Here is a 115,343-nt window from a genome sequence, read left to right on the forward strand (position 1 = left end):
TCAGGGTTCACTAGACGGGCTGTTGGTTGTAGACCTGTCGCGCGCACTGGCCGGCCCCCACGCGGGCATGATGCTCGGCGACCTGGGTGCCAGGGTCATCAAAGTTGAGTCTCCAGGATCGGGGACGACACCCGAGTGTGGGGTCCGCCCTTCGTCGGTGACGGCGACGGAACAGCATTCTCGACGTATTTTCTCTCTTGTAACCGCAACAAAGAATCGATTGCGCTCGACCTGAAGAGCGATGACGGGCGAGACGTGCTGCGTGAGCTGTTGAAACGAGCCGATGTCATGATCGAAAACTTTCGCACCGGGGTAATGGATCGGCTGGGGTTCAGCACGGCAGCGCTTGCCGCGCTCAATCCCTCGCTCATCCAGCTGTCGATCACGGGGTTTGGGCATGACGGCCCGAGGGTGGTCGGGCAGGGTACGACCAAATTGTGCAGGGGGAGGCTGGTTTGATGTCGCTGACTGGCCCTGGCCCCGATGCGGTGCAGCGTGTTGGTACCCCGATTGCTGATTTGCTCGGTGGTATTCACGGCGTCGTTGGGGTGCTGGCGGCGCTGCACGAGAGGGATCGCACTGGACGCGGCCGTGTGGTTCGCACCTCGCTGCTGTCTTCGATTGTGGGAGTGCACGCCTTTCAGGGGACCCGGGTCACCGTCGCGGGTGAGACCCCACGGGCACAGGGCAACCACCACCCCTCGATCGCGCCGTACGGTTTGTTTGCCTGCCGAGACGGCGTCATCCAGATGTCGGTCGCAAACGACAACCTCTGGCGCGGTTTTTGCGCGGAGTTTGGGCTCGATCCTGCCTCTCCCGGTCTGGCGACAAACCCCGAGCGAGTGGCGAATCGCGAGCAAACTATTGCCTTTGTGGAGACCGCTCTTCGCTCACACGCCGCCGCCGAGCTGTTGGAACGGCTTCGGGCCGCGGGGATCCCGGCGGGCAAGGTTCGTGACCTGACCGAGGTGTACGAGTGGGATCAGGTGCACTCGCAGGGGTTGGTGGTTGATGTGCAGCATCGGGCCCTCGGCAATATTTCACTGCCTGGCCCTCCGATCCGCTTCTTTGATGTTGATGCAGCTGGTGAAACGGAGCGCTCGCGCGCGGCACACACCGCCCCTCCCGTGTTGGACCAGCACGGTGAAGCGATCCGCGAATGGCTCGCGGGGTGGCATCGTGAGCACCTCACAACCCAGTACGAAGCCGCGGCGTCGAACCGCGATGGAACTGATCGGGCTGATCCAGGATCCGGGCAGTTATGTGTCGTGGGACGCGGATCCGCGTGAGCCTGACCTTGGTGATGATTACGGGGCGGAGCTCGCGGCGGCACGCGAGCGGAGCGGTGTCGACGAATCGATCATCACGGGTGAGGCCCTGATAGGCGGGAGACGAGTCGCGCTGATCGCGTGTGAGTTCGCGTTTCTTGCGGGGTCGATTGGGGTGGCCTCGGCGGAGCGTTTCGTTTCGGCGATGGAGCGCGCGACCGCCGAGGGGCTGCCGGTGCTCGCGTCCCCGGCTTCGGGCGGAACACGCATGCAAGAGGGGACCGTTGCCTTTGTTGCGATGGTGAAGATTGCCGCAGCCGTTGCGGCGCACCAGGCCGCCGGACTGCCGTACCTGGTCTATCTGCGACACCCATCAACCGGAGGGGCGCTCGCGTCGTTCGGATCTCTCGGGCAGGTGACGGTCGCGGAGCCGGGTGCCCTCGTCGGCTTTCTCGGACCCGCGTCTACGAGGCGCTCTACGGAGAAGCGTTTCCTGACGGTGTGCAGTCGGCCGAAAATCTTGCCAGGCACGGCATTATCGACGGGGTGCTGCCGCCAGATGAACTGCGTGAGGTTGTGCGCCGGGTACTCGCGCTGCTCGACCGCCCGAGTCACGCGGAGCTGTTGCAGCAGGCCGCCGATCCGGGTTCTGCCTCGCAGCGACCCACCGGGTCTGTCGCGACCTGGGACTCGATTACTCGCACCCGAGACCGCGCTCGGCCAGGCCTTCGTGACTTGCTTCGCCACGCGGCCACCGACGTCGTTCCGCTCTCGGGCACGGGGCAGGGCGAGCGAGACCCCGGGCTGTCGCTGTGCCTCGCGCGGTTCGGCGGTGTGCCGTGTGTGGTGGTGGGTCAGGATCGCCGCATCCAGCGTTCTCACGCGCCGCTCGGCCCGGGGGCGCTGCGGGCGGCCCGTCGAGCGATGCACCTGTCGAGTGAGCTGCAGCTTCCTCTGGTCACCGTGATTGATACCCCAGGGGCCGAACTCTCGCAGGCAGCGGAAGAGGGAGGTCTCGCGAGTGAGATCGCGCACTGCCTCGCAGATCTTGTGACCCACGGCGGGCCCACGCTCTCCGTGCTGCTTGGTGAGGGTACCGGAGGTGGGGCGCTCGCACTGCTGCCCGCTGACCGCACTCTCGCTGCGGAGCACGCGTGGTTGTCGCCGCTGCCACCCGAGGGGGCCGCCGCGATTGTGCACCGGGATCCCTCCCGGGCGCCGGAACTGGCCGAGCAGCAGGGGGTCGCGTCTGCGGCGCTGTATGCACACGGCATCGTTGATCGTGTGGTTGCCGAGGTTCCGGATGCTGCCGCCGAGCCGCGGGTTTTCTCTGTGCGGATGGGCCACGCAATCGCGCAAGAGCTCGCCGCCCTGGTGCTGCAGCAACCGGATGCACGACGTGTTGCGAGGCTTGAGCGGTATCGGGGTCTTGGGTGAGTGTGGTGGTGTCGCTAAGAGCTACAGCAGATCCGCGACCGACCCCAGAATCTCGTCGGGTCTGAACGGGAAACGCTCAATCTCAGCCTGATCCGCGATGCCCGTCATGACGAGTACGGTGTGTAGACCCGCCTCCATGCCGGCGACGATGTCGGTGTCCATACGATCGCCGATCATGCCCGTGTTGTGGGAGTGCGCGCCGATTTTGTTGAGGGCCGAGCGGAACATCATCGGGTTTGGCTTACCCACAACATAGGGCGTTTTGCCGGTTGCGTTGGTAATGAGCGCGTTGATTGAGCCCGTCGCGGGCAGCGGACCCTCGGGGCTCGGGCCGGTCGCGTCTGGGTTCGTTGAGATGAAGCGAGCACCACCGATAATCAGGCGGATCGCCTTGGTGATCGCGTCGAACGAGTAGTGCCGCGTCTCACCAACCACCACAAAGTCTGGGTCTGTTTCGGTCATCACGTAACCGGCGTCGTGCAACGCTGTCAGGATCCCGGCTTCGCCGAGCACAAACGCGCTGCCACCCGGTTTCTGCTGCTTGAGAAAGGCGGCAGTTGCAAGCGCGCTCGTCCAGATACGATCCTCGGGCACCTCGATGCCGGAAGCGCTTAAGCGTGCGCTGAGATCCCGCGCAGTGAAAATCGAGTTGTTCGTCAACACCAGGTACGGGATCTCGGAGTCGCGCCAGTGTTTGAGTAGTTCGGATGCGCCGGGGATCGCCTGATTCTCGTGAACGAGAACGCCGTCCATGTCGGTGAGCCAGCACTCGATTTCTGTGCGGCGGGTGTGTGCTTGATTCTTGGCCGCTTGATTGGGATCCATGACCCAAGGCTAGCCCTCGCGTGTGAACAAAAGGTTGCGGGACGCGCACGTTTGTCGGTCGCTGCTGGCACACTGGTTACATGCATGAACGAGCCGGTCAGCCTGCCCTTGAGACAGATCTTGTCGATATTGATGCGCTGCTTGCAGCCTACGAAAACCTGGTTCCCGATCCTGCTGTGCCCGCCCAGCGGGTGGTGTTTGGCACCTCGGGTCACCGTGGTTCCTCACTGAACCGGTCTTTTAATCGGGCGCACATCGCAGCAATCAGTATTGCCATTGCAGAGTATCGCGCGGTCCAGGGCATTGAGGGCCCGCTCTTTATCGGGTCAGACACTCACGCGCTCTCGGCTCCCGCGGAGCACACCGCGCGAGAGGTGCTGCTCGCTCGGGGCGTGCACGTAGTTTCGGCCGCGGGCACCGGCGACGAAACGTTTGTGCCAACCCCGGCGCTGAGTCACGCGATCCTAACCCACAACCGAGATCGTGCTGCAGACGATCCACACCGCGCCGACGGCATTATCGTCACTCCGAGCCACAACCCACCGGTAGACGGTGGGTTTAAATACAACCCACCTCACGGTGGCCCAGCCGACACTGACGCGACCAACTGGATTGCCGCGCGCGCGAACGAGCTGCTCGAGAGCGGTGCCGACTTGTACGCTGCTTCAGCGGGCGTGACGCACGGCCACGAGGGCGGCTACGACTTCTTAGGTGAGTACGTCGAGGGGGTCGAAAACGTCATCAATGTTGCCGCTATCCGCGATGCCGGTGTGCGGTTCGCCGCGCACCCGCTCGGGGGAGCGAGTATTGCGTACTGGGGGCGATCCGAGATCGTTATGACCTCGATCTGACGGTACTCGGCCCAGGCGTCGACCCGCAGTGGGGTTCATGCACCTTGACTGGGACGGCAAGATCCGCATGGACCCCTCGTCTGCGCAGGTGATGAGCACACTCGACTCTTATCGTGAGGACTACGATCTCATCACGGGCAACGACGCGGACGCCGATCGCCACGGCATTGTTACGGCAGACGGCCTCATGAATCCAAATCATTACCTCGCAGTGGCGATCGACTACCTGCTTTCTCATCGCCCTGACTGGCCCGTGTCTGCCGGGATCGGCAAAACGCTTGTGTCCTCGGCGATTATTGACCGGGTGGTGGCAGCGCGCGGGCGTGAGTTGCTTGAGGTGCCCGTTGGGTTCAAGTGGTTCGTTCCGGGGCTTTCCGACGGCACGCTGGTGTTTGGTGGTGAAGAGAGCGCGGGGGCGTCGTTCCAGCGGCTCGACGGTTCTGCTTGGAGCACCGACAAAGACGGAATCTTGCTGGCGCTGCTCGCCGCCGAGATCCAGGCCGTGACGGGCCAGTCACCTGCAGAGCGTTACCGTGAGTTGGTAGCCGAGTTCGGTGAGCCGCACTACGCCCGCATCGACGCCGTCGCGACGCCCGAACAGAAGGCCCGTCTGCTCGCGCTCTCACCCGATGACGTGACGCAGAAAGAACTCGCAGGTGATCCCATCACCGCGATACTCACCGAAGCCCCTGGAAACGGAGCAGCGATCGGAGGTCTTAAGGTCGAGACGGAGCAGGCCTGGTTTGCAGCTCGCCCCTCGGGTACGGAAGACGTTATGAAGATCTACGCAGAATCGTTCCGCGGCGCTGAACACCTTGCCGAGGTACAAGCAGCAGCCCAGCAGCTTGTGGCGCGGGTGCTTGGGTAGGGCCTGGGTACCGTCGCGCACGCACCCGCCCGCGACGGTAATCTAGTTTCATGTCTGCACCCCTACGCCGCTACTCCTATCTCGGACCAGCTGGAACCTTCACCGAAGCGGCGCTCAAGCAGGTGCCGGAGGCGGTCGGGCAGGAGTGGTGCCCCGTCGCGAATCTGGGCGAGGCCCTAGCCGATGTGGTTTCGGGGCGAGCGCCGCTGCGGTGATCGCGATCGAGAACTCAATCGACGGCGGTGTGACGGTGGCGCAGGACGCTCTCGCGACTATCCCTGGCCTGCGCATTGTGGGGGAATACCTGGTGCCGGTGCGCTTCGTGCTGGTTGCTAAACCGGGCACGCGCATGGAAAATATCAACGTGGTCTCAGGGCACCCCGTCGCTTACGGGCAGTGCCGCGCGTGGCTCGATGACCAGATCCCACGTCACCGCCACTTGCCAGCGACCTCAAACGTGCAGGCTGCAGCTGATCTCTTCGACAGTGAGAAGGGCATCGACGCCGCGATTGCGCCGCCCGGCATCGAAGAACACTACGACGTCGAGGTACTTGCCGAGGGGATCGCCGAAAACCCCGACGCCGTGACCCGGTTTGTTCTGGTGAGCCGCACGGTGCCGGTCGGCGAACCGACCGGGGCAGACAAAACCTCACTGGTCGTGGAGCTGCCCGAGGACCGGGCTGGATCCCTGCTCGAACTGCTTGAGCAGTTTGCCACTCGCGGCGTGAACCTGACGCTGCTTGCGTCGCGTCCCATTGGAGATCGCATGGGTCGCTATCGCTTTGTCATCGATGCCGAGGGGCACATTAAAGACGAGCGCGTCGCCGATGCGCTGCTCGGTGTGAAACGCTTCAGCCCGCACGTCGTGTTCTTGGGTTCATACCCCGCGCGGATCGCATCGCCGCAACGACACACGCCGTCTACGACAACGACACCTTCCGCGACGCCCGCGACTGGCTGCGCGGGTTATTGAGGGCACACCCGACGGTACTGATTAACGAGGAAGCTAGACTTTCCACTCGGGCAGAACTCGCACAACGAGCGCCCCGGGATCCACCCGACCATTCACTGCGAGCGCGAGCCCAAAATCGTCACCGTCGAGCTGGATCGGCTCTGGTTTTGTGACTGAGAGTGCGTAGTTAGTGGCCTGCACGTAGCTGACACTGCGGGTGTCGTGCACGAGGTCGATAATTTTGCGGCCGGTCTTCGTCTTGCGCAGCACTCCGTTTTCCCAACCAATCTTGTTCCAGATTCGCAGCCACGAAAATGCGCCGAGTGGTTTGAGCGCCACAACATCGAGGCGACCATCATCGAGCTTTGCGTCTGGGATCAGCAGCACACCACCCGGCATTAGGCCGCAATTGCCGATCATGACCGTGTATACGGAGAGCGACTTCGCCTCAGAGCCGTCGACCGAGAAGTGAATGTGCAGCGGCTTGTCAGTCAGGATCGTGCGTACCCCGGCATCGACATAGGCGAGCCAGCCGACACGCTTCTTGAGTTTCGACCTGGTTGCAGAGATCGCGCGCGCGTCGAGGCCCATGCCCGCGAGCACAAGAAACACATGATCGCTCTCTGTGTCGTCCTCGCGCACGATGGTGAGGATCCCAAGATCGATACTGCGATTAACACCGGTGAAAGCCGCTTTGACCGCCTCGCTGACCTTGGTGAGGGGAACGCCGATGTTACGGGCGAGCAGATTGCCGGTGCCCTGCGGCACGATTGTGAGCGGAACTCCCGTGCCCCTCAGCGCCTCGGCCACCGCGCGGATCGTGCCGTCGCCGCCGCTGGCGATCACTACGCTCGCCCCGTCTTTGAGTGCCTGCTTCGTGGCGCTCACGCCCGCATCGTCTTCGGCGGTCTCGTACCAGCGGGACGACGCCCACCCCGAGTCCTGTTCACCCTGCTTGACCTCGGCGCGCAACTGCTCGAGGTCCGTCTTGAACGGCTGATACACAACAGCAACGACTGGCTGTGGTTGTGACGTGGCTTCGGGCATGCACCAAGGGTACTGGGTTGACCACATGAATGATGCTCCTATTGTTGTCAACTCTTAGGCGCGCTTGTTTCGAGCCATTCCCGATATGCCTGAGCGAGTTGATCATCACGCGTGAGGCCACGCTCAAGGCGTGAGATTTTGGTCAGCCATACATTGAAATGTTCCGCGACCTGCTGCAGAGTGATCCCCAGCGCTTGCCTGAATGGCCGAAGATCATCCACGCGAGGCACCTCAACATTCTTCGTGAGGAGTGTGAACACCTCGCGCGCAATCGCTCGCTTCAAACACCTGATGATTTCTTTGTTGTTTCTCCCTTCCGCGCGTTTCTTCTCGACATATGCTCTCGTGCGCGGCTCGTGACTCATCCGTACGAGCGCGATCCGGTGAAGTGCGGAGTTTGCGTGCCGGTCTCCGCCCGGTTGAGCCGGTGCCTGGTTGTTTTGCCCGAGGACGCGGGGATCGGGCTCACTCCGCAGAGCGCCGCGAACGCGGCTTCTGAGCGGAGCCGGTCGGAGTTATCGCCTGCAGTGATGAGGAGCTGCGCGGCAGTGACTGTTCCGACCCCGTGCGCTGCGGTCAGAGCCGGGTTGGTGTGCTTCGTGAGGGTTTCGAGTTCTTGATCCAGGGTGTGTATTTCAGTCGAGATATAGCGGTGTCTGCGTGCCAGTGCTCGCAGTGCGATCACGATGCCTTGATGCTCGGGTAGGGGCGGATATCAAAGTCTGCGAGGTCAGCGACGAGGGCTGCATCGGTCACGTTACGGAACCGTTCACGCAGAAGCGAGGGTGCGGTCACGAGGAGTGATTTCAGTTGTACTTGCGCGGCAGTGCGCGCTTTGATCGCTGAGCGTCGGGCAGCGAACAGGTACCGGATCTGCTCGACCGTGCCGTCACCGGATTTCGGGGTGGGCTGCTTCGTTTCAGTGAGCGCGGTCTTCGCGGCAGCGTAGGCGTCGATCGGGTCGGACTTTCCGCTCATACGGCGCAGTTGCCGGTTCGGGCGGATCACTTCGATGACGTGATGCCCGAAAGAGGTGAGATGACGGGTAAGGCCGGCCCCGTAGGAACTGGTTCCCTCGATCCCGACACGAACCAGGATGCCGTACATGAGGATGAACGCAGTGAGAGCTACATAGCCTGCGGGCGTGGTGGGGAACTGCGCGTCTGCGAGGTGTTTCCCGTTCTGATCGATCACGGCCGCGTGGTGTGTGTCGGCGTGGGTATCGACCCCGGCGTAGATGTCGCAGGGTTCAGCAATGTTTGTCATGATGGTTCTGCCTTTCCGGTTTCTGTTGGGAGGCAACCGGCCGGGCGGGCAGACAGGACGTTGAAGAGGCCTCTTGACCAGGCTCCTATGAGGTCATGCTCGCCTGGCTGGGTCCTGTAACCCCCGCTCCTGGACGACAGATCAAATTGAAGGCACGGGGCCAGTCAGTGGGCGAGTCAGCCCTGGAACGGGGCATTACCAGTATCAACGTCAGAGGGTGCGGGGTAAGCTTGCTCGTGTGATCGATCCAGTAATCCTCCGCAACGATCCCGAGTCCGTCAAGCGTTCGCAGCGCGCCCGAGGCAACAGCGAGGTGGTGGTGGATGAAGCGCTCGCCGCAGACGCTTTGCGCCGTGCAGCGCTGACCGAGTTCGAGACTTTGCGCGCCGAACAGAACGAGTTTGGCAAGCAGGTGAAGGCAGCACCGAAAGAAGAAAAGCCCGCGCTCATCGCTCAGGCGCAGCAGCTCGCGGCCGGCGTAAAAGCGGCAGAGGCTCGCGCGAAAGAAGCCGATGCGGCATTTGACACAATCGCGGCTCGCATCGAGAACCTCGTCATCGACGGCGTGCCAAGCGGTGGCGAGGAGAACTTTGTGACGCTGCGCGAGGTCGGCGAGCGCTCAAGCTTCGACTTCGAACCTCGAGATCATCTGGAATTGGGTGAGCTGTTGGGGGCCATTGATATGGAGCGCGGCGCCAAAGTTTCGGGTGCCCGGTTCTACTTTTTGCGTGGAGTGGGAGCGCGGCTCGAAATTGCGCTCATGAACATGGCTCTGGATCGTGCGATGCAGCACGGCTTCACTCCGCTGATTACGCCGACACTCGTGAAGCCCGAGATCATGAACGGTACGGGTTTCCTGGGGGAACACGCCTCCGAGGTGTACCACCTGCCCGAGCAAGACCTGTACCTCACAGGCACAAGCGAGGTCGCGCTCGCTGGCTACCACGCAAGTGAGATCCTTGATCTCGAAGACGGTGCCGTTCGATACGCCGGTTGGTCAACCTGCTACCGCAGCGAGGCCGGTTCACACGGTAAAGATACGCGTGGAATTCTGCGGGTACACCAGTTCAACAAACTCGAGATGTTTGTCTACGCGGATCCGGCAGACGCCGAAGCTGAGCACGACCGCCTGGTCTCGTACCAGGAGGAGATGCTGCAGGCGCTTGGCTTGCACTATCGTGTCATCGACGTGGCCGCCGGTGATCTGGGATCGAGCGCGGCCCGCAAATTCGACATTGAGGCCTGGGTGCCGACGCAGGGCACCTACCGTGAGCTCACCTCAACGAGCAACTGCACGACCTACCAAGCACGGCGTCTCTCGACCCGCTTCCGCTCGGAGAGCGGCAAGACTGCCCCAGTAGCGACGCTCAACGGCACACTCGCGACCACCCGGTGGCTCGTGGCGATCCTCGAGACGCACCAGCAAGCAGACGGCAGCGTCGTTGTTCCCGAGGCGCTGCGCCCGTATCTCGGCGGGCTTGAAGTGCTGGCCCCTCTCGACACTGATGCGCGCAAGAAAGGGTAGTCATGCTGGTTAAAGTTTCGGATCCCGAGCGCCACCTCATCGCACTCGATCTCGACGGCACCGTGCTGAATCACTCGGGTCCGGGTGCCGGCGACGATCCTCTCTCGGGCGCAATAGATCCCGATCTGAGCGACGCGATTCGAAAGCTGCACGACACCGGACACGAGGTCGTTATTGCGACCGGGCGCTCCGTCGACGCGACGCTGCCGATTGTAGAGAAGCTGAGAATTCGACCGCGGTGGGTTATCGCGTGCAACGGTGCGGTGACGCTGAAGCGTGATCCACTCGCCCCCCGCGCCTACCGGCGTGAATACGTTGAAGCGTTTGATCCTACGGATGCCCTGCTTAAGATTCGCACGCAGCTCGCAACAGCGCGTTACGCGGTAGAACTCGCGGACGGCGGATTTCTGTACACTGAGATGATTCCGACGGGCACACTGCCCGCTGAACAGAGGCAAGTTCCATTTGAGCAACTGCTCGGGTGCAAGCGTCACGCGTAGTTGTGGTGTCGCCCGATCACCGCTTTGAAGAGTTTGTTGGCGCGGTCGATTCCCTGGGACTGACCCACGTGTCCTACGCCGTGGGGAGCACCTCCTGGCTTGATATCGCCCCAGACGGAGTGACTAAAGCGAGTGCCCTCGAGACTGTTGTTTCGAAGCTTGGCATCGATCGCTCGCAGGTCTTTGCAGCGGGCGATGGGCGAAACGACATCGACATGCTGCAGTGGGCCGCCCGTTTCGGCGATTCTGTTGCGATGGGTCAGGCTGATCCCGAGGTGCAGGAGGCAGCTGGGCGCGTTACAGGAAGCATCGACGAGGGCGGTTTGTTGACCGCTCTGCGCGAACGTTTTCCAACGCTCTTGTAGCTGCGTGCAAGAGCGCGGCAAAGCTTTGCTAAGCTTATCTGCGGAGGGTTGTCCGAGCGGCCGAAGGAGCTTGTCTTGAAAACAAGTGGGCGGAAACGTCTCAAGAGTTCGAATCTCTTACCCTCCGCGTGAAGAAACCCTCGGTCTCGTTTCGAGACCGAGGGTTTCTTGTGTCTGTAGTGGTTTCGCCCGTATGTCGACCGATACGATGCGCGTTCGCAATCGAGTGCGTCCATATTGCTAGTTGACGCGCGGTGAACTAGCAATATGGCTGCATCGGATTGGTCGGGCGCGGGCGCGGGTGCGGGTGTGGGCGCGAAGCCGGAAACTTCCCTTCCCGGGGTTACCCCAGGCCCGCAGCCCGCAGCGCGTCTGCCATCGCGGTATTGGCGGGTGCTTGCTTGCGGGGTGCGGATCGCTGATCTGGCTTCTGGCTCTGCTGCTGGCGCCTTGCCCCCTGGGCGCGCTGAGCTCCTCGGCCGTGACCGTCTGCAGCGCCCCGCCGTTCAGGGCATCGCCGGTGGGCAACTCGTCATTCAATCGGAGAGTCAGCGAAATGCGCTTGCGTGGCACATCAACTTCCAAGACTTTTGCGCGCACCACGTCGCCGGGCTTCACAACATCGCGCGGGTTCGAGATGAAACGGTCGCTCAGCGCCGAGATGTGCACGAGCCCATCTTGGTGCACACCCACATCGACAAACGCGCCAAACGCGGCCACGTTGGTGACCACACCCTCAAGGATCATCCCGGGGCGCAGATCAGACACGGTGTTGACGCCTGCGGCGAAAGTTGCGGTCGCAAAAGAGGGCCGCGGATCCCGACCTGGTTTCTCGAGCTCCGCGAGCACGTCGGTGACCGTGGGCAGACCAAAAGACTCACTCACAAAGTCCGCGGGCCTCACGCGCGAAAGCACTTGGGTGTTGCCGATGAGACCGGGTACGTCTGACGCCGTCGACTTCGCGAGCTGGTCGACGAGCGCGTAGCTCTCGGGGTGCACTCCCGAGGCATCGAGCGGGTTATTGCCGCCGCGGATACGCAGGAATCCAGCGCACAGTTCGAAAGCCTTAGGTCCGAGGCGGGGCACCTTTTTGAGCGCAGCGCGCGAAGAAAAGGGGCCGTTCAGGTCGCGGTGCAGCACAATACTTTCCGCGAGGCCTGACCCGATGCCAGACACGCGCGTGAGCAGGGGCACCGAAGCGGTATTCAGGTCGACGCCCACACCGTTCACGCAGTCCTCAACCACGGCATCCAGCGCTCGCGAGAGGGCAACATCGGGCAGGTCGTGCTGATACTGACCGACACCGATCGACTTGGGGTCGATCTTCACGAGCTCCGCGAGCGGATCCTGCAGTCTGCGCGCGATCGATACCGCTCCGCGAATCGACACATCCAGGTCGGGAAGCTCTTGCGAGGCAAACGCTGATGCTGAGTAGACGGAGGCCCCGGCCTCAGAGACCATCACCTTTGTGAGCTTGCGGGCAGAATCCTGCGCGACGAGTGCAACGAGCTCTGACGCCAGCGCATCTGTCTCGCGCGACGCAGTGCCGTTTCCGATGGCTACCAGCTCGACGTTGTGGGCTGCGACCAGTGCCGCGAGCTTGACGAGCGACTCCTGCCACTTGTTGTGCGGAGCGTGGGGGTAGATGGTGTCGTGCGCGAGAACCTTGCCTGTGGCATCGACGACGGCGACCTTGGTACCGGTGCGCAGGCCAGGATCGAGGCCGAGTGTGGTGCGCTCACCTGCTGGGGCAGCGAGCAGCAGATCGCGCAGATTCGAGGCAAACACCGCGATGGCAGCCTCTTCCGCCTGCTCGCGCAGCCGGGAGCGAACATCGAGTTCGAGCCGCACGAGAATGCGACCGCGCCAGCTCACTCGCACGGCTTCAAGCAGCCAAGCATCGGCGGCCCGACCCTGATCACTGATGCCAAAGTTGGTGGCAATCGCCATCTCGTATGGGGAGATGGTGCGGGCGGCTGGTGCATCGGTCGACTCAGCGGGTTCTGGATCCACGGAGAGCGCCAGTACATCCTCGCTCGCGCCGCGAAAAAGCGCCAGAATGCGGTGTGAGGGCATCTTGGAAAGTGCTTCGGAAAACTCGAAGTAGTCGGAGAACTTTGCTCCCTTCTGCTCAGCACCCGCCTTCACCGTCGACACCATACGTCCCTGGCTCCACAGCCTGTCGCGCAGACGGCCGATGAGGTCGGCGTCTTCGCCAAAGCGCTCTGTGAGAATGTTGCGTGCTCCGTCGAGTGCGCTCTGCGTATCGGGCACGTCTTTCGAAGCGTCGACGTACTGCTGCGCCGCAACCTCGGGCGTCAACGTCGGATCGCCCAGGAGAGCATCGGCGAGCGGCTCGAGTCCCGCCTCGCGCGCAATTTGGGCCCGCGTGCGGCGCTTGGTTTTGTAGGGCAGATAAATGTCTTCGAGGCGCGCTTTTGTGTCGGCCAGTTGGATTTGGGTGGTGAGTTCTGGGGTAAGTTTGCCCTGATCCCGGATCGCATCAAGGATTGTGGTGCGTCGCTCGGCGAGCTCGCGCAGGTACCTGAGGCGTTCTTCGAGGGCGCGCAACTGAACGTCGTCGAGGCCGCCCGTTGCCTCTTTGCGGTACCGGGCGATGAACGGCACGGTTGATCCTGCATCGAGAAGAGCAACTGCCGCCAGCACTTGCTCGCGGCCCACACCAAGTTCGGTGGCAATCTGGTGTTCGATGGATGATGCTGTGGTGCGGAGTTCAGAAGTCACCACAGTATTCTGGCAGGCTTTTGGCTCCGCATCCTGGGGTGTCGCTTACCCCAGTGGGTGTGGTGCCATCGGTATCTCGTCGAGCCCCTCATCTTCTTCGGGCTTGGGGTCACGCGCGTCGGCGTACGCAAAGGCGAGCGAAGCAATCGTTAGTGCGAATGTGATGATCCCGAGCGGATTGCAGAGCGCGATCGACATTTCACTTGAGAATGCGGATCCGGCAGCCTTGCTGAGGATTGATACCAACTCGTGGTTGATGTTATTCGGCACGGTGAGACCAAAACCGATGGCGCAGGCCCAAGAGAGGAGCAGGGTGACAATCGTAGCGCGGCCCGTGTGGCGGCCCCGATCGCGAGTCACACGGAGGCGACGCGCCAGCCAAAGCTGCAGCGCAGCGTATGTGAGTCCGATGGTCGGAACATACCACCAGCTCAGCCAGCCGCCGATGCCAAAGAGCCAGTGACCAGCGCTCATCCACAGTGCTAGTACCACTCCGCCGATTGCCACGATACGGCTGTTCACCGGTCGCTCCTTTGTTCGTGCTGGGTTTTCGCGAGCCCGCGAAACGCGGGGCACACCACTAGCCAAGCAGATTTTGGGTCCAGACGCGAAAGGTGCTATTCTCAAACGGTTGTCATCGCAAGGTGGCTACGCCCTGATAGCTCAGCGGTAGAGCACTTCCATGGTAAGGAAGGGGTCCCGGGTTCAAGTCCCGGTCGGGGCTCTGACGTGTTATCTCCCTGCGGAGAGCGCGGCTGAGTAGCTCAGCTGGTTAGAGCGCACGACTCATAATCGTGAGGTCGCGGGATCGAGCCCCGCCTCAGCTACGAACACGTCACGTTAAACCCCTGTTCAGGCAGGGGTTTTTGCGTGTGCGGGTGGTTCTGGGTGTGTGGCTCGGTGGCTGACTCGGCGGCTTATAGGCCCGAAAGAGTGGATAGCGTCGGGTGTGTCATCCGCGTCCCGCCCATCCTGTGCGTAGCCAGAGCCCTTCGTCGGGGCTGAGTGCTGTTCCGTAGAGTGGCGTATCGGGTTCGTCTGGATGTTCGGGTTTGGCGGGCTCTGGGGCGGCGGCTTTGGCGGGCAGTGCGTGTTGCATGGCCTCTTCCAAGGACTGTTCGTGGAGGGTGAGGAACCACTCGACCGCGCGTTTCTGGTGTGGTTCACTCATCCCGCGGTGGCGGCGGAGGACCTCACGGATCTGACTATTGATACCCCCTTCGAGTGGGCTGGTCGTTCGCGGGTTCCCGTATGTGACATAGGTGAACAGGGTGTTGTTGCGCACGACCCCTCGAACGAGGAGCCAGGCTTTGCGGAGTCGGTCGTGAGTGAATCCGAACTGGCCGTTGCGGAGCAGGGTGCGCTCTTTCGTGAGGTGCCCGAAGGCCCGCCACCATTCATCAAGTTGGATCTGCCAGACGATCGCGGCGTCTTCGTCGTGTACGCTGCTGAGCTTCATCACCAGCCCACGTAACGCTCTGCCCGCGTCAGTGCGGGGGTTCATCGTCAGATGTCTGGACACACGCATTTGCAGATGAAAGAGACACCGTTGGTGTTTCGTTTCTGGCCAACACATGCCAAGCGCGGTAGGGATCCCTGTTCCCCCGTCAGAGACGAGAACCCCAGGTGCTGCAACTTGTGTGAGCAGCGCTTTCCAGGCCGCGACGGATTCACCTCCTGACCATTGCCAGGCGAGAACGTGGCCGGTGTCGCTTTGGGCGATCAACAAGCACCACCCGGAGATCCAGATCCCGTCGACCAGGATCGCATGATGGATGGTGGTCGCGGGGGCCAGGCGCGGTTCGATATCCCAGCACCACATGGTGTGGCGTCGGAAGGTTCGCCCGCTCGCGGTTCCGTCGATCTCGGCCTGGGTGTGTTTGCCGACGAGCCAGGTCACGAACTGTCGCAGTTGTTCTCGGCGGGTGACGTCTGGGCGGCGTCTCACGCTGGAGGCCCCGCATGATGGGCACCGCCAGCGTTGAGTTCCTGATCGGTGTCGGCCGTTCTTCACCAGAGAGCGGCCACATACCATGCACTTCGTTGTATTTGGGGGAAGGTCCACAACTAAGCATCACGGACCATACCGATCCCTATTTCAGCGCGGAGTTACGCGGCTCAACGAGGATCACATCCACTCCTTTTGGCCGATAAGCCGACTCGGCTTCGTTCCGGTGCTGCTCCGGGCGTGCGTGCGGCAGAACTTTGGGGTCTTGCCGTGCTCGATAGCCGTCGAAGCTTATTGTGCCTGGTGGGCCTCAAATGCTGGCGAGAATCCAATGTGTGCAAACATTTTGCAAACCTTCGGGAACACATTCCGTGTATGCCAGCGAACATGCGGCTCTTTCGTGTTCAGTCTTGCAACAGCAGGGTCTGCTGAAGCTTTGATTGACTCGGGTTTCTTTACGCCGCGAGTGCGACGCTGCCTATATTAACAACCTCAAACTCGACCGGGGTCAACTTCCCTAACCCACGCTGGCGACGCTTGCGATGATACTTCCCTCAATCCACGCCACGATCGCGAGACGGAGCTCGAGTCGTGTTTCCCACACTTTCCGGTCGAGCACGTTTTTCTGCAGCAACGAGAAAAAACTCTCCATCGCCGCGTTGTCTCCGGCCGCCCCTACACGCCCCATCGACCCCTGCAGCTGATGATTGGTGAGCGCGTGTTGGAAGCTCTGCGAACGAAATTGACCGCCCCTGTCCGAATGCACAATCGTCCCCTGGGGATACCCGCGCTGCTCGACCGCATTCTCTAACGCTGTCACGGCAAGGGTCGCCCGCATTCGGTCACCGATCGAGTAGCCCACGATCCGGTTCGACCACACGTCTTTCACCGCGCAGAGATAGAGTCGACCTTCCTTCGTCCAGTGCTCCGTAATGTCCGTAAGCCATAACAGGTTGGGCTGTTCGGCTGTGAACTCACGCTCGACCAGATCATCGCCCACCGGCGCGCCAGCTTGGGCGTTACGGCGCTTACGTTTCGTGATTACCGACCGGATTCCTGCGACATGACACAGCCGCCACACGCGCCGTTCTGACAATTCATAGCCACGATCCTGGAGCTCGTCAGCGAGGAAACGGTACCCGTACTCGGGGTCCTCCGCATGAATCTCGCGCAACACCTCGATGAGATGCGCCTCTTCGAGCTCACGGTTCGACTGGGGCCGTTTCACCCATTGGTAGTACGCCTGCTTCGTAAACCCCAGCACCCTACACGCCACCGCAACAGGCACCCTCACCGGGGTGCCTGCCGCAGCCATTTCACGGACGAGCGGGAACACTATTTTGGGGCGTGATGTGAATCTGCGACAGATACGCGGCCGCCCGACGCAGCACCTCGTTCTCTTGTTCGAGGAGGCGGTTACGTTTGATGAGTTCTCGAATCTGGGCGTCTTCTTCTCGTGTCACTTCGGTTGCGAGGGGCAGGCCGCGCTCGGTCCGGTCTGCGTCGGTCACCCATTTCGAGAGCGCTGATTTCGAGATGCCGAGGTCTTTGCAGATCTGCGACTGGGTAGCGCCTTGCCTGACGAGCGCAACGGCGTCGTTTCTGAACTCTTCCGAGTATTTAGCCATGGTTGATATCCTCCCAGCCAGTCCCTCGGAACTGGCGGACGAGAGTCAACCAAAGCTTCAGCAGACCCGCACGGATTGGAGCTAACTGGCGGAACTCAGGGGTAACGTCCCCTACGGTTCTTGCTTGGGGTCGCTATTTGGGTTAGATGTGGACCGGGGAAGCGGCGCGGTGTTATCAGAGAGGAGGGGTACCACCCTCGCATCATTCAGGTAGATAGCTTTGATGAGCTACGGACACATTGCAATCTAAGAAGGTATGCTCACCTATAACGACTATCTCGGCGCTTCCCTCAGATGGCGCGGGAGTCGTTCACTCAAAGGAGAGTCAACATGAAGAATAGAATGTTCAAGTCTGACGATTTCCCTGTTTCGCAATCGTCACTCCCCTCTCGCTCGAAGCGTGCGAGGCGGGCGTTTTTCCCAACAATTGCAACTTTGACTGCATTGCTGATGCTCGGCTTCGTGGCACCACCAGCTATGGCCGTGGAGACTGCACCAGAATCCGTTTATGAACTAACGGTAAATGGTGAGACGGTCGTTCTTGATGAGGGCGAGTCGGTGACATTTGGAATGCAAGCCATTTCGCCTCCTCCAGAGCCGGGCAAGGTCATGCCGAGAGCCATATTTACTTCAAATGCGGGCACTCTTACTGTGACGGGAGCGAAAGGAAAGTTTACTTACGGCATTGCAATGGCGATCCCAGCCACGAGCTTCGTGGGAGTCTTCTCTGTCACTAATCTGACCAATGGGCAGTCTGGAGGTGCAGCGCCGGTCTGGGGTTTCTCTGGAACCGTTGGTACGAGTAACCTGAAGGGGCACCGTTATTCCGGGAGCCTGTCAGGGACCGCTGACTTGCTTGGTGTTCCTGTTGCTCACACCATGCCAAACTATACAGTTTTCCAAAACTAAGAATCGCTAGGGTTGGGCGCTGTGGTTGTGGAAAATAATGCACTCACAGCGCCCCGCTCCCGAAAGAAATGGGGACTCTGATGAGTGAGACTTTCGACACCGCTAAACAGCTTAAGCGCATCATCGCGGAAGGCCGCATTTCGGAGGAGTCCATAATAAAGACAACGGGCATTAGTGAAAATGACCTTAGTTTGTTATTAAATGAAGAGAACCCGCATTCAGGTCGATTCTTCGAGGAGAGCGCACGTATTTCAATGTTGACCGCGCAACTTACTCACGGGATTGAAATCCAAGATGACGAAAGGGTTGCGGGAATCATCAACGGGCTCGTGGGTGAATTTCAGTTCAGTTTGGAGAACATAGCTCTCCTGACCGGAATAGGGGTTCAAGAAATTCAGGATTTCTTGGATGCCCCGGAATCAACTCCATCAAACCGAAAATACGAGCTTGCAAGTCGAGTGTCTTATCTGAACATGGTTGTCGCCAACGCAAGGCCGTCTTAAGGGAGTTGCTGAAATTGGCATAACAACTGTCACTGGTCTTGGGTGAATGTTGTCTTGTCCTGCCGTTGCCGCGCAATGGGTAGGTAAATTCTCTGCTCTCCATGGTGAAGTGCCTTTGCGAACAGGCCTGCAATGTCTGAGGTTCAAAGTCACAGGCTGCGGTGATGAATGTGAAGCGCTCTGGGTTTGGTTCCGACATCGGGTTTCGTCACGCCCGCGTGGTCACGGACTGACGAGTCTCAGCATAGTACGCCGCCTCAACCTCGACAGGGGTGCGGTAGTCGAGTGCTTCATGGAGGCGTTGATGGTTCCACCACCACACGTGCTCAAGTGTTGCGAGCTCGACTTCCTCAACCGTGCGCCAAGGCCCGCGCCTGCGAATCAGTTCAGCCTTGTAGAGCCCATTGACCGTCTCGGCGAGGGCGTTATCGTAGCTATCACCAAAGGTCCCCGTTGAGGGCATCGCGCCAAGCTCACGTACCCGTTCGGTGTATACCAGGGACATGTAGTTCGACCCGTGGTCTGAGTGATGGGTAACCCCGCTCAGATCACCCCCAATATTCCAGGCAGCCATATCGAGAGCCTGTAACGGCAGTGCTTCTGTTTTCAATGTTGCGGCAACGCTCCAGCCGACGATTTTGCGGGCGTACACGTCAGTGATGAACGCCACATACGCGAACCCAGACCACGTCGCAACATATGTGATGTCCGCGACCCACAAACATCGAGGAGCCACCGCAGTGAATGCACGATTCACCAGATCGCCGGGAAGGTCTCTCCCGCTGTCGCTTCTCGTGGTGAAGGTTTTCGCGCGCCGAGTAACACCTTGAACGTCGGCCAAGCGCATGAGCCTGGCGGTCTGGTCGCGGCCGATCTCCCAGCCTTCACGCTGTAACAGAGCATGCATCTTCCGGACCCCATAGACGCCATAGTTGGCCTCATGAAGGCGACGAATTTCTGGCACGAGTAGTTCGTCACGGAGTGGCCGGGCAGACGGCAGTCGTCGTTTCGCTGCCCGGTATCCGCGGGACGTAATGAAGCCACGAACTGCCGCATGGAGAGTGCGGCAGAGGAACTCGATCCCGAAACGATCACGGTATGCATCAATGAACTTGATCATTTCGTTCGTGGCTGGCCTGGTTCCTTCGCGAAAAATATGCTCGCTGCTTTAAGCACCTCGTTCGCTATTCTCAGTTCCGCGTTCTCTCGCCGCAGACGCTTGTTTTCTTCAGCAACATCGGTCGTGATGCCAGGCCTCACACCGGTATCGATCTGGGTTTGGCGGAACCAAATGCGGAGCGTGTCGGGCGAGACACCCAACAGCCCGCCGACGTGTTTAGTCGCGGCGTGCAGGCTCGTCTGCTCGGGGATCGCTTCGGCGAGCATACGCAGCGCGCGCTCACGGAATTCTGGGTCGTATTTTCTTGCCATGGTGTCCCTATCCTTGTATAAAGATCGGAACTAAACCCAGAGCGCTTCACTTACGGCAGAGTACCTTGCTGGTGACGAGTCCGCGTTCGCTAAGCTGTATCAGCTACATGCACCTCACGCGCGAGGGTGGGCGGCACGCTTCGCTCACCGTAATGACTCGAGTAACGATATCGTTTCAGAGAGTTTCACTCGGGTTCTTGAAGCCATGCGTAAAGGGGGCGGTCCACGTGTCGCTGTGGGACCCTACCTGATCAGCACAATTCGCAACGTTGCGATCTCACGCGCAAGAGAGCTGGATAAAGAAGTCAGCGTTGATGACGTTGAACCATACATGTCAGAGGCATCTGAGGTGCTCACTGGGGCTGACAAGCTGCTCGTCGAGGCATTTAACGGCCTGAACGAGCAACAACAGTTGGTGCTCTGGCTCAAAACAGTAGAGGCGATGCGCGGAAGAGACATAGCCCGAGTCATGGACATCGGAGAAGGGTAGTCGGTGTTCGCTACCATCGTGCAAAGCAGGCACTCGCTCAGAAATATATGGAGTGTGTTGTCGCAGAGAACCTTCCCCCAGGCCACACCTACGGCGCGGAGGAGATCGTTCGCTGGATCGAGAGAAACGATATTCACGATTCGATTGAGGGTAAACCAAGAACATTCGCGCGGGGCAAGACGGACCGGAAAGGGATACGGGACAAGCAGATCAGCGCGCACGTCAGGCAGTGCGAGCACTGTCAGGACGCGCTTACCGCTCGGAGGCAGATGCTTGAGCGGTTCAGAGCAGTTGTGCTGATCCTGCCGGTCAGCGTCGCGTTGGCCATTACCTCGCGTGATGCGCCAGCCGCGGTAGCGGCGGCCTCCACCGTGCCCGGTTGGGTTGCGATTGCGCTGGCCGGGGTTGTCGCGGTGGTGATTGGAGTCCTCATTGCTGGAGGGGTTCGCGGAGAACCTGCAAGAACAACTCCGCAGAGCGGAGTTGTGCAGAATCAAGACAGTATTGAGACACAAAATGTGGGTACCTTCGCAGGGTGCGAGATCAACTATGTGGCTGATGAGAACAACAGTCGCTTTGAAATCTTCGATGTTGGCGATGTGGCTGGTGGGTGCGAGGTGACGGTGTTCCACGAGAGTGAAAGGTTGGGCGGACTTCAAATCTCAGGGAACTGGGGCGTCATTTCAGCGCCGCGCAAGGGCGAATACGTTGTGAAAGTAGTTTCGCGTAGCGAGACCAAGGAATTCCGCGCTTTTATCAACTAGGGTTGCTGGTCTTCTCCTCAGTAGATCAGCAATTGTGACTGTTACAAGTGATCGCAGGTGTTGGTCTGAACAAGCGACCAGATTTGTATTTCGCATAGCGGCCCAAACTCCACACTCACACTGAAACGTTCTGGTGAGGGGGAGTCGTGGTCGCATATTTCGGGAGCCCAAAGAGCCGAAAGGCAAAGGTCTCAAAAATATTCTTACACTCGCGCGAGAGTTTTGGGCTGTTTTTACATCTCTATATGTCGCGGCGTTCAGCTCTGTCAGTGAGCCCCCGACTTTCAGACGAGTGACCCCTGAACGCCGCACCCAGTACTTTCCCCAGTGTTTTCGGGGAGTTTCTATAGTTCTCAACTCACACTAGACAGATACGGAGGTCGCTTTGTTTGATCTTTCAGCCCCGCAATTCGACAGAAAGAAACGCACTAGATTGAAACACGGCCAACGCTTTTCCGTTCGACCGCGCTCTAAAGATCAGTTCTATTCGGTGCTCAAGCGCACTCTGTCCGCTGTTGTGTCCATAGGCCTCGTGGCGGGCATGGTTTCGGGAGCGGCCGTTTCCGCGCAAGCGGACCCTGTGCTCTCACCCGACAACGGGATCGCAGCCGGTGGGGAGACGGTATCAGTTCCTGGACCCGATGATTTGACCTTCACGCAGGTTGAATCGGGCCTCAATCACTCGGTGGCGATTGGCTCAGACGGCAAGACTTACGCTTGGGGACTTGGTCTCCACGGAGAGATGGGTGACGGTGGCACCAGAGGGCACACCTACCCAACCCCGGTGACTAACGTAGGGGTGGCCTTTACTCAGGTGAGTGTCGGTGGGATGCACTCTTTGGGCCTTGGAACGGATGGCAACGTTTATGCGTGGGGAATGGGCGGCAGCGGGCAACTCGGCAATGGAACCACTGAGACCAAACCTACTCCGACTCAGGTAAGTGTAGGTGGTGTGACCTTTACTCAGGTCAGTGCGGGGCAATACTTCTCGTTGGCGCTTGGCTCTGACGGAAACATCTATGCATGGGCGACAACGAGAACGGTACTCTTGGCGATGGCACAACCACCCGCCGGTTGGCCCCGGTTCTCGTGGAAGCTGGAGGGGTGAAGTTTACCCAGATTAGTGCAGGCCTGTCGTTCTCCTTGGCACTGGGCGCAGACGGAAACACATACGCTTGGGGCTACAGCCCTGACGGTCAGGTTGGTAATGGAACTAATGCTGACAGCCTGTTGCCGGTGGTAGTGAGTTCTGAGGGAGTCGAGTTCACTCAGGTCAGTGCGGGTGCTACGGCCGCACTGGCACTTGATTCTGACGGAAATGCTTATGCTTGGGGCAAGAACGATGCGGGACAGCTTGGTGACGGAACTACCACTGACCGTTTTACGCCTGTGCGGGTAAATACAGGTGGTGTTACCTTCACACAAATAAATTCAGCGGCAAGCATTTCGCTGGGGCTCACCTCAGAAGGAAACATCTATGCCTGGGGCAAAAGCAGCACTGGTATCCCTACAGATAGCCCCTCCCGGTCAAAACAAATGTCGTCAATGAAACGTTCAGTCAGATTGGCAGTCGTGCAGCGATCAGTTCGAGCGGCAAGCTTTATGATTGGGGGCATTACGCCGCGCGAGAGACGCGGAAGGTTGTTGTCACCGGTGTGACTTTTGATGGACTCGATGGCACGAACCCCGGAGACAGCGCGAGCATTGCGCCAGCGAAAAACGCTGACGGAACCTGGTCGGTTATTGCTCCTCCGCATCCCGCAGGCACCGTTGATGTGGTTGTTTCATGGAAGTTGAATGGTGTAGATCAGACACCAATCACTTACGCGGGCGGGTATACCTACCGTTCGGTACCGGTTGCTCCGAAGATTACCTCGAGTGACACTGTCAAAGCTGAGGTCGGCAAGAAGCTGAGTCACCAGGTTACCGCGACCGGTGATCCTGCCCCGGCAAACTTCACCGTTTCGGGCACCCTGCCTGCGGGGGTCACGATGAACTCCAGCGGCCTGTTTGTAGGTGCGCCGACGGTGGCGGGGAACTACAGGGTGACGGTGAAAGTGTCGAACGGGATTAACCCCGACGCTACCCAGACATTGACGATTCAGGTGGCAAAGAGTGGTGTGAAGCCGTCCGTGCCTTGCGTGACGCCTCGTAAGGTGCCGGTGTTCGCAGATGCACCGTTGACTCAGAAGTTCTATAAGGAGATCGACTGGATGCACTGCATGGGGTACTCGACTGGTTGGCGTCAGCCGGCTGGTAAAGCGTTGTACAAGCCGAAGGACAACCTTTCGCGTGAGGCGATGGCGGCGTTTATTTACCGCTTGGAAGCTCCGAAGAATTACGTTACTCCGAAGGTGTCACGTTTTGCTGATGTGAAGCCTGACGATCCGTTCTACCGTGAGATTTCGTGGATGTATGACGCGAAGTTGTCGACCGGTTGGGTGCAGCCTGCTGGCAAACCATTGTATAAGCCGAAGGACTCACTCTCTCGTGAGGCGATGGCAGCGTTCATCTTCCGCCTGCAGGGCACAACTGACAAGAAGGCTGCAAACTACAAGGCTCCGAAGGCGTCTCCGTTTGCCGACATGAAGTCGAGCGATAAGTTCTACCGCGAGATTGCTTGGATGTGGGACGCGGGGCTGTCAACAGGTAACCGGACTGCTGCGGGTAAGGAATACTGGCCGAAGGATTCGCTGTCGCGTGAGGCGATGGCGGCATTCATTTACCGTTACCACACGAAGCTCAACACACCAGTAGCGAAGGGTGGAGCGGAAAAGGTCGTAGCTCATGACGTTAATGTGGCCCCTGTTACCGCCGAACAAGTGGTAAAAGTGACAACCCACCGTGGGTACAAACTGAGCCTGCACCCTTTCGGCGATACTTCTCTGCAGAACCCTCAGGCTCTGTCTGGCTCGAGCATTACGCAACCTGAGGCTGGAGAAGTAACCCTCGGAAAGAAAAACGACCTCAGGGTTCAGATCCCGAGCTCAGATGTCGATGAGTTGAGCTTTGACGTAACCGTCACCGATCAGGATGGCGAGGAAGAAACCGTGAGGTACGCCCTCACCATCGCTGACTAACCTCGGCGAAACGGCGGGTTGGGCGGGTCCTGCGCGGGTCCGCCCAACAACCATGTTCTTTCAGTGTAAAGAGCGATAAATTCTAATAATCGCGCAAAGAGTTCCGGGGGAACGACTCTTATGGTCGACGACAGTATGGCTGAACACGACAGCCGAAGTGATGCTGAACTGACGGATGCCTATCGTAATGGCGACCAGCAAGCGGCGGCAGAGCTGTACCGGCGCTACTATCTCAAGCTCTTGCGTGGCATTGCCGCCAAGCTCCCCTCGTTTGAAATTGCCGAGGACTGTGTCGGTGAAGCCTTTCTCAACGTGCTTGAGATCATTCGCGGTGGCAGCGGACCCACCTCGAATTTTTACGGATACCTGCGCAGCGCCGTCACCCGCGAAGGCGCCAAATACTTTCGCGAACGCGAGCTTGGCCCAAGCCTGGACAAAATTTCGGAGGATGGAGGGCCACAGCCCTACTCCGACGATGATCTGTCGCACATAGATGAGAGTTTACTGACGCCGGCGCTTCGATCATTACCTGCCCGGTGGCGCGAACTGCTCACCATGCGATACATCGAGATGCTCAAACCGGCACAGATAGCGACCATGCTTGGCACGGACGCACCGACTCTGCATAAGGTGCTATATCGAGCGAAAAAGGGGTTGCACAACGAGTATCTGAAACAGGTCGCACTTAGCAGAAGCAGTAGGAACTGCCGCGACTATGCAAACGACCTCGCGACCATTGCTATTTCTGGCCGTGAGCCTGCGACAGGCGGCAGTCTGAATGAGCATTTGGCGCGCTGCAGCGAATGTCAAACTACCCTGAAAGAAGTAGAGCATCAGTCGCACCGTGCTCGCCCTGATGCTCTCGGGTTGGCTCTCCTCATTGGTGGTGTTCTTGGGGGTTCAGCGGTAACCATCGGCGGAGAAAGCGGCGAAGCGAGAGCCCTCGCAGATGGATCTTATGCGCACTCTCCCGCGAAAATTGGCGCACTACCTTCAGCCGCGAAGGCGGCTTCGGTGAATGGAATGTTTCAAACGCTAGGAGTTGGTGGAACTCTGACGATTGTGACCCTACTCATTGCGAGTTTGGTGGGTGCCGGATTGCTGTTCGCATCCGGACTTCCGAGCTCCAATCAAGCAGAGCAAAAAACTGCGAACCTCGAGCAATCCCAAGATGCTGATGAACGCACGCAAAAGGTGGTGCGTACAGACGACGGGAAATGTGAACTTGAGATCACCGTTGCAGATGGCACCCTCGTTATTGATGCAGCAGTACATTCCGGCAAGTGCTGGTTCAGCTACCACGCTGTTGGCGATGAATTGGGCGAGGAAGAGCCTCTTTCAACGGGGTGGATGATCGTCACTCGAATACCAGGGGAATACGCGTTCGAGCTACGCAGCACGACTGGATCAAAACAAGGAACGGTCACTCTCTATTAACGCAAACCTCTCCCGCACCGCAGCGCCCGAACCACACAAACGGCAGCATGAGTATTTGACCCTTGGTTTCATTGCGGTGCCACTCATACTTCCCAGTCTCACTCAAAACTCGTTACAGGAGTAACCCCAAAATGATTACAAGCCACAAACATAAAGTACGACAGCGCGTTTTGTTCGCGTTCTCCGCTAGCGGAGTCGTTCTACTTGGCCTTTGCGTGCCAGCCAACTCGGCAATCGCCCTAGAAGCGCCGGATCGCGTTGATGAGTCCCACATATTCACCCCTTCCGGTTTGTCTGTATCGACAGCAAACGGGCCAATTACGTTCCCGGGTGACTCTCCCGGCTACCCCTGGGTAGACGCGTCGACGATCTCGAGTACAAGGGTCATGGATCCCTCTCTTGTGCAAACACCGCTTGAAGCGCAGAATAATCCTGAGTTAGTCGCCTGGGGATTTGAAGACGGACAAGCCGCGCTGCAGATCACCACATCTATTCCTCAGCTAGAAGCGGCAAGCCCCTCCGAGAGACGAGCGTTCTCTCCGTTTAATGATTTCGGGTGGCACGATTGGGCGAGTTATCAACTCAACTTCTCTCAGCCGATCGCGGATCCGGTTTTGCGGGTGAACAGTGTGCCATTTTCGGCAACCACAACTGACCGGCGGGTCGCATCATTCGCTTCGACCTTTGGTGTAGCCTCAGCAAAAACTGCGGACGGCGCAAGCGTATCTGTCGAATTAAAGGAGCCGACTGGTACATTGGCTACTGCCTATGTCGTAGACAACAACTCCGTGTATCCCAAGGACCGGGAGAACCAATTGCCTTATGCCGGAGGCATGTGTGACAACTCTCAGACCACATATGCACCACCGGTCGGCAGCAGCTCCGAACAGTTTCTGCAGGACTCTCGAACCTATCTCAACAACCCTGACCTGGAACTTATTACTAACCCCTGTGGGACAATCAAAATTGACACAGGGGGCGTCCCGGTATCGAGCCTGTCAATGAGACACCTTTTCCAGAGTTACCGGCTCGGTGGAGCGGGTCTTAGCACGTTCATGTTTGATGCCTTCACTACCTCGACTATTCAGTCATTTGCTGTTGTTGTTCGTAATGAAGTTTCTGGTTCGCCTGAGGTGATTCCCGCCTCGTATGGTTCTGCAAGCCATGTCGTTTCGTCTTCGAAACTTGGCACCAAAATTGTGCCTGCCTTTGATAACGAGTATTTGATGGAAGCTAAGTCGGGAACGGCTGAGACCCATTCTGACGCGGGCTACGACTCTGTCACAACCGAGCAACTCGATGCCGCATTCGAGAAAGTAATGCCCGGAGAACAAGTGTCTGTCACGATACCGCTCTCAGGCGTTGATAAGGACGCAACCGTATCTGCCTGGATAGATTTCGACGGCAGCGGAGAGTTCTCAAGCGCGGAGATGGCCACTGCAAACGTCTCAGCGGGTGCACGCACTGTGGTCTTGACCTGGACAGCGCCGGAGCAGTTTAAGTCAGGTCAGACTTATCTGCGTTTGCGAATCGGTCACACCTTAGAACAGGTTGTCGTTCCCACCGGAATGGCTGATTCAGGAGAGGTAGAGGATCACTCACTCAGTCTTCCTTCTTACGGCCCGACCCCAACCCCTACACCAAATCCAGAACCCACTCCCGACCCGCACCCGCCTGTGCCTGAAGGCGACGTGAATGCTTCTGTGGTGAAGTCCCTGGCTGCAACCGGAGCTGAGACGAACTGGGGAATTGGTGCATGGATCGCGATTGTGTCTCTTGTTTCGGGGGCACTTCTGTTGCGCCGGGTGACACGCAAGACTATTTGATTGATGTCAACCGCTTCGCTCGATAGGACTCTTGGCGCTCCTGCCTAGCAACCGAGAGGAAATCCAGTCGTGGTAACTACGGACTTGGCCTGACGTCGCTCCATGGTGAATGCTGCAATCTCAGTTTCAAAAGGCAGCTCGCACGCCCATGTGCCTCCGATGTAACATTATTTTCAGGTTAATGAATCCACTTGGGGAGAATTTATGAACCGTCGACAATCAACGTCGAGCTGGCAAGGCAGTCAATCGCGAAGAAATCGATGGCTTTCACTTGTCCTCACAGTAGGCCTCACCTTCGGGTCATTCGGATTTCTGACATTTGCGGGAGCGCTCCCCGCAAGCGCGGAAACGAATGAGCCGTCGGTGCCTATCAATAACAGCAATACCTTCTACACGTATTCAGTTGCAGGGGAGGAAGTCGATGCCTCGTTCACGAAGGTGAGTAATATGAACAGTCCTGGGGCAGGTTATCGCTTCCAAGCGTTCGCGCCGAACGGGACATTAATGTGGACTTGCAGCATGGCAGCATCGGACCCGATTGGTACGACCTGCGCACAGACCTTCACCACTACGACAACCGGTGCGTGGAAAATTACTGCGAACCGCACTACGGCGAATAATGCGAGCCTTTCTTGGAAAATTGAGGCTCGAGCTGGAGGCGTTCCGCAGGCAGGACGCGTGTGGACAAACCAGTACACTGTTTTTCAGAGCGACGCCGTGTTGAGGGACCTAACGTACTTCCTTATTAATGACGCTGGGTATCGGTACACGATCAAACTTCACGGATACAACGGAGCCGGGTCTGTAATTAGAGCTAATAGCCTGGGGAATACGACCCCAGACTGCGTGCCCATTTACGAATCGATTGAGGGCCCCCGTTTACATGCGGCACGAACTATCGGATTTTTTTCGACCAACCAGCTGTTGATCTCCCAGAAACCACACCGTCGGCCGATGGGACGCTCGCCGTGGCCCCCATGCTCCTCACCGAAAGTGACCTCACTGTGGACAACATGGCGTTCCTCTCGGCGGGGGCAGGAACAGCAGCGGGAACTTTCTCTTATTCGATTGATCCTCGTTTTCAGGGTGGGTACAAGCTTCAGATTGACACGAACGGCGACGGTGTATTTACCGACCCTGCTGATCGCACCATCCAACTTGGAGCCGATGGAAGTGGCAGTTACGAGTACGATTTTGACGGACTTGACGGTCTAGGAAGCCGGATTTCTGATTGCACGGTGATGAACTCCCGCATCCTCTTCGACGTAGCTGGTGAGGTCCACATTCTTCAGCAGGATGTCGAAGGGCGATCTCCCGGTATCGAACTCGTCAGAACTAACGGCTCAGGGGCGCCCAACGACGTTATCCGATGGAACGACACAAACCTTTCTACGGCTGGTCGCGTCAACGTAACGCCGCAACTTGATGGACGTGCCGGCGTAGCAAGCACCGGTGGCGTTCACGGTTGGCCGTATGCGGTAAACAGCTGGGGTGACGTACGCACCATGGACGACTGGGCAGAGACCTCACTTAACGTGACCACCGGAGAACTTGCCGTGGGCGGACAGTGCCTCACTGTGAGTAAGACTTCTGACGCAACGGCGGATACCCGTCCAGGTGACACGGTGAACTATGTCGTGACCGCTACAAACACGGGGTCGCAGGACTTCACAATTGCGACTCCGGCGGCGGTGACGGATGACCTCACCAGCGTGCTTGAAAATGGGCGTTACAACGATGATGCTGTTGCCGACCGGACTGGAACTCTCGGGTTCGCTACGCCGAAGCTCAGTTGGACTGGTGCGTTAGCTTCGGGGAGAGCGTGACTCTTCGATACTCTGTCGTAGTTGAGAACGGCGGTGACGGACGCGCACTTAACGTCGCATACGGGGCACCGCCGAATACGACAACACCAAAGTGCGACCAGACCTCCGGAAGCCGGGATCCCTCAACAAACATTGCCTGTAGCACTGTGCAAACCTTGCTTCCTCGTCTGACCATCGCGAAGACCGCAAGTACTGAAGCACTGCCACGGGTTGGAGACTCAATTACATACACGGTTACAGCAACCAATGTAGGTCCCGGAGATTTCACTACCAGTGCTCCTGCAAGGGTGGCAGATGATCTCTCGGCTGTGCTTGATAATGCCACCTTCAATGGTGACGCAAAAGTAGATAAAGGGTCGGCTCCCGCGTTCCAGTCACCGAACTTGACTTGGGCGGGCGAGCTTGCATCTGGAGAGTCGCTCACGTTGACATACTCAGTTACCTACCGTGGTACGGGTGATTCAAACTTGGTAAACTCCGCCTGCGTGCCAGCCTCCGACACGGCACCTGATGCAGCGAGTTGTGCAACGGTTACGGTTCCTGCCGGAAACATTCGTCAGTGGAAAACGGTGAAAGCGTCCTCGGACCCGATCCTTGCCAATACGGAACTGGCCTACACTCTTCACTTTGAAAATACAGGCGGCGTTGACGCGCCAGTCACGGCAACCGACGACATGGGGGAGTCCTTGATGACGCTACCGTCATTGAGGAACCCAGCGCAGCCACCGGCTCGTTGGAAGCGGCTCGATCCGAGAACGCGATCGCAATTACTGGGACGCTGGCTCCAGGAGAAGGAGCCACGGTCGAGTACACGGTGAAGGTGAACGCTGACGGCGATCGCGGCGATGGCAACCTGGTGAACTTCTTGCTTGCACCTGGCCAGAATGTGCCAGAGAATCGGGAGTGCGCGCCAATCAACCCTGACTTCCCAAACTGTACCGAGTCAACAGTTGCGGTTGCCAATGTTCAATCTTGGAAAACCGTTGAGCCGAACTCGGGTAAGAACGTTGTGCCCGGTCAAACTGTCAGGTACACTCTCCATTTTCACAATGCTGGTGGCGCTCCCGGTGAAGTCGAAATCGCAGATGATATTACGCAAGCGATCGACGATGCTGCGGTACTAACTCAACCAGTCTCCACAGGAAACTTGAATGCAACTCCATTTGACTTCACGAACCGGTCGATGATCTCAGGTTCCTTGTCAGCGGGAGAAACGGCGACAGTCACCTACGAGATGAAAGTTCGAACAGAGGATCAGCTTGGTGACCGGACCCTGGCAAACTTTCTAGTGGTGTCGGTAGCCCAGCCGCCGACACACCCCGATTGCACAGACACGAGTGCGAGGCCAAGCTGTACAAGCAACCCCGTGGTCGTCGAGGCTGCTCCTCCGGGAAAACTTGCAGTCACAGGCGCCAACATTGTTTGGTCTGGTTTGATCGCAGTTGTCTTCGTCACTGGAGCAAGTCTCCTATACTTTATGCGCCAAAATCGAGGCAGAAGTCCCCTTGCAGTTGAGGAGCGAAAAGGTCTCCTAGGATGAACCTAAGCCTTTGTGGATATTGCTGGATGCAGCGGTCCGTGCGTGCTTTCTAGGGCTCTTCTTGAGTAAGACTGCGTGGCCAGCAATCCTTGGACGAGATCATGAAACTAGGCGATTGGTTTGAGATTAATGGTTTACCTGGGCCTATTTTCCGATCTTTCAGCTAGGAGTTGATGTCTCCTGACGTTGGTGACAGTTCCGCCTCAGGCCAGCAGTGACACTTCCGGGACTCTCGGTGGTGACACTTCTGCTGCGACCATTGAACCACGCTCATGTTGTCCGCTCTCCTCGCCCCACGCAGCAACAAGCTGGTTTGAAACAGTACGCACTGCAGGTGCATGCGTCTTTGGAGCAATCAGGGCTGCACTGGAGACCGAACAGTGTGCACGCGAAGATGAATTCTATGAGGATATCCGACCCGTCTCGGTAGTCACTCTCGAGAATTTTCCGCGGGCAGGAGTTGTCTGGGCAGAACTCAAGAAACGACCCAGAGCGTCATGTCGTCGCTTTGAATACCCTACCCCAGTCCTTGATGACCATTCGCGCTTCGCAATCGCATAGGCCCCTGCTTAGATGTTCTAGACGCAATGAGCAGTGGCGTTGTTTTCATTACAGTTATCCACGGAACCGAATTTCCGTCCATGAAGTCCGGCCTCAGTCGTTTTGCTTACGGTCGCCGGTCCAAAATGTCTCAGGAGGTCGAATGACTGTGACCTCCTTGATATCGACAGGCGGATGGGTGTTGGCTCGATCAGGTGACCTGTTCACAACAGCGTCTTTGGCTGCTGCGGCTTGGCGATCCACCTGCTGACCTGTCTCGTTCTTCGGGGCAGCGGGTTTTTCCACGGTCCCTGCGTCAGAATCGCTCTGCTGCGTTGTGATGTTCTTCATTCCCGTCGGAGATGGCACTTGACTAGCAATTCCTTGATTCTGCGACAGCACTCCCACCATGACTACCACTGCGGCGATCCCAGTGACGGCCGCTATGAGAGCGGCGCCAACCTTCGAGCCTCCGTGTTGAGCAGTTGCAGTGACCTTGTCCAATGGCGCTGCGTGCGCGGTGTCTGCGGGCTCGAGTATCTGAGCGGCAGCCACAGGGCCGGATACGGCTCCGCCGAACAGTGCAGCTGTGAGAGCTCGCCCGAGATGCGAGCTGACGTGTTGGTACTCCGCTGAAGCCTTTCTGCAGCTGTCGCACTCGGCTATGTGAAGTTCAATCTCGCGCCGCACCCGCTTGGTGAGACGTTGGGCGTGCAGCGCCCCAATCTGTTCGAGCACCCCTATGCAGGCGGTCTGCGCTGCACTGTGACTAATGTGTGCCGCAATCCATTCTTGCCGTAGTCGTTCCCTCGCGCGGTGCGCAATTTGATCAACATTGCTGGGAGATAGCCTCAACAACGCTGCGATTTCCTTGGAAGAGGCACCCTCGACCTGGGTCTGCCACAACACCTCTTGCCAGCGCTCAGGAAGTCGAGCGAAGGCCCACCGCACAGCCCCGCAGTTGAAACCATCAATGTACTCTTCTTCGGGCTGAATGTGAGATCCGGGATCGATTGCACGTCAACGTCCTGGCTTATGCGCTGCTGCTTTTGCGATACCTCAGCCGCGGTGTTACGAATCACCTGGAATAGATAGGGACGCAACGAAGTTTCGGGTCCGTGCCCACGCTGCAACGCTTGTAAGACCTTCGCAAAGGCTTCCGAGACGAGGTCGTCAGTATCAAGGCGGGGTGCTATTCGGTAGGCTGCCCCGCGAGCAGCGTCAACGTGTCGACGATATAGCTCAGCGAGCGCGGCTGCGTCGCCTGTTCGCGCGGCTCGAAGCAGTTCGTTTTCCGAATGAGTGTTGATGAGAAGTCTCCGGTTGTGGGTGCTGTGTTGTTACAAAATCACGAGAACATACTTGAGGCCGTTGGAGCGGTGCTAGCGCGTGGCGCTTCGCGCGCCAGCACCGCTCATTCGCAAGGGACGAATCCGGCCTAGCGGCGCGCCCTCAACCGACTGACGCCTAGCACGCCCGCGACCGCGAGCAGCCCGAGAGCGGAATAGAGTGCGTACCAACCCATGCCCGTGGTGGCGAGTGACCCCTGAGTTATTGACGCGACTGGTGACTCCGGCAGTTCCGAATCGCATCCGTCACCCGAGCACGGGGGCGTCGGAGGGCAGTTTTCGTCGTCGCAGAGGAAAGTATTGACGGCAACAATCTCAAGCACCTGCGCCTCCGAGGGTGTACCAGCAGTGACGACCACTGACTTTTCGAACGAGTCGTGGCTAATCGTCTGCTCGGTGGCTCCCCCGCGTCCGTTTCCTGAGCGAAACAGCGAGCCCCGAGCGGAATGCCAAGAGGCTTCCCATCCTCGCCTCCAAGGATGAGCGTTTCGCCACCCTTCACCATCCAGGTACCTGAGAACAGATCCACGCGCAGCGGATCAGAGGATTCATCAGCGGACTGCTCCTCAACCTGACAGGTCATCAAGAACCTAAACTCGGTGTCTTTCACCTGCGCCACTCGCTCGGCGTCACCCTCAAGTCGCTTCTTGAGCTGCAGTGTGCCAGCAGAGAAGTAGTTCGTCAGTGACGCCGTTGCGGTGCCGGGCACTGTCTGGTTCGCGCTCCAGGGCACCGTGACGGTGACTGGATCGGGCAGTAGATCGGGATCGGCACCACCCGCAGAGGTTTCCACTACTCGGCACTCGCTCAGTGCGGGCAGGGGCCCCAGCACATCGGAGGTGATGGCCGCGGCACCCTGGGCCGTCAGTGAGATGGTCTCGTCAAGCACAAGCGCATCCTCGAAGGTGCACTCCACATCGAACTCGAAGGTATCGCGCACGTTGAGCAGCTTGACGCCTGCCCCCTCCAGCAGCTTATTTATGCGCAGTGAACCGTTGGCCAGCAGCCCAGCGTCGGCGGTATCGATGTCGAGATTCTGGCCCGGAGAGAGCGGCGCAGAGAGACCGGTCGCTGGATCAGCTACCGAGCTGTTGCCTGGTGTCGCTCCTTGAACGTTCTGCAGCGTAAAACCGCTTGCCCCACCCGGCTTCACGAACTCGACGCGATACCCGTCTGCGTTCGGGGTACGCAGGTCATCGAAGTGGTAGTTTCCCTGGTTGTCAGTGCGGGTCTCGAGCGAGACAGCGTTGCCTAGGTCGTCAGTGCCGCTCAGCTTCACGGTGACATTTGGAGCACCGGGCTCGGGCTGCGACTGGAAATCGTCTTGCAGACCGTTGCGACTCAGATCCCACCACACGCGATCGCCGATCGAAGATGCGGCAACCTCTTCAACGCGCGCGAGTGGCCCAATGGTAAACGTGAGTCCGGTCACCGCAGCTGCTGCACGGTTGACGTAACGATCGCCACGCTGGTTTCCCGTGCCAACAAGCGCGAGTTCCACCTCAATGGCCTCGTTCATGGCAAACTCGCCCGGGCGCTGGAAGCGGAGTCCGGTCACCTCATCTGCGCTCGTGGGGCACGCGCCAGTTCCAGACACCCGTGTGCCTCCTGCAGGGGCATCGCACCAGGCAGTCGAGCCGCTTGCGCCGTTCGAGGTATCCTTCGGATCAATCACGGGCGCCGACGCGGAGGTGTAGAGCACCTTGGTCGAGGCACCCCCTGATTTCACCTCGGCGGAGACAAACTTGAACTTGCCAGAGTAGACGGTACCGTCTTGACCCTGTGCCGGGAGCACGTCGATGACATCTGGGCTCGAAACCCCAGCGTCGGGCAGCGTATTGGTGAGCTTGACGAGCCATCGGTTGAGTTCTTTGGTGCTCGCGCTCTCCCTGTTTGCCTGCACGATTGGGGTCAGCGCCAATTTCTCAAGCTTGATGCCGGCGACGTTTGCGACTTGCACGCCCGCGCTATCCGTGCGCCGCGCCAGCGTCGAGACATCCTTATCTGCTGAAACAACCACAGAACTCTGGTAACTGCCATCGGCCACCGTCGGCGATACAACCACGCTCAGCACGATCGGGTTGATCGAACGGTTCACCTCCTGCGCCGGGAACACCCAACGCACATAGGTTTCTCCCTTCTCGCAGGCAGAGCGCTTCGCATCGCTCGGGGTGCTGCCGAGCACAACCACGGAGGGCGCTAGCGAGGCATCCGAGTAACTCTGTGACGCGGGAATGCAGTCTTCAACCCACACATCGCTGGTGATGCCGGGAACCGTCGCACCAGAGGTGAGGCTCGGTGAGATCTGATACTGCACAAGATCTCCGCCGGTCACCTGCGGGGGTGAGTCAGAGAACGCGCCGCTGACACCCTTTCGCACCTGCTTTTCAACTCGTGCCTGAGCTTGGGCGAGGATCAACCGGTCTCCCAGGGTTCCACCGTGGGTTTCAGGCACGTACGTCGATTGCCTCCAGGCTCGTGGGTGCTCGACCATCTCCTCGAACGATAGGTTTTCACTCTCCACAATCTTGCGGCTTGCCCAGTTGGGGATTTGGGTACCCGTGGCCTCAACGGTATCTGCAACCTGCATGTTGATCATGATGGCGGCGCGAACACCGACCGATGCAGAGGTTCCGGTTAAGCTGGCAGGCTCAGGGAGCACAACGTGAGCTCTAACCCGAGACACCGCCGTGTACACCCCTTCGCGGCAAGCGCTGGATCGTTGCCGGGCACGTCTTCAGGGTCCTCGTACCAAGGCCCCTGCGCGTCGCCGCACTCTGACGCCGCACCGATTCCTCCTGCAAGAGCAGAGTACTGCACCGTGAGATCAGGGGTCTCCTCAGGGATTTTTGCGAGACGCGTCTGACCGTTGGTTCCGAGGACATTGTCGTATCCACTAATCCAAACGGGTCGTCCCGCAGACGGCACCCCCTGGAAAGACGATGCCTTGCTTCCCGGCACATCGGCCGCGCGAAGGTGAAGCTTCGAACTATCCCAGGCATCGCAGACGAGAAAACTCACGTCCATCGGTACAGCAACATTGGAGCCGGTGAGTGCGAGCATGGAGGCCACATTCTGCTCCGGTGCCGCGGTAATCTCACCGCTCCTCATAAGCGCACCGCCGGGTGGGCCTTCGGACCAGTTACTCCCACCAGGTGAAAACTCCCCCGAGGTCATGTTTCCAGACTCTCCGGGCACACCGGCGAAGAACTTGTTGAATCCAACTTGCAGCGCCACGTTCGGCCCAGAGTCTCGGTAGTCATTCCAGGTCGGCTGATCAGCGGTGCGCTGCACATCGGATTGCTCAAATCCCTGGATTTCGAGATCGTTGTACTCGTTACGTGTGGTCAGCGTTGTGACGCCCCCACTCGTAACTCCAAAATCGCGGATCGCAGCGAGTGGGGTGTAGACCGTCAACCCATGCGAAATCGCGTAGGCTGCGTGACCGGGCAGAGCCTGTTCATCTGGAGAAATCGCCTCTGTCGGATAGGTGCGCAGAGAGAAATCGGCTCCCGAGATCCTGACGTTGACAGGCTCTCCTGGCCCACTCTGCGTCAGCGTGCAAGTACCGGAGTTGCGAACCGAATTGACCGCGGTGCGGGGCACTGCCCCCGCTGAACCGCCGATACGATCCCCCGGACGCATCCAGAAGTTGCCTCCACAAGGGCCAATGCGGCTGCCGTACTTTTCAAGATCGGCGTTCATGGCGGCGTGCTGTGCAGGCGAGAGTCCGGGATACATTGCTTCGGGCTCAGATCATCCACAAACGTGACGTCACCGACCGCAGGCATGGCGCCCTTGCCTTTCTGGCCTGGCTTACCTGCCGCGCCCGACGAAATGAGGATGCTGTACACCGTCGTCTTGCAGAGAACATTTGCGTCCCAGGGGCACGCAATGTTCTGGGGTCCGTAGAAATACCCCGTATTCTCCTTATCGGCGATCCCGTTCTTCGAGAGATCCCACTTGAGGCGTGCCGACGCCGTCACCGACGGAAGCTCTGCGTCTGGCAGCACAACCGGCTCAGCGTCCTCAGCAGCAATCGCCACCTCGCTGAGCTTCAACTCCTGGCCCTGGTGCGCCATGCTGAGCACCTTTGCCGTTACAGCAACGCGGTCTGTTGCGGCCTGCTTGTCACCCATGTTGCAGGTAAGGGTCTGCTGACTCAGCTCCTGAATCGACGTCGCCGTAAGTGGCAGCTTCGGGATCCCGCGGTCTGCGGAATCAATGAGGATCCTGCTGTGAGGCAGTAACCGGGGAGCGTCGTGATCTCCATTCCCAGCGGAAGAGTAACACTCCAGGTGAGCTGATTGGCAATGCCGTCTTGCACAACATACTCAAGTTCATAGGTCACGGTGTCGTTGACGCGAACCACTCCGTTGTTTGGTCCGGAGTCATTGCCAGCCGTATCATCGGCGTCCCATGCCGAGATAAAACCACCGCTTCCATTTGGAATCTGGTCGGGGTGCCGTCATTCTTGATCTTGATCGTGAGACCAATGTTCGATGCCGAAGTGGCAGCAGGAAGAACAGCACTTCGGGCTTTCCTCTTTTCTGCCGACTGGTCGGGTGCAGGGGTTTCCTCTGGCTTTTGGGTGAGAACCTCAGGCGCTTCACCAGTGTCACCCTCGGGGTTTCTGTCGGTATTTCTAGGGGGGAGTCACTCGGCTCAGTCTCGCCCGGCTGCTCAAAAGACTCGGTTTCCAAGGCGTAAGAGCTCGAAAGCGGCATGATCGGCAGCGCGAGTGCGGCGACCAACACAATGGCTCCCGTTATTCTTGTTCTTCTCAGCGATCCTCTAGCGGTGAATCTGCTCACTAATTTCTTCCTATACATAGCGTTGCGGTCAGAGTTGGGGTTGAAGAGCCCAGCCCCTCAACTCACGGTCCCCTGGTCGGGCACAGTAGGCCCTCACTTATCCAGGAGGGGAAGCACCCCAATTTCTGACAGCGGTTTTCACAACATTTTGTCGGTGTGCTCAACCTCGCTAAGCTGGTCCCCCTCGTGGCAGAGCGAACACGCCAAAAACTCAGAGACTATTGCCTCCATCTTTCTTCCCCAAGAAAGGCTTTCGTGAGTTCGTGGACCTCACCCCTAAGGCCTCAACGGCAATCTAACATCGTAGTTTCCGCAACAGCACTGAGCTTCATGGGAAAGTGCCGTGGACGACCATCCTGGCCTCGCTAGGCTGCTCGAAGCTAAATGTGCCTGTTTTAAGGCCACCAAGCTCCTCGCCCTCATAGAGAAAGACTGAACTACCCCTGGAGGTTGGACTGAAAAACTCAGTACCTAACTTCCAGGGAGCAGTTATTGCGGGTCTGCTGAGGGTTTGGTTGAGTCAGGGGTTGTTATGCCGCCAAGGCGACAGCATCCATCATAACCAGTTCGAACTCGACCGGCGTCAGTTTCCCAAGCCGGCGCTGTCTGCGTTTACGGTGCTACTTCGCTTCGATCCAGTGCACGATCTCGAGATGCAACTCCTGCCGAGTACGCCAGGTCTTACGATCGAGCACGTTCTTCTGCACCAGACCCCCGCTTCTTTCTTCGCCCAAAGACCACAGACAAACGCTATGTGGCCACTCTCTGAGACCCCTGGGCCGCATGCCTGCATAGGCGTACACCGCCCAGACAAGAGCCGATACGCAGAAAGGCGGCCCAGTCGATGCACTCTACCTTTGTCGGGCCTCCTCTAGGCGGTGGCCTCATCGGATGCGAGGGTGTAGAGGTCTTCGCTGCTGTTCCAACCCAGGACCCTTCTGGGCCTGGTATTGATGCGTTCCGCGATCCGGTCCATCTCAGCCTGACTAAGGCGGGAGAGACCTGTTTTCTTGGGGAGGTATTGACGGATAAGTCGGTTAGTGTTTTCGTTGCTGCCGCGCTGCCAGGGAGACCCTGCGGCACAGAAGTAGATCTCGATCCGTTCGGGATGTCTAACGCTACGGCCTGAACGCAGATGCTTCGTAAATTGTGACGGTTGAGCCAGCCTTGTTGAGGGGACCAGTCATCGGCGAGTGTGAAGCGCACCAGTTCTCCGAGCCCTTCATAGAAGTCAAGTTTTGTGTGGCGATGCCGTTTGGCGTGTTCCCAAGCCCGCGTATCAGCTGTCGTGGCGCGGTAGCGGATTCTTCCGCCATTACGTTTGATCTCGCGTGAGATCGTTGACGCAGACCTCTGCAAGCGGGCCAATGATTCTGGAAGATTCTCCGGCCGCTATATCGCGCGAGATTTCTTCGCGTTCGTGAAGCGACAGTCGGAACGGTGACCTTTTGCGCGGTATGGGGCGGATGCAGTCAGTAAGCGCGATATGATGTCGAACGGTTTGGGGCGAGCAACGTAGCTCTCGCGCGATCATGCGCGAGGGCTGTCCTGCTCGCCATCGGTCCCAAACTGTCGTCACTTGCTCTGCGGATAATGCACTTTTTACGCCCTTTCTGTTTCTCTGAGTCATTTTGTCAGGCGCGGTGCGTTGGACGGTAGAGACCAGCTCTGATAGCCGATTTCCAAAAACACACAGAAAACGTGAACGCCGCAGTGGGCTCGTGGCAATACTGAGTATGAACAAAACGGAAAGCAGCTATCGAGTGAACTCTGATGCCGGCATCGTCGCTCGTTCACGTGACTCCCCAGGGGAATTTGCCCAGTTGTACGATAGACACGCAAGGGTGGTGTTTCGATATGTGGCATCGCGTCTCGGAGCAGAATCCGCCGATGATCTCACGAGCGAGACTTTCCTTGTTGCGTTTGAGCGCCGAGACCGCTATGATCCTGCAATCGCAAATGCACTTCCCTGGCTGTTAGGGATCGCGACTCGCCTGATTCGTCGTAGAAAGCGCGATGAAATCGCTTCATGGCGAGTGCTTGCCTCTTCACACGGCCTCGGCGGAGAGGGCACTGTGCATGTGGTCCATGATCCATGTGGCGAAGCGGATCAGCGTATTGACGCTGGTTTCGCAGTCAATTCGATTGCAAGTGCAATCGCGAGCCTCCCTCAACGAGATCGCGATGTACTCACTCTTGCTGCCTGGTCAGAACTGAGCTCTGCAGGCATCGCCGAGGCTCTCGGCATACCGGAGGGTACCGTGCGGTCCAGACTGCATCGTGCTCGCAGAATCCTACGAACTCAACTTGAAATTGTGGGCAGTGCCCGCGGAACGGAAAAAGATCATGCAACAGCATAATGATCGGGACATGGAGATGCTGCGGCAGTTGCGTGGCCAGGAGACCGACATGACTGATGAAGCTTTTGTAAAGGGGCGTGCGCGGCTCGAACGAGACATGGAAGCTTCCTCGCACCAGAGCCGAGCCGCGAATGCGAGAGGATCTCGCTCGCGCCGGAGGAGAGTCCCCGTCAAGGTCCGAGGCGCCGCCCTTGTGGGGTTCGTCGCGGTGGCAGCGACTGCGGTGGTCGTATCAGTGGCTTTGCCTGGCCCCCAGGTGACTGAGACGCCTGCAGCCGCGACGCCTGCAGCTGCGCTGCTGAAGAAAGCCGCTCACAACATTGAGGTCTCTGATCCAACGCTGAAGCCGGGGCAGTATCTGCGACTGGTCAAGACAACAGAAAACATCAGTGCGGACTACTCCGACCCCGCCTACTTTGACGAGAGCAGAACGGACGAGAACGCATACATCGACCAGGGAGTCCACTACCGGGTCGGCATCACCCAGATCACGTATGTTCCCGCGGACCCGAGCGGAGATTGGATCCAGCGGCGCGGAGACCCGAAATTTCTCGGGCTAGTTCGTCCCCTCAACGATCCACGTGCCGAAGAGATCGCGAGAACCGCTGCAGAGGGAGACAGCTTCTTGACCCGTGGAAGTGGCACGGAAGAGGTGTTGCCGGGCGGGATGCCACCGTTGACTCCTGATGAACTCGCTATGCCCGGTGCTGTCGCCGACCGCGCAGCCGAAAAGGCGCTCTACGAGAAAGCCCCTCATGATCCCGCCGCGTTGCGTAAGTACATTGAGGATGCAAACGCGTCGATGGTTGCATACTCCGATGATGACGGCAACGAGATAGCGGCTCCAGAAAGCGACATTGTAAAGTGGCTCATTCCAGTGCTCAGCAACTTGGCTCAGCCAGCGGGGCTACGTGCTGCAGGCCTTGAGCTGCTCGCGGACTTGGAGTGCACTGAGCTGGTGCCTGATCCTTCTGCACCCGATGACGACACCCGTGTTGCAGTAAATCTGTACTGCGACGAGGGAGATGATTCGGAAGCGCACTACATGGTGTTTGAGAAGAAGACCGGGCTCGTGCTGGGTTATCGCGTCATAGGCCCACAGGGTGAGGTTGGATCTGCCGTGGACATCAATGCCACGGTTGTTGACGCGGTCCCGGAACGCTCCGCAGAAACCTGGTAACGTGAAAAACCCGTGCTGACCATCGCTTCATAGGGGTCTATGTAGTCCAGTGGTCATTGCTCCTTCTGACTCATCTCAGAAAAGCAATGACCACTGGACTGTTATGTCGCAGGACATCGGTGACAGTTCTGCATCAACACATCGGTGACAGTTTCGATGTTTTTGGTGGTGACACTTCTACTGCTCTGATGGTGAAGTGAGTAAAAATGAGCCAGTTGATCCACGCGTCCGTCTAGCGATCTCGCAATGGCCCGCCGACGCACCCCGCGGAGCCGTGACCACGTTCTGCGTCGAGCACGGCATTTCACGCAAAACGTTCTACGCGCTGAAAGCAAGAGCCGCCCGTGAAGGTGCTGCCTCAATCCTGGAACCGAAATTACGTCGCCCACACTCCTCACCCACCCAACTGCAGGATGCTGTGAAAAGTACGCATTACAGGTGCGTGCGTCTTTGGAGCAATCGGGGCTCGACAACGGTCCGATCGGCGTGCACGCGAAGATGAAAGCCATGGGGATACCCGGCGCTGGCAACTCGACGCGACTGAGTACGTCCTCACCGGCGGTCGGAAGCGCGTCATCTTCCAAGTCCTCGATGATCATTCGCGTCTTGCGATCGCATCTCACGTAGCCCCTGGTGAGACGTCCGATGCTGCGGTATACGTCATCGCGAAAGGCATCACCGCGCATGGCGTCCCGCAACGCTTGCTTACCGGTAACGGGTGGCGTTGAACCCATCTCGAAGAGGAATCGTGGGGCAACTCGTTGACTACGTTACTCGCCTCGGCGTCGAACCAATCACGGGAAAACCGTATAAGCCGACCACGCAAGGCAAGAACGAACGTTTTCACCAGACCCTGTTTCGGTATCTCGACAAGCAGCCCCTTGCTGACATCATCGAGCACCTCCAAACACAGGTCGATGAGTTCGACCGGATCTACAACACCAAGCGCCCTCATCAAGGACTCCCCGGACATATCACTCCACAACAGGCTTGGAATGCTATGCCCGTCGCCGAAGCACCACGGCCCGTAATTCTCGCAAACCCGACCGAGACGCCAGTCGCGGCAACAGGCGCGTTTCTGCCCGAGAACACACGCCGCGTAACTACAAGTGGCGGCATCAAAGTCAAAGGCGTGAAGTTTCAGGTCGGCAGTTATCTCGCCGGCGCTCTGGTCGCCATCATCAGAGACGAGAGCACCATCGCGTTTTACAGTGTGGCGACCGGCGAACAACTGATTGAACATCCCTGGCCGGCACCAGGCACAACCTATGTCAGCAATGGCAAACCCAGAGGGCCACGGAAGAACACGCGCCCCGAAGTGTCACCGATGTCCTGAGGCACTTTTGTCACCAAAGTCCCGAGACATCACATGACGGATACAACGGTCGGAACTAAACCCAGGCCAAGTCGGGTTAAAGGCCTAGCCTTTCTTGTTGCGTATGTGCCACCGCTGTCTTTAAATGACATCAAAACCTATGCAGTCGAGTTTGCGCTGATGTTCTTCAAGTTCCCGGGGATTGGCGGAGCGCGAGGCAAATTCCAACAATCATGAACGCCGAGAGGCGCTCATGGCAATACCCAGTATGAAGAATCTGGGAATCTCGATAGACCTCTTTCGTCTCGATGGTGGGATCGGCGGGCGTACCGCCCATCGCCAAGACAGCGAAAGAGGTGCGGACAACGCGACCCACCCACTCCGTTTTGCGTGCGAGGCTGAGGTCAGCTCATGGAACTCGTCTATCGAGGCGCTGTGTAGTGGCGGGCAGGTATGGCAGAGCCGGGAGTATGCCGCCAGCAAGCGATTTCAACACTATGTCGACCGCTATGTAGTGGGTGAGTCGTTTCCTGCAACGCTCGTACTTGAGCGACGGGTGCCTCTTCTGGGGAAGTGGTGGTACGTTCCTGGCGGACCTGATGCTTTAGATGTTGAATCGATGCTCTCGGCCGCCGAGCGGCTCGCGAACTTCGCGCGTCAACACGGCGTGTTCTTGCTGAAAATTGAGCCCAGACTGCTGGAGGACAATGCGACGATTGCTCGGCTAGCACAGCGAGGGTTTGCGCGCGGCGCGCGCATTCTGCCCAACGAGTCGACCATCCTGCTCGATATCTCTGGGGACAATTCTGATGTTTTGGGCCGATTCTCTAGCAGCACCCGCACGAAGATTCGTAAAGCAGACAAGACGGGTTTTCAAGCCAGGCGAGTAGCGGCGACCGAAGAGAACTGTCGGATCATGTACGCCCTTCTTTGCGAGACCGGTGAGGGGCGATTCCAACTGCGCCCGTACCCGTACTATCGGCATTTCTGGCAGACGTTTGAGCGGTCGGGCCGTGGTCAGCTTGTGCTTGGCTATGCAGACGAGGAGCCGGTTGCGGGTATGTTTGGTACGGTGTTTGGCCGTACGAGCGGCTACAAAGACGGCGCATCAACTCGACACCTAAAGTTACCCAGTGGGCTATGTACCGCATGCAGTGGGAATTGATTATGTGGGCTCGTGAAAACGGCGCGATTGTGCACGACCTTATCGGTTCGCCGCCGCGTGACCGGATCGAGGATACTGAGCATCCGCTTTACGGAGTTGGGCAGTACAAGCTGCGTCTCTCGAAAAGCGTGATCGACTACGTAGGGGTCTGGGAACTAGCGTTGCGTGCGACACCTACGAAGTTCTGGCGCCGGTGGGGTGAGCCGGTGGCGAGACGTTTATCGTTGCAGATCCGCAAGGATCCCTATTACTAGGGTGGTGCGTTGGTGGGTTGAGACCGCCGCGATGTTCGATCCCAGTAGTACACAGTGATGAACATCGCTGGGAACTGACCCGGCCTTCGTTCCATACCCCACCTAGCGTCAGTTATAATCTAGTGAACATGAGGCCGCTGAGTTGAATGATTCACTTGCTGCAGTGGTTCAATGGTCGACAAAGGGCAACGAGTTTTGTGCCGAAAACAGGGGGGATGGGCCAGTGAACGCCATTAGGAGGCCTGCTCGATTAATGACTGTTGCCTTAGCAGTCGTTGGTGTTGCCGCGACCGTTGTGCTGGCCGCCCCCGCAACCGCTGTTCCGTCACCAATTTCTCCGGAGTTTAATCTCGGAGTGACGCCGCCGCCGCTCGTTGATGGTGCTGTTGGGATGGAACTTCTTGCAGTTGATGGAGTTCCTGTAGACAATCCCGATGGCTTCACGGTGGATCAGGCCGTGGGTGCGACCCAGACACTCACACTGCGTTTCCGCGAACCCCCAGCGACATCGGGGCAAATTCTCGACCCACGGTTTGTCGGAACGTTTACGTTGACCAATACTCAGGTCGGCATTCCTACGACACCCGCGCGAGCCGCTTCATTCTCATTTTTCCCCACTGGGCCGATTCCTTTCATGGAGGCTAGCGGTCAGATCGCGCCTATCGGGCAGCAGTTCTCGGACACCGCACTCAGCGTTAATGACGGCTCATCGTACGATTCGATTTTTGACTTCTCAGGTCTTCCTGGAGGTGTGCTGCCTTCCGGAGCTATCCTCTCCGCACACGAGGTTGATGCTTGTAATTTGAACGGTCCTACTGAGCGGGTCCGATTTAGGTCCGGCTCTGAGCAAGAGTGGATGCGCTACTACTCGAATGTCGGGTTTGGGCCAACGGGCCTGTGACGTTCGATAGTCAGACTGGCGAATACGATCTCTTGCCGGCACCTATTGTTCCACCGTCGACTATTTGCCCCGATTCTGGCTATATCGCGACTTTTGAAACCATCTCTGACAGGTCCGATCTCTTCATCGGTATTGAGGGGGTTCCGCGCACTGCTGGTCGGCGTTGGTTGATGCTTGCGCCCACCGTTCCAGCAGCACCGGCGGTCGGAGTTGTCAAGACCGTTAACGGGCAGGATGTCGACAAAGCACCTGGCCCAAAGCTCGTGCCCGGACAGGCGGTGACCTGGGAGTTTGCGGTTACTAATCTCGGCAATGTACCGCTGGGTGGTGTCAATGTCGCTGATGACAAGGTGGCGAATGTTGATTGCGGAGACGGCACAGCCGTGATCTCTGTGCTGGCCGTGGGGGAGACAGTCACATGCCGCGCTTCTGGTGTAGCTGACGTAGGTCCACACACAAATATTGTCACTGTCACCGGTCAACCGATGGCGCGCGATGGGGTGACTGAACTGAGTTTGTCCCCTGTTTCTGCAACCGATCAATCCTGGTTCGATGCTGTCGCCGTGTATGGATTGTCGGCCTCGAAAGTAGCGGATCGTTCCTCGGTGGCTGTGGGTGAGCGTGTCCAATTTACGATAACGGTGACAAACACGGGCAATATGCCGGTGACGAATGCGAGGGTCACAGACGACCTTCCTCCAGGATTTGTCGCCGAAGAGCTCAACGGGGCAAAGCTCGTGGGCAGATTGTTGAGTGGATAATCGATACTCTTGACCCCGGCGAGAGTCGCGATCTCATTGTGAGCGGACGAGCACCGAGCACTCCGGGAACGCTCACCAATCGAGTCGCTGTGGTAGCCGTTGATGCAGAAGAAATGCCCATTCCCCTGAAATACGTGACCGCATGTCCGGACAGCGTGGATGAAGCCTGCGCAACGGTTGAAGTGCTGGGCAGCAATCCTCCTCTGCCCCGAAGAAACCCCTCGCCTCCACGGGCGGCGGAGATTCGCTGGGGGACTGACGGCCACTGCCTTATTGGTGCTTGCCGGAGGTCTAGTGCTCACACTCCGTCGCTTCACAGGCACCAAAACCGCGGCTTAAATCGCTGTACCTTGTTTGACATCTACAAGTTGGATCGTGCGAACCTGAACCTCGCCCAGAATCAGCGCAGATAGGCCCTCGTTGATGCTGTTTTTCAGTACACGGTGGACTCACGTGGGTACCCGTTGTCGTGCTCGCTCGATTGATCAGGCCTCCACGACAAGCGACAAAACCGTCCTCTTGCTAATCCGGTATCGAAAATACTTCTGATGTCTCAACGACCGCATAGAGGGCAGCGGGTTCAGCCGATTTGGGCTTCTCATCACACAGCGGTAGCGGTGCAAGAGGTCGGCCAGTCTTGGCCGCAGGTCAACACGATAAGTCACAGATAGCTTCGGGCGCTACAGCAAGACCTTGAAGCGCTCCGGGTTGGTTGGAGACTCCTTGCTTTGGAAGGGGGGCATGGAACAAGCAAGCAAAAGAGTGCGCCGATACTTGGCTGAAGAGAAAGCGGCCGCGGTCCGCATCGTGCGGATCAGATGAGGGAGCATGCAGCATCTTCGCGGGAACGCGTGTTACATTACTAGTGCTTTGTGATTCTGGGGTACGAAGCATTCTTTCTGGCGGAAGCCAGATTTCTGGGGAGATTTACGCGTCCAAAATCTTTTTGAGATTTCGCGTAATGGATGCTGCTCTCGAAGATCAAAGCGTTCCGGGGGAGACACGCTATTGGATATTCAGCGCGGGAAAACTCAGTCGACGCTCGCAGGTAACGATCTGAAAGACCTGCCGAGTGAGACTGTCGCGTCTCATTCTGCTGCCCAAAATATGGCCACCGACAGAGTGCTCGAGTCAGTGCGTGCAGATCTGAATGACCTGTCTGACGAGGACTTGCTTGAGCTTTCGCGACGCGGCAACCGTGCTGCCTACACCGTCATTTGGACCAGACACTCGGCGGCCGGGCTGAAGAGTGCACGTTACTACAGCAGTGAACTCGACGAGCACGACCTCGTGGCCGAGGCGTATTCCAGAATCTATATTGCGATCACGCGCGGTGGTGGGCCCCGCACGGCATTCCGTACATACCTACAGGTGACGATTCGCAACATCGCAAATAAGTGGCGTAATGAACATCGTTCGCTCGTCGATCTTGAGCTTGCTGAGCAAGACGGGCTGGTTGGTGGTGTTGAAGATGGCATCGACGCGCGAGCGGATCGCTCCATGATGCAGACAGCATTCGCGTCACTTCCGACGAGTTGGCAGGAAGTTCTCTGGTACACCGAGGTGCTCGAGCTCAAACCACAGAGTGTCGCAAACAAACTGAAGATGACCGCAAACAGCGTTTCAGTGCTGTCGTTTAGAGCTCGGGACGGTCTGCGTAAAGCATGGATCCGCGCCCATCTTGGTGAGGAGAATCTGCCGAAAGAGTGCGCCGACACTATCGACAGGCTCCCCGCTTACATTCTCGGCAGTCAGACTGAGAAGCGAAGCCAGAAGATCGCCGACCACCTCAGCACGTGTGTGCGTTGCAGACGCATCCGTGATGAGGCCGACGTCGCTGCTTCTCGCTTGCACGCTGTTGTGCTGCCGCTTGTCCTCACGGGTGGGATCGGGGCGGCGACTCTCGGCCTCTTGACCGGTGCCCCATCTTCCGCTTCGGCCGCATCGCTTGGTGCCACTGGAACGGCAAAAACGACCGTTCTTGGTGGCTCAAAACTCGCGCTTATTGCGGGCGCCGGTGTGCTTACCATCGGCGCGGTCGTCACCGCGATTGTGTGGAGCAACGCCGCGCAGCAGCCCCTGTCTTCACCCGAGTCGACGGGTGCTACGTCCCTTGATGAAGCGCAGCAGAGTGACCCCGAGAGAACGCAGCCTGCAGCGGGTGCGGCCGATGCTGTGGGTCGTGACAACTGGTCGACCAGACCTGGGGAGGCTGAGACCGCTTCGCTCTACTCCGTGCCCATTGTCTCGGACGTTGATGCGCCGCAGTTCTCGTTCTCAGAGAACGCGGTGTTTGCCACCTCGGTTCCCTTGCTCACGGGGTACGCGGCGCCGGACGCCACGGTCGTGCTGTTTATCTCTGCCCCGGGCGGAGCAGACGGGGCTGGCTACGAGAAGCTCACGGCTCAAGCGACTCCCGCGGGGTCGTGGGCTGTGAACACCGAGAGTATTGCTGACGGCGCGTATACGGTGCGGGCATACCAACAGCTTGCTGACGGCTCTCGATCCGACACCGCAGATCGGTCCTTCGCGGTGAACAGTGGACTGCAACTTGCGGTTCCCATCGTTTCAAGCGTCGACGACGCTAACAACCGCCTGCTTCCCGTCGTGACGGGCACCGGGGTTCCCGGAGCGATCGTGAGCGTGCTGGTCAACGGTGTCGCTAACGAGAGCGCGATTGCCTCCGACGGCACCTGGGCTGTGACCACAGTGCGGGGCGGTGTTGTCGGAAGCAATCAGCTGACCGTGCGTCAACGCGAGCGCTCAGGCCAGGGTGTGAGCGCCGAGACAGCGCCGACCCAATTTGAGCTGCTCGCGCCCGATGTAGCTGTAGATAGCAGCGGCACTGATCCGGTGCTGGTGGTGACCGCGATTCCCGGAAGCTCCGTCACTGTGACTGATGGAAAAGGTCTTACCCACCGCCTGACAGACACTCAAGTAGTCAACCGCATTCGCGTCGTCGAAAATGACGCCTCGGGAACCGGTGCGTCAGCCAGGTCCGTGAGCGTCGTCTACACCGGAGACAGCGGCAGGCGAGCGGGAGCACCGGCGGTGAGGCAACTGGAGTTCTAACCAAAACCACTGTCAGATGTTCGATGTGTTGTGAAAGGGAAACGCTTTGCGGATGCACGTTCAGCATCGCCGACAACGGCGCGTGACTGCCGCTCTTCTCTTGGCCGCTCTCGTGGTGCCAAGTGTGGGAGAGACCGCGGGAGTCTTTGCGACCCCGGCCATAGCAGACCCCGTTGAGTCGTCATCGGGCATGCACAACGGGTATGACTACACACTGCGTGTCAATGACGTGCGGCTGATCCCCGATGCGAGCCCCGGCGACGGCAAATGTGAAACCGCCACCAACTACGGTGCTACCTGTACTCTGCTGGCCGCAGCGCAAGAGGCGAACGCACTCAGTGCTGCTACTCCGTCGACAAAGGTGCTGATTACCCTCGCCGCTCCGACTCCACAAGGCTCGATTCGTCAGCTCAATGGCTCGTTCGCAAACGGCGGCACTGTGCTGCTGGAAAACTCAGCAATAAACACCCCGACAGGGTTTGTTGGCATGATCAGGGGAGCCACCGACATGAACAGCATCGTTGGGGGCACTGTTGACAGTGACCACGACGGTAGCATCCTTTGGTTCGCGGGCAACGTGGTTGTTGATCTGCAGAACCGTCTCGAATTACTCCCGCCGGGCGACGGTGGAATGACCGGCGTTGTGATGTCGTTTACCGGGCAGGATCAGGTGCTGCGCAACTTCTCGAACGTTGCCGGAGCCGAGGGTGCCATCTACGTTGGCAAAACCGCGAAGAACCTGCTCATTGAGAAGGGACGAATCGCGAATGGTCCGGCTGGAAGCGGAGGGCTCACCTACGCCATCGAGCGTGCGATAAATGTTGTTGGGGTTCAGAAGCCACGGTGATTCGTGATGTCACGCTCGACTCGATTTGGGCTGGTGGGATCAACATTGTGCAGCAGTACGGCAACACCACCGAGCCCGTGCACGGTCTGAGCCTGATCGACTCGACCTTTTCGTGGGAGAACCGATACACGGGCAACGCGGTGTACGGTATCGGCAAGTGGGACGGCGGCATCGCCAGGGTTGACGACCTGCTGGTGATGGGCACCACCTTCAAAGATTTTCGCAGGGGATTTCACTACGACAACAGCGTGCCAATCAGCGGTGATCTGCTCCAGTTTGGTGGCAACTCGCGCATCAGCGGCAATAGATTTGTGAACACGCTTGAGACGTCGCTTATTCATGGCACTGCCAACAATGACATCCGGCTGACCCGAGCACCGGCCGCGGGTGCCACGGTGACCGTCGATCACAACGTCTTTAGCAATGAGACCTCGTGGGTGCCCACGGGACCCTCAGTGCTGGTGTCGGGCGGTGTTGCCGGCTCGGGAACTGTCGCCGTAACCGACAACTCCTTCATCGGCTGGAATCGTAGCACTGTCGGTCAAGTCATCTCGGTCGCTTCCTCGGGCGGGCCAAGCGTGGCACTGGATCGCAATACTTTCAGCAACGTCGGTGGCTACACGGAAACCCCGACAAACTCCGCCGAGTTGCCAGGGGACATCGCGAATCCCGTGCATATTAGTAACACCAACGGCAACGTTCGTACGGCCTTTCCGAGCGCGGCCAGCGTCGTTCCTGGCGAGTGCCAGGTCAAGGTGACCGTGCAGGAACCGCAGGCTGGAGGAAGTCAACCGAGCTACCCGGTGCGGGTCGATGCCTTCGCCGGCGGGGAGAACGGCGCAAATGTGTACCTCGGTCGTGTGCAAGTTGCGAGCGCCGCAGACTGGGGTACTGATGGTGCAGAGCTGAAGTTTCCGTTTGCGCTTGGCGAGGGAAAGCTGCGCCTGCAGACGGTCGATGCGCTTGGCAACACCTCGCCGCTCTCACGAACCGTCGAGGTGGTGGACGGTGGAGCCGAGGCGTGTGGGCCTCAGCTGTGGATCCGCCAGGCCGAAACCCAGCAGGATCCCTCGTGGAGTCGCTCCTTGGAGTTCGAAGTGATGTCGTCGGTGCCCCTGGCCGATGGAGCACTCGACTCGGCCCTCAACACCGCCGCTTCTTCGGCCGCCGCCACCGTGCAGAGTGTGCGTCCCGCGAGCGAAAACGCCGCCATTAATACACGCTGGAATGTGACGGTAAAGGCCGATTCGACGGGCGTGGTCGTTCTCGGCGTGGCAGCGCAGAGCGTACAGGATCGCGAAGGCCACTGGAACGAACACCCCGCAAACGCGACTGACGCGCCCAACAACTTTGTTCGCTCCGCTGATCCTGCCGGGATCGCGGGCACCCCGGGTGCCCTGCTCGATGCCTCCGTTGAGTATCGGGTGCCTGTGAGAATTGCAGAGACGACGGATGGAATTCTCACCGCTGTTGAGGGTGGAGCCGATTCCGATCCCTTCCGCATTGAAACAACGGCGCGTGACTCGCAGGGACGAATGGTGCAGGCACCCGTTGCAGCCGTCGTTGTGCACCCCAACGCGACCAACCTCGTGCCCGACGCGAGCATGCCCGATCCTCTGGGCGACCCCGCGGCACAGGCCAGGCTGCTTCCCAACAATTTAGCGATGAACGAGAACGACGCCGTGATTGACCCGGCCTTCGGCGAGACACAGATAGCCGTTACCGCTATCAACAACACCGTCGTTGATGGTACCCGAACCCTCACGCTCAGCCCCGTGCTGGCGTCTGACGATCCCGAATATGACGGAATTGTGCTCGACAGCCTGTCCGTTGTTCTGGGTGACGATGACGAACCTGTGGCGGAGGACTCCCCAGCGGTGGTCACGAGCAACGACGCGACGGCAAATGGCACCGCCGCAAACAGCGTGAGTGTAACCGCTCGCAACGCCGCGGGACTTGCCGTGCAGAACGCGGTCGTGCGATTTGCTGTGCCCGCAGACGTGGTTGTGCTTGACGACGGCGACGAACCCATTGCAGGCCCAGCAAGCGTGACGAGGATCACCAACGCTCAAGGAAAAGCAACCTTGGCGGCGGGATCGACCGTTGCGCACACCCCCTTCGAAATCACAGCGACGGTGGATGCCGCTGATCGCCAAGATGTGGTCGCAGGGTCACCGGCTACCGTCACCTTTACCCCCGGCGCCCCCTCCGCAGCCCACTCGATGCTCAGCGTGACTCCCGGCAAGCTGACGGTTGACGGTGAACCGCACGAGGCGAAGGTGCGAGTTGCGGACGCGTTTGGCAACTTCGTGACGGGTCAGTCGGTAACCTTCGCAACTGATCCCGCCACCACCGTGAGCGGTAACGGCGTCGCGGTGTCGGGTAACGACGGTTTTGCGCGTGTGACGATCACAACTCAAAAGGCAGGAACGGTCACCGTCTCGGCCACGCTCGGCATCGAGCAGGTTGCTGAGTCGCCAGCTACCGTGAGCTTTGGGGCTGGAAGCTACGCGGCCGCCAACTCGGGAGTGCAGGCATCCACCGAGGTTGCAGAAGCAAACGGCACCCATGAAGTGAAGCTTGAGGCAACTTTGAAGGACGCCTTTGGTAACGAGATTGACGGGGAACTTTCTGGCGTCACCATTGCGAGCTCGCACGGCAACGTCTCTGAAACTGCGTACGTTGGTGAGGGAATGTACGCCGCGACACTGACCGCTGCACAACCCGGATCAGCAACCGTTACGGTGAGCGTTGGTGGAGTGAGGGCTGCGGGCACAGCGGCGGTCCGCTTTGTTCAGACCCCCTCCAAACCGACCGTAGGTCCGTCCAATGGCACGAAAGTCAGTGGAAGTGCTGATCCGTTTATGACTGTGACGGTGCGCACTGAAGACGGCACCCTGCTCGCCTCCACCGTGAGCGACATGTTTGGGAGGTACTCAACCTCCCTTTTAGCGGCTGTGGTTCATGATCAGCGTCTCAACGTACAGGCCAGAGACGAGAACGGATTTGTGTCTGCCGTTGCTGTGTTGACAATCGACCTGCTTGCTCCCGACGCCCCACAAGTAGATCCATCGAACGGTTGGAAACTCAAAATCTGCACCGACGAGGGCAATACGGTTGCGGTGCACAACAGACACGGCAACACGATGAACGGTGAACTTCGCCAAGCGAATGGGGGATGCTTCGCCTTTACCCGCGCGCAAGGCTCACCGAGCAAGACGGAGTGCGAGTGTATGCCGTAGACCCGGCGGGCAATTGGAGTGAGGCTGCTGTCCCCTTTATTAAAACGACCCTGCCTGCGGCCCCGCAGCCGGAACCCTCCAACGGGCTCATCATCGCCGGGGGCACGATCGAGCAGACCGATGGAATCCAGTTTCTTGATGGTCAAGGAAACCCTCTTCGCGGCACGATTGCTATCGACGAACGTGGGCAGTTTACATTTACTCCCAAGCCTCGGTTGGTGACCGGCGACAACGTCGTGATTCGTGTTGCAGACCCGGTGGGAAACAGCATCGAGGTGCCGGTTCCGATCCAGAGCACGCCTCCGGTGCCAGCGGTGGTGTCTGAGTTTACGAGCCAAGTTGTTGCGGGGTATGCGCAGCCAGGATCAACCGTCACGGTCACTGACAAAAACGGTGCTCTTCTCGGCACCGTGACAGCGGGCCTCGACGGTTATTTCGAAATCAAACTGGCCCTCGCGCCCACTCGAAACGAGGTTATCACGCTGCTGGTCACTGACGAGCTAGGTAATGAGTCTGCAGAGGTGCACATGCGGTTGAGTGCGGCATCGATTCTGATCGAACGACCGGTGCTTGCCGCCACCGATACACAAATTGTTCACGGCTTCGGTTACTTGCCCGGAGAACATGTGACCGCAACGGTTGGTGATTCGAGGGTTGCTCCGGTCGAGGCCGTCGCTGATGCAAACGGCAATGTGTCTGTCTCGATTCCGCTCGAGGCGCGCGCGGGGCTTGGGCCGCACACCGTACTTCTCGCCGGTGCGGAGACGAGCCTGCGCTCTGAACCATTCACGGTGGCTGAGCATCGATTGTTGTTCCTTGCGACTACGGGCAGCGAAGCCGGGTTCTGGGCTGGCCTCTCGCTGCTGGCTCTCATGCTGGGGGTGGCCGCAACGACCCGCGGGTATTGGAAAGCGGGCAAACATCGTGCGCCGTGAACATTCTTTAAAAACTTTTCCGGTTTCGCGTCATAAATGCAGCAATGTCGCATCTAAGTCCTGAGCCGCGTCGCCGGGGCTTGGGTGCTCTGCGCCCAGTTTCGGGGGAATGCGATTTTTGAGGGTTCGTAGTTCTTGTAGTTACAACATGTTTGGGGAAACAAGTAGATGAGAAATAGCAGTCGGGCTCAGAGCCCGTTTGGCTTGAGTTCCACTCTGGTGAGTGGAGCTCGTGAAAATGTGCGGCGCGTTGTAGCCGTGACAGTAACGTTCTTGCTCGTGCTGAGTGGGTTTACGACTTTGGGTCTGACCCAGAGTGCGACCCCTGCGAACGCGCTGAGCGGTGATGTGATCGGATCTGTAGATTGGCCGGCTGACGCAAACTTGCGCAATGGCGGTGTGTTTGCGATTGCCAGGTGGGATAACTCTAATCCCGCGTTTGGTTTCACTACCTCCTCGGACCTTGCGGCTATTGTTGGCACGAAAGCCACGCCCACTCGCGCCGTTATCTTGCGCAACACCGCGAATACGGGCTACCGGAGCGCGGTGAACCTGGCGGTATCGGCGAACGTTGCGAACCAGGGCATTGATGGCATCTGGACGACTCCGGGTCTGAATGTGCAGCAGTCGACAACTTGGACGGCCGCGCAGACGGCCGAGCGTGACGCATTTAACGCTACGTATGGCACGACTCGCTACGGAATCATCGAGTGGTCTCCTGCGAACAGCAGTGGTTTGGGGCAAAAAGGTAAGACTTACGAGGTTCGTATCCCGTGGCCAACCGGGTTCGACAATGAAACCTGTGGCATGGAGACCAACCCGGGTACCAATGAGCTCGTGGTGATGAACGACTGTACCCCGGCAAACGGTACCCGCTATATGGTGTTCAATCCTGGCCCCGACGGTGACCCCCTGACCCTCGCCGATAACTCGTTCCGCACGTTCACCACCGTGACCTCTGCCGCACCCAACAACAACCCGGGCGACTTTAGCGATATGACCCTCGACGCCCTCGGTAACGTGTACAACGTCGTTAACTCAAACATGCCGAGTAACAGCGGTCGCATCATGAAGACCGATGCTCAGACGGGTAAGGTCAGTGTTGTCGCCGACTTTGCGAGTGGCACCGGCTACACGCTGAACAACACGACCAACGGGTTACCTGTACAGGACTGGCGTGTGAACCAGTCGGAGCGTGTTTCGCTCGGCTTCTTGGACGGCAAGGTTGTGGTTCCAAGTGGTTACAGCGACAACCGCGGTGCGAACCTTACGGCTATTGATCCTCTCCTGCAGCGCCCATCGTTTGTGAAGGGGTACCCGATCGGTGCGACCGGTTGGAACGCCGCAGGCACAACACCAACATCGAACAACACTTGGTATGACGGTGCCGGTGTTGAGGGCGCCGTCGGCCTGTCTGGTGTTGTGAAAACCATTGATGGAACTCCTCTCGCGAACCAGACCGTTGCGATTTATCGCGACAACGGTGACGGCACTGCGACGCTGCAGGGCTCACGCACGACCGACGCAAACGGCGTCTACGAGTCGATGCTGAACTGGTCTGCTGGTGTTGGGTACGTTCGTGTGGTGCAGCCGAAGCTGACCACGGGTACCGAGACAAAGAATGGCGAAGTTGTCGCAATTGATGCGTCGCTGAAGGCCAACGACGGCACAAACAGCGTCGAGGCCATCAACGAGACCAACTACGGCGCCAACCCTCCTCTCGGCACTCCCTTGCAGACGAAGATCAACGTCAACGAAGTCACCGACCTCGTGAAGATCAACGGAAACAACGCCTCCGCGTACTACGTTGCTGACTTCCAGGTCGCCGTCGCCGGTTCGACCGCTGACCTGTCGCGCAACAGCCTGCTGAGCAGCGACGCGAACGCCGGAGTCGGACCGCAGCACGTGAACGTTGACGGGGACACCGCAAACGATCTGCGGATCGGCGCGGTCAATGGCCTGTTTACGGTTGGTGCGACCAATAACTCGCACGCGTCCGACGACGGTGTGTTCCTGAAGCTTGAGGGCGAAAACCGCGCCATCGGTGGGCAGCTGCTCGCGCAGGGCAAAAAGTACCGGGTGCTTGTCGATAACCAGGGTGCTCAGGCTGCAAACGCCAAGGTCAGCGCGTGGATGACGGCACCGGGCACGCAGAACGCGAGCCCGCGAGCGGCATTCGGTGCGAAGATGGCAGCGAGCGGTGCTCAGGCTGAATTTGACCTGACGACACCGGCTTCCGCCCCCACCGCGGCGAACAGCTACTCGACGCTGCGCGTGAACAGCTCGCTGGTGGATGTTGAGAAGCCAAGCAACGCTGACGGTGAATACGCAGCATTGCCGACTCAGACTGATAAGCCGTGGGTGACCGCTGGTGAGGTTGAAGACTACGAAGTACGTACTGTTCCCGCAGTCTCGCGTTTCCAGGTGAACAGCAAAGTTCCCGGAAACTACAACTTCAACGTGAGCAACACGACAAACAGCCCGGCAACACTCTCCCTGGCTGCGGATGCAAAGAGCACCGCGTACGGGCTGACAACCGCCGGCAACGACATGCTACTCACCAACACCGCTGTTCCAGCTGGGGCGTCGCTGAAGTCTGCGAAGGTCATCGACTCCGTGACCGGTGCCGCACTCGGCAACGCCACAGTGACGGGCAACAACGTCACCATTCCCGGTGCATTGCTTGCAGCTGGCAGTGACGTTCGTGTGGTGCTCAACTACCTTGAAGCACCGAACCCGGCCGCTTCAACATTTGTGCTGGCCCCGGATTCGGTGGTCGCAGACGACACAACAGAGATCACTGCAACGGTCACCGTGATTGGTTCGTCGAGCGGTGCGCCCGCTGCCGGCCAGATCGTGTCGATCAAGAAGCAGAACAGCTCTGATCCGTTCACCATCTCATCAGTGACAGATAACGGCGACGGCACCTACACCGCAAAGCTGAAGAGCGCTGCGTCTGGCTCATACGCGGTGAAAGCATTTGTTGACGTCAACGGAACCGACCAGCAGGTCGGCCCGGTGCGCAATGCCGTGTTCACCGCTGGTGGTCCCGTTGTTGGAACGGGCAAGTCCGAGCTCACCATTGATGACAACAAGGATCGTGTGGCGGACGGTGCCGACAGGCACACCATCACCGCTACTCTCAAGGATGCAAACAACAACCCCGTGGTGGGGGTCGCAGGCTCCCTGACCTCTTCGGTTGCAGACAACGCCGGTAATCCCGTTGTGGTCTCCGCGTTCACTGAAACTGCCGCGGGTGTGTACACCGCGACAGTGACGTCGACCAAGGCAGGCTCGAAGAGCGTGACGGTCACGTACGACGCGACACTAAAGATTGGAACCGTCAACGCAAACTTTGCGGCCGGCCCGGTTGATCCTGCAAACCCGGGATCGAGCTTTACGGTTTCAGAGGGCAACCAGACGGCGGGTTCGGGATCGCACTCCGTGACCGTGAAACTCGCCGACGCGAACGGTAACCCGGTCTCGGGTAAAGCTATCGGGTTGACCGGTGCTGCTACCGGTGGTGCTGTTGTAACTGGTTTCGTGGAGTCGGCAACCCCTGGCACCTACACCGCGAACGTTACCTCGGCGACCAAGGGCAGCAAGACGGTCACCGTGAAGTTCGGCTCCGATGCGCTCACCGCTGGCGCCAACGACAAGGCAACCTTTGTCTCCGGCGAGGTCGACACGAGTGTTACCGGCACCAGGTTTACGGTGTCGAGCGGCAACCAGATTGCAGGATCGGGAAACCACACCGTCACCGTGACGCTTGCGGATGCTGGCAACAACCCGGTTTCGGGCAAGGCTGCTGACCTAACCGGTGCTGCAACAGGCGGAGCTCTCGTGACCGGCTTTGTTGAGGCACCGGGGAATGAGGGCACCTACACCGCCACCGTCACCTCGCTCACAACCGGCACAAAGACCGTGACCGTCAACGTTGGCGGATCCGCGGTCACCGCTGGAGCAAATGACAAGGCAGTGTTCGTCGCAGGCACCGTTCTGCCTGGACACGCTGACACCCGCTTCTGGGTGTCGACTGGTGCTCAGACTGTGGGCTCAGGTTCGCACACCGTCACGGTGACGCTGCGTGACGCGTACGGTAACGCAGTGTCTGGTGCCGCTGCTCCGCTGACCTGGTCGGCGAACCCGAGTCAGGGCGTCACCCAGGCGAGTGGTTTTGTGGAGACCGCTACTCCCGGGACCTACACGGCGACCGTCAAGTCGACGGTGTCGGGCGCGAAGGTGATCTCGGTCAAGTTCGACGGTGCTTCGATTTTGGTCGGGGGAGTCACTAATAACGCGACCGCACTGTTTATTGCTGGTGCTGTTGATCCGGCGCAGACGAACACCAAGTTCTCAGTGACGACGGGCGATGCAACAGCGGTGACCGGTTCGCACCAGGTGACCGTGACGCTGGTAGACAGCTTCGATAACCCGGTGACCAACCAGGCTGCTGATCTCTCAGGTGCTGCTTCGGGCGGTGCTGTTGTGGGCGCGTTCACAGAGACCGTTGGAAAGCCGGGTGAGTACACGGCTCAGATCACGTCGGCGACAGCCGGCAGCAAGAACGTGACGGTATCGCATAAGACGGCTGGAGCGGTGACTGCGTCTGGCAATGCCACGGCGAAGTTCGTGACCGGCGGCGTCGACACCAACAACGCTGGCACCACGTACGACGTAACGACCGGTACCCGCGTTGTCGGGTCGGGCTCGCACACCCTTACGGTGAAGCTTGCTGATGCGAACGGTCTTGCGGTTTCGGGGCAGAGCGCCGGCATCACGCCTGCTGTGACGGGTGGCGCTGTGATTGGTGCGTTCACTGAATCGGGTGCCACTCCCGGTACCTACACCGCTGCAATCACGTCGACGACACCAGGCACGAAGAACGTCACCGTGAAGTTTGGTGCTGATCCGATCAACCTCGACAAAAACGGCGCGGCCGTGTTTGAGGTCGGCCCAGTGGATCCGAGCAAAACAGGAACGACCTACTCGGTGACCGGTGGTGAGGCTCCCGTTGTTGGCGGTGCTCACACAGTGACCGTCACGCTGGTTGATTCACTGAACAATGCGATTCCTGGCCAGGCGGCAAACCTCGTTGGCGCCGCTGACGGTGGTGCTGTGGTCGGTGGCTTCCAAGAATCCGTTGTCACTCCTGGTACGTACACGGCTCAGGTTACCTCGGCGACGCCGGGCGATAAGACTGTCGCGGTGACACACACCGCTGCCGGTCCGCTGTCTACGACCGCGAACAGGGTTGCGAAGTTTGTGACCGGTGGTGTTGACACGAATGTTGCGTCGACGAACTACACGGTGACGACCGGTAACCTGCTTGCGGGTTCTGGTGCACACACGGTGACGGTCAACCTGACCGACTCGATCGGTAACCCGGTTTCGGGTCAGGCGGCTGGCCTGACCGGTGCCTCGTCGGCCGGTGGTGTGGTGGGTGCGTTTACCCCGACCACCACCGCTGGTGAGTACGTCGCGCAGGTGACGTCGCTGACGCCGGGCACACGGACCATCACGGTGACGTACGGCGCGAACGCTGTTGGCCTGAAGGCTGGCGGCAACGATAAGGCTGTGTTCGTCGTTGGCGCGGTTGATCCAAATGTTGGCGGCACCGGCTACTCGGTGACCACCGGCACCCGGATCGCGGGCTCCGGTGCACACACTGTGACGGTGACGCTGGCCGATTCGTTTGGCAACGTGATTGCGGGCCAGGCGGCAAACCTGACCGGTGCCGCAACCGCCGGGGGTGTTGTTGGATCCTTCACGGAGACCGCGACCGCTGGCACGTACACCGCCGAGGTGACCTCCGCGACCGTGGGTGTCAAGACCGTGACGGTGAAGCACTCGGGCAACACGATCAACCCTTCCGGTCCGAACACGGCTGAGTTCACCGCCGGTGTGGTGTTCCCAGGGGATCCCAACACTCGCTTCTGGGTGTCGACTGGTGCTCAGACTGTGGGCTCAGGTTCGCACACGGTGTCGGTGACACTGCGCGATGAGAATGGGAATGCGGTCTCTGGTGTTGCTGCTCCGCTAACGTGGTCGGCGACCCCGAACCAGGGTGTTACCCAGGCGACAGGGTTTGTTGAGACTGCGACCCCGGGCACGTACACAGCGACGATTAAGTCGACGGTGTCGGGCGCGAAGGTGATCGCGGTCAAGTTCGACGGTGCGTCCATTCTGGTTGGTGGAGTCACGAACAACGCGACCGCGCTGTTTACCTCCGGGAACGTTGACACGGGTCAGTCGGGTACGAAGTACTCGGTGACGACGGGTGACGCGACTGCGGTGACTGGTTCACACCAGGTGACCGTGACGCTGGTCGACGGGTTCGATAACCCGGTGACTAACCAGGCCGCTGAGCTCACTGGTGCCGCTTCGGGTGGTGCTGTTGTGGGTGCGTTTACAGAGTCGGTGGTGAACCCGGGCGAGTACACGGCCCAGATCACTTCTGCGACAGCCGGCAGCAAGAACGTGACGGTATCGCATCAGACGGCCGGTGCAGTGACTGCGGCTGGTAACGCCACTGCGAAGTTCGTTACGGGCGGCGTCGATACGGGCCACCCCGGTACGAAGTACAACGTGACCGAGGGAACCCGAGTTGTGGGTTCGGGCGCGCACACGCTGACGGTAACGCTGAAGGACGCGAACGGCCTCGCGGTTTCAAACCAGAGCGCAGGCATCACTGCCGCAGCGACCGGTGGTGCAGTGATTGGTGCGTTCACTGAATCGGGTGGCACACCTGGCACCTACACGGCGCAGATTACGTCGGACACACCTGGTGCAAAGAACGTGACGGTGAAGTTTGGTGCCGATCTCGTAAACGTTGATCAGAATGGTGCGGCCGTGTTTGTGGTCGGTCCGGTGGATCCGACTCAAACTGGCACGAACTACTCGGTGACCGGTGGTGAGGCTCCGGTTGTTGGCGGTTCCCACACCGTCACTGTGACGCTGGTTGACAGCCTGAAGAACCCGATCTCGGGTCAGGCAGCGAACCTTGCTGGTGCTGCTGACGGCGGTGCTGTGGTGGGTGCGTTCACGGAGTCTGTCTTGACTCCTGGTACGTACACTGCTCAGGTGACTGCAACTACGCCGGGTGACAAGGCGGTTGCGGTGACACACACCGCTGCCGGTGCGTTGAACGCAAACGGCAACAAGGTCGCGAAGTTTGTGACCGGTGGTGTTGACACGAATGTTGCGTCGACGAACTACACGGTGACGACCGGTAACCTGCTTGCGGGTTCTGGTGCACACACGGTGACGGTCAACCTGACCGACTCGATCGGTAACCCGGTTTCGGGTCAGGCGGCTGGCCTGACCGGTGCCTCGTCGGCCGGTGGTGTGGTGGGTGCGTTTACCCCGACCACCACCGCTGGTGAGTACGTCGCGCAGGTGACGTCGCTGACGCCGGGCACACGGACCATCACGGTGACGTACGGCGCGAACGCTGTTGGCCTGAAGGCTGGCGGCAACGATAAGGCTGTGTTCGTCGTTGGCGCGGTTGATCCAAATGTTGGCGGCACCGGCTACTCGGTGACCACCGGCACCCGGATCGCGGGCTCCGGTGCACACACTGTGACTGTGACGCTGGCCGATTCGTTCGGCAACGTGATCGCGGGCCAGGCTGCAAGTCTGACCGGTGCGGTCTCGGGTGGCGCTGCAGTTGGCGCCTTCGCGGAGACCGCGACCGCTGGCACGTACACCGCCGAGGTGACCTCCGCGACCGTGGGTGTCAAGACCGTGACGGTGAAGCACTCCGGCACGACGATCAACGCCTCGGGTCCGAACACGGCTGAATTCACCGCCGGAACCGTCGATCCAAACCACAGCGGCACACGCTTTACCGTGTCGCAGGGCGAGCAGACCGCTGGCCTTGGATCGCACACTGTGACAGCGAAGCTCAAGGACAGCTACGGCAACGCCGTGTCTGGCCAGGCCGCTCAGCTGAGCTGGTCGTCGGCGAACAGTCTCGGCGTGAACGTCGTGACCGGCTTTGTTGAGACGGCGACGCCTGGTACTTACACGGCGCTGATCCTCTCCTCGAGCGCGGGCAACAAGGTCATCTCGGTGCTGCACGGCGCAGACCCGATCACCTTTGAAACGAACCGCACCGCAACCTTCATCCCTGGTGGAGTGAGCGTCGGTAACGCTGGGACGAAGTTCTCCGTGTCAACCGGTACTCGTGTGGCGGGCTCCGGCACGCACACGGTGACGGCAACGCTCGCTGACGAGAACGGCAACGCGGTTTCCGGTCAAGCCGGCCCGCTGAGCTGGACGGCGAACGCTTCTCTGGGTGCGGGTGCGGTCACGCCCTTCACCGAGACGGCAACGCCCGGTACCTACACGGCCGTGATCAATTCGACCCTTGCTGGCGCAAAGGTTGTGACTGCGAGCTACGGAAGTAGTGTGCTTGCACGGAACGGCAATGACACCGCAACCTTTGTTGCCGGTGGTGTTGACACGGGTAACGCGGGTACCAAGTACACCGTGTCGCAGGGCACCCGCATCGCCGGTTCAGGATCGCACACCGTTACGGTCACCCTGCGCGACGCACACGGCAACGTGGTCTCGGGTGAGGCTGCACCGCTGAGCTGGTCGTCAGCGACCAGCCTGGGTGTCAACAACGTCACTCCGTTTGTTGAGACGGCTACCCCGGCACCTACTCCGCCGTGATTAGCTCCTCGCTCGCGGGTAACAAGGTGATCTCGACACTGTACGGATCCAATCCGATTAGCGTTCTGGGGAATGCCACGGCGGCATTTGTCGCCGGTGGTGTTGATACCAGCCGCGCTGGCACGAAGTACTCAGTATCCGGTGGCGACGCTTCCGTGCTGGGTGGATCGCACCAGGTCACTGTGCATCTCGTTGACGGTGTGGATAACCCAGTGTCGGGCCAAGCAGCGAGCCTCAAGGCTGTTGCGTCGGGTGGTGCTGTGGTCGGTGACTTCACCGAGTCAACGGACACCCCGGGCATGTACACGGCGGCTGTCACGTCGGCAACCGCGGGCAACAAGTCGGTGACCGTGAAGCACGACACCAACACGGTGAACGCTTCCGGGAACACCACGGCACGATTCATCGCTGGCGGTGTCGACACGAATGCCCCGGGCACCAACTACTCGGTGTCCACTGGCAGCCGAGTTGCCGGTGCGACCTCGCACACGGTGACAGTGAACCTCACTGACACAAACGGCAACGTCGTTGCAGGGCAGGCCGGTGGTCTCACCGGGTCGGCTTCTGGCGGCGCAAAGGTATCGAACTTCTCGGAGACAGGCACGGCTGGCACGTACACGGCAACCGTGACCTCGAATACCGCGGGCGATAAGACCGTCACGGTGACCTACGGTGCAAACCCGGTCAACCTGAATGGAAACGGTGTTGCCGTGTTCGTTGCAGGGCTCGTTGATCTGGGCCACGCGAACACCAACTACTCGGTGTCTGGTGGAAACCAGATCGCGGGTGCCGGTTCACACACTGTCACGGTGAAACTGGCCGATGCGAATGGAAACTCCGTGGCGGGTAAGGAAGCAGATCTTTCGGGTGCTGCAACCGGCTCCGCCCAGGTCTCGGCGTTCAAGGAGTCGGCAGTGACTGCTGGCACCTACACGGCGACCGTGACCTCGAACGTCGCTGGAAACAAGACCGTCACGGTCAAGTTCGAAAGCGGTTCGGTTTCTGCAAACGGCAACGATATCGCGAAGTTTGTTGCGGGCAGTGTTGACACCGGCGCTGACGCCACACGCTACACGGTTTCGACCGGTACACGTGTCGCGGGCACCGGAGTGCACACGGTCACGGTGACGCTGGCTGATACACACGGCAACCCGGTTTCGGGCGAGGCTGCTCCGTTGAGCTGGTCCTCGGTACCCGGCAGTGTTGTGCCGAGCGCCTTTGTTGAGACGGCAACTCCTGGTACCTACACGGCGACGCTCGCGTCAACCGTGGCCGGTGCGAAGACCATCAAGGTGCACTACGGTGCTCTCCCTGTCACGCTCGGTGCAAATGACACCGCCACGTTTGTGGCCGGTGCTGTTGATCTGGGCAAGAGCAGCACGGCGTATCAGGTGTCTGGTGGTGACGCCTCAGTTGAGGGTGGCTCGCACCAGGTGACCGTGACACTGGTTGATGCTCTGGATAACCCGGTTCCTGCACAGAGTGGGTTGCTGGCTGCGGCTGTCTCGGGTGGTGCTGTGGTTTCCAGCTTCACCGAGTCGACGACCGCGCCCGGTACCTACACAGCGCAGGTAACATCGGCAACCGCTGGTAATAAGTCAGTAACGGTGCGCTACGGTGCTGACGCGGTGAACGCGTCGGGTAACACCACCGCACGGTTCGTGGCAGGTGGCGTTGACACCGGTGTCGCTGGCACCAACTACACGGTTTCTACAGGAACTCGTGTAGCTGGCAGCGGCGCACACACGGTGACGGTGATGCTGGCTGACAAGGGCGGAAACGTGGTTTCCGGTCAGGGAAGTGGCCTGTCGGCAACCGCTGACGGCGGTCTGGGTGGAGGCGGAGTCTCGACCTTCACCGAGACAGCTACTGCAGGCACCTACACTGCAACCATCACCTCGACGCTTGCCGGAGTGAAAACCATCGCTGTAAGTTACGGCGCGAATCCTCTGACCTTGAAGGTCGGCGGAAACACCAAGGCGAGCTTCATTGCCGGTGAGGTTGATACAGATAACGCTGCAACTCGCTACACCGTGTCTACCGGTGACGCTGTGGCGGGATCCGGTTCACACCAGGTGACGGTAACGCTGGCTGATGTGAGCGGCAACGCGGTCTCTGGCAAGGCAAATGACCTTGTTGGCGCGGCCTCGGGCGGTGCAGCGGTGACGAACTTCACTGAGTCACTGACCACTCCCGGCACGTACACGGCCACGGTGACCTCAAACACCTCGGGCGACAAGATTGTGACCGTGCGAGTTGCGGGCACTCTCGTGAAGCCTGGCCTCAACAGCACCGCTCGCTTCATCGCGGGCGAGGTTGATCCGAACAGTGCTGGCACCAAGTTCAAGGTGTCGACGGGTAATCGGGTGGCAGGATCGGGAGCTCACACGGTCACGGTGACCCTGAGTGACGCGTACGGCAACCCGGTTTCGGGTCAGGCCACTCCGCTGAGCTGGTCCTCCGCGAGCAGCCTCGGTGGTAACTCGGTCACGGGCTTCGCAGAGACTGCGGTTCCCGGTACGTACACGGCTGCGATCCTCTCTTCGGTTGCTGGCGAAAAGGTCATTAGTGCCTTCTTCGGCGCAACTCCGCTCGGACTCGTCGCGAGCGGCAACGACACGGCAGTGTTCGTTGCCGGTGCGGTCGATCTGAATGGTGCGGGCACTGGCTACTCGGTGTCCTCGGGCGAGAAGCAGGTCGTTGGTGGCTCGCACACCGTTACGGTGACGCTGGTTGACGGTCTGGAGAACCCGGTTTCGGGGCAGAAGAACAACCTGGTGGCAACAGCTACGGGTGGTGCTCAGGTTGCAAGCTTTGTGGAGTCGGCGACGCCGGGCACCTACACGGCAACGGTGACCGCGACCACGGTCGGCAGCAAGAAGGTGACGGTGAAGCTGAGCGGAAGCGATGTGAAACCGAACGGTAACGACACTGCAGTGTTTGTGGCTGGTGACGTCGACACAAATAACGTCGGTACGAGTTACTCCGTGTCGGGTGGCACCCAGCTGTCCGGAACGGGCGCGCACACTGTAACGGCAACGTTGGTGGATGCAAACGGCAACCCGGTCACTGGCCAGGCTGCCGGGCTTGAATCCGCTGCAACCGATGGTGGCGTGGTGTCGAGCTTTACCGAGACTGCTGCGGTTCCTGGTGAGTACACGGCGTCTGTGACGTCGAGCACCGCCGGCGTGAAGACCGTCACGGTGAAGTTCTCCGGCAGCACCGTGAACGCTGGGTCGAACAACACCAAGGCGAACTTCATTGCTGGTGGGGTTGACCTCGGAAACGCTGCGACCAACTACACCGTGTCGACGGGAAGCCAGGTTGTGGCCTCCGGCTCGCACAAGGTGACGGTGAAGCTGGCGGATGCGAACAGCAACCCAGTATCAGGCGAAGCAGCTCAGCTGAGCTGGTCGTCGGCTACAAGCCTCGGTGTGTTCTCGGTCACGGCCTTCGTGGAGACGGCAACTCCCGGTACCTACGTGGCGACGATCCTGTCGTCGTCCGCGGGTGAAAAGGTTATCTCCGTCAACCACAACGGTTCGCCGATCACCCTCACGGGGAACGGCACGGCGCTGTTCGCAGCGGGTGATGTTGACCTCGGGTTGGCGCGCACCGGATACGTCGTATCGTCGGGTGAGGTCGCGATTGGAAACGGTTCTCACTCTGTCACGGTGAACCTTGCTGATGCGTTTGGCAACCCGATCGCGGGTCTGGCGAACAGGATCTCGGCTCAGACCACTGACCCTTGGGTATGGGCATGATCTCGGGATTCACCGAGTCGACCACCGATCCTGGTACCTACACCGCTGCAGTGGTGTCGAGCCGGCCGGGCAGCAAATTCATCATCGCGAGCTACACTGACGGTGGTGCAACGGGCCTGATCACTCCTGTAGGCAACCGCAACGCAGTGTTCGTCTCCGGTGGTACTGATATCACTCATCCGGGTACCAAGTACACGGTGTCGACGGGTGACAAGGTGGCTGAGGCCGCTGAGCACACGGTGACGGTATCGCTGGCCGATGCTGCTGGTAACCCGGTCACAGGTCAGGCTGCCGGACTGGTGTGGGCGACCACTGCTAGCCTGGGAGACGAGACGCCGACCGCCTTTACTGAGACGGACGTTCCTGGCACCTACACCGCTCCGATCAAGACAACAGTTTTCGGCCTGAAGCCGATTACCGTGGTGTTCGGCGCCGACAGCATCAACCTGGTCGGCAACGGAACCGCCTCGTTCGTTGACGGAGTCCTGGGTGTTGACCTTGCGAAGTCTGGCTTCCAGGTGTCGACGGGTTCTCAGCTCGTGACGTCGGGCAAGCACACCGTCACGGTGAAGCTGTTCGATAAGAACGGCAAGCTGGTGCCCGGTCAGGTTGGCAAACTCAAGGCTGCTGTAAGCGGTGGCCTCGGCAAGGGAACCGTTGGTAACTTCGGTGAAGCATCGACTGGCACCTACACCGCATCCCTCACTTCGACCCTTGCGGGTAGGAAGACGGTCACGGTGAAGTACGACGGTGCTGCCGTAAAGGCAGCGGTCAACCAGGGCAAACCGGCGAACACCGTAGCAACGTTCTCCGATCCTGTGGTTGTACCTCCCTGCTCGGCTCCTCGAAAGATCCCTGTATTCGCTGATACTCCTTTGAACCACAAGTTCTACAAAGAGATCGACTGGATGCACTGCATGAGGTATTCCACCGGCTGGCGTCAGCCCTTCGGTAAGCCTTTGTACAAGCCGAAGAATGAGCTTTCTCGTGAAGCGATGGCTGCATTCATCTACCGCATGGAAGCACCGAAGGGGTACCGTCCTCCGATCGTCTCACCGTTCGCAGATGTGCAGACGGACCACGCGTTCTACACGGCGATCGCTTGGATGTGGGAGAACGGGCTGTCGACTGGTTGGGCAGAGCCCTCTGGCAAACCGACCTTCCGACCGAAGGAGTCCCTGTCTCGTGAAGCGATGGCGGCGTTTATCTATCGCCTCGAAGCCCCGAAGAACTACAAGGCTCCCGCCGTGTCTCCTTTGAAGGACATGAAGAAGGGCCAGAAGTTCTACACCGAGATCTCTTGGATGTACGACGTGAAGCTGACAACCGGTAACAAGGTCGGAGCAACCAAGGAATACTGGCCAAAGGACAAGCTCTCGCGTCAGGCGATGGCTGCGTTCATCTACCGACTGGTGCTCGACTACCGACCCAGCAAGTAGCCCCTCAGCAAGACCCAGCGGGCCGAAACTTCGATTTCGGTCCGCTGGGCCTTGCCTCGTTACGTAAAGTCCCGTACCCTACCCAGGCGACGGGCCCTGAACAGAACACTGAATAAGGATCACAACAATGACACACACATTTCGCGCGAAACAGCTTGCGGCAGCAGCGGGCATTGCCCTGCTGCTCGGAGTCGGGCTGAGCGGTTGCCAGGCCTCCACCAACAGCAACACACCGAAGGGGCTTCCCGCAGCGGTAGCGACGGTTCAGGGTGAGGTCTCGAATGTGGCATCACCCGATAAGAACAACTGGTCGTACACCGTCGAGGTTGCTGATGAGAAGGCTCAGAAAGACGCCATCACCAAGTTGAAGGACAGCGGCTTTACGGTGCTGGGTGAGGCTGAAGCCGACGGCAGGAAGACTTACTCGTTGACGAACGAAAAAGAAAAGATCAACGCGACTGTGGTGCTCGCAAAAGAGGGCAAGAAGTTTCTGGTCATCTACAACGTGATCAAGCTCTAGAAAGCAACTTCCCAGAGCCAACGGGGCGCTCGTGCGTTGGAGACACAGTCTCCTTGTGGCACGGGTGCCCTTTGCTGTATTCACGAGTGCGTCGTTGAGTGACGAGCCGCCCCCTTACCGACGAGCGGCCCCCTTGCCGACGTGGTGGTATGGGGGCCGCTCGTCGGAACCCTGGACGCTCGTCGAAAACGGCCGGGTGTATCGAAACCGAAAGGTTTCGATACACCCGGCCGTTGTGCAAGCTGCGGGCTGCGCTACAGCGCATCCCCAACCATCGAGGGGGTAAGGCGCCCCTCGGCGGCCTCGCGGCGCTTCATCAGAATGGTGAAATACCATGCTGCGAGCGCCCCGACCAGACCGATGCACGCGCTGACGATGAAGAACATGTTGTTCGCGCCTGCGACATCATCGCCAAACGCATTGTAGATGGTTTCGCTGATCTTGGGGATCACGATATCGGGGAGGTACCCAAAGAACGAGATCATGCCGATCGCGACGCCGACGACGGCGGGCGGGATCCGGCACTCGTCAAGAATTGCCCAGTACACACCGCGAATGACGTACATCACCAAGCCCGCCGCAACCACCATAGCGAAGATAACACCCATTGCCGTACCGCTGGGAACGAGAGCAAGCGCGATTAACAGGGCTGCTGTGATCACCATCGAGACCGACAGCACACGCGAGCGCCCGAAGCGATCCGCGAGGAACCCTCCGCCGAATCCTCCGATTGGTCGCATCCAGAGCACGGTGACGGTCACAACGCCGGCAGCGACCTGCGTAACGCCGTGGTTGACATTGAGGAACCCAGAGAAGTAGTAGTGAGCCCAGAACAGTGTGTAACCGCAGAAAATGATCACAATCATGACCCACACCTCACGAATGGTGAGGATCTTGCCGATCGCTCGCAGGGTGTCCATCGTAGAAGACTTCTCTTCCGCCGTGTCTTGGCTCTTGCTACGGTTGGGCATGAGGAAGAACAGTGCGATCGCAATCAGCACAATGGCGCCGGAGTACATGTAGACCACCGCCTGGAAGCCAGCCTTGGTGTTCTCAAATGCCAGGTCTGAGCCTCCGCCCGAGGCAATTGCGAAGACGGCGACTGCAAGGCTCGCCAGTACGGCCTCAACAAGGCCACGTCCGCCGTCGAGAGCCCCGAAGTAGCGACCTTCTTCGTTTGCGTCAGCCAAAAGATGCACTGACTTTAAAATCGCGCTCCAGAACGTAAACACCGTTGCGAAACCCCACACCAGAAAGATTGGGAGGAGAAATTCTTTGCCGGGCGCCTGGGCATAGACGACGCCAACGGATGCGGTGACCAGAAGCGAAAATATGATGAGCAGTTTGACCGAGAACCTGTCGGCAAGCCATCCGCTTGGAATGTAGCCGACAACAAACATGATGCCGAGCATGGAATAGATTCCCGCGAGATCGGCCTGGTTGATGTCGTACACCGTGAGGATCGCGGCCTCGAAGTTCTGCCTGAGATAGACCAGTGGATAGATGGAACCCGCTGCAAGAATAAGCAGCGCGAGCTCGAAAATCTTCTTTGATTGAGCGAGCTTTGTCATGGGTGGTGCTCCTAACGGTTGGACAGGATGTGGGAGGTACGTTCGAGGAGGGCGTCGGTCTGAGCAGAGATGTCTGCGTAGACCTCACCGAGTTCGCGGTAGAGATGTGCGCGGTCAGGATCCGGCAGAAACACGTCTGCCTCGCGCACCATGCGCGCGCTTGCAGCGTCGAAGTCGGGGTAGACACCGCAGGCCACCGCTGCGCAGATTGCGGAGCCGAGGCCTGCCGCGTTGCGCATCTCGTTTCGCACGACCGGCACGTTAAAGACGTCGGCGAAAATCTGCATGCAGACGTCGCTGTTTGCACCACCGCCCGACAGCACCAGTTTTTCGATTCGCGAGCCGAGTTCGGCCTCCATGTCGCTGACGTGCTGCTTCATGCGAAACGCGATGCCCTCGAGTATTGAGCGGTACATATGAGCGTAGCCGTGGCGCTCGTCGAAACCGATGAACATGCCCTTTTTGTGCGGTTGGCTCGGCGAGGCAAGCCAATCGAGCACACACATGAGGCCGTCTGATCCCGCTGGAATGTCTGCCGCGAGCTCGTTGAGATACTCCTCGCGCCCGATCCCCCGATCCGCGGCGGACTGGGTGATCTCAGCGCCGACCAGGTTGCGTAGCCACGAGACAGTCCACATGCCGCGGCGAATACCGGCGCTCTCGTACACGTAGCGGTGCGGTTCTGAGGCAAAGTTCGTGAAGTAGTGCTGCGGCTCCTTAGCGAATGTTGGCCCAACGACCATCGCTGCGATGTAAGTACCGAGCGACACAAGACCGACCTGCTCGTCTCGCAGGCCCGCACCGAGCGCCTCTGCTGCTTTGTCGTTGGCGGTGTGCACGACGGGGAGACCCTCTGGAATTCCGGTCGCGGCGGCGAATGCGCTGTTTACGTAGCCGCCAACCTCTCCCGGCATCTTGAGTTCGTACAGCATCTCGCGAGAGATGCCAAAGGAGTTAAAGGTCTCGGGATCGTTGAACCAGTCCCAGGTGCCCACATCCATCGGCCATGGTCCGATGTAGTTCGCTGCGGTGTCGGTGAGGCTGCCCGTGACGCGACCCATGATGTAGCCGGAGGTGGTGGTGACGTAGGCGACATCGTTAGATTCGTGTTCGTAGGGGCGTGAGAGGCGCAGATCCATCCAGCTCTGCACAGGAGCCGCGAGTGTGCCGTCCGTGCGCACGAGCGCGCGGCAGCAGCGAATCGTGCACAATCCAACCCCAATAATGTCGGCGGGGTCACCTGGAAACAGCTGCATGGCACGAGCAGCAGCCGCTTCGAGAGAGGTGTAGAGGTCGTCGTCGGGGTGTTCCACGACACCCGGGTGCGGTGTGTGCATGGGGGCGAGCGCTTCAGCGGCCTCACACACGACGCGCCCCTCAGTGTCAAAGATGACCACCTTGGTGCTCTGTGAGCCACCGTCGATGCCGATCAGATATTTCGTTGTCATAGTGCTATCGCTTCGGGATCGTTAGCGAACCAGGTAGCCGCCGTCGACACTCAAGATGTGTCCGTTGACGTAGTCCGAGGCGCGGCTGGCGAGGAAAGCGGTTGCACCCATAAGATCTTGGGTCTGTCCCCAGCGGCCCGCGGGAACGTGATTCATGACGTGTTGGTTCGCTGCGGGGTTTGCACGGGTTTCTGCCGTCAGGGGTGTGGCGTAGTATCCGGGGGCGATCCCGTTTACCTGAATGCCAAAGGGTGCGAGTTCATCGCAGTAGGCCTTCGTGAGGCCAGCGATGCCGTGTTTGGTCGCCGCATAGGCGGGCGACCACTGACCTCCCAGGAAAGTAAAGACCGAGCAGATATTGATGATCTTGCCGCTGCCCTGAGGAATCATAAACTTAGCGACCTCGTGGCTCATCTCGAACGCCGCGGTGAGGTTCAGCGCGACCATCGGGTCCCACTGCTCGCGCGTGAACTTGAGCACATCGGGTTCGTTGATGCAGCGCCCGGCGCTGTTCACAAGAATGTCAACGCTGCCGAACTCGCTGACGCAGCGCTCTGCAACCTGCTGCGGCACACCGTTTGCCGTAATGTCTGCGTGCATGTAGGCGTAGCGTGATCCTGACGCCTCGACGAGCTTCTGAGTCTCGTCGTCATCGGGCATCACACTCGCGGCCAGCACGTTGGCCCCCATGCTGGCGAGGGCGGTCGAGAATGCCTGCCCGAGACCTGAGTTGCCGCCGGTAACGATAGCGTTTTTCCCGCGAAGTGAGAAAAAGTCTGCACCGAAGTCAGCGATGTTCAGTTCGTTCATGGGGGTGCCTATCTAGTGTGATGGGGTTTTAAAAGAGGGGTGTGGTTGATTGCGGCGCGGGATCACCTGCCGGTCATGCCGCGCCGCAATCAACGCGGGTGTTACTTTTCGAGCGGGAAGATGGTGCCCTTGTTCATGATGCCGTTCGGGTCGAACGCCTTCTTGAGTGTCTCGAGCATGTACAACGAGGAGCCGTACTCCTCAGCCAAGAAGTGAGTGCGGTGCTTACCAACGCCGTGGTGGTGGCACATCGAACCACCGAGCTTCAGCGTCTCTTCAACGATGATGTCTTGGATCGGATCGTGGTAGCGGGTGCGCTCTTCGGTGGGATCGCAGTCGATCTTGTAGTAGTACACGAAGTACATGTTTGTGCCGTTGAGGTAGCTGTGGCTCGAGTGTCCGCCGAGCAGCGTGAACTGCGCGGGAACCTCTGCGCGGATGCGGGCGATAGCGTTTTTGTAGATATCGCCGATGACGCTCCAGTTGCCAGAGATCTCGGTGGTGAAGCCGTTGTTGAGGGTCTCACGAATCTCAACGCGCTCCTCTTCGATCTTCGAGACGTCCCAGTTGAGGTTGTTGAACCACTCCTCGATCAGTGTGCCTTCGACGCGGTCGGCCTCGGGGAAGGCCTCGACGATCTCTTCAATGGCGGTCCCGGTGGCCTCAGCGATGCCCTTGGGGCCCTCGGCCACAAAAATGAGCACGCAGCGGCCGTCGGAGAAGTGCTTGAAGTGGTAGAGGCCATCTTCCTGGTCGTAGAGACGAGCGACAGAGGGGCGGTATCCCGCCGTCACTACCTGGCGCAGAATCTCAAGGCCCGTATTGAGGTCGTCGAGCAGGTACCCGTAGAACTTGTTGTTCTCGGGGTAGTAGCGGAAGATCTTGACGCTGACCTCGGTGATGTAGTTGAGGGCACCCTCGTTGCCAAGCACCAGATGGCGAATGTCGGGGCCAGCTGCGCGACGAGGTACGTTCTTGATGCGGCAGATTTCACCGTTCGGGAAAACGGTCTCAACACCAACGAGCATGTCTTCGATGCCACCGTAGAGGGTTGAGAACTGGCCGATCGAACGGGTTGCGACGAGCCCGCCGAACTGGGCGAGTGGCTTTGACTGGGGGGAGTGGCCCGTGGTGTAACCAATCTTGCGCAGTTCGTCTTCAAGCTGCTCGAGGCCCACGCCACACTGCACCGTAGCGAGCATGTCGGTGGTGTTGATCTCGAGAATCTGGTTCATGCTCGAACCGTCGACCACGATGGAGTTCTCGATGACCGTTTCAAGACCACCCTCGGTCGCACTGCCGCCGGTCTTCGGCACGACGTTGATGAGGTGCTCGTTTGCGAACACCAGGATCTTGGCAACTTCTTCTTTGGTGACAGGCTTTACAACTGCTGCGGGCAGCGGCAGCGAGTAGGTGCCAAAGACGTTCTCGACCTTGTAGTAGCGGTCGACGCTGTTTTCCTTGAGGGTCTGCTCGTCGGTCAGCACTCGGTCGGGTGACAACATCTCGGTGTAGGCCGCGACAATTTGGTCGCGGGTGAGTGTTGTTTGGATGGTGTCTAGCACGGGGCGAGATTCCTTTCGCTGCGGAGCCGGGGTGAAAAATAACAGACAAAGAGACCGTGCGAGGGCACAAAAAAAGAACAGCAATCTCCCCTTGGTGAAAAGGAGGCTGCTGTTCTCTGATCTCTAGCAACCGTTTCGATCAAGATCGAAACGTGTATTCAGTTGTGAGTTTCTTCCTGGATGCTAGCACACTATCTACATCTGCCAGACATCCCTGTTTGACGACGCGATCGCGATGGCGCCTGCGTCGAGCGCGTTGAGCACGTCTTGTTTGTCGCAAACAAGACCGCCGGCAATCACGGGGAGTGTGATATCTTCTTTGATCCACGAGATCACCCGGGGCATGCACCCAGGCAGAATCTCGACGGCGTCTGCCCCCGAAATGCTGAGTTGCTTGGGCAGATTGTGGTAGCTAAACGAATCTACGAGAAATATGCGGTGGATGCTGGCGAGCTGCTTCGATTTGGCGTACTTCACCATCATCGCCTTGGTGCTCAGAATGCCGTCGAGTGCGGTGTTTGCCTGCAAAAAGTCGATGGTAACCGTCTTGCTCGAGAACCCCTCGACCAGGTCGAGATCAACAAAAACCGTCTTTCCGGCCTCCTTAAGGGTTTTGACGATCGTGGGGATCGTGAGGATCGACCCGAAGAGCACAAATACCACCGGACATTGAGTCTGCAACACCGCCTTGGCGTCAGCCTCACTTTTGATGCTCGCAATGACGGGGTGTAACTGCAGCACTTCTTCGATGTCAGCGGCACGTTCTAGCATCGAAGCAGATGTGGCGGCTTTGTGTTGAGAGGAGGCTGTATCGAGGGGGCTCACCGGTGAGGTCCTTAGTGTGTGCGGAGATGTTGCGGCTGCTGCTGCCAAGAAGGCAAGTGAGATAAGCATAACCGCGGTGGTGAAGCTGTCAGAATGGGGAGCATGACAGAGCAGACAGGGCGACCAACCACCATCGTCACCGGCGGCACGCGCGGGATCGGCGCCGCCATTGCCCGCAGGCTTGCACTTGCTGGGCATGACCTCTTTCTGGTCTACCGCAGCCGCGCCGACGAGGCCGATCAGGTGGCGATCGAGTGTCGCGCCGCGGGGGCGCGAGTCGAACTGTTTCAAGCTGATCTCGCCGACCTCGCAGTTGCGGAGAGTGTCGTGCCCGAGACCGTTTCCCGGTTTGGTCATGTAACCGGACTCGTCAACAACGCTGGGATCACGGGGCGCATCGGCAGCTTCCTCGACGCCCCGATCGAAGAGACAGAGCACATGTTTCGGCTCAACGTGTTTGCTCCGATTGTGCTGACGCGTTCTGCGATCCGCCACATGTCGACGGAGCTTGGCGGATCGGGCGGTGCGATCGTCAACATCTCCTCGGGGGCGGCAACGAGCGGTGCTGCCCACACCTACGTACCGTACTCAATGAGCAAGGCAGCGCTCAACATGCTCACCCTTGGCACGGCTAAAGAGTTTGCTGCCGCCGGAGTGCGTGTCAACACGGTCTCGCCGGGCACCACTCGCACCGAGATCCACGCTGACGCAGGCCGTCCGAACGCGCCAGATGAGCGTGCCGCTGGTATTCCGATGGGGCGTGCGGGCAACCCCGAAGAAATAGCCGGGGCAGTCGCCTACCTGCTAGGCCCGAGGCCAGCTACACCACTGGCACAGACATCAGGATCGCCGGCGGTAACTGACAGCTCGCAATGCGTGATCGGCACCAGCGCTGGCGAGACCCGCCGATTAGGGTTCTACCTCGACGCGGGTCAGTTGCGCACAGTGCTTCTTGAGAACACTGCGTCAAACTGCCCTGGCTTAGTGTGCATGATGCAGGATCTCCCAGCCTGCTGAGAACCCGACCCCCGTAGAACACCGATCGTTCGTGGAACACCGATAGCCAGCCCAAACCGTTGTTCTACGGGCGATCGGTGCCCAACGAGCGGTGGCGAAGTGCTCTGCTGTCAAGATGCTCGAGCAGAGACATCTAGGCGGCCGGAGCAGGCGCCGCGATCCTGACCGATGCCAGCTGCTCGGCCCGGGTGGGCGCCGCGTGCACCGTGATGAGCTCATCGACGTCGGCGAACTTCGCAAAGGCCTCAAGCTCGCTGAGCACACGTTCTCGCGCCCCAATCGCGGTGTACTTCAGCATGCCCCGAATCTCTACTCCGGCTGGGGTATTGAACAACTGTGAGGCCTCATCGGTGGTCAACTCGCGCTCGCGGCCGCGTGACAGAAAGCGTCGAACGCGGTCGAGCTCAGTGCGGGCATACAACGCTTCTGCGGCCTCATCGGTCTCGGCTGCCACAACGTTGACCCCCGCGCTGACGTAGGGTGTGGGGTGCGCCTCACTTGGCACGTAGTTTGCGCGGTAGTGCTGCACGGCGGCGGTCAACGACTGCGGTGCGAAGTGGGAGGCAAACGAGTACGGCAGCCCAAGCTGTGCCGCGAGGCTCGCACCGAACAGGCTCGAGCCGAGGATTGTGAGGGGAACGTTCGTGCCCCGCCCCGGGTAAGCGTTGACTGCAGTTCGGGGGAGTTGGTCTGAGAGATAGCGCTGCAGCTCCATTACGTCTTGCGGAAAGTTGTCGGCAGCCTGCAGTGTGCGGCGCAGGGCGCGGAAGGTGGCACCATCTGTGCCGGGTGCCCGACCGAGACCAAGGTCGATTCTGCCGGGGTGCAGTTCGGCGAGCATGCCAAACTGCTCGGCGACTACAAGCGGCGAGTGGTTTGGCAGCATGACACCACCCGCACCGAGACCGATGGTGCTCGTGTGAGCGGCAATGTGCGCGATGAGCACAGCGGTCGCGCTCGACGCAATTGACGCCATATTGTGGTGCTCGGCATACCAGAGGCGCCGATACCCACTGCGCTCGGCGACTCGGGCGATCTCGACCGAGTGAGTGAAAGCGTCGGCAATGCTGCCATCTGCTTCGACGGTGGCGAGATCTAGGATCGAGAGCGGGGTTGCAGCCATGAAGGGTGCAACCCCGCCCGATCCTGCGCTATTCCCTAGCGGTTTGGTTGCGGGGTTTAGACCCGCGCGAAGTCTTTCTCCGAGGTCCAGTTCTCCCACTGGCCGCTGTTCTCGAACTCAATATCGAGGGGGATGTTGGAGCGATCGCGCAGGATTGTCGTGGCAAACAGGCCAACGAACGTAATAAACATCAGGTAGACCGTGATCGCCCAGGTGGTCTCGTAGGTTTGCAGCAGCACCTGCGCGATGGTGGGAGCGAAGGCACCGCCGATCACGCCGCCAAGGGCGTAGCTGATCGAGATTCCCGAGTAGCGCAGCGAGGCGGGGAAGCTCTCGGCGAACCACACAGCAGCAGGCCCGTATGTCAGGCCGAGGCCAACCGCGAGCAGGCAGGTGCCGAGAAGCACGTGGAAGGCATCGCCGCCCATGACGAACTGGAAGAGCGGGATCACGCCGATCGCCTGGATGAGCCAGGCGAAGGTCATGAGCTTCTTTCGCCCGAAACGGTCGGAGAGTGGACCCGAGAAGAACGTGAAGATGCCCCACACGAGCGCAGCGGTGAGCACCGCAAGCTGCACTTGCACTGGGTCGTAGCCCAGACCGCCCTCTGTCTCTGGTCGTGAGGCGAGGCCCTGCACGTAACCACCGGTCAGCATGTAGCCAACGCCGTTGTTGCCAGCGAAGAGCAGCGCGCACAGAATGACGAGGGGAGTGTGGCGCTTGAACACCTGCACGATCGGGGCGGATCCCTGCTGTTTGCTCTCCTTGATCTCGCTAAACACGGGGGACTCGTCAACGGTGCGACGGATGATGAAACCCGCGATAATCAGCACAACCGAGATGAGGAACGGCACACGCCAGCCCCACTGCTCAAACGCTTCGCCGGGTGCAACAACACGCATGAGGGCGAGCACACCGGAGGCGAGCAGCATACCGAGCGGAACACCCAGCTGCGGGAAGATGCCGTAGAAACCGCGCTTGCCCTTGGGGGCGTGTTCGACCGTCATGAGCACGGCGCCACCCCACTCTCCGCCCGCGGAAATTCCCTGCAGGATGCGCAGGAATATGAGGAGTGTGGGTGCCGCGTAGCCGATCGTGTCGTAGGTCGGCAGCAGGCCGATGCCCACCGTGGCAATGCCCATGAGTAGCAGCGTGATGACGAGCATTGGGCGGCGCCCGAGTTTGTCGCCGAAGTGGCCGGCGAGGAACGCACCGAGCGGGCGGAACAAGAACGAGAGGCCGATCGTGATGAGCGAGAGGATCTGCATCATCGACGGGCCCGCTGGCTCGAAGAAGAGCTTTGCGAGGACCAAGTTGGCAGCGAACGCGTAGATGAAAAAGTCGTACCACTCGATGGTCGTTCCGACGATCGATGCGGCAACGACTTTACGGCGTTCTCTCGCTGAAGTTTGGGTGGGCGAAGGGGGAGAGTTCACCATGTGACATCCTTGTCTAACTATCGAACAAACGAAATAGGTTTTTATCTTACACAAGTTGCCTCTTAGGCTCAATACGGTGTGAGAACTTTGAGGATCAACGTTGTTGGTGGAGTGTCGCCGGAGTTCCCAAACTTCAACCCTCGAAAAAAATTTTGAGTTCGCGCGAGAGTTTTGGGTCATTTTTGCATCTGTATATCTCGCGGCGTTCGGAACTGGCATTCGAGCGTAATCCGATTGCAGACGAACTCACCCCCCCTGGGCGCCGCACCCAATACTTTCCTGAAGGATTCTGGGGAATCCTGCGGTTCTCAACGCGCATTAAATACATATGGAGGTCTCTTTGTTCGATCCTGTTCCAGCTGGGCACCGTGCGCAGCGTCACGTGATTCTGCGTCTGCTCGCGGCAGTCACCGCGGCTCTCGTCGGAGCCACACTGCTCACTCTTTCGGGCGTCCCATCGCCGTCCGTTGCCGAGTCCAATACGTCTTCGGTATACATGTCTGAATCGCAGACCCAATATGCGTATCTCGCGCCGGGCGACACGCTATCACTGAGCTTCACCAAGGAAGCTGTTGCCTCAGAAGGCTCGGCACGAACCCGCTTCAAAGCTTACGATCCAGCGGGCGTCGAGCACTGGGACTGCGTGATAGATACTGCGGATCCCATCGGTGCTGTGTGTGCCACCCCTGCTCCGTTGTCGGGTGCCGCCGGCGTCTGGGAAATTGAGATCACCAATTATGTTCCCGTCACGGGAGCGATGACTGGATACGACTGGAACCACACCGTGGTTCACGAGGGTGCCCCAATTCTTGGTCGTATTTGGAGCAATGAGTACAGGATGTGGCAGCCAAACTCGGGCACACGGGCTGACCTGGCATTCTGGGCAGTCTCGGATGCCGGGTACAAGTACTCTCTTGCGCTCAACGATTACAACGGAATTTTTTCTCAGTTGCTCATCAACGCCGCTGGTGTGACGCCGACCGATAGTTGCACCTCGTACTTCCGCTCGGTGGAGCTCGCCCCCATTAATCGTGATTGCACTCCCTTCCGGCTGTTCTTCGAGGAGCCCGCTGCTGACCTTCCCCCAACTGCGCCCTCGCGAACGGGGACCTCAAGATTATGCCGCCGCTTCTGGATATCGACAGCTTGGCTGTATCCGACTTGGTGTTCACCCCAAGCCGTAGCGTCGCAGGCGCGGGTACGTTCGACTACTCAATTACTCCATATTTTCAAGGCAACTACTGGGTGGAGATCGATATCGACGGCAACGGTTCCTACACCGATCCCGTTGACCGACGAATCCAGCAGGGGGCGGACGGCTCGGGCGCCTACGAGACAGAATTCGATGGCATTGACGGCGAAGGAAATCCGATTGACGAGTGTGGACAGATGCGGGCACGCATTTACTATGATCGCCTGGGCGAAATCCACGTTGTTCAGCGCGATGTTGAGGTGCGCGGTGGTGGGATCGAACTCATTAGGCAGAACGGCCCCGGAGCGCCGAATGACACGATCTATTGGGACGACACCCAGCTCGATCCGAACCGTCAAACCACGACCCCTGAACCCAACGGGACCGCAGGCATCGCGAGTACTGGGGGAGTTCACGGCTGGCAGCGAGTCGCAGGTGCTGCTCCGGTTTCGTGGGGCGATGCACGTTCGATTGATGACTGGACCTATGTTCCGATCACCCAGGGGACCGGTGAGATTGCTATCGACGGGCGCTGCCTCAGCGTCACCAAGACAACTGATGCGATCTCGGAGGCGGTTCAGGGTGACATCGCCACCTACACCGTTTCGGTCGCCAATACCGGCACAGGTGACTACACCGAGGCGGATCCGGCGATCATTGTGGACGACATGACGTCGCTTCTTGACGACGCGACCTTTAACGATGACGCGGTAGCGTCGGACGGTTCGCTCACATTCGCTGACAACAAGCTGACCTGGACCGGACCATTACCCAGTGGCGACACAGTGACCCTTACCTACTCGGTGACCATCACGAACGCCGGTGATCATCAAATGAAGAACGTAGTCTCGGTGACACCGGAACAGTGCCTGAGCGGTGATGCACGATGCACAGCCATTACGGAGACTCCACTCCCGCATATCGTGCCCTCGAAGTCTTCCGACCCGGCGTCCGGAACGACCTTGGCCGCGGGTGAAGAGTTGATATACACGCTCTCCTTTACGAACGATGGTGCGTCGGCTGGGCCGATCGACTCGACCGACGATCTCACCGCGGTTCTTGACGACGCGGATGTGACGGTCGAGCCCGTTTCCGATACCTCCGGAATCACCGCCACGCGCACGGGAACCTCACTGCGTATCATTGGCGATCTCGCACCCAACACCACTGCACACATCACGTACACGGTAAAGGTGCGGGGGAGTAGCGATCGTGGCGATGGTCAGCTTCGCAATATCCTGATCCCGGATGATGAGGTCGGTGGCTGCACCGGGACGGACTGTGAAACTCAGCACAAGGTGGGCGAGCTCGACGTGTGGAAAACAGTTGATCCTGCTTCGGGAACCACGGTGCCCGCGGGTGAGGTGCTGACCTACAAACTGCATTTCTCGAACCGGGGTGAAGCTCCTATGCCGGTTGATCATGAGGATGTCCTTGCGGGGATCTTGGATGACGCGGATGTGACCTCGGCGCCGGTGGCATCGGATGCGGCATTGAGCGCTAGCGCGATAACTGAGGGTCGGTTCGGAGTCACTGGAGTGCTTAAACCCGGTCAGGTCGTGACGGTTACCTACCAGGTCACGGTCAGAGCTGACGATGCTCGCGGTGATGGTGTTCTGGCGAACTTCCTCGTACCGCGCGGCGGTGACCCTGTTTGCGATGCCAACAACCGCACCTGCACAGCGAACCCCGTGGGAGCGGTGTCTGTGGTGAAAACCTCGGACCCGGCATCGGGATCTGCGGTGACCGAGGGTGAGCAGGTGACATATACGTTGACGTTCATGAACACCTCGCCTGCGGGCTCGTCTCCTGCTCCGGTGTCCTTTACAGATCACATGACTGATGTGCTCGATGACGCAACGTTTGACGGTCGGCCAGTTTCTTCCGCGAAGTCGATCACGGCGAGTTTCGCGGATGAGAAGATCACAATCAACGGTGAGCTTGGCCAGGGTGAGACCGCCACGGTCACGTACACAGTCCGCGTGAAGTCATACGTTGATCAGGGCAACCGTCGGTTGGGCAATGTCGTAGCGCACACCGGTATGGATCCGATTTGTGTGGTGGGGTCAAAGCTCTGCACGCAGCACGACATTCTGTCGACCACGCTGAGCCACACCGGCGGCGAAGGCCAAATGCCCATTATTGTCGGTGCCACTGCGTTATTTGTGCTCGGTTCAGGTGCCTTTGTCTTCGCACGAATCAGGCGCCGCAAGACGGTACAGCAACTTAACAACTCAACGCTCCTCGATTGAGATTTCGGGGTCGAGCGATAGAAGACCGTTCGGCCCGAAGTCGATCCCCACTTGGGGTGGACCTCACTAGCCCGATACAGACAAGACCCCCGCTGGCCGAGCCAGCGGGGGGTCTTGAACTATCCGGACTGCTCCGACTACTCCGCGTCGACTATCGAGAGCAGCAGGTGGCCGTTTGGCACAGTCTGGCCAACGGGAGCATCAATGCTCTGCACAACTCCGTCGCGGTGCGCATAGATGGACTGCTCCATCTTCATTGCCTCAAGCACAACAACCAGGTCGCCCTCTGCGATTTCTTGACCCTCTGTCACCGCAACTTTTACGACCGTTGCCTGCATGGGCGCAGCGACCGAGTTGCCTGTGGCTGACGAGACTCCCGATCCTTTCGCGCGCTTCGGCGCGGGGCCGCGCGTGACCTCTTGGTCGACCAAAGGTAGTAGGGTCGCGGGCATGGTGACCTCGATGCGACGACCCGCAACCTCGGTCACGACGGTCTGGCGTTTTGGATCTGCCAGGAGTGAGGCTACTTCGCCCTCCCACGGTTCAATGTTGTTTGTAAACTCGGACTCGATCCACGTTGTGTACACGCCAAAGTGGCCGTCTGCGGCGGTGAACGCGGGGTCCCGAACAATCTCGCGGTGGAACGGCAGCACTGTTGGCAGACCCTGCACCTCGAACTCGTTGAGCGCGCGACGGGCGCGCTCAAGCGCCTCCTCGCGTGTAGCACCCGTGATTATCAGCTTGCCGAGCATTGAATCGAAGGCGCCCGAGACAACGTCGCCGGCAACAACACCCGTGTCGACACGAACGCCGGGGCCCGAAGCTGCCTGGAATACGGTTACTGGTCCCGGCGATGGCAAGAAGCCGTTGCCCGCGTCCTCGCCATTGAGGCGGAACTCAAACGAGTGGCCGTGTGCAACGGGGTCCGGGTAGTCGAGCACGCCACCCTCTGCGATGCGGAACTGTTCGCGCACCAGGTCGATGCCGGTGATTTCTTCGGAGACTGGGTGCTCGACCTGCAGGCGTGTGTTGACCTCAAGGAACGAGACGGTGCCGTCGCGTGCAACAAGAAACTCGCAGGTGCCAGCGCCGACGTAACCTACCTCGCGCAGAATCTCTTTCGAGGCGCGGTAAAGCTCGGCGTTCTGCTCATCGGTAAGGAAAGGGGCGGGGGCCTCTTCCACCAGCTTCTGGTGGCGGCGCTGCAGCGAGCAATCGCGAGTCGACACCACAACCACATTGCCGTGCGCGTCAGCGAGGCACTGAGTTTCGACGTGGCGAGGCTTCTCCAAGAACTTCTCAACGAAGCATTCGCCGCGACCGAAGGCCGAGATCGCCTCGCGGGTGGCTGACTCGAACAGCTCCTCGACCTCATCGCGCTGGTAGGCGACCTTGAGGCCGCGGCCGCCGCCGCCGAAGGCAGCCTTGATGGCAACGGGGAGTCCGAACTGATCCGCAAACGCGACGACCTCAGAGGCATCCTTTGCGGGGTCGCTGGTGCCGGGGGCGAGCGGAGCGTTCACTTTTTCAGCAACGTGGCGGGCCGAGACTTTATCGCCCAGGCGCTCAATCGCCTCGGGGCTGGGGCCGATCCAAATAAGACCAGCGGCGCCCACCGCAAGTGCGAAGTCGGCGTTTTCAGCCAGGAAGCCGTAGCCCGGGTGGACAGCATCCGCTCCGGATCGCCGAGCCACACCAAGAATCTTATCGATAACAAGGTAGGTCTCGGCGCTTGTTGTGCCACCGAGTGCGTACGCTTCGTCGGCGAGCCGAGCGTGCAAAGCGTCGCGATCCTGGTCTGCATATACCGCGACGGAGGCGATGCCGCTGTCTGCAGCTGCTCGAATAATACGGACGGCGATCTCGCCGCGGTTGGCGATCAAAACTTTACGAATACGCGACATGGGCTCCAGCCTATTGGAGGGAGCGGAGTATCCCTTGGATATATTGCACAAACATTTCGCAGAAACGCGGTTTGAAGTCGCTAGGGCCCGAAAGGCCACATAATTATGGTGATCAATTATAGACAACGAATGTATGTGTGTTAGTGTTCGTGGTGCTTATATGCGCATCGATCCTCACGAAAGCGCAACTGGTCTTTTGGGGAGACCGCCAAGTTTGGGATCGTTTGTGCTGTCATTTCTTCGGGGAAAAGAAAGAAACACATGAAGCAGGGTCGTTTGAAGCGCGCCGGAACATTTATTGCGCTGACAGTCGCAGGGATGTTAGTGCTGTCGGGAGGCGTGGTCAGTGCGCAACCTGCGCTAGCCGTGGGGCCGCCCGTGACGTTTTCGCTCGCAGCAGTTGAGCTTGGCAGCGGCGAACCGCTGACCACGGTGAACTCGGGGAGTGAGTTCAACTACACCGCGAGTGTGGGTTGCCCTGATCCCTCGGGATGCGGACCAGCGACACTCTCGATGCAGTTTCCTGCTGACGTTGAATTTCTGGCGAGCGCATTTACGCCACCCAACGGGGTCACCGTTGACGTGAGCCCCAGTACAGGACCGGCCACCGGCAAACTCGTGACTCTCACTTGGGATAACCTGGCCGCCACCTCGGTCGTCTTTTTACCCTCTCGCCTGAGCGCATCTGTCGCAGCGAGCCTCAACGGCGCGGTGCAGTCTGCAACCGCCACGCTTACCGCAGGTGAGGGTGCCAACACCACTGAAATTAGCGGTCGCGCTGACATTACACTCCGGGTCTTCCAGAAGGCATCACTCGTTGGGGTCACCAAAAAGTGGAGCACCACTAGCGTCGGGGATGGCAGCCGAGCGGACGTCTCCTCAACCACAACCGGGGTTGCCTCAGCAAACTCGGTGAGTTCACTGGTCTTCACGGATCCCAGCGCCGAGACCATTCCCGCAACATCGATCCCCGTCGCTGAAGCCTTCGATCTGAAGACTCTCACTCTCACCCAGAACCCCGCAGGTGCGGCAGTCGACTTTGTGCTCGAGGGTGGGCGAACAGAATCTCGAGCTCTCGCTGCTGGCGAGCTGACGGTGGAAGCACCTGAGGGTGCTGTGGGCTACACGGTCACCGTGGCCGGGTTGCCCGCGCTGAACGATGCTGCCGCACCGGCGCGTACGGTCTCAGTGCAGGCGAACTACACACTTCGCGATGCCAAACGAAGCGACGGATCGAGCCTGATTGATCCAACCGTCACCGCTCGCTCGGTGCGTGGAACGGCACTTGTTGCGAATACAGTGGTTGATCCGGCACCGGGTGACTCCGGCCGGGTCGAGACCTCAACCCGCGAAGACATCTCCGTTGTTGCCCTGGTACCGACAATCTCGCGATCACTCGACTGGGTTACTGAGTCGGGGGATCTCACCTCGGTCTATCGATCAGGTGAAGCTTCGACCACAACGATCAGGGCGTCGAACTCTGGAGTTCCAGTTCTCTCTTCGATCAGCGTGAAAACCTCCACAGATGTCAGTTCGTTCCTTGATTATCAGGCTCTCACCGCTGTTCCGAGCGTGATCTTCCCGAAGGGTGCCACGACAGCAACAATCCAGTATCTCTTCGTTTCGGCACCAAAGAACGGCGAGGTACAGACATTTACTTCGGGATCCCCGGTACCTGACTCCTCCATTGACGGACGGGACCTTGCTGATGTTGCGGGCTTTGTGCTCACGTTCTCTGCCCCGGTAAACGGCGAAATCGCGGGTGAGTGCGTTCTTGCCGACGACTCCTGTGCGGCTGTCGTAAAGGTCGAATCAAAACTGCGCCAGACGCGACTCACAAACGGTGCCGCGATTACCGCGCCGACAAGCAACCCTGGCAGCACGAGCGTTTCAAACTCGGCTGAGGTATCTGCTGTCGCAGCAACCGGAGCGATCGTGAACCAGAAGACCAACGCGGCAACTCTGTTGATCGTCAAGCCGCAGTTCACCGCAAAGCTAGAGAAGAAACTCGGCGACAACAGCGACCAGACGGTGTACCCCCTCACGGGTGTAGCGAAGGCGGGCGACTACTACGACTCGACAAAGCCGACGCAGTCGTTCTCCGATCACAGATTCCGACTGACGGCCTCAACTGAGAAAGCTGAGAACGCCACCGAACTGCTCGGTGCTGACGAAATCGTGATGGCGGATCCACAAACCGTCCCCACAAAAGCGAACCTCGCAAACAACCCTTTCAACGCCACGAAGTTCTCGGCGCTGCCGACCGCTGACGTTGCCTGCATCGACAGCAAAAAGAACCCTGTCGCCTCCACCACCAGCATGATGGTGTGGGTGATTGATCGGATTGCAGATCCAACCAGCGTCACAAAGGTTCCGTTCGATGCGTCGATCAACCTCGACCTCGTGGTCGGCGTTGAGTACTCGGTGCAGCCGAAGTCTGCGGAGGGACGATTTCCGATCGACCTCAGTTGTAGCACCCCCGCTGGAACCACGATCAAGTTCCGCGATCACCTGGTGAGTTCAGGGGTTGCCGTGTCGCCAGCAACCATCGGATCGGTATCCACGCCTGGCCTCCTCGCAGTTGGCAATACGGCACTGCTGACCACCGGTCAGAACACCGCAACGGCCACTGGCAGCGATTCCCTCTATCTCCTCGAACTCGAACGGGCTGGGGCGATTAAGCACTACGACACCGACGCCAAAACCTTTGGCATACAGGGGCAGAGCTCTGCGACGGCGTTTTTGCTTGCGGGGGTTCCCGCAACCGAGAACACCCTGAAGGCACGAATCGTTGATGGCGGTGGGAGCGCAACCGGAAGCTCGCTTGACGTGTTTGCGTTTGTTGGTGCTCGCGATGCAAAGGTCGGCCCCGATCAGAAGATGACCATCAGTTTCTTCGACCGCGCCGGAAACCCGGTCGGACCGACGGGCACTGTTACGGGCCCGACCGAGTTTAAAGGCACTGAGCTTTCTCCCGACGATATCGAAAACTCGCAGAGCGACAACTACCTTGCTGTGCAGGGGGAGAAACGCAAGATCGAGTGGACCTCTGAGATCACGGCAGAACAGGCCGACGACGTGTATGCCGTTCAGGTCGATGTGACTCGTACCGATACGTCAAAGCCGTTGCAGCGCTTTGGCGCGTTTTCGGTGGTGACAGATATGACTCTGCGCTCGGCTCTGAAGAGTGATCCGGCGAAACCGGTAGCGGGGTCAGTCGGCGGTATTTTCCACTACAACTATGCCGCTGCCTCCTCGCTGCAGGAGGGGGCAGCTGGCTGAACTCCTCGCAAGTTTCAGCCAAGTATGCCGTGTTTGCTCCTGATCAGCTGTTTGGTGATTCTGCGGTGAACTGGCGCAACCTAACCGGTACCACCGTGTTGGTTGCCCAGCACGCGACGAAGTCGCGGATGACCATTGACGCGTCCAACAAAACCGCCATCGGTGTCTCAGGGGTGCTCCCTGAGAACCAGTGGTCTGCGACAGGCAGCATCGCGGTTGGCCTCGACAGGATCGGGGCGTCGGTTGGCGGCGATCCTGACCTCGGAGCAAACCCGTTCGCCATTAACTCCTTCAGTGGTATTGAGTCGATGATCTGGCCCGAAATGAACGACGCTCCGAAAACTGGCACCGAAGCGCAGAAGCGGGTCGCGGGCAAAATTACATACACCTACGCGGATGGCAGCACACTCGACGTTGCCGCGCCTGTGGGTGCGACTGCCGCGCAGATGAACCCACCCGAGGCAGACTGGGACAAGATCGTTGACGTTTCAGTCACGTGGCAGCAAAACGGAAAATATGTCGGGCTGAAGCGCGCGGCCGCGACAGTGCAGGGGAGACTCGTATTCCAGCTGACACTGCTCGACAAGGTTCGCCAGGGCTACAGCTACAAGTTCTTGAGCGGTGAACCGACTGACCTCACTTCGGGGCAGAGCATTGACGGCGCGTTCCAGACCGAAAGCGGCAAAGTCTCACAGCTTGCCGAGGTTCGCCCCGTGTATAGCGCAGCGTTCGGTGACATGAAACTGACCAACGACCTCGGTGCTGACAAGGTGGTCATCGACGTCGCGGATAGCTCGGTTGCTGTTTCGCTGCGAAACACCACCGGTGGAACGCTCTACCGAGATTTGCTGCCATCCGCCGCGTGGACCCTCGCGGTGAAGAACACCGGTAACATTCCGGTTTCGGCGCTGCGGTCATCCACGTCTTCGGGGTTGCTTGACGGCAAGAGCTGGCCGGACTCCGATCCTGCCGGGTATTCCGTTGAGCCGGGCTCGTTATTCGATGCTTTTGATGTGACGCGAGCACGAGTGGTATACCCGAGCGGCGCAAGAACTGCAACAGTGTGGGCGCGAGGTGCTGATGGTGCTTGGAGTTCCCCGATTGCCGCGGGCAATGGTAGTTACTTCACTCTCCCACTACAGGGAGACGGTCCGAAAGCCTGGAGCGACGTCACTGGCTTCCGGGTTCAGTACACCGGAGATGAGATTCTCGGCATGCGCATTGCGATGCAGGCGGAGGGGTCGCTCCTCATTGAAACCAAGCTGCGTGCAACACTGCGTAGCGATCCGAACGTCATTTCTCCTGCAACAAAACTGCCTGAGAACCAGACGCAGTGGCAGGTGCCAGGAACCGGAGCGGGCGCTTCGTACCTGGGCACCTTCGTGGCACCGCTCGCTGAAATGATTGCCGATACGGCGCTCGCCTACATCACCCCCGGTTCACCTTCACCAAAAGTGAACAAGTACGCGGGCACCTACAATGCCGCGACGAACACCGGCACGACCACGGCAAACACCAACCCTGGTGCGTGGACAAACTTTTATATTGTTGTGTCGAATCTGAGCGGCGCGAGCAGCAACCTAAGTGATCTGCAGGTGGTTGACACGCTGCCGAAGAATCTCATTTACAACGCGGCAAACTCTTCGGCGGAGTGGTCCGTGGCTTCGGCTCCGGCTGGAGTGTCGACTACTCCCGTCTTCACCGAGACAACTGGTGCGGAGACGCAGTTGCGCTGGGTATGGCCTGAGGGGCAATCGCTCAAGCCCAACGAACGAATTGTGCTTAAGGTACCCCTGCAGATGCGTGATGGAGTGCCAACCGGCAGTTCGGCCGTCAACTCGGCTCGCCTGGTTGCCTCGGGGATCCCTGGAGCTACTGTTCAGTCTGTTTGTCAGTCAGAGGATTCCGCCTCGGCGAACTGCGTCTCGACCGCTGCAGTGACCTCGCTGCGCAACGATTCCGTGCGTATCGAATCGTATGCACAGGCTGGGGTCGTTGACTCGAAGACGATCGATGGTGAAGAGTGCTCGCCATCGACGATTGCTGACTGGCAAGATGGCACCTGGGTGCGCAACCCCTGCGTGGTGGAGACGAGCACCGGAGGCACAATGACCTACCGGCTCAAGCTCATCAACTCGGGCAACAATGACATTCGGTCTCTTCGTTTTGCTGACGAACTGCCTGCTGTTGGAGACCGCGGAGTTGTGCTTCCGGGCGGACGCGGATCTGAGTGGACGCCAAAGCTTGTGCCCGGATCGGTGCGCCTGATTGGTGGTGAGGAAGCCGAAGCACTCGGTGCGCGCGGCGACGGAACCGTCGCTGATGCATTCCGGTACAGCAGCACTGCGGATCCCTGCGTGCTGAATCCAGACGCCTATGCGGGCCAGAAGACTCTCGAGTGTGGTGCAGGCACATGGACGAGCGCGGCGAGCACCTCTAGCAAGGCGCTCGGCGGTGACGTCGCATTTGGCAGTGGAAGCCTGCTGCGCGGCGGAGAATTCGTGATCGTTGAATTTAAGATGAGTGTTCCTTCCACTTCGACAACGGCAGCGGTTGCTTGGAACAGCGCCGCAATTACCGGACGCGCAACGCCAGTGAGTGACTGGTTGCCAGCCGCCGAGTCGGCACGATCCGGTGGCAGAGCGCAAGACACGACTCTCACCCTGAACCTCGCACTCGCCGATTCCGATGCCGCGAAGTGGCACCTGAAGGCGCAGCAGTACGTGGTGTATTACAGCTGCCTTGCTCCGGGGGAGACCGTGCCCTTGACCGGCCAGGTCACCATGAAGGGTATTTCGAAGATCGATGGCGTCGAAACTGCGACGATCCAGAACCTGCCTCGCGGGGCGGAGTGCCAGGTGACCGATGAAAGCTATCAGCCGCTTGGGACAACCGGGCAGCGGGGGACACCGCAGCAGTACGGTTCTGTAGCTACCGGGGCCACTGGGTACAGCTATACGACTGACCCGGAGGATCCGCTCGTGCTTGGCTCGGACCCCGCGCTTAACGTGATCACAACGACCAATGCTTACGCGGCTTCGTCTGTTCTAGTCAGCGCGGTTGCGCAGGGTGACGCTGTTTCGTACCTGCCTGCTGGATCGAAGTTCCAGGTAGATGCGACCTGCGAGTTCGGTGGTTTCACCGAGACCTACGGTCCGTTCATGATCGAGAGTGGCGCAGAGACTCCCGTTGAAGGGTTGCCTGTCGGGGCGAACTGTTCCTTCGAGGAAACCGATCACCTTGGTGCGAGTTACGTGGCAGCAGCCGTTGATGGTGGTGCAGCAACTCTTGACTCCAACCGTGGCCTTCGTATGTTGACCATCGAGCCGGGTGCGCACACTCTTGAGTTCATCAACACCTTCGCGGCTGGTGGGGATCTGACGGTTCTCAAGACCGTGGAGACTCCAAAAGCCGGAACGGCTGTTGGTGACGTAACCTTTGGCATCAGTTGTGTGATGGGTGGTGTGGCGCTCGACCTGGGTACAGATAGCGAGATGACGCTTTCGTTTGGGCCCGGAGCTACATCCACATCGGGCAGCATCTCTGACCTGCCGGTTGGTTCTGCGTGCACTGTGAGCGAGACAAACGCGGGAGGCGCGAACATCGCTGCTCCCGATAAGACCGTGACGATTCTCGACGGCACCCAGGTGACCGTTGAGATGACGAACGTGTTCTCGCCCGCGCTGCTCGAGCTCAATGTGGCCGTCGATGGCTCTGCCGCAGCGAAGTCGTGGGTTCCGAAGAACTACGACATCACCGCGGTTTGCACGCGCGAACTCACCATCGGCGGAAACCCCGTGACAGTCACCGATTTCGGCGGCAGTGTTCCTGTCACCGTTGGCAAAAAGGTGGAGATTCGGGATCTGCCGCAGGGCTCGCGCTGTGCGGTGACCGAGCCCGATAACAAGGGGGCTCAGGCCACAAAGACCTCCTCGCAGACCGCCGGGGTTGTTGACCACAGTACGGTTGACGAGTCCTCACTCGTCGATCTGCGCGGGCCCAGCAGCTCAGGCGCAGCGCAAGAGACCGCGGTGCTCGTTACGAATACCTTCGAAGCGGGCGACGTTAAGGTCAGTAAGAAGGTCACCGGAGACGCCCCGAAGAACGTTGACTACGAGTTTGCGGTTGCGTGTACCCGTGCGGATGCAGGTGGCAACCAGGTGAGTGTTCCGCTCGAGAACTCAAGTTTCAAGCTGAATGCAGGATCGTCGACGACACTGTCGGTGTGGGCTGGAGCGAGTTGTGTCGTGACCGAGACCCAGGCTCACGGGGCGCTCTCGCAGAGCTTCGCCGGCGGTCAGTCAGCGAAGGGAACGTCGAGTGTTATGGTCGAGGTGCCTGCGGCTTCCAGTCCCGCAGCTGAGGTGACCGTGACGAACCAGTTCGCACCCGCTGAGGTCGTTGCTATTGAAAAGGATCCGGTTCCCGGCCTGTCGGTGACCGGAGCCCAGAACAGCATGATCTGGGTTGGCGGCGCGCTGCTGCTGGTTGTCGGGCTTGGCCTCACGCTGCTTGCACTGCGACGCCGTCGCAAAGATCGTGCGGATCAAGAAGAGGTCGCTCAGGATCCTGAGGTCTAGGGAACCTTAGTCCTGCAACAGCGGGTGCACTGGGACTTGTTCCTGGTGTACCCGCTGCTGTTTGCTCAGATAGTATAGATAAGTTGCCAGGGGGCGTTAGCTCAGCCGGTTAGAGCAGCGGACTCATAATCCGTCGGTCGCGGGTTCAAGTCCCGCACGCCCTACCAAACAGTTTCAGGAGAGTCGCGTGATGAGCGACTCTCCTGAAACTGGGTTTGGCACGGCTCGAATTGATTCGCCCCACCTAAAAGTTCACGCGAAACACCCACAAACAACGCAAGTGTGAGCGCTATCGCAGCAGTGTAAGCTTCCCCTACTTCAGGTGATGCTCCAATGCCCGCTGCAGATTCAAGACATGACGGGTACGTGAGCTGAGTCAGCAACCCAGGCGTTGTAACTACCTTCGAGTTCTGCTACGTCGTAACCTTCGCGTCGAAGTGCGCTTGCAGCCACACTGTTTCGTACCCCACTTTGGCAATAGGTTACGATCGTGCCGGTGCCAGGCGCAGGCAGTTGGTCGAGGTGCCACATGACTCGACCCCCTGAGAGCTGTTCGGAACCGGGAATGTGACCCGCCGAATACTCTGTTTTGTTTCGTACATCGAGCAGCATGCTGTGCGCAGAGTTTTCTAGCTCTTCGGGCTGCACGAGCTTTGGTGCCATCAGTTCAAGTCCATCGAGCGAAGTGGTGAAACCTTGCACCCGATCAATACCCACCCGCATCAGATGATCCCGTAACTGGTTGGCCTCAGCTCGGCTACTAGCTAGCAGCACTAGGGGGCGATCCTCCTTCTCGGGGTTGTACACCCAGGCACCATAGCTCGCAGCCTTCTCAAGACCGGGTACGTTGAGGGATCGTGGCACCGTACCACTATGGACCTCACGATTGTTTCGTGTGTCAACGAAAATTACGGTGTCTTGTTGAAGCTCAGCTTTGAGATCTGAGTTTGAATATTCGACCAACTCCGGCAGTTTTCCGCTGATAGCAGGGCCAACTTTGTTTTGAACTTTCATTCGGCCGAAGTAAGCATGCGCGTCGGGTTGCCCGCTGAGGAGCTCATCGATGAAACCTTGCTCATCGTTGGCTTTGAGATACTGAGACCACCAAGAGAAATGTCTTTCGTAGCCCACGGTCGAGGCGGGAATTGCGCCCAGTGCTTTGCCACATGCTGACCCAGACCCGTGGGCAGGGTGCACCTGCACGTAATCAGGCAGTGTGAGAAATTTGTCGCGGAGGCTTGCAAAGAGGTCCTTTGCGCCTTGGAATCGTGTGTCGACAAATCCTGCCGCTTCATCGAGCAGGTCGGGTCGGCCGAGGTCTCCTGCGAACACAAAGTCGCCCGTAAGCATGAATCCGGGCTCATCGCTTTGTGCGCCATCGGTAATGAGGAAGGAAAGATGCTCTGGAGTGTGCCCCGGAGTATGCACGGCCTCGACCGTGATGTTGCCCAAGCTGATTTGGTGTCCGTCCTTCATGCGTACTGCATCGTCGAATAGCTCAGAGTACGTCCAATCGGGTCTGCCCTCGTCGGAGACGTACATCTTTGCTCCGGTTGCGGCGGTGAGTTCTCGGGTTCCTGAGAGGTAGTCAGCGTGTATGTGGGTTTCGGTAACGGCTACGATCTCCATGCCGTGTTTCGCGGCGAGAGCAAGGTACACTTCGAGGTCTCGGCGGGGGTCAACAACCAATGCCTGCCCTTTAGCCTGGCACCCAATAAAATAACTGGCCTGAGCCAAGTCCTCATCGTATATGCGCTCTAATAGCATGGTTTCTACCTCTTGCTTCGTTGTAATCGTGAATTAATTGCAGGTGCAGCGGTCGGCCTTGGGTACATCGTGGAGCGCCTCCTCGATGTGTTGTCCGCATCCCGCCCAGGTCGGCTTGCCGCAGGATCCGCAGGTTATTCGTGCACACATGGTGTGTCCTCTCTAAGGTGCTTTGTAAAAAAAGTTGGTTACTGGTTTAGTTTTTGTCTCGATCAGCTATTTGCCGAAGCACGTCGTCCATGTCGAGGTCGCGGGCACCCTGAATGAGTTGGTTGAGTTGCTCCGAACCAAGAGCACCAGGCTGGGCATAGACCATGATGCCGTCACGAAAAACCATAAGTGTGGGAATTGAGGTGATGCGAAATTCAGCAGCGAGTTGCTGCTCAGCCTCTGTGTCAACTTTTCCGAACACTATGTCTGAGTGCTCATTTGAGGCTTTCTCGAAGATGGGTGCGAATGCCCGACATGGACCACACCAAGCTGCCCAAAAGTCTATGAAGGTGATGCCGTCGTTGCCGATAGTTTCAGCAAAGTTTTGTTCCGTGAGTTCCTGCGTTGCCATGTTGTGCTCGCGTTCCTAGTCAACGTCCGAAAAGTCGCGCGAAAAAGCCGCCACGCTGAGGTTTTGCTGCGTCGATCTGGCTCTGAGTGTGCTTTCCGCCACACCACTGCGATGCGGGCACAGTCTGCTTCACCATCGCGACATGTTGGCCGCAGCCCGCCCAAGTTGTCTTACCGCAGGTGCGGCAGGTTGCCGGTCGGCACATAAGCGATCCTTCTTCCAATTTATTCAGATACTCCTGGGAGTATTTCTCGTCCCCATTAAATATACCCGGGGTGTATTGAGTTTGTCAAGCCTGAGGTGATTTCTGCCCTAGGGTGTTTCGCTGTGGTACAGGTTCAGGGGTGAGTGCGACTTCCGCCAAACACGACGACGAAGTGAAATGAAAGTTCGTGAACCGGCTTCGGATTGCCTGCTCTTTGAAGTCTTCAGTGAGTTGGGTGAGCAACAGCACTCATAGCGACTCGGTCACTGATCCGACCAATTCGGGATAACCCTAAAAATGCAGCGGGGTTCCCCGCGGACTTACGGATGCGGCGGCAATACACTGGCCAAGGCGCTTGCCGCGCACATTCGGGGAACCAACACGAGCAGTAAGGAATCGAGTGGAAAGTCACAGTTCAATGACCGCGATTAGAGCGGTCAACGTGCGCAAGACGTATGGCAAAAAGGAGAACGCGTTTCACGCGCTGCGGGGCGTGAGTCTCGATATTCAGCGGGGTGAGACCGTCGCCATCGTCGGCAAATCCGGATCCGGCAAGTCTACACTGATGCACTTGCTCGCGCTCTTGGATACTCCTGATGATGGCACCATCCATCTCGACAACAAAGACGTGAACGGCCTGCGCAAGAGTGAAGTGAACAAGATGCGCAACAGTTACTACGGCTTTGTGTTCCAGCAGTTCTTTCTCAACGGGCGGCAGAGCGTTCTCGACAACGTAATGCTGCCACTCGTGATTGGCGGCGTGCGTCCGGCCGAGCGCAAGCGACGTGCTCGCGCCGCGCTTGAGGCTGTCGGACTCAGCGACAAGGTGAAGAACCGCGCAAATGATCTGTCAGGTGGGCAAAAGCAGCGCGTTGTGATCGCCCGTGCTCTCGTGAACGAGCCGAGCATCATCTTTGCGGACGAGCCAACCGGAAACCTTGACAGCCACACAGGTGAGCAGGTCGAGCAGATGCTCTTTGATCTCAATAAGGAGAAGGGAATCACGCTCGTTGTGGTGACCCACGATCCCGAGTTTGCCGCGCGCTTCGACCGGCAAATCTATTTGAGAGACGGACAGATCGTAGCGGAAGAGAGGACAGCGGCATGAGGTTCTCTGATGTTCTAGACATGGCATCCAGCGGTATGTGGCGCAATAAAACGCGCAGCATCCTCACGATCGTCGCCATTTTTGTCGCAGCGTTCACGATCACGCTCACGACCGCAATTGGTGCGGGTGTTTCTGCGTATCTCGACAAGCAGATCAGCGGCTTTGGATCACCCAACCTGGTGCAGGTCATGGGTGCGACCCCCGACTCTTCCGATGGCCCCGCGGTGTACGACCCCTCGGCCCAGACCAACTTTGGCCAGACCAGCTCAGCGCTGACGCAGCAGGATATCGATGCGATTACCGAGATCAAGAACGTGAAGTCGGTGACTCCGTTTGAGAGCAGCGCTCCCGACTACATTCAGAGCGACGGCGATAAGTTTGTGCTCTCCGCGCAGCGTCTTGCTCCGGGGCAGAAGGTCGATGTGGTTGCGGGTAAAGCTCCCGCTGACGGAGCCGATCCCGAGATCATTGTCTCGCCACAGTACGTGAAGGCGCTTGGCTTCGACTCTGACGAAGACGCGGTGGGAGCGAAGGTGACGCTTGGAGTCAGCGACCCGCTGCAAGCAACGCAGGAGGTTGAGGCGACCATCTCAGGGGTGATGAACGAGTCGCTTCTCAGCGCCGGACGCCTGTGGGTCAACGACACCCTGCAGAGCAAGGTGACCGGGATTGCCCAGGAGGGGCTGCCCGCGTCGGTCACTGACAGCTATTTTGCTGTGACTCTGTACACGGTCGACACCGACCCCGAAACCATGGCTCAGGTAAAAGCTGACCTGAAAGACATGGGATTTGAGGGGCAGACGCTCGAGGATCTGAGCGGTGTTGCCTCCCAGATCTTCGACGCAATCACAACCGTGCTCATGGTGTTTGGTGTGATCGCGTTGCTCGCCGCCAGCTTAGGCGTGATCAACACGCTCTACATGTCGGTGCAGGACCGAACCAAAGAGATCGGTTTGATGAAGGCGAGCGGCCTCTCTTCTGGCCGCGTGTTCTCGATCTTCAGCTTTGAAGCAATGCTGTTGGGCCTCTGGGGAGTCTCCTGGGTATCGTCGCGGCGTGGGGCCTGGGTCAGGCCGTTAACCAAATCGCAGCGGATTCCTTCCTGAAGGACCTTCCCGGGTTTGACCTCATGCTGTTTCCAATTGGATCGCTCGCGACCATCGTGGCCGTGATCTTGGTGATCACGTTCCTTGCTGGCACGCTGCCGGCGAGGCGCGCGGCGAAGCTCGACCCGATTGACGCGCTGCGCTACGAATAGGGACTCGTGCAGTCTAGGGCGGTGAATCTGGCTGAAGAGTCGGGTTCACCGCTCCTGTTCGTGGGTTGCTGAGAGAGCAGACGTTGACGGAACCGCCCCTCAACTTGGACTCTCTGTAGACTGTCATCGTGGTTAATCCAGACATTCAAGGCCGGGTCTACCCGCCAACCGCCCCGTATCTTGTCGGACGTGAAAAGGTACGCGAGTTTGCTCGTGCCGTGCTGAGCACTTCGCCGCTGCACCTCGACCCTGCCGCCGCTCAGGTCGCCGGGTACGCAGATGTTGTCGCACCGCCCACCTTTGCCGTGACGGTGCAGGAGGCGACCCTTGCACAATTGCTCGCCGATGAAGAAGCGGGTGTTGATTTCACGAGGGTGGTCCACGGGGATCAGCGCTTCACCTACACCCGCCCCATCGTGGCTGGTGACGAGCTCACCGCGACCCTCACTGTCGCCGCCGTCAAGCAATTGGGCGGACACTCGATGGTGACTGCCTCCAGTGACATCGTTGACGCGCAGGGCACCCACGTGGTCACTGCGATTTCCACGCTTGTCGTACGAGGGGACGAAAACGCATGAGCCAGGCAACACCAAACTTCGAGCAGCTCGCCGTGGGCGACGTGGTCGCCGAGCGAGAACTCACCCTGACCCGCGACACCCTCGTGCGTTACGCAGGTGCATCGGGAGACTTCAATCCGATCCACTACCGCGACGACTTCGCACAAGAGGTCGGTCTGTCGGGGTGCTCGCCCACGGCATGCTCACCATGGGTGCCGCGGGGTCGGTCGCCACCGACTGGCTCGGCGACGCCGGCTGGGTCAAAGACTTCCAATCACGATTCACGAGGCCGGTCCCAGTCGACGCAAAGGCAGGCGCTCCCGTAACGGTAACCGCGACGATTGGTGCGCTCGATCCCGAAGCCCGCACCGCGCGCATCGACCTCAAGGTCGTCTTCGACGGATCGACGGTACTCGGCAAAGCCCAGCTGGTGGCGGCGTTCGCGTGACTCTTCCCGACATTGTGCCTGAGCCCATCGGCGACGGAGCGCGACTTGCCGACCTCACCACGATGCGCGTTGGTGGCCCTGCCGAGCATGTGATTGTCGCGCGCAGTGCCGAGGACCTCATTCGCAACGCAACCGAGCTGTGGAGCGCCGACGAACCCTGGATGCTACTCGGTGGCGGCTCAAACACGATCGTCGCCGACGAGGGCTTCCCCGGCACGGTGCTGCTCGTGCGCAGCAGCGGCATCGCGAGGGTCGAGGATCCGCACGCTGCCCCAAATCAAGTGCGTTTGCGCGTGCAAGCCGGTCACAACTGGGATCTGCTCGTCGCGGCCTGCGTTGATCGCGGTTGGGCGGGCCTTGAGGCGCTCTCGGGCATCCCCGGTCTCGTTGGGGCCGCACCGGTACAGAACATCGGTGCTTACGGCCAAGAACTATCGCAGGTGCTCCACTCGATCGAGTTCTACGACCGCGCAGAGGGCGAGGTGCTGCGGGTCTCAGCAGACGAGCTTGAGCTCGCCTACCGCGACTCGGCGATCAAGCGAGGGCGCGAGGGCGTTGTGCTCTCGATCGATTTGGTGCTCACGGAACTCAGTGATCCCACCTCCGTGGTGTCCTATGCACAGCTCGCCTCTGCACTGGGTGTCGCAATCGGTGACCGTGTGCCGATCCTAACCGTGCGCAATGAGGTGCTGCGACTGCGCGCGTCGAAGGGTATGCTGCTCGACGAGAGCGACAACGACTCGTGGAGTGCAGGATCTTTCTTCACCAACCCCATTGTTTCGCAGCAGTTTGCGCGTGAACTGCCGGCGGATGCTCCGCGCTTTTCGGTGGGTGGTGCGGTGGCCTCACCCACGGTCATGAGCTTGGAGGACCTTGCCGCGGGCATTCCGATGCGAGTCCCCAAGGCAGCGACAGAGGGCAAAGTGAAGCTCTCGGCGGCCTGGTTGATTGAGCACGCCGGGTTCAAACGAGGGTTCCATCTGCCCGGATCGGGCGCTGCCATCTCGTCGAAGCACACGCTCGCCATCACCAATCGTGGTTTCGCCTCGGCCGCCGATGTTGCCGAACTCGCCCGCTTTGTCGTGCAACGAGTGCAACAGGAGTTCGGTGTGATCCTCGCCCCCGAACCCAACCTGTACGGCCTGGAGCTGTAGGTGTCGGTGCGGGCGCCGCGTCTCCCGGTGATCCAGATCGTTGGGCGTGGACGCATGGGAGCCGCGCTCGATGAGGCCCTGCGCTCTGCAGACATCGAACTGCTGCCGATGGGAGGCCGCGGCGCCGACGGGTCTTCGGCTGATATCGTGCTGCTTGCCGTGCCAGACATCGAGATCGCCAGCGCTGCCGCAGCCGTTGCTGCCGGACGAATCGTCGGTCACCTTTCGGGCATTTCTACCCTTGAGGTGCTGCGACCGCACGAGGCATTCTCGCTGCACCCCCTCATGACGGTGACGGGCCCTGGCGCATCTTTCTCGGGTGCGCACGCGGCCATCGCGGGCACCTCAGAACAGGCGTTGCGGGTGGCACGGGATCTGACCGAAAGCCTTGGCATGGTGCCATTTCAAGTGGCAGATGCCGATCGAGCTGCCTATCACGCAGCGGCCTCGATTGCCTCAAACTTTCTCGTCACTCTTGAAGGCTTCGCCGAGCAGCTCGCCGAGACCGCGGAGGTGCCGCGTGCCGCGCTTATACCACTCGCAGAGGCCTCGCTGCGTAACTGGGCAGAACGCGGTGCGGCATCTGCACTCACCGGACCGGTTGCCCGCGGCGATGAGGATACCGTTCGCAAGCAGCGCGAGGCCGTGACCGAGCGTCTGCCCGAACATCTGGCGCTGTTCGACGCGCTCACCAAGGCAACACGTGCACTGGCAGGGGGCCAACAATGAGGATCGTCCGAACCGTCGCCGAACTGTGCGCAGCTCGCGCTGATCAAGCCACCATTGGGATGGTCCCCACCATGGGTGCCCTGCACGAGGGCCACCTCTCTCTGCTGCAGCGAGCCCGCGCTGAGAACGATCTGGTGATCCTCTCCATCTTCCTAAACCCGACGCAGTTCAGCGAGGCAAGCGACCTCAATGCGTACCCCCGGCAGGAAGCACAAGACGCCGCCCTCGCAGAAGCAGCTGGTGTTGATCTGATGTTCGCGCCGAGCGCCGCTGAGATGTACCCTGAGGGTTTTGCCACCACGGTGAGCGTCTCTGGCGCGATCACCGAAACCCTTGAGGGGCAGGCCGCGGCAGCTCTCACTTCGACGGCGTCGCCACCGTCGTCGCAAAATTGCTGCTCTCAGCGTTGCCACACCGCGCTTACTTCGGCCAGAAGGACGCGCAGCAGTTGCGAGTCGTGCAGCGGATGGTCGCCGATCTTGGCATCCCCACGGAGATCGTCAGCTGCGCCACCTCACGTGATGACGATGGATTGGCCCGCTCGAGCCGCAACGTGCGACTGAGCGTTGCCGATCGGCAGCGGGCACTGGCGATCCCGCGCGCGCTCGCCGCAGTGTCGACTGCGGTTACCGAAGGTCAGACCGAAGTTGCCGCATTGCGCACGCTCGCCGAGGCTGAGCTGAAGAACGGTCGCGTTGATCCCGAATACCTCGCCTTTGTGAACCCCGAGACGTTTGTTCCTGCCACAACCGTGAGTGATACCGTGCTGTGTGCCATCGCTGCTCGTGTTGGCGATGTGCGACTGATCGATAATGAACTGCTGAACCCACCGAGCCTGCCAACCTCGAAGGAGAACTGAGATGCCGAAGGTTACGATCCCGCGCCTCGCAGAAAAGCGGGCGAATGGTGAACCGATTGTCATGGTGACTGCGTACGACTATCCCGCGGCGCGCGCTGCAGAGCGAGCCGGTGTCGACATGGTGCTGGTGGGGGACTCTGGGGCCCAGGTTGTGCTTGGCCACAGCTCCACCGTTTCGGTGACCACCGACGAGCTGCTGATGATGTCGAAGGCCGTGCGGCGCGGCACCGAGACGGCGTTTCTGGTGTGCGACGTGGCGTTTGGCACGACGGAAGAGTCGGACGAGCAGGCCGTCGCGACAGCCGTGCGCTTTGTTAAGGAGGCGCGGGCCGACGCGGTCAAGATTGAAGGGGGTAACGAAGCTCGCCTGAGTAGGATCCGGGCCATTGTTGCTGCCGGGATCCCCGTGGTCGCGCACATCGGTCTCACTCCGCAGACAGCAACCGCCCTTGGTGGACTGCGTGCACAGGGGCGCACCGCTGCGACGGCGTCACGAATTGTTGAAGAGGCGTTTGCGGTGCAGGAGGCTGGCGCATTCTGCCTTGTGATCGAGGCGGTTCCCTCTGAGATCGTCGCGGTTGTGCGCGAACGCCTGTCGATCCCGATTATTGGCATTGGTGCTGGGCCCGCTGACGGCCAGGTGTTGGTACTGCATGATCTGCTCGGTGTCACCGAGGGCGGCACGGCGAAGTTCGTGAGGTCGTTCGGCAGCATCGGCGAGGCGACGGTCGCCGCGATTTCGGACTACGCGGACGAGGTACGCGCGGGATCCTTCCCAGGACCCGAGCATCAGTACGCTGCGACGCCCGAGGCAGTCGACGCGGCTCGCGCGACACTCGAACACCACGAGTAAAGCACCCCGTGGCTGGATCGAGACTTGCGCATCACACCCGGTCGAGCGCCGCGCGCAGATCCTGGATCAAATCACCAGATGACTCAAGACCGATCGAGAGGCGCAGCAGGCCGGGTGTGATCCCGAGCCGATCATTGATCTCGGACCCGAAGGTCGCGTGTGTCGAGCTTAGAGGATGGATGATCATCGAGCGAGTATCGCCGATGCCGGTCATGCGTGAGAACACCCGCAGACCATCCACAAATGCGCGCGCACCATCAATTCCATCGCGAATGGTTACCCCGAATACCGAGCCCGTGCGGCCACGGCCTGAGGCATCGACCCCGTAGTCCCGCTTTGCAATCTCGAACAGTGCATTCGACGGCAGCCCCGCATAGTCAACTGACTCAACCTCGGGCTGCTGCTCAAGCCACGCGGCAATTTCGAGCGACGAATCAACGTGACGCTCCATACGCAGCGAGAGTGTCTCCATGCCCTGGTGCAGCAGAAACCCGTTGAAGGGAGATAACGACGGCCCAATGTCGTTCACCACGGCTTCGCGCACGGCACGCGCATAGGCACCACGACCAAAACGGTCGAGCATCGATCCAAGTCCGGGCCGCGGCGACGCGGTCACCAGGGGAAAGGACCGCCCAGCAAGCTCGGCGGACTCCCAGTCGAAGTTGCCGCCGTCAACGATGGCCCCGCCGACAGCGGCCCGTGCCCGGTCAAAAACTTCGTGGTCGAGTGCACCACGATGTTCGCACCGTGCTCGAAGGGGCGGATGAGCGCGGGTGTGCCAACCGTATTGTCGACCACCAGCGGTAGATTGTGGCGGGCAGCCACGGCCGCGATCCTGCGCAGGTCGGTGACGTCATTGCGGGGGTTCGGGATCGTCTCCGTGTAGATCGCCTTTGTGTTCGGGCGAATGGCCCGATCCCACTCGGCATCGTCGTTGGCATCCCAAACGTAATCAACGTCGATACCGAAGCGCTTGAAGCTGCGGCCGAACAAGATCCGCGTGCCGCCATAAATAGACGCCGTCGAGACGATGTGGTCGCCGTGCTGTGCGAGCGTAAAGAGCGCCGATGAGATCGCCGCTTGCCCGCTCGACACCGCAACCGCGACAGTGCCTCCCTCAAGCGAAGCGAGTCGTTCTTCTGCAACCCCGTTAGTGGGGTTGCCCTGGCGAGAGTAGATCGGACCGGGTTCGGGGCCATCCTCAGTCTGCGCCTGGCCAGCAAAACGCCCAACCTGGTCGTCGAAACTGTCGAACACGTAGCCCGCCGAGAGCGCGATCGGAGGCACTCGCAATCCGTGGTTCAGATCGGGGTACTCGCCAGCGTGAACCTGTCGGGTCTCGAAGTCGAAGCCGTCCCAGTCCGTCACAGGATGGGCGGGCGCCTCCAGAGCAGCAACGGTGGTCGATTCTGCAAGAGTCATGATGCGCTCGTTTCAGACTGGGGGAGGATCGCTGCGATGCGTCGAACGGCTTCACGGATCGTGTCGGGGGCACAGGCGAGATTGAGGCGAACGTGCCCCGATCCGCCAGCGCCGAAGTGGACACCGTCGTTCAGGGCTACGCGTGCCTCGGTAAGGATCGCGGTGAACGGGTCTTCTGCGATCCGCGTCTCGCTGAAGTCGAGCCACGCGAGGTAACCAGCCCGGGGTCGCGTATAGGTGACACCGGGAAGCTGATCCTGAACTAACTCCGCGAGTAGTGCGTCGTTAACCTCAATCTGGGCGACCGCGCGGTCGAGCCACTCTCGAGCCCTGAGAACGCCGCAACACTCGCGTGCAGCCCGAGAATGCTGGCGCGGCAGACCACCTCGGGGGCAGCAACTGCAGGACGCTGTTTGCACGCTCGTCGGCAGCAACAATGACGGAGCACTTGACCCCCGCAAGATTCCAGCCCTTGCTGGCCGAGGTCGTGGTGACAGAGAGCGCTCCCGCCGCCGCAGCGATGGGAGCGAACGGTGTGAAGCGTTGTCCGCGGTGTGTGAGAGGGGCGTGGATCTCATCTGACACCACAAATACGTCGTGGTGGGCTGCGAGCTGCGCAAGCTCGGTGAGATCCTCGGGCGAATGCAACAGACCGTGTGGGTTGTGCGGATTGCACAGCAAGAAGATATCGATGCCACGCTCGAATTCCCTCTCGATCGCTGCGAGATCGAGGCGGGGTGAGTCTCCGGCGGCCGTGCCGAGTAGCGGAATCTCAACGGCCTCAACCGGCAACTCGTCGAACATCTCGAAGAAGCTCGGGTAGACAGGGTGGCCACCGCGATACGCCCCCTTCGGGTCGGGCGACACGAATCGACTCGACGATTCCAGTAGCAACATCGGTGGCGAGGTAGACGTGATCGAGTGGAACCTCCCACCCCCACCGATCTTGAGCGAAGTCCGCGAACGTGTTGGCGAGCGGACCAGGGCCATCGAGGTAGCCCAGATCAGATGCCAGTACTCGTTCGATCAGAGCCTGCTGAACCTCGGGAGCAACTGTAAAGTCCATTTCGGCAACAAACAGTGGTAGCACGTCGGCTGGAAAACGGGTCCACTTCAAGCTCGTGCGTTGTGCGCGCAGAAGCGCAGGATCTAGCTCGGCAAAGGGGGCGCCGCTGGGGTCCATACTGAGGCTCTGGGTACAGTCTGGGTCTGTGAGGTCAGCCAAGATGTTGTTCGACATAGCCCTATGCTCTCGCGGGATCAAGCGGCGCGCGATCCTCGCGGTAATGCTCCGTCATCTTTCTCTATTTGCGTGCAGTCGAATTCGCTGCGATTCGGACTTGGAATAGGGAACCGGCGGTTAGTGGGCCGCGTTCAGCTGAAACTCAACAAAACCCGTTGGCTCAACCGAGACGAAGCCAAGGTTCGGTGCGGTGACACCAAAATCTTGGAATGTGATTGGGATCGAGCCTGCGATCTCGGCGGTTGTGCCGTCGCTGCGCACCTCAACGGCGGTCGTGACAGGTTTTGTGACACCCGCAATCGTGAGATCGCCGGTAGCCTCGGCTTTTACGACATCGCCGGAGTTTGGCGCAGACTTGAGCGTCACGGATGTCGTGAGCTTAAACGTTGCGGTTGGGTTCTCTGCGGTGCGCAGCGCTTGGTCACGAAAGTAAGCGTCTCGACTGCCGCTGTCGGTGGCGATTGATGCGACGTCAACGGTGAGGTCTGCGGCCTGAAGGGTGAGGCCCGTGTTGTCGATCGTAAAGGTTCCGTCTACCTGGTTCGTGCGGCCCGTCACCGTCACGTCCGTGCCATTCAACACCTCATTGACGCGATACCCCGCCTCTGAGCCGCTTGACACTTTCCACGTGCCCGCAAGCTGGGTTGGATCGAGCGGAGAGCCAGAAGCTGTGCTGCTGTCGAGCATGTTTGCATCGCCGCTCAGCGTCGGTGTATCGGCTGCAGGTGCCGCAATCAAGTCTCGGTAGATGACGGGTCCGGCAATCGCAGCAGCGGCACCCAAGACAAGTACACCGACGCCCACTCCGACAAGTACCTTCTGGGACCGCTTCACAATTGCTCCTGACGCTGAGTGATGCTTCAACCATGGCAGTCAGTCCGATGAAATCCCTCCGAATGAGTAGGGAAGAAGCTGGCAATCGGTGGGATTGCACGTGTCTTGTGAGTGCAGCTCAACCACTTATGTGTTCATACGGTTGAACTGCGCCCACACCCTGTCACTAGAGCGCCGCGAGCAACGACTTCCAGTGCGCTCGCCACTCCTCGATGCGCTCGCCGTCGGGCAGACCGTCTTGGCTGATAACGAGGATCACGCGGGTATCATCCTTCGGGGTTGCCGATGCTTCGACGCGGCCCGCTCCCTCAAGATCCACCCGCCAGAACGTGCGCTTCTCAGTGCGGGATCGCCGCGGCTCGCCCGCTGCGTGTCCGAGGTGTTCGGTGATCCTTGCTGCGGCGGCCCACGCCTCAATCGCGGCGTCACGATCAAGGGGAGCGTGCGGCTAGCGCTCACACGAAACGTGCCACTTGACGACTGGCCAGGTACCCGAAGTCCAGCGTGCTGCTCGTACGCGATTGCAACGGCCTGCGCCCACCAGTCGGGGTTGTATAGCGTCTCAGGAACCTCAGCCCTCGCGATAATTGCGATCTCGCTGTGCGGCTTCGACTTGGCGTCCGCGGCTTCGAAGATACGTACCCAATCGGCCCAGTCACGTCCGGTCGCGCGCTCAATACCGGGAATGCTCTCTGCACGCGTCTGATTTGCTGGGGAATCGGTGGCCTTGCTCATCGGATCCTCATCTTCGGTAGCTCATTGCTTTTGCGTTAGTCTAACGAGTTGGCCGACATGCTTGAATGGAACCATGAGTGAACAGGATCGCGGAGCCGCGAGTGTGGGGCGGGCATCGAGGCGCTATGCCGACCAAGCTTTGTCGCAGCACCGGGCCACCAGCGTTGGTGAGAACGGCGGAGACAACAGCAACGAGCACTCCAGCAGCGCAGCAGGCGGCGTCCGACATCACTCGAGCGATGCGCAAGAGTTCCGAATCGACCTCGAGCGGGTCCGCTTCTCGTCCTACTTCGCCAGGCTCTCAGACGTGACCCAGGTGATTCCGCGATCCGGGGTCGGCCCGGTCATGCACAACCGCCTCACCCACTCACTGAAGGTGAGCGCGGTTGCGCGTGTGATCGCCTCGAACCTGGTCGAGCTCGAGGCGAGGCACCGGGCATTTGTGAGGGGTGAGCGCGTCGAAGATGACGCCGCTGGTGCCACGATCGCAAGACTCGGTGGATGTGACACGATTGTGGTGCAGGCGGCCGGGCACGCGCACGACCTTGGGCATCCTCCCTTTGGGCACCTGGGCGAGCGGGTGCTGGATCGGGTAGCCCGCGGCAGGCTCGGGTTGCCGGAGGGATTCGAGGGTAACGCCCAGAGCTTCCGGATCCTGACCCAACTCGACACCCTGGGTCGCGACTTCCCCGGCCTGAACCTCACGGCCGCGGTGCGAGCGGCCACCCTGAAGTACCCGTGGACACGAACCGAGTGGATCGGCATCAGTCTGAGCGACCTGCCTGTGGCCGAGCGCCCCCGCGGGTCGGTTACGATGTCGCCGGTGGTGCCGAGAAGTTCTCGGCTTATGCGCTCGATGCTGCTGAGATGGACCAGGCGCGATCCGCGTACCCGAACATTGGTCGCGGTGAACAAACGCTCGAGTGTGCCGTCATGGATCTTGCTGATGACATCGCGTACGCGGTGCATGACCTTGACGATTTTACCCGTGCCGGGGTGCTGCAACAGGCTGCGGTGGCCGGAGAACTTCGCGCATGGCTCGCGGCGACCGATGAGATGGCTGCCGTTAACCTCAGTGAGCTGGGCACTCGATGGCGTGCACCCGGACACTCGCTCGAAGCTCTATGGCGGCGGCTACTTCTGAAAGACGATTGGATCGCCGACCGTGATGCCTTCACAGCCGCGGTCGAGCGCGTGAATCGAGACCTCGCCGAGTCGCTACTCGCAGCGCCCTACGACGGTGGCATCGAGAGCGAGCGTGCGGTCTCAGGCTTCACCCGCAAGTGGATTGAGCACCTGCGCACCGCAATCGTCGTGGAGGATCAGCCGCACGTTCGCAGTGGTAACGTACGCCTGAACCAGCAGGCGTGGCACGAGGTGAAAGTGCTGAAGTTTGTGCATACTCACTTTGTGCTGGATCGGCCTGAGCTTGGGCAGGACCAGCGCGGGCAGGCACGCATGGTAGAGGGGCTTGCGCTTGGGTTTGAGGACTGGTTGAGCGACCCGGTTGATGCCGCGAGGGCCCCGCGTCGCCTCACTGAGTGGGTCGATGAGGCCACCGAAGCTGGCTTTGAACTGAGGCGATCCCGCCCCGAACTCTTGAGCGGTGACACGAGCGATGCGGGACTCGTGCGGCAGGGGAGGGCGCGCGCGATCCTCGACTATGTATCATCGTTCAGTGACCAGCAGGCCGTGGCCACGTATTGGGCACTGAGCGGAGGGACCAGCGATGACTGAGCACCGGGATAGGGATCGCCTGATTGACGAATTGATTGCGGTGGGACGCGATGCCGTTGAACGAGGGCTTGTGCTCGCGAGTGGTGGAAACCTGTCGGCTCGGGTGTCAGAGAATAGCTTCGTTGTGACGGCGAGTGGTACGTGGCTGGACCGACTGACGCCTGGCGACTTTGTGGAGCTAAGGCTGGAAGACGACGAGACGGGCAAGAGATCGACCGGATCCAAGCCCTCCAGTGAGTGGAAACTGCACCATCGTGCCTACCTGGCTCGCCCCGACGCCGCGTGTGTCATCCACCTGCACCCGCGGCACGCGGTTGTGCTTGCGAGCATCGGGCACGAGATCAGACTGCTGACGCTCGACCACGCCTTTTACGTCGGCTCGGTCGGCCTGACCCCGTTCTACCACAACGGATCAGACGAGCTCGCAGACACGGCGGCCGAACAACTGCGGTCACACAACTGCGTGGTGATGCAGCACCACGGGTGTTCTGTTGTTGGCGACTCCGTTGAGATGACCTACCGGAGGGCGCTCAACCTTGAAGACGCGGCGAAGGCGACTGCGCTTGCCCTTCAACTAGGTGACACCGACACAACCTTCCCTCCCGAGGCATTCGCCGAGATTTACCACGCGTAGGCGCTAGCGATGCAGTATAAACTCGCGCTTCGTGTCCCAGGGAAGTTCCCACTGCAGCTCTCTGAACAACGAAGAGAGCAGGATCCCGGTGAATCCCCACACGAGGTGCCCGCCGAAGCGAGAACCGAGTTGAAACGCCGGCCCACGAAAGGTCTTCGGGCCGCTACGAAGCACCGAGGTGCCGCGGACTGCCGGATCCAGTAGCTCGGCAACTGGCGCACGAAACACCTCTACCGACTCGCTCGTATCGGCCGCAATTTGGCTGGGTCGAGTCCACCAGCCCACAACCGGCGTCACAAGGTTGTTGCTCACTGGAATGTGCACCTCGGGCAGCATTCCGAGCACTTCAACTCCGCTGGGGTCGAGGTTGGTCTCTTCCTCGGCCTCACGTAGTGCGGTCATAATGAGGTTACGATCCTGCGGCTCAACGCCACCCCGGGAAAGGCGATCTCGCCGGGGTGGTGGCGAAGCGTGTTCGAGCGGCGAATGAGTAGCACGTCGAGCTCGGGTGGCACAGAACCGGCCGACTCCGTCGCGGGTGTGCGGTCAAGCGCTCCAAAGAGAATCAGAACTGAGGATCGCCGGGTCGGGCGATCAGCGAGGTGCCCCTGCGGTCGGTAATCGAGATGCACGTCCCGCTGCATGAGTTCGCGGAGATCCTGCTGCACCTGCTTCACCGTCGACGACATAGGGGTTAGCCTAGTGCGCGACCTCTGACATTGAGCGAGATGTTCGCCGTCGGCGGGAAGAGCTATCCGTCTGCGAGAAGCTCGCCGATCCCCTCGGGAACACGTTGTGATCTGGCCCAAGGCTCACGATCGCGCCTTGCTACTCGCTTCACACGCTGTGTCTCTTCAGTGCGCACCTGGGTGAGCACGGCGATAGTCGCGGCTCGCTCCTCGGCACTCACGCCGCGGGTGACAAAGTGAATGTCGTCGCCGGTAACGGTCGTGTCGACCTCGCCCACTTCTTCGCGCTTTGCTGCGTCGCGTGCGGCTGCATCGGGCGGTAGTAAACCGTGTTTCACTGTGTTGCCGATCTGTCTCTTGAACTGAGGGGATGATGCCGCACTTACAGCGGAATGTTTCCATGCTTCTTGGCGGGCAGCTCGGTGCGCTTTCCGCGCAGACCGCGCAGAGCCTTGATCACCGCGAGGCGAGTGCCCGCGGGCTCAAGCACGTTGTCAAGCTCGCCGCGTTCGGCCGCGAGGAACGGTGAGGTCACGTCGGCGGTGTACTTTGCCGTGAGCTCGGCGCGCAGGGCCTCGACGTCCTGCCCGGCGGCCTCAGCAGCGGCGAGTTCCTTGCGATAAAGGATGTTGACCGCGCCCGCACCGCCCATCACGGCGATTTCGGCGGTGGGCCACGCGATGTTAATGTCGGCGCCCATCTCTTTCGAACCCATCACAATGTACGCGCCACCATAGGCCTTACGAGTGATGATCGTGACAAGCGGCACCGTGGCCTCAGCGTATGCGTAGAGCAGCTTCGCGCCGCGGCGAATAACTCCCTGGAACTCCTGATCGGTACCGGGCAGGTAACCTGGCACATCAACGAGGGTGAGGATCGGGATCGAGAAGGCGTCACAGAACCGCACGAATCGTGCAGCTTTTTCGCTCGCGTCGATGTTGAGTGTGCCTGCCATCTGGTTCGGCTGGTTCGCCACGATGCCCACTGTGCGGCCCTCAACTCGACCAAAACCGATGAGCATGTTCGGGGCGAACAGCGGCTGCACCTCAAGGAAGTCGCCGCCGTCGAGGATCGCCTCGATAGCGACCTTCATGTCGTAGGGCTGGTTGGCGCTGTCGGGGATCAGGGCGTTGAGGCGGCGGTCTGCTGCGGTGATCTCGAGCGCGGTGTCGCTGTCGTAGACCGGAAGCTCTGACATATTATTGTCGGGCAAAAAGCTGATCAGGGTGCGCGCGTAATCGAGCGCGTCGTGCTCGTCGCTCGCGAGGTAGTGTGAGACGCCGCTCGTCTTGTTGTGCGTGAGTGCGCCGCCGAGCTCCTCGAAGCCAACCTCTTCGCCCGTGACGGTTTTGATGACGTCGGGCCGGTCACGAACATGTGGCTTGTCTTGTCGACCATAATCACGAAGTCGGTGAGCGCGGGGGAGTACACCGCACCGCCCGCAGACGGGCCCATGACGATCGAGATCTGCGGGATCACACCCGAAGACATTGTGTTGAGGCGGAAGATCTTGGCGTAGTTCGAGAGTGCAACGACACCCTCCTGGATACGTGCGCCACCCGAGTCGAGAATGCCGAGGATCGGCGCGCCGGTCTTGAGCGCAAACTCCATGGCTTTCACGATTTTCTCACCGGCAACTTCGCCGAGTGAACCGCCGAAGGTTGTGAAATCTTGCGAGTAGACAACGACCTGGCGCCCATCAATGGTGCCAGCACCCGTGACAACAGCGTCGCCGAAGGGGCGGCTGTTCTCCATGCCGAAGCCCTGTGTGCGGTGTTTGACGTACTTGTCAAACTCAACGAATGAGCCGGGATCAAGCAGTGCGGTGATCCGCTCTCTCGCTGTCATTTTGCCGCGGGGGTGTTGCTTCGCTGCTGCGGCTGCGTCGCGGTCACCAACCGCTTCTTGATACTTGCGGCGGTGGTCGGCGATGCGTCCTGCCGTTGTACTGAGATTCATGTCTGCGGTCACGCGCTCTAGCCTAGCGTGGGGCGTTTCTTCAAAGTGGGAGATATTCTCTAATGACTTCGAAGTTTTGTGTGAGGAGTGCCACTAATGCTGTGGTTCGATCGTAACTGTGAGAAGTGAGGGTGAGACTTCTCGCCGGGGTTTAGTATCGCCACGGCGCGATAGTCTCTCAATCATGGAACTGACGCGCACGCGATCACTTTTGCCCCTGGTTGTCTGGCGCGACGCTGTTGCCTCAACGAACGCGGAGCTGCGCGAACTGGCTGCGGGGGTGAGGATCTGGCCCCACACGGTACGCTGCTTGCTACGTCAGATCAGACGGTTGGGAGGGGGCGCCTCGGCCGCGACTGGGTCATGCCGCCAGACACGGCCGTTGCCGCCTCGGTGCTCATCCGCAATTTTGGGCGGGGCGAGATGCCCGCTAGCTGGCTGCCCCTACTCGCAGGTTCCGCCGTGGTGAGCGCACTCCAGCCGCTGTTTACCGAGGGCGTGCGCGTCGGCGTGAAGTGGCCGAACGACGTGCACGTCCGCACGGAAGACGATGCCGAGGCGGGCCGCGTTGGCAAGAAACTGTGCGGGATACTGTGCGAAATGCTGCCAGACGGTGCCGTCGTGGTGGGAATGGGGATCAACCTGCTCATTCCAGACTGGGAACTTCCCACTGATCGGGCGACCTCGCTGCTGGCCGCCGGGGCAAACGTCGGTGAGGCAGGGTTCCTATCGGATTCCGCCGGTCAGGATCTGCTCGACCGTGTACTGCGCGACGTGTGTGCAGAGCTGCTGCGGCTCGTGGATCTCGCGTCGGGCGATCCGCGAGCCGTTCGTCAGCGCATCATGAGGCACTCGTTGACGCTGGGCACAGAAGTTCGAGTTCACCTTCCAGGCGACCAGATAGTTGATGGCCGGGCTCGGAAGCTGGCGGATGACGGCTCGCTCGTTGTAGATCTGCCGACCGGTGGCGAACTCACGGTGTCGGCTGGCGACGTCGAGCACCTGCGGTAGCACCCTGTCGTTCTGCGCTATCGCTAGCGCAGAACGACAGACACCTACCCCCGCGTCCCCTCAAGCGGGTATTCCTCACCGAGCTGATCGATCTGCTGGGTCGTAGGATCCTGTTCGGAGAAATCGAGCTTCGGCACTGGGCGCTTGAAGCCCCCGGTGACGAGTGCGATGATGCCGACGCCAATCACGAGCCAGATGCCACCAACAATCCAGGTGCCAGGCTGAAGTGAGGTCCACAGCCAGATAGTCATTGCGAAGCCGATCAGCGGGAACACAAAGAAACGAAGAATTCGCCAGAAGGTGATGTGCTCGCGTAACCCACCCTTCGGAAACATGTACGTGCGAATCACCGAGAGATTCACCATGGCAAACGCGGCGAGAGCGCCGAAGCTGATCATGAAGGCAACGACATCAAGCGACAGGAATAGCGCCGAGAGCGCGAACACCGACACCGCGATCGCGGCGACAATAGGGGTGCCAAAGCGCTTGTGCAGACGGGAGAGTGGCCTCGGCAGCATCCCGTCACGACCCATCGCGTAGAGAATACGCGAGACCGAGACCTGCCCGGTCATGCCAGAACCGAACGCACCCGCGACATAGACCGCAACAAAGAAGGCTGTGAATCCTTCGCCGCCAATATTGTTCATGACGGTAACGCCCGCCGCATCGATTTCTGCACCGCTGAGCGAGGCCCAGTCAGGCTGATAAGCGATAGCACCGGCCCACGACACCAGAATAAAGAAGAGCCCGCCCAGCAGCGTCGAGAACACGATTGCGCGCGGGATGTCTCTGCGCGGGTGCTTTGCTTCTTCGGACAGTGTTGACACCGCGTCGAAGCCGAGGAACGAGAGCGCAAGCACCGCCGCCCCGAGGCCACGGCGCCGATGCCGCCCTCACCAAATGTGAACGGTTCGATGAGGTCGACCGACGCGTCCCCGCCCAGGGCGTGCTTAAACGCCAGCACCATAAACACTGCAACCAGGATCACTGATAGCCCGATGATCGCAAAGTTCAGCTTGTTCACGAGCGTTATGCCGAGAATGTTGAAGAGGAGAACCAGAAGGAGCGCGGCGAGGGTGAACGCCCAGCTTGGGATCGCGGGAAACTGCGTGTTGAGATAAATGCCGATGAGCATAAAGTTGATCATCGGAATGAACAGGTAGTCGAGCAGCATCACCCAGCCGGTGAGAAAGCCTGCGGCTCCGCCGAACGATTGTTGTGAGTATGTGTAGGCCGAACCCGCGACCGGGTAGCGCCGCACCATTGCGGCGTAACTTCCCGCAGTAAAGAGCATCGCGACGACCGCAACAATGTAGGCCGCGGGCAGGTGACCGTCAGTGACCTGATTGACAATGCCGTAGGTGGTGAAGACCGTGATGACGGTCATGTAGGTGACGCCGAAGAGGGTGAGGCCGGTGAGGCCCAGAGCCCTCTTGAGCTGGGGTTGTTTGGTATCGCTCAAAATATCTCCTTTGAAGTGTTGCGAAAGCTAAAGACGTGTCATGTAGTGGGGCTAAAAGTGCGTTCGCCGGCGAGCCAGGTGCCGTGGATCGTAAGGTCAGCGATGGCTTCGGGCGCAACGCTGAGGGGGTCGGCTGACAGCCACACGGCATCGGCAACCATACCCACTTCGAGCGTGCCGCGATCCTGAACCAACGCCTGCCGCGCGATGCCAGTTGTGTACGCCGCGAACGCCGTGGCTGCATCAATGCGTTCCTCGGGCAACCACGACTCCGCATCGGGATTCTCGTGGCTGTGCCGCGTGATGGCCGTGGAGAGTGCGGGGCGCCAGTCAAGTGTGGTGACGGGCCAGTCGCTGCCGAATGAGACCGTTGCCCCGCTCCGCTGCACCGAGCCGATCAGGTATTGCCAGCTGTCGCGCGGATGACCGAGGTGGGGGATCGTGAGGTCGCGCATCACGGCGTCGCACTGCGCCCAGTACGGCTCGAAGTTTGCGATCACGCCGAGCTTGGCGAAGCGCGAAACATCGGCTGGATCGAGTAGGGCGACGTGGGCGATCACGTGATGGCGTTCGCGATCGGGGTCAGCGAGGGTCGCCGCCTCGATGGCATCAAGCGCGTTGCGGTTCGCGGCATCGCCGATCGCGTGCAGGTGCAACTGGAAGCCCTCCGTGTCAAAGGCCTGCGTTGCCGCGAGAAGCTCTTCTCTGCTCCAATTGGGCAGCCCCTGTTCCTCTGGCAGATCGGCGTAGGGTTCAAGTAGTGCCGCGGTGTGGCTCTCGATAACCCCGTCTAGAAAGAACTTCACCGTTTCGCCGTTCAGGCGGTCTGCTCCGAGGTTCCGCACCGTTTCTCGCGCTGCCACAAACTCGTGAAGCTGCGCGCGCCAGCGCGCGGGATCAGCGCGGAACGCAAGATTGACTCGGGTGTGCAGGCGGTTCTGCGCGACGGCCGCGAGGTACACCTCAAGATCGTTTGCCTCGACCCACGCGTCTTGAATCCAGGTGGTGCCCTGCGCCGCATAAGCGAGTGTTGCTCGTTCGAGCGCCCCTATCCGCTCCTCAACGGTGTAGGACGGCGCGATGTTCGCGAGGAAATCGTTGGCTGCGGCCTCCTGCAGGGTGCCGAGCGGTGAACCATCTTCGCGGCGCACGATGCGTCCGAGCGGGGGGTCAGGGGTTTCGGCGGTCATGCCCGCTGCCGCGAGCGCCGCGGAGTTGACCCAGACCGTGTGGTAATCCCATGAGCGAAGAACCGTCGGGATATCGCCGGTGACCTCATCGAGCCAGTGCGCGTCGAAGTGGCCGCCGGGCGCGAAAGTTGCATCGTAGCTGCCACCCACGATCCATGTCGCAGCGGGGTTCTCCGCACGCCAGTTTTTGACCGCCTCGAGAATGCCTGGAATATCTGCCGCCTGCCGTATAGCTGGCCCGAGTGATTCAAGGCCACCGAGCATGGGGTGAGCGTGGCCGTCACCGAGTGCAGGTGCAAGTGTTCCTCCGGCGAGATTTATGACCTCGACATTGTGCCCGGTTGCGAGCGCCTCCGCCTCGGACCCGATCGCAACGACCACACCACCTTGTATTGCGAGCGCGTGGCTGGTGGTGCCCTCGGTTTCTGGGGTTGGGTGAACGAGGATCGTGCCACCCGTAAACACCGTGGTCTGCATGCGAAAGCCTCCTTGCTTGGTGTGGTGCGCGGAATAAACTCTGCCATAAATGAACAGGGTTCTTTTTCTCCCAGAGTCGAGGATAATACGAAAAGGCAAAAAAGTGTTACCCGAGAGAAAAATTGGATGCGATAGGGGCATTGCTTGTGTTAGATGAGAAACAGGGGCGACGGGCAGGGCGCCCGAAAACTCCACTGTTGAGTCGGCAAATGATTTTGGAAACCGCCTTGCGCTTGCTCGACGAGCGTGGCGAGGGTGGGGCAAGTATGCGCGAAGTTGCTCGCGAGCTCGGCGTGCGACCCTCAGCGCTCTACAACCACGTTTCTGGTCATGAGGATCTGATTGCGGGCATTCGCGAACTGATCAGCGACCGCATCGATGTCGACATGTTCGCGAGCGTGGAGTGGGGTGAAGCATTGGTTCGTTGGGCTGATTCCTATCGTGCGGCATTCGCCGCCCACCCGCCCACGATTGCATTGCTTGCGACACAGCCGCTGAGCTCCAACGCGCGCACTAGCCTCATGTATGACGCGGTTGCCCGTGCCATGGTTGTGGCGGGCTGGCCGCGGGGTCAAGCACTCTCTGTGATCGTGGCTATTGAATCGTTTGTGCTGGGTTCGGCTCTCGACGCCGCGGCCGACCCCGCGATGCTGGACCCTGGACCCCGCAACGACGTCGCCGACTTTGCAGCAGTGTATGCGGCCCGGGATCGATACCTTACTGAATCCGGTGTTTCTCCCGCGGATCAAGCGTTCTATCTCGGTATTCGCGCGATGGTGCGCGGTTTGCGTGCCGAACTCGAAGCGCTGGCAGGTGTTGATGATGCTTAGGGGAGAACTGTGTCATCTTCTGCGGGGTGCGAGGTGCGCCTGGCCGTTCGCGGGAGTGCGCTACGCAAGAGCCTGGGGCTAGCGGAAAATGATGGTGCGGTCGCCGTCAGCGAGGATGCGGTTCTCCGCGAACCAGTTCACCGCTCGACGCAGCACGCGCGCCTCTTCATCTTGTCCCAGCTGCACCAGCTCACGCGGTGAATATGAGTGGTCAACGCGGGTCACATCCTGCTCAATAATCGGACCCTCGTCGAGATCCGTCGTTACGAAGTGTGCGGTTGCTCCGATCAACTTCACACCACGCTGGTGCGCCTGCTTGTAGGGGTTTGCGCCTTTAAAACCAGGCAAGAACGAGTGGTGAATGTTAATGGCCTTGCCTGCGAGTGCCTCGCACAATTCAGGCGACAGGATCTGCATGTAGCGCGCAAGCACCACGAGCTCGAT

Annotated in this window: 80 protein-coding genes, 4 tRNA genes and 16 pseudogenes (2 of these 100 running past the window's edge); 58 read left to right on the forward strand and 42 right to left on the reverse strand. The window is 59.7% G+C overall.

Annotation, left to right across the window (positions count from 1 at the left end):
- Together G7066_RS02715 and G7066_RS02720 are read left to right on the forward strand one after the other, a co-directional pair.
- Nucleotides 1-1,289, forward strand: a pseudogene (locus G7066_RS02715) (CaiB/BaiF CoA transferase family protein); it begins 5 nt to the left of the window's first position.
- Nucleotides 1,225-2,705 (forward strand): annotated as a pseudogene (locus tag G7066_RS02720) (carboxyl transferase domain-containing protein). Before G7066_RS02715 ends, G7066_RS02720 begins: the two co-directional pseudogenes overlap by 65 nt.
- Before the next feature lie 21 nt (nucleotides 2,706-2,726).
- Here the strand turns inward: G7066_RS02720 and G7066_RS02725 are convergent.
- On the reverse strand, nucleotides 2,727-3,530 hold the full coding sequence (locus G7066_RS02725; RefSeq protein WP_166328846.1) for an HAD-IIA family hydrolase: 804 nt from the start codon (nucleotides 3,528-3,530) through the stop codon (nucleotides 2,727-2,729).
- Between the two features lie 80 nt (nucleotides 3,531-3,610).
- On the opposite strand from G7066_RS02725, the pseudogene pgm reads away from it, so the two are divergent.
- Both pgm and pheA read left to right on the forward strand, forming a co-directional pair.
- A pseudogene (gene pgm, locus G7066_RS02730) lies at nucleotides 3,611-5,249 on the forward strand (phosphoglucomutase (alpha-D-glucose-1,6-bisphosphate-dependent)).
- A gap of 50 nt (nucleotides 5,250-5,299) precedes the next feature.
- A pseudogene (pheA, locus tag G7066_RS02735) lies at nucleotides 5,300-6,233 on the forward strand (prephenate dehydratase); the annotation flags it as partial.
- A 22-nt stretch (nucleotides 6,234-6,255) separates the two neighbouring features.
- Here pheA and G7066_RS02740 read toward each other — a convergent pair.
- The 4 genes from G7066_RS02740 to G7066_RS17720 all read right to left on the reverse strand — a co-directional run bounded on the left by G7066_RS02740 (nucleotide 6,256) and on the right by G7066_RS17720 (nucleotide 8,514).
- Entirely contained in the window at nucleotides 6,256-7,248 is a 993-nt protein-coding gene (locus G7066_RS02740) for a diacylglycerol/lipid kinase family protein (RefSeq protein ID WP_166328848.1), read from the reverse strand.
- Nucleotides 7,249-7,295: 47 nt separating this feature from the next.
- Complete coding sequence (locus G7066_RS17710) at nucleotides 7,296-7,532, reverse strand: hypothetical protein (RefSeq protein ID WP_425280729.1); 237 nt, start codon at nucleotides 7,530-7,532, stop codon at nucleotides 7,296-7,298.
- A gap of 77 nt (nucleotides 7,533-7,609) precedes the next feature.
- The gene (locus G7066_RS17715; RefSeq protein WP_425280749.1) at nucleotides 7,610-7,933 is read right to left on the reverse strand and encodes a transposase; all 324 of its coding nucleotides are present in this window, start codon (nucleotides 7,931-7,933) and stop codon (nucleotides 7,610-7,612) included.
- A complete protein-coding gene (locus tag G7066_RS17720; RefSeq protein WP_425280736.1) occupies nucleotides 7,930-8,514 on the reverse strand; it encodes an IS110 family transposase in 585 nt (194 codons plus the stop codon). Before G7066_RS17720 ends, G7066_RS17715 begins: the two co-directional genes overlap by 4 nt.
- Nucleotides 8,515-8,752: 238 nt before the next feature.
- On the opposite strand from G7066_RS17720, the gene serS reads away from it, so the two are divergent.
- The 4 genes from serS to G7066_RS02760 all read left to right on the forward strand — a co-directional run bounded on the left by serS (nucleotide 8,753) and on the right by G7066_RS02760 (nucleotide 11,031).
- Nucleotides 8,753-10,039: a serine--tRNA ligase gene (gene serS / locus G7066_RS02750; RefSeq protein ID WP_166328850.1), complete on the forward strand. Its 1,287-nt coding sequence runs from the start codon at nucleotides 8,753-8,755 to the stop codon at nucleotides 10,037-10,039.
- A gap of 2 nt (nucleotides 10,040-10,041) precedes the next feature.
- Nucleotides 10,042-10,539 (forward strand): HAD family hydrolase, encoded by a 498-nt coding sequence (locus tag G7066_RS15570; RefSeq protein WP_244303221.1) that lies wholly within the window; start codon nucleotides 10,042-10,044, stop codon nucleotides 10,537-10,539.
- Complete coding sequence (locus G7066_RS15575) at nucleotides 10,521-10,904, forward strand: HAD family hydrolase (RefSeq protein WP_244303224.1); 384 nt, start codon at nucleotides 10,521-10,523, stop codon at nucleotides 10,902-10,904. The genes G7066_RS15570 and G7066_RS15575 overlap by 19 nt, the downstream gene beginning before the upstream one ends.
- 42 nt (nucleotides 10,905-10,946) lie before the next feature.
- A tRNA-Ser gene (locus G7066_RS02760) sits at nucleotides 10,947-11,031 on the forward strand.
- Between the two features lie 113 nt (nucleotides 11,032-11,144).
- On the opposite strand, the gene G7066_RS02765 is transcribed toward G7066_RS02760, so the two are convergent.
- Nucleotides 11,145-13,649: a Tex family protein gene (locus G7066_RS02765; RefSeq protein ID WP_280116216.1), complete on the reverse strand. Its 2,505-nt coding sequence runs from the start codon at nucleotides 13,647-13,649 to the stop codon at nucleotides 11,145-11,147.
- Nucleotides 13,650-13,694: 45 nt separating this feature from the next.
- Nucleotides 13,695-14,171, reverse strand: coding sequence for a hypothetical protein (locus G7066_RS02770; RefSeq protein ID WP_244303225.1), 477 nt, complete (start codon nucleotides 14,169-14,171; stop codon nucleotides 13,695-13,697).
- A gap of 130 nt (nucleotides 14,172-14,301) precedes the next feature.
- Here G7066_RS02770 and G7066_RS02775 point away from each other — a divergent pair.
- Nucleotides 14,302-14,373, forward strand: a tRNA-Thr gene (locus G7066_RS02775).
- Nucleotides 14,374-14,402: 29 nt separating this feature from the next.
- Nucleotides 14,403-14,476: transfer RNA gene (locus tag G7066_RS02780), tRNA-Met, on the forward strand.
- A 125-nt stretch (nucleotides 14,477-14,601) separates the two neighbouring features.
- On the opposite strand, the gene G7066_RS02785 is transcribed toward G7066_RS02780, so the two are convergent.
- Together G7066_RS02785 and G7066_RS02790 are read right to left on the reverse strand one after the other, a co-directional pair.
- A complete protein-coding gene (locus G7066_RS02785) occupies nucleotides 14,602-15,684 on the reverse strand; it encodes an IS1249 family transposase (RefSeq protein WP_244303094.1) in 1,083 nt (360 codons plus the stop codon).
- A 368-nt stretch (nucleotides 15,685-16,052) separates the two neighbouring features.
- Nucleotides 16,053-17,225: pseudogene (locus tag G7066_RS02790) on the reverse strand (IS3 family transposase).
- A gap of 435 nt (nucleotides 17,226-17,660) precedes the next feature.
- Here G7066_RS02790 and G7066_RS02795 point away from each other — a divergent pair.
- The gene (locus G7066_RS02795; RefSeq protein WP_166328852.1) at nucleotides 17,661-18,134 is read left to right on the forward strand and encodes a hypothetical protein; all 474 of its coding nucleotides are present in this window, start codon (nucleotides 17,661-17,663) and stop codon (nucleotides 18,132-18,134) included.
- An 80-nt stretch (nucleotides 18,135-18,214) separates the two neighbouring features.
- Nucleotides 18,215-18,637, forward strand: coding sequence for an HTH domain-containing protein (locus G7066_RS02800; protein WP_166328854.1), 423 nt, complete (start codon nucleotides 18,215-18,217; stop codon nucleotides 18,635-18,637).
- 208 nt (nucleotides 18,638-18,845) lie between these two features.
- Here the strand turns inward: G7066_RS02800 and G7066_RS02805 are convergent.
- A protein-coding gene (locus G7066_RS02805; protein WP_244303226.1) for an IS3 family transposase occupies nucleotides 18,846-20,068 on the reverse strand; the annotation gives its coding sequence in 2 pieces (ribosomal slippage) (nucleotides 18,846-19,789 and nucleotides 19,789-20,068; 1,224 coding nt in all).
- 91 nt (nucleotides 20,069-20,159) lie between these two features.
- Here G7066_RS02805 and G7066_RS02810 point away from each other — a divergent pair.
- The 11 genes and pseudogenes from G7066_RS02810 to G7066_RS18100 form a co-directional block, all read left to right on the forward strand.
- A pseudogene (locus G7066_RS02810) lies at nucleotides 20,160-20,558 on the forward strand (RNA polymerase sigma factor); the annotation flags it as partial.
- A gap of 269 nt (nucleotides 20,559-20,827) precedes the next feature.
- Complete coding sequence (locus G7066_RS02815) at nucleotides 20,828-21,322, forward strand: hypothetical protein (RefSeq protein ID WP_166328858.1); 495 nt, start codon at nucleotides 20,828-20,830, stop codon at nucleotides 21,320-21,322.
- Between the two features lie 490 nt (nucleotides 21,323-21,812).
- A complete protein-coding gene (locus G7066_RS02820; protein ID WP_166328860.1) occupies nucleotides 21,813-22,430 on the forward strand; it encodes an RCC1 domain-containing protein in 618 nt (205 codons plus the stop codon).
- Nucleotides 22,346-22,981: an RCC1 domain-containing protein gene (locus G7066_RS02825; protein ID WP_425280750.1), complete on the forward strand. Its 636-nt coding sequence runs from the start codon at nucleotides 22,346-22,348 to the stop codon at nucleotides 22,979-22,981. The genes G7066_RS02820 and G7066_RS02825 overlap by 85 nt, the downstream gene beginning before the upstream one ends.
- Nucleotides 22,978-24,402, forward strand: coding sequence for an Ig domain-containing protein (locus G7066_RS02830; RefSeq protein ID WP_166328864.1), 1,425 nt, complete (start codon nucleotides 22,978-22,980; stop codon nucleotides 24,400-24,402). Before G7066_RS02825 ends, G7066_RS02830 begins: the two co-directional genes overlap by 4 nt.
- A gap of 135 nt (nucleotides 24,403-24,537) precedes the next feature.
- Nucleotides 24,538-25,839 carry an RNA polymerase sigma factor gene (locus tag G7066_RS02835; RefSeq protein ID WP_166328866.1) on the forward strand — a complete coding sequence of 434 codons (1,302 nt, stop codon included), beginning with the start codon at nucleotides 24,538-24,540 and terminating at the stop codon, nucleotides 25,837-25,839.
- Nucleotides 25,840-26,129: 290 nt separating this feature from the next.
- Complete coding sequence (locus G7066_RS02840) at nucleotides 26,130-27,665, forward strand: GEVED domain-containing protein (protein WP_166328868.1); 1,536 nt, start codon at nucleotides 26,130-26,132, stop codon at nucleotides 27,663-27,665.
- A 977-nt stretch (nucleotides 27,666-28,642) separates the two neighbouring features.
- Nucleotides 28,643-29,491 carry a DUF7927 domain-containing protein gene (locus G7066_RS02845; RefSeq protein WP_482793362.1) on the forward strand — a complete coding sequence of 283 codons (849 nt, stop codon included), beginning with the start codon at nucleotides 28,643-28,645 and terminating at the stop codon, nucleotides 29,489-29,491.
- A gap of 146 nt (nucleotides 29,492-29,637) precedes the next feature.
- A pseudogene (locus G7066_RS18090) lies at nucleotides 29,638-29,991 on the forward strand (DUF7927 domain-containing protein); the annotation flags it as partial.
- A gap of 191 nt (nucleotides 29,992-30,182) precedes the next feature.
- A pseudogene (locus G7066_RS18095) lies at nucleotides 30,183-30,431 on the forward strand (DUF7927 domain-containing protein); the annotation flags it as partial.
- The gene (locus G7066_RS18100; RefSeq protein ID WP_482793363.1) at nucleotides 30,405-31,031 is read left to right on the forward strand and encodes a DUF7927 domain-containing protein; all 627 of its coding nucleotides are present in this window, start codon (nucleotides 30,405-30,407) and stop codon (nucleotides 31,029-31,031) included. The pseudogene G7066_RS18095 and the gene G7066_RS18100, both read left to right, overlap by 27 nt.
- 654 nt (nucleotides 31,032-31,685) lie before the next feature.
- Here the strand turns inward: G7066_RS18100 and G7066_RS02860 are convergent.
- The 8 genes and pseudogenes from G7066_RS02860 to G7066_RS02890 all read right to left on the reverse strand — a co-directional run.
- Entirely contained in the window at nucleotides 31,686-32,522 is an 837-nt protein-coding gene (locus G7066_RS02860; RefSeq protein ID WP_166328876.1) for a sigma factor-like helix-turn-helix DNA-binding protein, read from the reverse strand.
- Nucleotides 32,423-32,881 (reverse strand): RNA polymerase sigma factor, encoded by a 459-nt coding sequence (locus G7066_RS17730; RefSeq protein WP_166331876.1) that lies wholly within the window; start codon nucleotides 32,879-32,881, stop codon nucleotides 32,423-32,425. The genes G7066_RS02860 and G7066_RS17730 overlap by 100 nt, the downstream gene beginning before the upstream one ends.
- Before the next feature lie 241 nt (nucleotides 32,882-33,122).
- Nucleotides 33,123-35,519, reverse strand: a complete 2,397-nt coding sequence (locus G7066_RS02870) for a DUF5979 domain-containing protein (RefSeq protein ID WP_205881511.1) — start codon at nucleotides 35,517-35,519, stop codon at nucleotides 33,123-33,125.
- A gap of 38 nt (nucleotides 35,520-35,557) precedes the next feature.
- Nucleotides 35,558-36,625 carry a hypothetical protein gene (locus G7066_RS02875; RefSeq protein WP_166328880.1) on the reverse strand — a complete coding sequence of 356 codons (1,068 nt, stop codon included), beginning with the start codon at nucleotides 36,623-36,625 and terminating at the stop codon, nucleotides 35,558-35,560.
- Nucleotides 36,622-37,059 carry a hypothetical protein gene (locus tag G7066_RS02880; protein ID WP_166328882.1) on the reverse strand — a complete coding sequence of 146 codons (438 nt, stop codon included), beginning with the start codon at nucleotides 37,057-37,059 and terminating at the stop codon, nucleotides 36,622-36,624. Before G7066_RS02880 ends, G7066_RS02875 begins: the two co-directional genes overlap by 4 nt.
- 23 nt (nucleotides 37,060-37,082) lie before the next feature.
- Nucleotides 37,083-37,271, reverse strand: coding sequence for a hypothetical protein (locus G7066_RS02885; protein ID WP_166328884.1), 189 nt, complete (start codon nucleotides 37,269-37,271; stop codon nucleotides 37,083-37,085).
- Between the two features lie 993 nt (nucleotides 37,272-38,264).
- Nucleotides 38,265-38,444, reverse strand: a pseudogene (locus tag G7066_RS15580) (IS3-like element ISAar45 family transposase); the annotation flags it as partial.
- A gap of 161 nt (nucleotides 38,445-38,605) precedes the next feature.
- Nucleotides 38,606-38,833, reverse strand: a pseudogene (locus G7066_RS02890) (IS30 family transposase); the annotation flags it as partial.
- A 637-nt stretch (nucleotides 38,834-39,470) separates the two neighbouring features.
- On the opposite strand from G7066_RS02890, the gene G7066_RS02895 reads away from it, so the two are divergent.
- The 15 genes and pseudogenes from G7066_RS02895 (at nucleotide 39,471) to G7066_RS02965 (ending at nucleotide 68,168) form a co-directional block, all read left to right on the forward strand.
- Nucleotides 39,471-40,094 carry an RNA polymerase sigma factor gene (locus G7066_RS02895; protein ID WP_166328886.1) on the forward strand — a complete coding sequence of 208 codons (624 nt, stop codon included), beginning with the start codon at nucleotides 39,471-39,473 and terminating at the stop codon, nucleotides 40,092-40,094.
- Nucleotides 40,081-41,274 (forward strand): hypothetical protein, encoded by a 1,194-nt coding sequence (locus G7066_RS02900; RefSeq protein WP_166328887.1) that lies wholly within the window; start codon nucleotides 40,081-40,083, stop codon nucleotides 41,272-41,274. Before G7066_RS02895 ends, G7066_RS02900 begins: the two co-directional genes overlap by 14 nt.
- A gap of 196 nt (nucleotides 41,275-41,470) precedes the next feature.
- Nucleotides 41,471-42,610, forward strand: a pseudogene (locus G7066_RS02905) (integrase core domain-containing protein).
- A gap of 247 nt (nucleotides 42,611-42,857) precedes the next feature.
- On the forward strand, nucleotides 42,858-43,754 hold the full coding sequence (locus G7066_RS02910; protein ID WP_166328889.1) for a lipid II:glycine glycyltransferase FemX: 897 nt from the start codon (nucleotides 42,858-42,860) through the stop codon (nucleotides 43,752-43,754).
- Nucleotides 43,730-44,008, forward strand: a complete 279-nt coding sequence (locus G7066_RS02915; RefSeq protein WP_166328891.1) for a hypothetical protein — start codon at nucleotides 43,730-43,732, stop codon at nucleotides 44,006-44,008. Before G7066_RS02910 ends, G7066_RS02915 begins: the two co-directional genes overlap by 25 nt.
- Before the next feature lie 253 nt (nucleotides 44,009-44,261).
- A complete protein-coding gene (locus G7066_RS02920; RefSeq protein WP_166328893.1) occupies nucleotides 44,262-44,909 on the forward strand; it encodes a hypothetical protein in 648 nt (215 codons plus the stop codon).
- Nucleotides 44,910-45,079: 170 nt separating this feature from the next.
- Nucleotides 45,080-45,670 carry a DUF7507 domain-containing protein gene (locus G7066_RS02925; protein WP_166328895.1) on the forward strand — a complete coding sequence of 197 codons (591 nt, stop codon included), beginning with the start codon at nucleotides 45,080-45,082 and terminating at the stop codon, nucleotides 45,668-45,670.
- A gap of 1,008 nt (nucleotides 45,671-46,678) precedes the next feature.
- Nucleotides 46,679-48,742 (forward strand): sigma-70 family RNA polymerase sigma factor, encoded by a 2,064-nt coding sequence (locus tag G7066_RS02930; RefSeq protein WP_166328897.1) that lies wholly within the window; start codon nucleotides 46,679-46,681, stop codon nucleotides 48,740-48,742.
- Between the two features lie 82 nt (nucleotides 48,743-48,824).
- Entirely contained in the window at nucleotides 48,825-49,589 is a 765-nt protein-coding gene (locus G7066_RS02935; RefSeq protein ID WP_166328899.1) for a hypothetical protein, read from the forward strand.
- Nucleotides 49,586-52,831, forward strand: a complete 3,246-nt coding sequence (locus G7066_RS02940; protein ID WP_166328901.1) for an Ig-like domain-containing protein — start codon at nucleotides 49,586-49,588, stop codon at nucleotides 52,829-52,831. The genes G7066_RS02935 and G7066_RS02940 overlap by 4 nt, the downstream gene beginning before the upstream one ends.
- Nucleotides 52,819-53,766, forward strand: a complete 948-nt coding sequence (locus G7066_RS02945) for an Ig-like domain-containing protein (RefSeq protein ID WP_166328903.1) — start codon at nucleotides 52,819-52,821, stop codon at nucleotides 53,764-53,766. The genes G7066_RS02940 and G7066_RS02945 overlap by 13 nt, the downstream gene beginning before the upstream one ends.
- Nucleotides 53,767-53,985: 219 nt before the next feature.
- Complete coding sequence (locus G7066_RS02950) at nucleotides 53,986-62,445, forward strand: beta strand repeat-containing protein (RefSeq protein ID WP_205881512.1); 8,460 nt, start codon at nucleotides 53,986-53,988, stop codon at nucleotides 62,443-62,445.
- A complete protein-coding gene (locus G7066_RS02955) occupies nucleotides 62,442-66,209 on the forward strand; it encodes a beta strand repeat-containing protein (protein ID WP_166328907.1) in 3,768 nt (1,255 codons plus the stop codon). Before G7066_RS02950 ends, G7066_RS02955 begins: the two co-directional genes overlap by 4 nt.
- Nucleotides 66,206-67,648, forward strand: a complete 1,443-nt coding sequence (locus G7066_RS02960; RefSeq protein ID WP_166328909.1) for an invasin domain 3-containing protein — start codon at nucleotides 66,206-66,208, stop codon at nucleotides 67,646-67,648. The genes G7066_RS02955 and G7066_RS02960 overlap by 4 nt, the downstream gene beginning before the upstream one ends.
- A 127-nt stretch (nucleotides 67,649-67,775) precedes the next feature.
- Nucleotides 67,776-68,168, forward strand: a complete 393-nt coding sequence (locus tag G7066_RS02965; RefSeq protein ID WP_166328911.1) for a hypothetical protein — start codon at nucleotides 67,776-67,778, stop codon at nucleotides 68,166-68,168.
- Between the two features lie 254 nt (nucleotides 68,169-68,422).
- Here the strand turns inward: G7066_RS02965 and G7066_RS02970 are convergent, their stop codons facing one another.
- From G7066_RS02970 to G7066_RS02990, 5 genes are all read right to left on the reverse strand, one after another.
- Nucleotides 68,423-69,739, reverse strand: a complete 1,317-nt coding sequence (locus G7066_RS02970) for an MFS transporter (protein WP_166328913.1) — start codon at nucleotides 69,737-69,739, stop codon at nucleotides 68,423-68,425.
- A gap of 11 nt (nucleotides 69,740-69,750) precedes the next feature.
- Entirely contained in the window at nucleotides 69,751-71,187 is a 1,437-nt protein-coding gene (locus G7066_RS02975; protein ID WP_166328915.1) for an FGGY-family carbohydrate kinase, read from the reverse strand.
- Nucleotides 71,188-71,208: 21 nt separating this feature from the next.
- The gene (locus G7066_RS02980) at nucleotides 71,209-71,997 is read right to left on the reverse strand and encodes an SDR family oxidoreductase (protein WP_166328917.1); all 789 of its coding nucleotides are present in this window, start codon (nucleotides 71,995-71,997) and stop codon (nucleotides 71,209-71,211) included.
- A 101-nt stretch (nucleotides 71,998-72,098) separates the two neighbouring features.
- Nucleotides 72,099-73,562 (reverse strand): FAD-binding oxidoreductase, encoded by a 1,464-nt coding sequence (locus G7066_RS02985; protein ID WP_244303227.1) that lies wholly within the window; start codon nucleotides 73,560-73,562, stop codon nucleotides 72,099-72,101.
- Nucleotides 73,563-73,757: 195 nt separating this feature from the next.
- Nucleotides 73,758-74,387: a glycerol-3-phosphate responsive antiterminator gene (locus G7066_RS02990; protein ID WP_205881513.1), complete on the reverse strand. Its 630-nt coding sequence runs from the start codon at nucleotides 74,385-74,387 to the stop codon at nucleotides 73,758-73,760.
- 102 nt (nucleotides 74,388-74,489) lie between these two features.
- On the opposite strand from G7066_RS02990, the gene G7066_RS02995 reads away from it, so the two are divergent.
- Entirely contained in the window at nucleotides 74,490-75,404 is a 915-nt protein-coding gene (locus G7066_RS02995) for an SDR family NAD(P)-dependent oxidoreductase (protein WP_205881514.1), read from the forward strand.
- Nucleotides 75,405-75,537: 133 nt separating this feature from the next.
- Here G7066_RS02995 and G7066_RS03000 read toward each other — a convergent pair whose 3' ends face one another.
- Both G7066_RS03000 and G7066_RS03005 read right to left on the reverse strand, forming a co-directional pair.
- Nucleotides 75,538-76,527 carry an LLM class flavin-dependent oxidoreductase gene (locus G7066_RS03000; RefSeq protein WP_166328919.1) on the reverse strand — a complete coding sequence of 330 codons (990 nt, stop codon included), beginning with the start codon at nucleotides 76,525-76,527 and terminating at the stop codon, nucleotides 75,538-75,540.
- Between the two features lie 56 nt (nucleotides 76,528-76,583).
- Complete coding sequence (locus G7066_RS03005) at nucleotides 76,584-77,966, reverse strand: MFS transporter (protein WP_166328921.1); 1,383 nt, start codon at nucleotides 77,964-77,966, stop codon at nucleotides 76,584-76,586.
- 1,146 nt (nucleotides 77,967-79,112) lie between these two features.
- Between G7066_RS03005 and G7066_RS03010 the strand changes: the two genes are divergently transcribed.
- Nucleotides 79,113-81,410 carry a DUF7927 domain-containing protein gene (locus G7066_RS03010; RefSeq protein WP_166328923.1) on the forward strand — a complete coding sequence of 766 codons (2,298 nt, stop codon included), beginning with the start codon at nucleotides 79,113-79,115 and terminating at the stop codon, nucleotides 81,408-81,410.
- Nucleotides 81,411-81,547: 137 nt separating this feature from the next.
- Here G7066_RS03010 and G7066_RS03015 read toward each other — a convergent pair whose 3' ends face one another.
- Nucleotides 81,548-83,314 carry an acetyl/propionyl/methylcrotonyl-CoA carboxylase subunit alpha gene (locus tag G7066_RS03015; protein WP_166328925.1) on the reverse strand — a complete coding sequence of 589 codons (1,767 nt, stop codon included), beginning with the start codon at nucleotides 83,312-83,314 and terminating at the stop codon, nucleotides 81,548-81,550.
- Nucleotides 83,315-83,575: 261 nt separating this feature from the next.
- On the opposite strand from G7066_RS03015, the gene G7066_RS03020 reads away from it, so the two are divergent.
- The 3 genes from G7066_RS03020 (at nucleotide 83,576) to G7066_RS03030 (ending at nucleotide 91,343) form a co-directional block, all read left to right on the forward strand.
- Entirely contained in the window at nucleotides 83,576-86,596 is a 3,021-nt protein-coding gene (locus G7066_RS03020) for a hypothetical protein (RefSeq protein WP_166328927.1), read from the forward strand.
- A gap of 29 nt (nucleotides 86,597-86,625) precedes the next feature.
- Entirely contained in the window at nucleotides 86,626-91,176 is a 4,551-nt protein-coding gene (locus G7066_RS03025; RefSeq protein ID WP_166328929.1) for a DUF5979 domain-containing protein, read from the forward strand.
- 90 nt (nucleotides 91,177-91,266) lie between these two features.
- Nucleotides 91,267-91,343 (forward strand) — tRNA-Ile (locus tag G7066_RS03030).
- A 181-nt stretch (nucleotides 91,344-91,524) separates the two neighbouring features.
- Here the strand turns inward: G7066_RS03030 and G7066_RS03035 are convergent.
- The 3 genes from G7066_RS03035 to G7066_RS15585 form a co-directional block, all read right to left on the reverse strand.
- Nucleotides 91,525-92,943 (reverse strand): MBL fold metallo-hydrolase, encoded by a 1,419-nt coding sequence (locus G7066_RS03035; RefSeq protein WP_166328931.1) that lies wholly within the window; start codon nucleotides 92,941-92,943, stop codon nucleotides 91,525-91,527.
- Nucleotides 92,944-93,139: 196 nt separating this feature from the next.
- A complete protein-coding gene (gene trxA / locus G7066_RS03040) occupies nucleotides 93,140-93,505 on the reverse strand; it encodes a thioredoxin (RefSeq protein WP_166328933.1) in 366 nt (121 codons plus the stop codon).
- Between the two features lie 19 nt (nucleotides 93,506-93,524).
- The gene (locus G7066_RS15585; RefSeq protein WP_244303228.1) at nucleotides 93,525-93,710 is read right to left on the reverse strand and encodes a hypothetical protein; all 186 of its coding nucleotides are present in this window, start codon (nucleotides 93,708-93,710) and stop codon (nucleotides 93,525-93,527) included.
- A gap of 418 nt (nucleotides 93,711-94,128) precedes the next feature.
- Here G7066_RS15585 and G7066_RS03045 point away from each other — a divergent pair, with 418 nt between their 5' ends.
- From G7066_RS03045 to panB, 9 genes and pseudogenes are all read left to right on the forward strand, one after another.
- Nucleotides 94,129-94,818, forward strand: a complete 690-nt coding sequence (locus G7066_RS03045; RefSeq protein WP_166328935.1) for an ABC transporter ATP-binding protein — start codon at nucleotides 94,129-94,131, stop codon at nucleotides 94,816-94,818.
- 35 nt (nucleotides 94,819-94,853) lie between these two features.
- Nucleotides 94,854-96,076, forward strand: a pseudogene (locus G7066_RS03050) (ABC transporter permease).
- Between the two features lie 125 nt (nucleotides 96,077-96,201).
- Complete coding sequence (locus G7066_RS03060) at nucleotides 96,202-96,654, forward strand: FAS1-like dehydratase domain-containing protein (RefSeq protein WP_166331880.1); 453 nt, start codon at nucleotides 96,202-96,204, stop codon at nucleotides 96,652-96,654.
- A pseudogene (locus tag G7066_RS03065) lies at nucleotides 96,651-97,081 on the forward strand (MaoC family dehydratase). The gene G7066_RS03060 and the pseudogene G7066_RS03065 overlap by 4 nt, the downstream one beginning before the upstream one ends.
- Nucleotides 97,078-98,235 (forward strand): UDP-N-acetylmuramate dehydrogenase, encoded by a 1,158-nt coding sequence (locus G7066_RS03070; protein WP_280116230.1) that lies wholly within the window; start codon nucleotides 97,078-97,080, stop codon nucleotides 98,233-98,235. The pseudogene G7066_RS03065 and the gene G7066_RS03070 overlap by 4 nt, the downstream one beginning before the upstream one ends.
- A 27-nt stretch (nucleotides 98,236-98,262) precedes the next feature.
- On the forward strand, nucleotides 98,263-98,964 hold the full coding sequence (locus G7066_RS03075) for a DUF2520 domain-containing protein (protein WP_244303229.1): 702 nt from the start codon (nucleotides 98,263-98,265) through the stop codon (nucleotides 98,962-98,964).
- A gap of 59 nt (nucleotides 98,965-99,023) precedes the next feature.
- Nucleotides 99,024-99,251 (forward strand): annotated as a pseudogene (locus G7066_RS17290) (pantoate--beta-alanine ligase); the annotation flags it as partial.
- 104 nt (nucleotides 99,252-99,355) lie between these two features.
- Entirely contained in the window at nucleotides 99,356-99,823 is a 468-nt protein-coding gene (locus G7066_RS17295; protein ID WP_341873844.1) for a pantoate--beta-alanine ligase, read from the forward strand.
- A 1-nt stretch (nucleotide 99,824) separates the two neighbouring features.
- Nucleotides 99,825-100,676 carry a 3-methyl-2-oxobutanoate hydroxymethyltransferase gene (gene panB, locus G7066_RS03085; protein WP_166328939.1) on the forward strand — a complete coding sequence of 284 codons (852 nt, stop codon included), beginning with the start codon at nucleotides 99,825-99,827 and terminating at the stop codon, nucleotides 100,674-100,676.
- Between the two features lie 31 nt (nucleotides 100,677-100,707).
- Here panB and G7066_RS17300 read toward each other — a convergent pair whose 3' ends face one another.
- Nucleotides 100,708-101,292: a PLP-dependent transferase gene (locus tag G7066_RS17300; protein ID WP_341873845.1), complete on the reverse strand. Its 585-nt coding sequence runs from the start codon at nucleotides 101,290-101,292 to the stop codon at nucleotides 100,708-100,710.
- Nucleotides 101,289-102,098, reverse strand: coding sequence for an aminotransferase class I/II-fold pyridoxal phosphate-dependent enzyme (locus G7066_RS17305; RefSeq protein WP_341873846.1), 810 nt, complete (start codon nucleotides 102,096-102,098; stop codon nucleotides 101,289-101,291). The genes G7066_RS17300 and G7066_RS17305 overlap by 4 nt, the downstream gene beginning before the upstream one ends.
- Before the next feature lie 92 nt (nucleotides 102,099-102,190).
- Between G7066_RS17305 and G7066_RS15590 the strand changes: the two genes are divergently transcribed.
- Nucleotides 102,191-102,364 (forward strand): hypothetical protein, encoded by a 174-nt coding sequence (locus G7066_RS15590; RefSeq protein WP_244303230.1) that lies wholly within the window; start codon nucleotides 102,191-102,193, stop codon nucleotides 102,362-102,364.
- 25 nt (nucleotides 102,365-102,389) lie between these two features.
- On the opposite strand, the gene G7066_RS15595 is transcribed toward G7066_RS15590, so the two are convergent.
- From G7066_RS15595 to G7066_RS03105, 4 genes are all read right to left on the reverse strand, one after another.
- The gene (locus tag G7066_RS15595) at nucleotides 102,390-102,965 is read right to left on the reverse strand and encodes an aminotransferase class I/II-fold pyridoxal phosphate-dependent enzyme (protein ID WP_244303231.1); all 576 of its coding nucleotides are present in this window, start codon (nucleotides 102,963-102,965) and stop codon (nucleotides 102,390-102,392) included.
- Nucleotides 102,880-103,338: a beta C-S lyase family protein gene (locus G7066_RS15600; RefSeq protein ID WP_244303232.1), complete on the reverse strand. Its 459-nt coding sequence runs from the start codon at nucleotides 103,336-103,338 to the stop codon at nucleotides 102,880-102,882. Before G7066_RS15600 ends, G7066_RS15595 begins: the two co-directional genes overlap by 86 nt.
- Before the next feature lie 120 nt (nucleotides 103,339-103,458).
- Entirely contained in the window at nucleotides 103,459-104,175 is a 717-nt protein-coding gene (locus G7066_RS03100) for a YceI family protein (RefSeq protein WP_166328941.1), read from the reverse strand.
- A gap of 255 nt (nucleotides 104,176-104,430) precedes the next feature.
- On the reverse strand, nucleotides 104,431-104,910 hold the full coding sequence (locus tag G7066_RS03105; protein ID WP_244303233.1) for a hypothetical protein: 480 nt from the start codon (nucleotides 104,908-104,910) through the stop codon (nucleotides 104,431-104,433).
- A gap of 73 nt (nucleotides 104,911-104,983) precedes the next feature.
- Between G7066_RS03105 and G7066_RS15605 the strand changes: the two genes are divergently transcribed.
- From G7066_RS15605 to G7066_RS03115, 3 genes are read left to right on the forward strand one after another with little or no spacing between them, the layout of a single operon-like run.
- Nucleotides 104,984-106,054 (forward strand): HD domain-containing protein, encoded by a 1,071-nt coding sequence (locus tag G7066_RS15605; protein ID WP_244303234.1) that lies wholly within the window; start codon nucleotides 104,984-104,986, stop codon nucleotides 106,052-106,054.
- Complete coding sequence (locus G7066_RS15610) at nucleotides 105,967-106,647, forward strand: hypothetical protein (RefSeq protein ID WP_244303235.1); 681 nt, start codon at nucleotides 105,967-105,969, stop codon at nucleotides 106,645-106,647. The genes G7066_RS15605 and G7066_RS15610 overlap by 88 nt, the downstream gene beginning before the upstream one ends.
- Nucleotides 106,640-107,281, forward strand: a complete 642-nt coding sequence (locus G7066_RS03115; protein WP_166328943.1) for a class II aldolase/adducin family protein — start codon at nucleotides 106,640-106,642, stop codon at nucleotides 107,279-107,281. Before G7066_RS15610 ends, G7066_RS03115 begins: the two co-directional genes overlap by 8 nt.
- A gap of 3 nt (nucleotides 107,282-107,284) precedes the next feature.
- Here the strand turns inward: G7066_RS03115 and G7066_RS15615 are convergent, their stop codons facing one another.
- The 4 genes and pseudogenes from G7066_RS15615 to G7066_RS03130 form a co-directional block, all read right to left on the reverse strand.
- Nucleotides 107,285-107,683 (reverse strand): NUDIX hydrolase, encoded by a 399-nt coding sequence (locus G7066_RS15615; RefSeq protein WP_244303236.1) that lies wholly within the window; start codon nucleotides 107,681-107,683, stop codon nucleotides 107,285-107,287.
- Nucleotides 107,680-107,970: an NUDIX hydrolase gene (locus tag G7066_RS15620; protein WP_244303237.1), complete on the reverse strand. Its 291-nt coding sequence runs from the start codon at nucleotides 107,968-107,970 to the stop codon at nucleotides 107,680-107,682. The genes G7066_RS15615 and G7066_RS15620 overlap by 4 nt, the downstream gene beginning before the upstream one ends.
- A gap of 62 nt (nucleotides 107,971-108,032) precedes the next feature.
- The gene (locus G7066_RS03125; RefSeq protein ID WP_166328945.1) at nucleotides 108,033-108,308 is read right to left on the reverse strand and encodes a hypothetical protein; all 276 of its coding nucleotides are present in this window, start codon (nucleotides 108,306-108,308) and stop codon (nucleotides 108,033-108,035) included.
- Between the two features lie 44 nt (nucleotides 108,309-108,352).
- A pseudogene (locus G7066_RS03130) lies at nucleotides 108,353-109,929 on the reverse strand (acyl-CoA carboxylase subunit beta).
- 306 nt (nucleotides 109,930-110,235) lie between these two features.
- On the opposite strand from G7066_RS03130, the gene G7066_RS03135 reads away from it, so the two are divergent.
- Nucleotides 110,236-110,940: a biotin--[acetyl-CoA-carboxylase] ligase gene (locus G7066_RS03135; RefSeq protein WP_244303435.1), complete on the forward strand. Its 705-nt coding sequence runs from the start codon at nucleotides 110,236-110,238 to the stop codon at nucleotides 110,938-110,940.
- A gap of 44 nt (nucleotides 110,941-110,984) precedes the next feature.
- Here the strand turns inward: G7066_RS03135 and G7066_RS03140 are convergent.
- Nucleotides 110,985-112,402, reverse strand: a pseudogene (locus G7066_RS03140) (APC family permease).
- A 38-nt stretch (nucleotides 112,403-112,440) separates the two neighbouring features.
- A complete protein-coding gene (locus tag G7066_RS03145) occupies nucleotides 112,441-114,069 on the reverse strand; it encodes an amidohydrolase (RefSeq protein ID WP_166328947.1) in 1,629 nt (542 codons plus the stop codon).
- A 209-nt stretch (nucleotides 114,070-114,278) separates the two neighbouring features.
- Between G7066_RS03145 and G7066_RS03150 the strand changes: the two genes are divergently transcribed.
- Nucleotides 114,279-114,899, forward strand: a complete 621-nt coding sequence (locus G7066_RS03150; protein WP_166328949.1) for a TetR/AcrR family transcriptional regulator — start codon at nucleotides 114,279-114,281, stop codon at nucleotides 114,897-114,899.
- 78 nt (nucleotides 114,900-114,977) lie between these two features.
- On the opposite strand, the gene purU is transcribed toward G7066_RS03150, so the two are convergent.
- A protein-coding gene (gene purU, locus G7066_RS03155) for a formyltetrahydrofolate deformylase (protein WP_166328950.1) crosses the window boundary here: on the reverse strand, nucleotides 114,978-115,343 show its 3' portion. 519 nt of this gene lie beyond the right edge of the window; the window shows 366 of its 885 coding nt (coding positions 520-885); its start codon lies off the right edge, out of view; it ends in the stop codon at nucleotides 114,978-114,980.

Origin of the sequence: Leucobacter coleopterorum (assembly GCF_011382985.1) — a bacterium.
Lineage (GTDB): Bacteria > Actinomycetota > Actinomycetes > Actinomycetales > Microbacteriaceae > Leucobacter > Leucobacter coleopterorum.

Excerpts from the sequence above, each read along its gene's own strand:
- G7066_RS15620 (WP_244303237.1), bottom strand. The coding sequence starts at position 107,970 with ATGTCGTCGACGGTGAAGCAGGTGCAGCAGGATCTCCGCGAACTCATG.
- G7066_RS15615 (WP_244303236.1), bottom strand. The coding sequence starts at position 107,683 with ATGACCGCACTACGTGAGGCCGAGGAAGAGACCAACCTCGACCCCAGC.
- G7066_RS02785 (WP_244303094.1), bottom strand. The coding sequence starts at position 15,684 with ATGGTATGTGGCCGCTCTCTGGTGAAGAACGGCCGACACCGATCAGGA.
- G7066_RS15570 (WP_244303221.1), top strand. The coding sequence starts at position 10,042 with ATGCTGGTTAAAGTTTCGGATCCCGAGCGCCACCTCATCGCACTCGAT.
- G7066_RS03035 (WP_166328931.1), bottom strand. The coding sequence starts at position 92,943 with ATGCTATTAGAGCGCATATACGATGAGGACTTGGCTCAGGCCAGTTAT.
- G7066_RS02995 (WP_205881514.1), top strand. The coding sequence starts at position 74,490 with ATGACAGAGCAGACAGGGCGACCAACCACCATCGTCACCGGCGGCACG.
- G7066_RS02875 (WP_166328880.1), bottom strand. The coding sequence starts at position 36,625 with ATGAACGCCGATCTTGAAAAGTACGGCAGCCGCATTGGCCCTTGTGGA.
- G7066_RS15600 (WP_244303232.1), bottom strand. The coding sequence starts at position 103,338 with ATGTCGAACAACATCTTGGCTGACCTCACAGACCCAGACTGTACCCAG.
- G7066_RS03000 (WP_166328919.1), bottom strand. The coding sequence starts at position 76,527 with ATGGCTGCAACCCCGCTCTCGATCCTAGATCTCGCCACCGTCGAAGCA.
- G7066_RS02740 (WP_166328848.1), bottom strand. The coding sequence starts at position 7,248 with ATGCCCGAAGCCACGTCACAACCACAGCCAGTCGTTGCTGTTGTGTAT.
- G7066_RS02870 (WP_205881511.1), bottom strand. The coding sequence starts at position 35,519 with ATGATCAACATGCAGGTTGCAGATACCGTTGAGGCCACGGGTACCCAA.
- G7066_RS15610 (WP_244303235.1), top strand. The coding sequence starts at position 105,967 with ATGGCTGCCGTTAACCTCAGTGAGCTGGGCACTCGATGGCGTGCACCC.
- G7066_RS03005 (WP_166328921.1), bottom strand. The coding sequence starts at position 77,966 with ATGGTGAACTCTCCCCCTTCGCCCACCCAAACTTCAGCGAGAGAACGC.
- G7066_RS02815 (WP_166328858.1), top strand. The coding sequence starts at position 20,828 with ATGCTTGAGCGGTTCAGAGCAGTTGTGCTGATCCTGCCGGTCAGCGTC.
- G7066_RS02845 (WP_482793362.1), top strand. The coding sequence starts at position 28,643 with ATGCTCCTCACCGAAAGTGACCTCACTGTGGACAACATGGCGTTCCTC.
- G7066_RS02980 (WP_166328917.1), bottom strand. The coding sequence starts at position 71,997 with ATGAACGAACTGAACATCGCTGACTTCGGTGCAGACTTTTTCTCACTT.
- trxA (WP_166328933.1), bottom strand. The coding sequence starts at position 93,505 with ATGGCAACGCAGGAACTCACGGAACAAAACTTTGCTGAAACTATCGGC.
- G7066_RS17720 (WP_425280736.1), bottom strand. The coding sequence starts at position 8,514 with ATGACAAACATTGCTGAACCCTGCGACATCTACGCCGGGGTCGATACC.
- G7066_RS02825 (WP_425280750.1), top strand. The coding sequence starts at position 22,346 with ATGGGCGACAACGAGAACGGTACTCTTGGCGATGGCACAACCACCCGC.
- G7066_RS15585 (WP_244303228.1), bottom strand. The coding sequence starts at position 93,710 with ATGTGCCGACCGGCAACCTGCCGCACCTGCGGTAAGACAACTTGGGCG.
- G7066_RS02910 (WP_166328889.1), top strand. The coding sequence starts at position 42,858 with ATGAAGAATCTGGGAATCTCGATAGACCTCTTTCGTCTCGATGGTGGG.
- G7066_RS03015 (WP_166328925.1), bottom strand. The coding sequence starts at position 83,314 with ATGTCGCGTATTCGTAAAGTTTTGATCGCCAACCGCGGCGAGATCGCC.
- G7066_RS03145 (WP_166328947.1), bottom strand. The coding sequence starts at position 114,069 with ATGCAGACCACGGTGTTTACGGGTGGCACGATCCTCGTTCACCCAACC.
- G7066_RS02915 (WP_166328891.1), top strand. The coding sequence starts at position 43,730 with ATGTACCGCATGCAGTGGGAATTGATTATGTGGGCTCGTGAAAACGGC.
- G7066_RS02880 (WP_166328882.1), bottom strand. The coding sequence starts at position 37,059 with ATGGGTGACAAGCAGGCCGCAACAGACCGCGTTGCTGTAACGGCAAAG.
- G7066_RS02960 (WP_166328909.1), top strand. The coding sequence starts at position 66,206 with ATGATCTCGGGATTCACCGAGTCGACCACCGATCCTGGTACCTACACC.
- G7066_RS02925 (WP_166328895.1), top strand. The coding sequence starts at position 45,080 with ATGCTTGCGCCCACCGTTCCAGCAGCACCGGCGGTCGGAGTTGTCAAG.
- G7066_RS02975 (WP_166328915.1), bottom strand. The coding sequence starts at position 71,187 with ATGACAACGAAATATCTGATCGGCATCGACGGTGGCTCACAGAGCACC.
- G7066_RS03105 (WP_244303233.1), bottom strand. The coding sequence starts at position 104,910 with ATGAGCAAGGCCACCGATTCCCCAGCAAATCAGACGCGTGCAGAGAGC.
- G7066_RS02965 (WP_166328911.1), top strand. The coding sequence starts at position 67,776 with ATGACACACACATTTCGCGCGAAACAGCTTGCGGCAGCAGCGGGCATT.
- panB (WP_166328939.1), top strand. The coding sequence starts at position 99,825 with ATGCCGAAGGTTACGATCCCGCGCCTCGCAGAAAAGCGGGCGAATGGT.
- G7066_RS03115 (WP_166328943.1), top strand. The coding sequence starts at position 106,640 with ATGACTGAGCACCGGGATAGGGATCGCCTGATTGACGAATTGATTGCG.
- G7066_RS17305 (WP_341873846.1), bottom strand. The coding sequence starts at position 102,098 with ATGACTCTTGCAGAATCGACCACCGTTGCTGCTCTGGAGGCGCCCGCC.
- G7066_RS03045 (WP_166328935.1), top strand. The coding sequence starts at position 94,129 with ATGACCGCGATTAGAGCGGTCAACGTGCGCAAGACGTATGGCAAAAAG.
- G7066_RS02800 (WP_166328854.1), top strand. The coding sequence starts at position 18,215 with ATGAGTGAGACTTTCGACACCGCTAAACAGCTTAAGCGCATCATCGCG.
- G7066_RS02835 (WP_166328866.1), top strand. The coding sequence starts at position 24,538 with ATGGCTGAACACGACAGCCGAAGTGATGCTGAACTGACGGATGCCTAT.
- G7066_RS03150 (WP_166328949.1), top strand. The coding sequence starts at position 114,279 with ATGATTTTGGAAACCGCCTTGCGCTTGCTCGACGAGCGTGGCGAGGGT.
- G7066_RS15605 (WP_244303234.1), top strand. The coding sequence starts at position 104,984 with ATGAGTGAACAGGATCGCGGAGCCGCGAGTGTGGGGCGGGCATCGAGG.
- G7066_RS02895 (WP_166328886.1), top strand. The coding sequence starts at position 39,471 with ATGAACAAAACGGAAAGCAGCTATCGAGTGAACTCTGATGCCGGCATC.
- G7066_RS03020 (WP_166328927.1), top strand. The coding sequence starts at position 83,576 with ATGAAGCAGGGTCGTTTGAAGCGCGCCGGAACATTTATTGCGCTGACA.
- G7066_RS02900 (WP_166328887.1), top strand. The coding sequence starts at position 40,081 with ATGCAACAGCATAATGATCGGGACATGGAGATGCTGCGGCAGTTGCGT.
- G7066_RS02970 (WP_166328913.1), bottom strand. The coding sequence starts at position 69,739 with ATGACAAAGCTCGCTCAATCAAAGAAGATTTTCGAGCTCGCGCTGCTT.
- G7066_RS02920 (WP_166328893.1), top strand. The coding sequence starts at position 44,262 with ATGACTGTTGCCTTAGCAGTCGTTGGTGTTGCCGCGACCGTTGTGCTG.
- G7066_RS02725 (WP_166328846.1), bottom strand. The coding sequence starts at position 3,530 with ATGGATCCCAATCAAGCGGCCAAGAATCAAGCACACACCCGCCGCACA.